This is a genomic window from Bacillus sp. AL-1R (genome assembly GCF_052180195.1).
Taxonomy (GTDB): domain Bacteria; phylum Bacillota; class Bacilli; order Bacillales; family Bacillaceae_G; genus Gottfriedia.
Genome location: NZ_CP197469.1, coordinates 692,056 through 807,398 on the forward strand (window position 1 = coordinate 692,056; position 115,343 = coordinate 807,398).

At 32.7% G+C, this 115,343-nt stretch carries 100 protein-coding genes and 4 riboswitches (1 of these 104 running past the window's edge); of the genes, 69 read left to right on the forward strand and 31 right to left on the reverse strand.

Annotated features, from left to right (window positions below):
* The first annotated feature begins 81 nt into the window (after positions 1-81).
* Positions 82-1,341 carry a helix-turn-helix domain-containing protein gene (locus ACSBO6_RS03280; protein ID WP_098847339.1) on the forward strand — a complete coding sequence of 420 codons (1,260 nt, stop codon included), beginning with the start codon at positions 82-84 and terminating at the stop codon, positions 1,339-1,341.
* A gap of 154 nt (positions 1,342-1,495) precedes the next feature.
* Positions 1,496-2,023, forward strand: coding sequence for a DUF4183 domain-containing protein (locus tag ACSBO6_RS03285; RefSeq protein WP_098847336.1), 528 nt, complete (start codon positions 1,496-1,498; stop codon positions 2,021-2,023).
* A 92-nt stretch (positions 2,024-2,115) separates the two neighbouring features.
* Here the strand turns inward: ACSBO6_RS03285 and ACSBO6_RS03290 are convergent, their stop codons facing one another.
* Positions 2,116-2,499 (reverse strand): DUF4183 domain-containing protein, encoded by a 384-nt coding sequence (locus tag ACSBO6_RS03290; RefSeq protein ID WP_098847333.1) that lies wholly within the window; start codon positions 2,497-2,499, stop codon positions 2,116-2,118.
* Between the two features lie 408 nt (positions 2,500-2,907).
* Here ACSBO6_RS03290 and ACSBO6_RS03295 point away from each other — a divergent pair, with 408 nt between their 5' ends.
* From ACSBO6_RS03295 to ACSBO6_RS03310, 4 genes are all read left to right on the forward strand, one after another.
* Positions 2,908-3,585, forward strand: a complete 678-nt coding sequence (locus ACSBO6_RS03295; RefSeq protein ID WP_098847330.1) for a response regulator transcription factor — start codon at positions 2,908-2,910, stop codon at positions 3,583-3,585.
* Positions 3,582-4,970: a sensor histidine kinase gene (locus ACSBO6_RS03300; RefSeq protein ID WP_498844153.1), complete on the forward strand. Its 1,389-nt coding sequence runs from the start codon at positions 3,582-3,584 to the stop codon at positions 4,968-4,970. The genes ACSBO6_RS03295 and ACSBO6_RS03300 overlap by 4 nt, the downstream gene beginning before the upstream one ends.
* Positions 4,971-5,094: 124 nt before the next feature.
* On the forward strand, positions 5,095-6,180 hold the full coding sequence (locus tag ACSBO6_RS03305; protein ID WP_098847325.1) for an ABC transporter permease: 1,086 nt from the start codon (positions 5,095-5,097) through the stop codon (positions 6,178-6,180).
* Positions 6,180-6,863, forward strand: coding sequence for an ABC transporter ATP-binding protein (locus ACSBO6_RS03310; RefSeq protein ID WP_098847322.1), 684 nt, complete (start codon positions 6,180-6,182; stop codon positions 6,861-6,863). The genes ACSBO6_RS03305 and ACSBO6_RS03310 overlap by 1 nt, the downstream gene beginning before the upstream one ends.
* A 471-nt stretch (positions 6,864-7,334) precedes the next feature.
* Here ACSBO6_RS03310 and poxB read toward each other — a convergent pair whose 3' ends face one another.
* On the reverse strand, positions 7,335-9,071 hold the full coding sequence (gene poxB / locus ACSBO6_RS03315) for a ubiquinone-dependent pyruvate dehydrogenase (RefSeq protein ID WP_498844154.1): 1,737 nt from the start codon (positions 9,069-9,071) through the stop codon (positions 7,335-7,337).
* Between the two features lie 250 nt (positions 9,072-9,321).
* Between poxB and ACSBO6_RS03320 the strand changes: the two genes are divergently transcribed.
* Positions 9,322-9,699: a MerR family transcriptional regulator gene (locus tag ACSBO6_RS03320; protein ID WP_498844155.1), complete on the forward strand. Its 378-nt coding sequence runs from the start codon at positions 9,322-9,324 to the stop codon at positions 9,697-9,699.
* A gap of 22 nt (positions 9,700-9,721) precedes the next feature.
* Positions 9,722-11,386 carry an acyl-CoA dehydrogenase family protein gene (locus ACSBO6_RS03325; RefSeq protein WP_498844156.1) on the forward strand — a complete coding sequence of 555 codons (1,665 nt, stop codon included), beginning with the start codon at positions 9,722-9,724 and terminating at the stop codon, positions 11,384-11,386.
* A gap of 65 nt (positions 11,387-11,451) precedes the next feature.
* Here the strand turns inward: ACSBO6_RS03325 and ACSBO6_RS03330 are convergent, their stop codons facing one another.
* Positions 11,452-12,000: a hypothetical protein gene (locus ACSBO6_RS03330; RefSeq protein ID WP_098845419.1), complete on the reverse strand. Its 549-nt coding sequence runs from the start codon at positions 11,998-12,000 to the stop codon at positions 11,452-11,454.
* Positions 12,001-12,117: 117 nt separating this feature from the next.
* On the opposite strand from ACSBO6_RS03330, the gene ACSBO6_RS03335 reads away from it, so the two are divergent.
* The 4 genes from ACSBO6_RS03335 (at position 12,118) to ACSBO6_RS03350 (ending at position 15,929) form a co-directional block, all read left to right on the forward strand.
* A complete protein-coding gene (locus tag ACSBO6_RS03335) occupies positions 12,118-12,417 on the forward strand; it encodes a metal-sensing transcriptional repressor (protein WP_098845420.1) in 300 nt (99 codons plus the stop codon).
* A gap of 15 nt (positions 12,418-12,432) precedes the next feature.
* Entirely contained in the window at positions 12,433-14,826 is a 2,394-nt protein-coding gene (locus tag ACSBO6_RS03340; protein WP_098845421.1) for a heavy metal translocating P-type ATPase, read from the forward strand.
* A gap of 12 nt (positions 14,827-14,838) precedes the next feature.
* Positions 14,839-15,039 carry a cation transporter gene (locus tag ACSBO6_RS03345; RefSeq protein ID WP_098845422.1) on the forward strand — a complete coding sequence of 67 codons (201 nt, stop codon included), beginning with the start codon at positions 14,839-14,841 and terminating at the stop codon, positions 15,037-15,039.
* Between the two features lie 83 nt (positions 15,040-15,122).
* The gene (locus ACSBO6_RS03350; protein WP_098845423.1) at positions 15,123-15,929 is read left to right on the forward strand and encodes a DUF8832 domain-containing protein; all 807 of its coding nucleotides are present in this window, start codon (positions 15,123-15,125) and stop codon (positions 15,927-15,929) included.
* A gap of 63 nt (positions 15,930-15,992) precedes the next feature.
* Here ACSBO6_RS03350 and ACSBO6_RS03355 read toward each other — a convergent pair whose 3' ends face one another.
* Genes ACSBO6_RS03355 through ACSBO6_RS03375 form a run of 5 tightly spaced genes read right to left on the reverse strand, consistent with a single transcriptional unit; the run spans position 15,993 to position 19,725 of the window.
* Positions 15,993-17,039, reverse strand: a complete 1,047-nt coding sequence (locus tag ACSBO6_RS03355) for a ThiF family adenylyltransferase (protein ID WP_098845424.1) — start codon at positions 17,037-17,039, stop codon at positions 15,993-15,995.
* Entirely contained in the window at positions 17,036-17,803 is a 768-nt protein-coding gene (locus tag ACSBO6_RS03360) for a thiazole synthase (RefSeq protein WP_098845425.1), read from the reverse strand. Before ACSBO6_RS03360 ends, ACSBO6_RS03355 begins: the two co-directional genes overlap by 4 nt.
* A 2-nt stretch (positions 17,804-17,805) precedes the next feature.
* On the reverse strand, positions 17,806-18,009 hold the full coding sequence (gene thiS, locus ACSBO6_RS03365) for a sulfur carrier protein ThiS (protein ID WP_098845426.1): 204 nt from the start codon (positions 18,007-18,009) through the stop codon (positions 17,806-17,808).
* A 26-nt stretch (positions 18,010-18,035) separates the two neighbouring features.
* A complete protein-coding gene (gene thiO, locus ACSBO6_RS03370) occupies positions 18,036-19,127 on the reverse strand; it encodes a glycine oxidase ThiO (RefSeq protein WP_098845427.1) in 1,092 nt (363 codons plus the stop codon).
* Complete coding sequence (locus ACSBO6_RS03375; RefSeq protein WP_098845428.1) at positions 19,111-19,725, reverse strand: thiamine phosphate synthase; 615 nt, start codon at positions 19,723-19,725, stop codon at positions 19,111-19,113. The genes thiO and ACSBO6_RS03375 overlap by 17 nt, the downstream gene beginning before the upstream one ends.
* 90 nt (positions 19,726-19,815) lie before the next feature.
* Positions 19,816-19,925: riboswitch (TPP riboswitch) on the reverse strand.
* A 232-nt stretch (positions 19,926-20,157) separates the two neighbouring features.
* A riboswitch (TPP riboswitch) is annotated at positions 20,158-20,272 on the forward strand.
* A gap of 136 nt (positions 20,273-20,408) precedes the next feature.
* Here ACSBO6_RS03375 and thiC point away from each other — a divergent pair.
* Positions 20,409-22,187, forward strand: coding sequence for a phosphomethylpyrimidine synthase ThiC (thiC, locus tag ACSBO6_RS03380; protein ID WP_098845429.1), 1,779 nt, complete (start codon positions 20,409-20,411; stop codon positions 22,185-22,187).
* A gap of 247 nt (positions 22,188-22,434) precedes the next feature.
* On the opposite strand, the gene ACSBO6_RS03385 is transcribed toward thiC, so the two are convergent.
* The 5 genes from ACSBO6_RS03385 to ACSBO6_RS03405 all read right to left on the reverse strand — a co-directional run bounded on the left by ACSBO6_RS03385 (position 22,435) and on the right by ACSBO6_RS03405 (position 25,512).
* Positions 22,435-22,614 carry a small acid-soluble spore protein H gene (locus ACSBO6_RS03385; protein WP_056467551.1) on the reverse strand — a complete coding sequence of 60 codons (180 nt, stop codon included), beginning with the start codon at positions 22,612-22,614 and terminating at the stop codon, positions 22,435-22,437.
* A gap of 143 nt (positions 22,615-22,757) precedes the next feature.
* Positions 22,758-22,889 carry a YjcZ family sporulation protein gene (locus ACSBO6_RS03390; protein ID WP_088014171.1) on the reverse strand — a complete coding sequence of 44 codons (132 nt, stop codon included), beginning with the start codon at positions 22,887-22,889 and terminating at the stop codon, positions 22,758-22,760.
* Between the two features lie 171 nt (positions 22,890-23,060).
* A complete protein-coding gene (locus tag ACSBO6_RS03395; protein WP_098845431.1) occupies positions 23,061-23,321 on the reverse strand; it encodes a hypothetical protein in 261 nt (86 codons plus the stop codon).
* A 181-nt stretch (positions 23,322-23,502) separates the two neighbouring features.
* On the reverse strand, positions 23,503-24,909 hold the full coding sequence (gene bcaP / locus ACSBO6_RS03400; protein WP_098845432.1) for a branched-chain amino acid transporter BcaP: 1,407 nt from the start codon (positions 24,907-24,909) through the stop codon (positions 23,503-23,505).
* Positions 24,910-25,332: 423 nt separating this feature from the next.
* Positions 25,333-25,512 carry an H-type small acid-soluble spore protein gene (locus tag ACSBO6_RS03405; RefSeq protein ID WP_056471502.1) on the reverse strand — a complete coding sequence of 60 codons (180 nt, stop codon included), beginning with the start codon at positions 25,510-25,512 and terminating at the stop codon, positions 25,333-25,335.
* Between the two features lie 333 nt (positions 25,513-25,845).
* Here ACSBO6_RS03405 and ACSBO6_RS03410 point away from each other — a divergent pair, with 333 nt between their 5' ends.
* Positions 25,846-26,805 (forward strand): LacI family DNA-binding transcriptional regulator, encoded by a 960-nt coding sequence (locus ACSBO6_RS03410; protein ID WP_098845433.1) that lies wholly within the window; start codon positions 25,846-25,848, stop codon positions 26,803-26,805.
* Positions 26,806-26,943: 138 nt separating this feature from the next.
* Here ACSBO6_RS03410 and ACSBO6_RS03415 read toward each other — a convergent pair whose 3' ends face one another.
* Positions 26,944-27,843 (reverse strand): LysR family transcriptional regulator, encoded by a 900-nt coding sequence (locus ACSBO6_RS03415; protein WP_098845434.1) that lies wholly within the window; start codon positions 27,841-27,843, stop codon positions 26,944-26,946.
* A 131-nt stretch (positions 27,844-27,974) separates the two neighbouring features.
* Here ACSBO6_RS03415 and ACSBO6_RS03420 point away from each other — a divergent pair, with 131 nt between their 5' ends.
* The 7 genes from ACSBO6_RS03420 to ACSBO6_RS03450 all read left to right on the forward strand — a co-directional run bounded on the left by ACSBO6_RS03420 (position 27,975) and on the right by ACSBO6_RS03450 (position 35,483).
* The gene (locus ACSBO6_RS03420) at positions 27,975-29,240 is read left to right on the forward strand and encodes an APC family permease (protein WP_098845435.1); all 1,266 of its coding nucleotides are present in this window, start codon (positions 27,975-27,977) and stop codon (positions 29,238-29,240) included.
* A 642-nt stretch (positions 29,241-29,882) separates the two neighbouring features.
* Positions 29,883-30,030, forward strand: a riboswitch (FMN riboswitch).
* A gap of 310 nt (positions 30,031-30,340) precedes the next feature.
* The gene (ribE, locus tag ACSBO6_RS03425) at positions 30,341-30,988 is read left to right on the forward strand and encodes a riboflavin synthase (protein ID WP_098845436.1); all 648 of its coding nucleotides are present in this window, start codon (positions 30,341-30,343) and stop codon (positions 30,986-30,988) included.
* A gap of 12 nt (positions 30,989-31,000) precedes the next feature.
* The gene (locus ACSBO6_RS03430) at positions 31,001-32,194 is read left to right on the forward strand and encodes a bifunctional 3,4-dihydroxy-2-butanone-4-phosphate synthase/GTP cyclohydrolase II (RefSeq protein ID WP_098845437.1); all 1,194 of its coding nucleotides are present in this window, start codon (positions 31,001-31,003) and stop codon (positions 32,192-32,194) included.
* Positions 32,195-32,209: 15 nt separating this feature from the next.
* The gene (ribH, locus tag ACSBO6_RS03435) at positions 32,210-32,671 is read left to right on the forward strand and encodes a 6,7-dimethyl-8-ribityllumazine synthase (RefSeq protein WP_088014180.1); all 462 of its coding nucleotides are present in this window, start codon (positions 32,210-32,212) and stop codon (positions 32,669-32,671) included.
* A gap of 277 nt (positions 32,672-32,948) precedes the next feature.
* On the forward strand, positions 32,949-33,947 hold the full coding sequence (locus ACSBO6_RS03440) for an MBL fold metallo-hydrolase (RefSeq protein WP_483295173.1): 999 nt from the start codon (positions 32,949-32,951) through the stop codon (positions 33,945-33,947).
* A gap of 73 nt (positions 33,948-34,020) precedes the next feature.
* The gene (locus ACSBO6_RS03445) at positions 34,021-34,503 is read left to right on the forward strand and encodes a YbaK/EbsC family protein (protein ID WP_180232875.1); all 483 of its coding nucleotides are present in this window, start codon (positions 34,021-34,023) and stop codon (positions 34,501-34,503) included.
* A 158-nt stretch (positions 34,504-34,661) separates the two neighbouring features.
* The gene (locus tag ACSBO6_RS03450; RefSeq protein WP_098845476.1) at positions 34,662-35,483 is read left to right on the forward strand and encodes an MBL fold metallo-hydrolase; all 822 of its coding nucleotides are present in this window, start codon (positions 34,662-34,664) and stop codon (positions 35,481-35,483) included.
* A gap of 47 nt (positions 35,484-35,530) precedes the next feature.
* Here ACSBO6_RS03450 and ACSBO6_RS03455 read toward each other — a convergent pair whose 3' ends face one another.
* Positions 35,531-36,718, reverse strand: a complete 1,188-nt coding sequence (locus ACSBO6_RS03455; protein ID WP_498844157.1) for a YhgE/Pip domain-containing protein — start codon at positions 36,716-36,718, stop codon at positions 35,531-35,533.
* Between the two features lie 182 nt (positions 36,719-36,900).
* On the opposite strand from ACSBO6_RS03455, the gene ACSBO6_RS03460 reads away from it, so the two are divergent.
* A complete protein-coding gene (locus ACSBO6_RS03460) occupies positions 36,901-37,509 on the forward strand; it encodes a TetR/AcrR family transcriptional regulator (RefSeq protein ID WP_098845440.1) in 609 nt (202 codons plus the stop codon).
* 66 nt (positions 37,510-37,575) lie between these two features.
* Here the strand turns inward: ACSBO6_RS03460 and ACSBO6_RS03465 are convergent, their stop codons facing one another.
* Positions 37,576-38,424: a MurR/RpiR family transcriptional regulator gene (locus tag ACSBO6_RS03465; RefSeq protein ID WP_098845441.1), complete on the reverse strand. Its 849-nt coding sequence runs from the start codon at positions 38,422-38,424 to the stop codon at positions 37,576-37,578.
* A gap of 580 nt (positions 38,425-39,004) precedes the next feature.
* Here ACSBO6_RS03465 and ACSBO6_RS03470 point away from each other — a divergent pair.
* The 12 genes from ACSBO6_RS03470 (at position 39,005) to ACSBO6_RS03525 (ending at position 57,896) form a co-directional block, all read left to right on the forward strand.
* The gene (locus ACSBO6_RS03470) at positions 39,005-40,264 is read left to right on the forward strand and encodes a helix-turn-helix domain-containing protein (protein ID WP_098845442.1); all 1,260 of its coding nucleotides are present in this window, start codon (positions 39,005-39,007) and stop codon (positions 40,262-40,264) included.
* Positions 40,265-40,751: 487 nt separating this feature from the next.
* Positions 40,752-44,900, forward strand: a complete 4,149-nt coding sequence (locus ACSBO6_RS03475; protein ID WP_098845443.1) for a S8 family serine peptidase — start codon at positions 40,752-40,754, stop codon at positions 44,898-44,900.
* A 579-nt stretch (positions 44,901-45,479) separates the two neighbouring features.
* Positions 45,480-49,649 carry a S8 family serine peptidase gene (locus tag ACSBO6_RS03480; RefSeq protein WP_098845444.1) on the forward strand — a complete coding sequence of 1,390 codons (4,170 nt, stop codon included), beginning with the start codon at positions 45,480-45,482 and terminating at the stop codon, positions 49,647-49,649.
* Positions 49,650-49,815: 166 nt separating this feature from the next.
* Entirely contained in the window at positions 49,816-50,886 is a 1,071-nt protein-coding gene (locus tag ACSBO6_RS03485; protein ID WP_498844158.1) for a GerAB/ArcD/ProY family transporter, read from the forward strand.
* On the forward strand, positions 50,883-52,349 hold the full coding sequence (locus ACSBO6_RS03490) for a spore germination protein (RefSeq protein ID WP_498844159.1): 1,467 nt from the start codon (positions 50,883-50,885) through the stop codon (positions 52,347-52,349). Before ACSBO6_RS03485 ends, ACSBO6_RS03490 begins: the two co-directional genes overlap by 4 nt.
* Before the next feature lie 8 nt (positions 52,350-52,357).
* Positions 52,358-53,473, forward strand: coding sequence for a Ger(x)C family spore germination protein (locus ACSBO6_RS03495; protein ID WP_498844160.1), 1,116 nt, complete (start codon positions 52,358-52,360; stop codon positions 53,471-53,473).
* A gap of 125 nt (positions 53,474-53,598) precedes the next feature.
* A complete protein-coding gene (gene cobU, locus ACSBO6_RS03500) occupies positions 53,599-54,165 on the forward strand; it encodes a bifunctional adenosylcobinamide kinase/adenosylcobinamide-phosphate guanylyltransferase (protein ID WP_098845448.1) in 567 nt (188 codons plus the stop codon).
* Positions 54,166-54,175: 10 nt separating this feature from the next.
* Positions 54,176-54,916: an adenosylcobinamide-GDP ribazoletransferase gene (cobS, locus tag ACSBO6_RS03505; RefSeq protein WP_098845449.1), complete on the forward strand. Its 741-nt coding sequence runs from the start codon at positions 54,176-54,178 to the stop codon at positions 54,914-54,916.
* On the forward strand, positions 54,913-55,512 hold the full coding sequence (locus tag ACSBO6_RS03510) for a histidine phosphatase family protein (RefSeq protein WP_098845450.1): 600 nt from the start codon (positions 54,913-54,915) through the stop codon (positions 55,510-55,512). The genes cobS and ACSBO6_RS03510 overlap by 4 nt, the downstream gene beginning before the upstream one ends.
* A 15-nt stretch (positions 55,513-55,527) precedes the next feature.
* Positions 55,528-56,025 carry an ECF transporter S component gene (locus tag ACSBO6_RS03515; protein ID WP_098845451.1) on the forward strand — a complete coding sequence of 166 codons (498 nt, stop codon included), beginning with the start codon at positions 55,528-55,530 and terminating at the stop codon, positions 56,023-56,025.
* Positions 56,006-56,776: a hypothetical protein gene (locus ACSBO6_RS03520; RefSeq protein WP_098845452.1), complete on the forward strand. Its 771-nt coding sequence runs from the start codon at positions 56,006-56,008 to the stop codon at positions 56,774-56,776. The genes ACSBO6_RS03515 and ACSBO6_RS03520 overlap by 20 nt, the downstream gene beginning before the upstream one ends.
* A 31-nt stretch (positions 56,777-56,807) precedes the next feature.
* Positions 56,808-57,896 (forward strand): DNA alkylation repair protein, encoded by a 1,089-nt coding sequence (locus ACSBO6_RS03525; protein WP_498844161.1) that lies wholly within the window; start codon positions 56,808-56,810, stop codon positions 57,894-57,896.
* A 63-nt stretch (positions 57,897-57,959) separates the two neighbouring features.
* On the opposite strand, the gene ACSBO6_RS03530 is transcribed toward ACSBO6_RS03525, so the two are convergent.
* From ACSBO6_RS03530 to ACSBO6_RS03540, 3 genes are all read right to left on the reverse strand, one after another.
* A complete protein-coding gene (locus ACSBO6_RS03530; RefSeq protein WP_098845454.1) occupies positions 57,960-58,832 on the reverse strand; it encodes a hypothetical protein in 873 nt (290 codons plus the stop codon).
* 344 nt (positions 58,833-59,176) lie between these two features.
* Entirely contained in the window at positions 59,177-60,106 is a 930-nt protein-coding gene (locus ACSBO6_RS03535; RefSeq protein ID WP_498844162.1) for an MFS transporter, read from the reverse strand.
* Positions 60,088-60,423: a hypothetical protein gene (locus ACSBO6_RS03540; protein WP_498844163.1), complete on the reverse strand. Its 336-nt coding sequence runs from the start codon at positions 60,421-60,423 to the stop codon at positions 60,088-60,090. The genes ACSBO6_RS03535 and ACSBO6_RS03540 overlap by 19 nt, the downstream gene beginning before the upstream one ends.
* A 496-nt stretch (positions 60,424-60,919) precedes the next feature.
* Here ACSBO6_RS03540 and ACSBO6_RS03545 point away from each other — a divergent pair, with 496 nt between their 5' ends.
* The 5 genes from ACSBO6_RS03545 to ACSBO6_RS03565 all read left to right on the forward strand — a co-directional run bounded on the left by ACSBO6_RS03545 (position 60,920) and on the right by ACSBO6_RS03565 (position 66,068).
* A complete protein-coding gene (locus ACSBO6_RS03545; RefSeq protein ID WP_098845455.1) occupies positions 60,920-61,294 on the forward strand; it encodes a hypothetical protein in 375 nt (124 codons plus the stop codon).
* A 273-nt stretch (positions 61,295-61,567) separates the two neighbouring features.
* On the forward strand, positions 61,568-61,846 hold the full coding sequence (locus tag ACSBO6_RS03550) for a hypothetical protein (RefSeq protein WP_098845456.1): 279 nt from the start codon (positions 61,568-61,570) through the stop codon (positions 61,844-61,846).
* A gap of 208 nt (positions 61,847-62,054) precedes the next feature.
* Positions 62,055-62,726: a response regulator transcription factor gene (locus tag ACSBO6_RS03555; protein WP_098845457.1), complete on the forward strand. Its 672-nt coding sequence runs from the start codon at positions 62,055-62,057 to the stop codon at positions 62,724-62,726.
* 8 nt (positions 62,727-62,734) lie between these two features.
* Positions 62,735-63,970 (forward strand): sensor histidine kinase, encoded by a 1,236-nt coding sequence (locus tag ACSBO6_RS03560; RefSeq protein ID WP_098845458.1) that lies wholly within the window; start codon positions 62,735-62,737, stop codon positions 63,968-63,970.
* Between the two features lie 451 nt (positions 63,971-64,421).
* Positions 64,422-66,068 (forward strand): glycerol-3-phosphate dehydrogenase/oxidase, encoded by a 1,647-nt coding sequence (locus tag ACSBO6_RS03565; protein WP_098845459.1) that lies wholly within the window; start codon positions 64,422-64,424, stop codon positions 66,066-66,068.
* An 81-nt stretch (positions 66,069-66,149) separates the two neighbouring features.
* Here ACSBO6_RS03565 and ACSBO6_RS03570 read toward each other — a convergent pair whose 3' ends face one another.
* On the reverse strand, positions 66,150-66,731 hold the full coding sequence (locus tag ACSBO6_RS03570; protein WP_098845460.1) for a DNA-3-methyladenine glycosylase: 582 nt from the start codon (positions 66,729-66,731) through the stop codon (positions 66,150-66,152).
* A 219-nt stretch (positions 66,732-66,950) separates the two neighbouring features.
* Here ACSBO6_RS03570 and ACSBO6_RS03575 point away from each other — a divergent pair, with 219 nt between their 5' ends.
* The 7 genes from ACSBO6_RS03575 (at position 66,951) to ACSBO6_RS03605 (ending at position 76,921) form a co-directional block, all read left to right on the forward strand.
* Positions 66,951-69,338 (forward strand): immune inhibitor A domain-containing protein, encoded by a 2,388-nt coding sequence (locus ACSBO6_RS03575; protein ID WP_498844164.1) that lies wholly within the window; start codon positions 66,951-66,953, stop codon positions 69,336-69,338.
* A gap of 1,360 nt (positions 69,339-70,698) precedes the next feature.
* Positions 70,699-71,718, forward strand: coding sequence for a Bug family tripartite tricarboxylate transporter substrate binding protein (locus ACSBO6_RS03580; protein WP_483295172.1), 1,020 nt, complete (start codon positions 70,699-70,701; stop codon positions 71,716-71,718).
* A 63-nt stretch (positions 71,719-71,781) separates the two neighbouring features.
* Positions 71,782-72,234: a tripartite tricarboxylate transporter TctB family protein gene (locus ACSBO6_RS03585; RefSeq protein ID WP_498844165.1), complete on the forward strand. Its 453-nt coding sequence runs from the start codon at positions 71,782-71,784 to the stop codon at positions 72,232-72,234.
* A 45-nt stretch (positions 72,235-72,279) separates the two neighbouring features.
* Entirely contained in the window at positions 72,280-73,785 is a 1,506-nt protein-coding gene (locus tag ACSBO6_RS03590; RefSeq protein WP_483295174.1) for a tripartite tricarboxylate transporter permease, read from the forward strand.
* A gap of 67 nt (positions 73,786-73,852) precedes the next feature.
* Positions 73,853-75,487: an ATP-binding protein gene (locus ACSBO6_RS03595; protein ID WP_498844166.1), complete on the forward strand. Its 1,635-nt coding sequence runs from the start codon at positions 73,853-73,855 to the stop codon at positions 75,485-75,487.
* Positions 75,453-76,154: a response regulator gene (locus ACSBO6_RS03600; RefSeq protein WP_098845479.1), complete on the forward strand. Its 702-nt coding sequence runs from the start codon at positions 75,453-75,455 to the stop codon at positions 76,152-76,154. Before ACSBO6_RS03595 ends, ACSBO6_RS03600 begins: the two co-directional genes overlap by 35 nt.
* Positions 76,155-76,381: 227 nt before the next feature.
* Positions 76,382-76,921 carry a GNAT family N-acetyltransferase gene (locus tag ACSBO6_RS03605; protein ID WP_098845465.1) on the forward strand — a complete coding sequence of 180 codons (540 nt, stop codon included), beginning with the start codon at positions 76,382-76,384 and terminating at the stop codon, positions 76,919-76,921.
* Positions 76,922-77,018: 97 nt separating this feature from the next.
* On the opposite strand, the gene ACSBO6_RS03610 is transcribed toward ACSBO6_RS03605, so the two are convergent.
* A complete protein-coding gene (locus ACSBO6_RS03610) occupies positions 77,019-77,978 on the reverse strand; it encodes an ABC transporter substrate-binding protein (protein ID WP_098845466.1) in 960 nt (319 codons plus the stop codon).
* A gap of 167 nt (positions 77,979-78,145) precedes the next feature.
* Between ACSBO6_RS03610 and ACSBO6_RS03615 the strand changes: the two genes are divergently transcribed.
* Genes ACSBO6_RS03615 through ACSBO6_RS03625 form a run of 3 tightly spaced genes read left to right on the forward strand, consistent with a single transcriptional unit; the run spans position 78,146 to position 81,001 of the window.
* Positions 78,146-79,147 carry a FecCD family ABC transporter permease gene (locus ACSBO6_RS03615; RefSeq protein WP_098845467.1) on the forward strand — a complete coding sequence of 334 codons (1,002 nt, stop codon included), beginning with the start codon at positions 78,146-78,148 and terminating at the stop codon, positions 79,145-79,147.
* Positions 79,144-80,196, forward strand: a complete 1,053-nt coding sequence (locus tag ACSBO6_RS03620) for a FecCD family ABC transporter permease (protein ID WP_142339196.1) — start codon at positions 79,144-79,146, stop codon at positions 80,194-80,196. The genes ACSBO6_RS03615 and ACSBO6_RS03620 overlap by 4 nt, the downstream gene beginning before the upstream one ends.
* 4 nt (positions 80,197-80,200) lie before the next feature.
* Entirely contained in the window at positions 80,201-81,001 is an 801-nt protein-coding gene (locus ACSBO6_RS03625; RefSeq protein ID WP_098845468.1) for an ABC transporter ATP-binding protein, read from the forward strand.
* Positions 81,002-81,119: 118 nt separating this feature from the next.
* Here ACSBO6_RS03625 and ACSBO6_RS03630 read toward each other — a convergent pair whose 3' ends face one another.
* From ACSBO6_RS03630 to mprF, 3 genes are all read right to left on the reverse strand, one after another.
* Entirely contained in the window at positions 81,120-81,539 is a 420-nt protein-coding gene (locus tag ACSBO6_RS03630) for an organic hydroperoxide resistance protein (RefSeq protein WP_098845469.1), read from the reverse strand.
* A gap of 26 nt (positions 81,540-81,565) precedes the next feature.
* On the reverse strand, positions 81,566-82,018 hold the full coding sequence (locus tag ACSBO6_RS03635) for a MarR family winged helix-turn-helix transcriptional regulator (protein ID WP_098845470.1): 453 nt from the start codon (positions 82,016-82,018) through the stop codon (positions 81,566-81,568).
* Between the two features lie 199 nt (positions 82,019-82,217).
* Complete coding sequence (gene mprF / locus ACSBO6_RS03640; RefSeq protein WP_498844167.1) at positions 82,218-84,740, reverse strand: bifunctional lysylphosphatidylglycerol flippase/synthetase MprF; 2,523 nt, start codon at positions 84,738-84,740, stop codon at positions 82,218-82,220.
* A gap of 364 nt (positions 84,741-85,104) precedes the next feature.
* Between mprF and ACSBO6_RS03645 the strand changes: the two genes are divergently transcribed.
* The 7 genes from ACSBO6_RS03645 to ACSBO6_RS03675 all read left to right on the forward strand — a co-directional run bounded on the left by ACSBO6_RS03645 (position 85,105) and on the right by ACSBO6_RS03675 (position 93,932).
* Entirely contained in the window at positions 85,105-86,700 is a 1,596-nt protein-coding gene (locus ACSBO6_RS03645; protein ID WP_498844168.1) for an FMN-binding glutamate synthase family protein, read from the forward strand.
* 210 nt (positions 86,701-86,910) lie between these two features.
* Positions 86,911-87,489, forward strand: a complete 579-nt coding sequence (locus tag ACSBO6_RS03650; protein ID WP_098845473.1) for a TMEM175 family protein — start codon at positions 86,911-86,913, stop codon at positions 87,487-87,489.
* Positions 87,490-87,539: 50 nt separating this feature from the next.
* Positions 87,540-87,887 (forward strand): VOC family protein, encoded by a 348-nt coding sequence (locus ACSBO6_RS03655; protein ID WP_098845474.1) that lies wholly within the window; start codon positions 87,540-87,542, stop codon positions 87,885-87,887.
* A 233-nt stretch (positions 87,888-88,120) separates the two neighbouring features.
* Positions 88,121-88,256, forward strand: a riboswitch (cyclic di-AMP (ydaO/yuaA leader).
* Positions 88,257-88,351: 95 nt separating this feature from the next.
* Positions 88,352-88,531, forward strand: coding sequence for a hypothetical protein (locus tag ACSBO6_RS03660; protein ID WP_498844169.1), 180 nt, complete (start codon positions 88,352-88,354; stop codon positions 88,529-88,531).
* Positions 88,532-88,714: 183 nt separating this feature from the next.
* Positions 88,715-89,398: a response regulator transcription factor gene (locus ACSBO6_RS03665; RefSeq protein WP_498844170.1), complete on the forward strand. Its 684-nt coding sequence runs from the start codon at positions 88,715-88,717 to the stop codon at positions 89,396-89,398.
* On the forward strand, positions 89,395-90,726 hold the full coding sequence (locus tag ACSBO6_RS03670; protein ID WP_098846577.1) for a HAMP domain-containing sensor histidine kinase: 1,332 nt from the start codon (positions 89,395-89,397) through the stop codon (positions 90,724-90,726). Before ACSBO6_RS03665 ends, ACSBO6_RS03670 begins: the two co-directional genes overlap by 4 nt.
* A gap of 104 nt (positions 90,727-90,830) precedes the next feature.
* Positions 90,831-93,932, forward strand: coding sequence for an efflux RND transporter permease subunit (locus tag ACSBO6_RS03675; protein WP_498844171.1), 3,102 nt, complete (start codon positions 90,831-90,833; stop codon positions 93,930-93,932).
* Between the two features lie 115 nt (positions 93,933-94,047).
* Here ACSBO6_RS03675 and ACSBO6_RS03680 read toward each other — a convergent pair whose 3' ends face one another.
* Positions 94,048-94,338: a HesB/YadR/YfhF family protein gene (locus ACSBO6_RS03680; RefSeq protein ID WP_498844172.1), complete on the reverse strand. Its 291-nt coding sequence runs from the start codon at positions 94,336-94,338 to the stop codon at positions 94,048-94,050.
* 165 nt (positions 94,339-94,503) lie between these two features.
* Positions 94,504-95,202, reverse strand: a complete 699-nt coding sequence (locus ACSBO6_RS03685) for an FTR1 family protein (protein WP_498844173.1) — start codon at positions 95,200-95,202, stop codon at positions 94,504-94,506.
* Between the two features lie 155 nt (positions 95,203-95,357).
* On the opposite strand from ACSBO6_RS03685, the gene ACSBO6_RS03690 reads away from it, so the two are divergent.
* The 6 genes from ACSBO6_RS03690 to ACSBO6_RS03715 all read left to right on the forward strand — a co-directional run bounded on the left by ACSBO6_RS03690 (position 95,358) and on the right by ACSBO6_RS03715 (position 100,996).
* On the forward strand, positions 95,358-95,693 hold the full coding sequence (locus ACSBO6_RS03690; RefSeq protein ID WP_098846573.1) for an MGMT family protein: 336 nt from the start codon (positions 95,358-95,360) through the stop codon (positions 95,691-95,693).
* A 216-nt stretch (positions 95,694-95,909) separates the two neighbouring features.
* Positions 95,910-96,527 (forward strand): DUF4004 family protein, encoded by a 618-nt coding sequence (locus ACSBO6_RS03695; RefSeq protein WP_098846572.1) that lies wholly within the window; start codon positions 95,910-95,912, stop codon positions 96,525-96,527.
* A 20-nt stretch (positions 96,528-96,547) separates the two neighbouring features.
* Positions 96,548-97,360, forward strand: coding sequence for a polymer-forming cytoskeletal protein (locus tag ACSBO6_RS03700; RefSeq protein ID WP_498844174.1), 813 nt, complete (start codon positions 96,548-96,550; stop codon positions 97,358-97,360).
* 267 nt (positions 97,361-97,627) lie between these two features.
* Positions 97,628-99,304, forward strand: a complete 1,677-nt coding sequence (locus ACSBO6_RS03705) for a glycoside hydrolase family 13 protein (protein ID WP_498844175.1) — start codon at positions 97,628-97,630, stop codon at positions 99,302-99,304.
* 266 nt (positions 99,305-99,570) lie between these two features.
* Positions 99,571-100,029, forward strand: coding sequence for a C40 family peptidase (locus tag ACSBO6_RS03710; RefSeq protein WP_098846569.1), 459 nt, complete (start codon positions 99,571-99,573; stop codon positions 100,027-100,029).
* A gap of 214 nt (positions 100,030-100,243) precedes the next feature.
* Complete coding sequence (locus ACSBO6_RS03715) at positions 100,244-100,996, forward strand: prepilin peptidase (protein WP_498844647.1); 753 nt, start codon at positions 100,244-100,246, stop codon at positions 100,994-100,996.
* A 55-nt stretch (positions 100,997-101,051) separates the two neighbouring features.
* On the opposite strand, the gene ACSBO6_RS03720 is transcribed toward ACSBO6_RS03715, so the two are convergent.
* Entirely contained in the window at positions 101,052-101,606 is a 555-nt protein-coding gene (locus ACSBO6_RS03720; RefSeq protein WP_498844176.1) for a thioredoxin family protein, read from the reverse strand.
* Between the two features lie 128 nt (positions 101,607-101,734).
* Between ACSBO6_RS03720 and ACSBO6_RS03725 the strand changes: the two genes are divergently transcribed.
* On the forward strand, positions 101,735-104,131 hold the full coding sequence (locus ACSBO6_RS03725; RefSeq protein WP_498844177.1) for a penicillin acylase family protein: 2,397 nt from the start codon (positions 101,735-101,737) through the stop codon (positions 104,129-104,131).
* Between the two features lie 188 nt (positions 104,132-104,319).
* Complete coding sequence (locus tag ACSBO6_RS03730; RefSeq protein ID WP_498844178.1) at positions 104,320-105,192, forward strand: patatin-like phospholipase family protein; 873 nt, start codon at positions 104,320-104,322, stop codon at positions 105,190-105,192.
* A gap of 549 nt (positions 105,193-105,741) precedes the next feature.
* Here the strand turns inward: ACSBO6_RS03730 and ACSBO6_RS03735 are convergent.
* Entirely contained in the window at positions 105,742-107,043 is a 1,302-nt protein-coding gene (locus ACSBO6_RS03735) for an NCS2 family permease (protein ID WP_498844179.1), read from the reverse strand.
* 186 nt (positions 107,044-107,229) lie between these two features.
* On the opposite strand from ACSBO6_RS03735, the gene ACSBO6_RS03740 reads away from it, so the two are divergent.
* Positions 107,230-108,099 carry an SDR family oxidoreductase gene (locus ACSBO6_RS03740; protein WP_098846562.1) on the forward strand — a complete coding sequence of 290 codons (870 nt, stop codon included), beginning with the start codon at positions 107,230-107,232 and terminating at the stop codon, positions 108,097-108,099.
* 50 nt (positions 108,100-108,149) lie between these two features.
* Here the strand turns inward: ACSBO6_RS03740 and ACSBO6_RS03745 are convergent, their stop codons facing one another.
* Complete coding sequence (locus ACSBO6_RS03745) at positions 108,150-108,362, reverse strand: DUF1540 domain-containing protein (RefSeq protein WP_056471273.1); 213 nt, start codon at positions 108,360-108,362, stop codon at positions 108,150-108,152.
* 171 nt (positions 108,363-108,533) lie between these two features.
* Between ACSBO6_RS03745 and ACSBO6_RS03750 the strand changes: the two genes are divergently transcribed.
* The gene (locus ACSBO6_RS03750; RefSeq protein ID WP_498844180.1) at positions 108,534-110,258 is read left to right on the forward strand and encodes a phospho-sugar mutase; all 1,725 of its coding nucleotides are present in this window, start codon (positions 108,534-108,536) and stop codon (positions 110,256-110,258) included.
* Positions 110,259-110,298: 40 nt separating this feature from the next.
* Here the strand turns inward: ACSBO6_RS03750 and ACSBO6_RS03755 are convergent, their stop codons facing one another.
* Positions 110,299-110,556, reverse strand: coding sequence for a YhdB family protein (locus tag ACSBO6_RS03755; RefSeq protein ID WP_098846560.1), 258 nt, complete (start codon positions 110,554-110,556; stop codon positions 110,299-110,301).
* Between the two features lie 488 nt (positions 110,557-111,044).
* On the opposite strand from ACSBO6_RS03755, the gene ACSBO6_RS03760 reads away from it, so the two are divergent.
* On the forward strand, positions 111,045-112,466 hold the full coding sequence (locus ACSBO6_RS03760; RefSeq protein WP_498844181.1) for a SpoVR family protein: 1,422 nt from the start codon (positions 111,045-111,047) through the stop codon (positions 112,464-112,466).
* A gap of 214 nt (positions 112,467-112,680) precedes the next feature.
* Here the strand turns inward: ACSBO6_RS03760 and ACSBO6_RS03765 are convergent, their stop codons facing one another.
* Positions 112,681-113,472 carry a TrmB family transcriptional regulator gene (locus ACSBO6_RS03765; protein ID WP_098846558.1) on the reverse strand — a complete coding sequence of 264 codons (792 nt, stop codon included), beginning with the start codon at positions 113,470-113,472 and terminating at the stop codon, positions 112,681-112,683.
* 380 nt (positions 113,473-113,852) lie between these two features.
* On the opposite strand from ACSBO6_RS03765, the gene ACSBO6_RS03770 reads away from it, so the two are divergent.
* Both ACSBO6_RS03770 and ACSBO6_RS03775 read left to right on the forward strand, forming a co-directional pair.
* The gene (locus ACSBO6_RS03770; RefSeq protein ID WP_498844182.1) at positions 113,853-114,689 is read left to right on the forward strand and encodes an alpha/beta hydrolase family protein; all 837 of its coding nucleotides are present in this window, start codon (positions 113,853-113,855) and stop codon (positions 114,687-114,689) included.
* 39 nt (positions 114,690-114,728) lie between these two features.
* Positions 114,729-115,343: the beginning of an MFS transporter gene (locus ACSBO6_RS03775; RefSeq protein WP_498844183.1), read on the forward strand. It continues 711 nt past the right edge of the window; the window shows 615 of its 1,326 coding nt (coding positions 1-615); the start codon lies at positions 114,729-114,731; its stop codon lies off the right edge, out of view.

Below are 115,343 nucleotides of genomic sequence, written 5' to 3' on the forward strand. Positions count from 1 at the left end.
AAATTGTGTGAATAGCATGATGGAAACATAGTTGAATTATTGTATATTGAGTATAAGTTTTTTGGATAGGAGGAGCAATTAATGGTCGAGGGAGAAGTTATAAAATTTTATCGTATTAAAGCCGGACTAACACAAGAAGAACTAGGAAAAGGAATCTGCTCTTCCAAGCACGTAGGAAAAATCGAAAGAGGGAATACATCTTATTCTTCTGAGATTATTACCTTGTTTTCTGAACGATTACAAATTGATATTCGAAAAGAAATTGCTAACTTTGAAAGTCTTGGAAATAAATTGCAAAACTGGCATAAAGCAATTATTAAACTAAGAATGAAAGAAGTTGAATCATTAAAAAAAGAGCTAGAAAAAAGCCTTTTTATCCATTCGTCAAAATATGATGCTTTGTATCAATTACTTCTTGCAAGATATTATCTTTTAAAGAATGACTATAAAAATACTTATACAATTATTTTAAATATACAAAAAATCTATAAAGATCTACCTCCTTTTGAAAGAAATCTCCTTTTGCATGTAATAGGAATTTATTATTTAAATAATTATAATAATTCAAGTACAGAGAATCATCATAAAGCAATACAAACATTAAAGAAGATTGATTTAAAAGAGTACGGAAATCCAGAATATTACTATCATTTAGCAGTAGCATATGGATGGGCCGATTCTAAGGTGATGGCTTATGTATACGCAGAAAAATCGCTTAAATACTTTAAAGATACAAGTAATTATTTACGTGCCATAAATGCTGAATCAATTATGCTCCTACAATCAAGCAACGATGAGCACTTAGACTTTAAAAAATTGAAACAATCATATAAAAATTTGATTCATGATAGTGAATCACTCAATGCACCAGATAAAACGGGAATGTTATTAAATAATTTTGCTTTGGAATATTTTAAACGAAAAGATTATGAAAAAGCTCAAAAATATTATAAAGCAGCATTACAATTGGAAAAAAAGCCATCGGTCATTTATCTTCAACGACTGAACAATTATCTTAAAAGTTCATTTGAAGGTAAATTAATGCGTAAGTCAGCCTTATTAAATAGTGCTCAAAAAGGTCTAATCATCGCAAAGAATTTAAAAAATCAACACTATCAAATTCTTTTTACATTACTAATTTATTTGATTGAGAATAAAACGGATGAATATATTCAGTACATAGAAAAGACAGCTTTTCCATATTTTAAGTCACGTGATCATACTGTTTTCATTAAACGATATGGTAAAGTATTGTATGATTACTATGTAAAAGAAAAGGAGTTTGAAAAGGCAGTCGAAATGTCTAACTTCTTAATAAATCTTATTAAAATCAATAACTAAAGGACTGTTATAAGGCAGTTCCTTAGTTTTAAATAAAATTTAAAAAAATAATAGAATAGTGCATTACATTCTCAATTAAAAACATATATTTAATACAAACTTATTCTCAAAAGTTTAATGTCAATAGATTGAACTTAATGGTAATAGGGGGTGAATGTATATCACTAAGGATTTTTTAACTGACCAAAATTTTGTTATTAATGCAGGAAATATTCCCTCTATACAAGCAGGTACATATTCCACTCGGCCGGACAATCCTAAAACAGGTAGCATTTTTTTAGATACAAAGTATCGTATTTTTTATCGATACAATGGTTCAAAGTGGGAAGCTCTAATTACAAATGTCAATATTGGAGCTTTAGGTTTGTCAGATCCATCAGCTCTATCAACTGCATCAACAACATCAACAACATCTACTCTTTTAAAAACTACAAATCATTTATTTTTCGCCGTATCAGACGGTTTAAGGAAAATTTATACGAGTCGTGACGGAATAGAGGAGTATGGTATAACAACGATCAGGTCACCAGATGAGGTTTCCTATATAAATTTGTTTATTAATGGCATGCTTCAGCCAACTGTAAATTATAAAATTGAACGTGGTAAGTTGACTCTGCTCACGGAAGATATTCCATTAAAAGGTACAATCATAATCATTCAATTTATCTCTATATTTTTTTGATGGTTGATTGATTAGAAGTTATAAAATACAATACTAAATAAAAATAGATTCAAAAAAAGTTCCTTTTTTAGGAACTTTTTTTTGAGCAATTATTATGTTGAAACAGTAATATCAGAAGTCGGTGCAAAACTTACTATTTCTAACACAATTGGAGTGTCAGCTAAAATTCCGTCTCCTCCAGCAGGTACAGTAATCGCTAATGAGCCAACACCCGTTTCTCCAGGAGTATAAGCTGAGATACCACTCATTTGTAAAACACCGTTAATGTAGACATTAAAGTAGCTATTATTTGTCGGTAATGTCGGCAGTGTAGTAACTGCAGCGCCAGTATCAGTTAAAAAGTCAGCTGCGTCAATTGTTAAAGTTGCACTAGCTGCTGTAGAAGTGGTTGTAACATAGAAGAATCTTGAATCTGTTGGGACAGTTTCAATAGTTGAAGAAGCAGAAACTAGAATTTTCATTAGTTGAAGTGCCATTTGGATATGCTCCTTTCTATTATAAATGACTTTTTTCGAAAGGTTGTTGTTTATAAACCGATCTTTAAAACACACAGTAAAAATAGAAGCAATTTGTAAACAAGGTGGGGTTTTTGTAGGAGTAACAGAAAAAAAGTGAAAATTTGAGATACCCTTCCGAGTCAATCCACTGGGCATCTCTTTTAAGGGCAACAAGATTTACGAAATCAGTCATTATAAACTACATAATAATTCTATGTTAAAAATGACAGAAATGTATGGGGGACAAACTATATTACAAAAATTTTTTTAATTATTTAATCATACATTAGTATTTCGGCCCATGAAAAATACAAAAAGGATATTAATATTGAAATATGATATGATTTTTTAAATAATTGTACTAATTTTAAAGAATGGGGTTAAGTTATGATTCGAATTTTAATTGTAGATGATGATTCTCATATAAGGGAGTTACTGAAAATGTATTTACAATCTGAAGGCTATACGACATTTGAAGCGGCTAATGGAGACGAAGCTTCTATATTGCTTGAAAATCAACAAATAAATTTAGCAATCGTAGATATAATGATGCCTGGTAAAGATGGGTATCAGCTATGTGAAGAAATAAGAGAGTATTATGATTTTCCTGTAATATTATTAACTGCAAAAAGCGAGCTTTCTGATAAAGAAAAAGGGTTTGCAGTAGGCACAGATGATTATTTGACCAAGCCTTTTGAACCAAAAGAAATTCTTTTCCGGATTAAGGCGCTATTAAGAAGATACAATATGATTAGTGCTCAAAAAATAAAACTGAACGAAACGGTTATCGATCGAAAAAGCTATGAAGTGTATTGTAATGGAAAATTACTGATGCTCCCGATGAAGGAATTTGAATTATTGTCTCAATTGGCAAGTTATCCGGATCGACTATTTACACGTGATGAGTTGATCCAATTAATTTGGGGGGCTGATTTTGAAGGTGATGACCGTACGATAAATGTTCATATAAAACGATTACGTGAGAGGTTTTCTACTTTAACGGATGACTTTAGTATAAAAACAGTTCGAGGTGTTGGTTATAAATTGGAGGTCAAAAGAAAGTGAAAACTTTATACATAAGAATTGTTCTCACAATCCTCGGTGTAATGATTTGTAGCAGTTTATTGGCTTTCTTTCTTTCAAACGTGTATTACCACTATAATCTAAAACCTTATAATGATAAAAAATTAACTAAAATGGCTTTAGACGTTGGTAAGTTTTATGAAAAAAATAATGAAATCGAATTAAGAAATTACTTAAATAGTATTAGTAAATTGGGATATCAAATTCTATTAGTAGATCAACGAGGAAATCAATCCTTTTATGGTAGTACTTTTAGAGAAAAGAAACTTGATGAAAAAGTGATTGATTCTGTTTTAAATGGGAAGGTCTATCATGGTATTGCCGAATTTCCAACATCATTATTTGTGACCGGTTTTTTTGATAATACTTTGAGTAATACAGTTGGCGTCCCTATTAAATCTAGTAATCAGCATTTGGCTCTTTTTATGCGTCCAAATGTACAGCTTCAATTTGGTGAATTGCGAATTCTCTTTTCCATTCTCCTTCTACTGACAATTGTATTAAGTATCATATTTGTTCTAGTTAGTACAAGATATATTGTAAAACCGATTACTAAATTAACTGAAGCAACTAAAAAAATTGCAGAAGGAAAATATAATGTTCAATTGCAAATTAAACGACAAGACGAAATTGGAAAACTTGCTAATCACTTTTCGCATATGTCACAAAGATTAGGACAAATTGAAGCGATGCGACAAGAGTTTGTTTCGAATGTATCTCATGAAATTCAATCACCACTTGCATCAATACAAGGGTTTTCACAGTCACTACAAACTGAAAAATTAACCGAAGAGCAAAAGAATCATTACTTATCGATTATAGAAGAAGAAAGTAAGAGAATGTCCTTGTTAAGTAAACAATTATTAACATTAGCTGCATTGGACAAGGAAGAAAGTATAATGCAAAAAACAACCTTTGATGTTGCCGAACAAATTAAACAAGTCGTTTTTACTACTGAATGGAGTTGGAGAAACAAAGAGTTAGCTATTGATTTGGAATTGCCACAAACTTATGTGTTCGCTGACAAGAATCTACTGCATCAAGTTTGGACAAACCTAATGACCAATAGCATTAAATTTAATCATGAAGGTGGGTCAATCTCTATAAAACTGAGTAGTAATGAAGAGACTGTTCAAATTGAATTTCAAGATACTGGAATTGGTATTTCCGAAAAGGATTTACAACAAATATTTAATCGTTTTTTTATTGCAGATAAAGCAAGAAATCGAAAAGAATCCAGTAGTGGATTAGGATTAGCGATTGTTAAACAAATCATTGAATTACATAATGGGCATATAGAAGTAAGTAGTAAAGTAGGCAATGGAACCAAATTTCATCTAACCATACCTAAAATAAAAGAGGTCTGATTTATAATTGTAATCGACTGTTCACCTGTTGTTCATCTAACATTCCTATACTTTAAATTACAAAGAGTGATTCTTTTATTTACACTCTATAAAATTTAGTCAAGTTAAAGGAGATGAATGACAGGTGTTTCTTGCTTTAAGAGAATTCAAACACGCAAAATTACGTTTTTTATTAATTAGTCTAATCATGATCCTTATATCATTTTTAGTTTTATTCGTTTCAGGATTAGCGAAAGGTTTATCTTTTGATAATGCTTCTTCTATTGATAGCATGGCTTCAAACTATTTTGTTTTACAACAGGACTCGGGAAAACAAATTAATCATTCAATGTTAACGGAAAATCAAATAAATGAAGTTCAGAGGTTTGTTGGTGAGGAAAATTCCACTACTTTAGGCGTTCAAATGACTACGTTTCTAAAGGATGGCACATCTAAAAAAATTGATGTTACATTATTTGGAATTGATGTGAATGGATTGGCTGCTCCGAAGGTAATTGAAGGAGATATGATTAATAATTCAACAAAGAATGAAGTTGTAGGAGATATTTCTTTGAAAGAAAAAGGAATCAAACTTGGGGACAGTATTTCTGATCAAATCTCGGGTAGAGAATTTAAGGTTATTGGATTTACAGAGAATCAATCATATAGTCATGCACCGGTTATTCATATGAATTACAAAGAGTGGTCGATGGTGAATAGTAAGAATTCAATGAATGTAATCGCGTTAAAAACAAATGAAAATACTGCAAAACAGATAAATGAAAAAGTCTCTGGTGTAGAAGTAATTAATAAAAATCAAACATTAAAAGGCATACCTGGTTATAAAGAAGAACAGGGTTCTTTACTAATGATGATCGTTTTTCTATTCTTTATCGGGGCATTTGTGTTAGCAGTCTTTTTCTATATCGTTACGATTCAAAAAATCAATCAATTTGGCGTGCTAAAAGCAATTGGTTCAAAAACTAGTTATTTAGCTAAGAATATTATTTTTCAAGTTTTAACACTCACACTTTTAAGTCTATTGATAAGTATTTCAATCACATTTGGATTATCTAAAGTATTGCCAGCCGACTTACCTTTTGTATTTGATGCGCAGTTAATTATCGGAAGTTCATTATTATTCTTAATTGTAGCAATAGTAGGCTCATTAATATCTTTACTAAAAGTAGTAAAAATTGATGCAATTGAAGCAATAGGGAGGGCTTTTTAATGAGTAATAAACTAGTACTAGAAAATATTAGCAAAACATACAATGACGGAGATTCTTTAGCAACAACGGTACTAGATCATGTTTCCATTCAAGTAAAGGCAGGTGAACTAGTAGCAGTTGTAGGTCCGTCTGGCTCAGGTAAAAGTACTTTTCTTTCAATAGCAGGAGCATTACTATCTCCGACTAGTGGGAAAATTTTAATAGACGATATTGAAATAAGTAATCTCCCAGCTAATAAGTTGAATGAATTTAGACTATCTAAAATCGGATTCATTTTTCAAATGTCTAATTTAATCCCATATTTAACGGTTAAAGATCAGCTTCTATTAATTGCCGAATTAGCAGGAATAAAAAACAAAATTGCCGAGAAGAGAGCTAATGAACTACTTGAACAATTAGGATTATCAAAGAGGATGAAAAATTATCCAGAAAATTTATCAGGTGGAGAGAGACAAAGAGTAGCCATTGCCAGAGCACTTATGAATGATCCAGAAGTAATCTTTGCTGACGAACCTACAGCTAGTCTCGATTCTGAAAGAGGAAGAACTGTCGTAGAAATGCTATCTAAAGAAGTGAAGCGAAGACAAAAAGCTGCGATAATGGTTACTCATGATAAAAGGATGCTAGATTTATGTGATCGTGTTGTTTATATTGAAAATGGAAAACTTACTGAACAAATTTAAGGAAGACCCCGTTTTAATTGACGGTTTTTTCTTATTGTACTTTTTAATATTATGGTAATGTAACTTACTCAATAAAAATAATAAAGAACCCGTTCAAATCGATACTTCCTCATAACAGGTTCATGAGGAAGTACACCAGCGAAAAATAAAAAGATACTTCCTCATAACAGGTTCATGAGGAAGGAAACCAGCGAAAAATAGAAAGATACTTCCTCATAACAGGTTCATGAGGAAGTACACCAGCGAAAAATAGAAAGATACTTCCTCATAACAGGTTTATGAGGAAGTACACCAGCGAAAAATAGAAAGGTACTTCCTAATAACAGGTTCATGAGGAAGTACACCAGCGAAAATGTGAAAGTTCCTTACTCCTGACAGGTTTTAGTGGAAATCACCCAAAAATTGGTGTAGTTGACAATCTCATTTTTCAACACTCTGAAAGAACCCGTTCAAATCGAACGGGTTCTTTCATTATAGATGGAATCGGTCTAAAAGATTCGTTTTAGCAAGATCAATGACGTCACTTGCATGTCCATTTAATACAGCTTTTAATGTCCATAATGTAAATCCATGTGCTTGTTCAATAGTTACTTTAGGAGGCATTGCTAGTTCTTGACGGTTTACTAAAACATCGATTAATGTCGGTCCATTGTGTTCAAACGCACGTTGTACAGCGGATTCTAAATCAGCGGGATCCTCAACACGAATACCTTCAATTCCCATTGCTTGTGCTAAAGATGCAAAGTTAGGATTTTCTAGAGATGTTCCAGTTTCTAAGTAACCAGCAGCCTTCATTTCTAATTCTACGAAACTTAGCGCACTATTATTAAATACAACCATTTTTACAGGTAATTTATGTTGATGTATTGTTAATAAATCTCCCATTAACATTGATAATCCACCATCACCGCATAACGCGACGACTTGACGACCTGGTTGTGAAACTTGAGCACCGATTGCTTGAGGCATGGCGTTGGCCATCGTTCCATGATTAAATGAACCAAGTAATCTTCTTTTTCCATTCATTTGTAAATATCTTGCAGCCCATAAAGTTGGCGTACCGACATCACATGTAAAGATAGCATCTTCACTTGCAAGGTCACTTACAATTTTAGTTAAATACTGAGGGTGGATCGGTGTACGTCCTGGTGTTCCTACAGCAAATTTATCTAAGTCTTCACGAACATTTTTATATGCTGCAACATACTTTTCTAGATGGCTTGAATCTTTTACATCAGTTAAGAGAGGTAATAACTGACTAATTGTTTCTTTTACATCTCCGCATAGTCCATAAGTAAGTGCAGCTCGTCGGCCTAGATGCTCAGCTCGAACATCTACTTGCAAGATCACTGCATCGTCTGGGTAAAATTGTCGATACGGAAAATCTGTTCCAAGCATTAATAAAACATCGCAATCCATGATCGCGTGATACCCTGATGAGTAGCCAATTAATCCGGTTAACCCAGCATTGTATGGATTATCGTATTCAAGGAATTCTTTTCCTCTAAGTGCAATAACCATTGGAGATTTTAACTTCTCACAAAGGAGCATTAAGTGAGAATGAGCACCTTCACATCCTGCTCCGCAAAGTAATGTAACTTTCTTACCATCGTTAAGAAATCCTGCCAGTTTTTCCAATTCAGGTTTAGATGGACTAATCAGTGGATTCGTTACGTGAATAACTTGTTCAGGAACTGTTTGACGATCTTCTAAAGCAGCTATGTCTCCCGGTAAAACAAGTACAGATACACCTTTTCTTGCGATTGCATGTTGCATTGCGATCGTTGCTAGACGAGGCATTTGTTCTGCTCTATATACCGTTTCACAAAAATGACTGCATTCTTTAAATAATTGCTCAGGACGAGTTTGTTGAAAATACTCACTTCCAATTTCGATGCTTGGAATCTGAGCAGCAATCGCAAGCACAGGAATACGGCTTCTGTGACAATCGTATAATCCGTTAATTAGGTGAAGATTACCTGGACCACTGCTTCCTGCACAAACTGCAATACTTCCACTCATTAGCGCATCTGAACCTGCAGCAAAAGCCGCAACCTCTTCATGGCGAACGCCAATCCATTCAATTCTTTTTGAGTTTTTAATTGAATCCAAAACAGCATTTAAAGAATCGCCAACAATACCATAAATTCTAGTAACTCCTGCCTGAATCAATGAATCAATCAGTAAATCTGCAATAGTTTTCCTCATTGAAATCTCCTTCTAGTTCACTATGATTAGGAACTAATTGAATTTAATAAGCCTAAGGCTACAGATAAATTTATGCTTTGCAGAAATTCAAAACGTTATACCAAAAAAAGGCAGGAAAAGTAGAAGGTAGTAAGAATAAATACTTTTAAAAAGTCCTTTATCTTCAAATTTTTTGTCGAAGGAATCTATCTTGAAACTTACGCTTACGTAAGATTTATAATGAAGCTATAGCTAGAAGGAGGAGGGCATTTTGACATTCTATTCGATTCGAGAGATGACAAATGATTTTAACATGACTCATAGAACTCTTAGGTATTATGAAGAAATCGGATTATTGATGCCTACCTATACAGAAAGTGGTAGAAGAAGGTACTCTCAAAAAGATCGTACACGTCTTTATTTAATACAAAGAGGTAAAAATTTAGGCTTTAATCTGCAAGAAATAAAAGAAATGATAGATTTATTTACGATTGATCGGACAGGTGAAAAACAATTACAAAAAACAATTGAATATGGAAATCAGAAGGTTATAGAGTTAGATAAAAAAATAAACGATTTAATTCAATTAAAAGAAGAAATTATTAAAATGAAGGGTAAACTTGAGCGGAATTTATTAGAGATTCAGTAATAATACTTGGAGGGAGAAGTACATGAATTTTTATAAAGAAGATCCTAATCTACAGATGATTTTAAGAAAATATTTTAATGAAGATTTTTTTGCATGGGCTAATAAAGAATTAGAAGAATTTGGAGAGCTTTGTGCGAATGAAATCGATCAACGTGCAATTTACACAGATCGAGAAGGTCAACCACGTTTAATCAAATACGATGCATATGGTAATGATATTTCATATGTTTGGGTAAATGAAGGTTATAAGCAAACTGTAAAAGATACTTATAATAGAGGGATTGTTAGCTATATTCATAAACCAATTCCAGAACTTGGAATAAAGGGGAATTATATTTATTCCTATGCGCAAGGTTATTTATTATCACAGACTGAAGCTGGGTTTTATTGTCCAGTAACATTATCAATGGCTGCTACGTTTTTAGTTGAAAGATATGCAAATGAAGCATTAAAAGAAAAATATCTCCCGCATTTATTATCGACTGGGGAAACAGAATTATATGAAGGAGCGACCTTTTTAACTGAAAGACAGGGTGGTTCAGATGTTGGGGCCAATGTAGTAAAAGCAGTTAAAGAGGGAGAGTATTATCGTATATACGGAGAAAAATATTTTGCTAGTAATGCAGGTCAATGTGGGATTACAACGATTTTAGCAAGAATTGAGGGAGCTGTACCTGGAAGTAAGGGATTAAGTTTATTTTTAGTGCCTTGGAAGAATGATGACGGTACAAATAATGGATTCACGATTCGTCGCTTAAAAGATAAGTTAGGTGTAAGAGCAGTTCCATCAGGAGAAGTTGAATTTAATGGAGCGAAAGCATTTCTAATCGGAGATCCTTCCAGAGGAATTAACTACATGATGGAAGCATTGAATTTATCTAGAATATGTAATGCTGTAGCTTCTGTTGGAATTATGAGAAGAGCTTATGTAGAAGCGAAAAAATATGCTGAAAATAGACCAGCATTTGGACAAATATTAACGAATTTTCCAATGATACAAGAGACATTAGCAAAACTTGCAACCATTCAGGAAGTACAAACAAGTGCAGTATTTAATTTAGTGGCCTTATATGATCGAGTGGTTGGTAATGAAAATGGAACAACCGAAGAACAAACATTAGTAAGACTTTTAATTGCTATATTAAAAATGCGTACTGCAGAAGAAGCAATTCATTTCTCACATGAAGCGATTGAAATGCATGGAGGGAATGGTTATATTGAAGATTTTGTTACACCTCGACTTTTACGAGATGCTCAAGTACTTACAGTTTGGGAAGGAACAGCAAATATTTTAGGTTTAGAGATTTTAAGACTATTTAACAAAATGAATGGTTATCAAGTTTTTAAATCATATATTGAAGAAAAATTAGTAAATACACCTCAAACATTAGTAGATGAGAGTGAAATCGTAAAGAAAAAGCTAGAGGAATTAAATGAAATTGTTCTTTATACAGCTAATTTAGATGCTAATACTCAAACATATAATGTAAAGAAAATCGCAAATAAAATGGCAGATTTAGTTGAGGCAGTTACTGCTCTTGAAGATGCAAAAGAGCATATTCGAAAAGAATACATTGCAAAAGTATTGATCCATGAACGATATTTTAAAGATGAAATTAATAAGGAACAAATTCATTTAAAGTATTTTGATGAAATTGTTCATTACAAAGTTTCAATTAATAAATGAAATGCTCTACTAAATAGAAATTTTTAAAATAGGAAAGACACCCTATATTTGAGGGTGTCTTTTTACTATTTCAACTCATTCATATTATAGTTCTTGGAAACAGAAGTAGTTTCAAAATGAGTAAAAGAATAAAACACAGTTAAGATGAGCAACATGCTAGAAATAATAATTACTGGAAAGAATGATGATAGTAGTTTTGGAAATCGCTGACTTAAAAACATAGTAGAACAAAATATGCATGAACAAGTTACTAATAATAAACAAATTAATAATAAAGCTTTTGCCTCACTTATAGATACCATGACAACAATCATACTCCCCATCATACCGGCCATCATTCCAGTAAAGATCCCCTCGATTAGTGCAAGAAAATGTAATCGAAAGCCGATACATAATCCGATGAGTGCAGATACGCCCATTGAAATAAGTAAGGAATTGAAAAATTGTTGGTGATTTGAAAGTGTAATGAGCACACCTATTGTTAAACCAGTAGACATACTGATCATCATCATATACATCATTTGATGCATCTGGTCATTATTTTTGGGTTTGAGATGGATTGAAATGATCGTTATAAAGAGCATTAAACTAATACATACCCAACTGGTGAACATATATGATACCCCCTAACTAGTCGCTTTTTTATCATCATATGGACAACATAAAATAATTAGAATTAAAAATTGACACCTATACCCCCTATGAGTATATAATGATAGTGAGGTGATAAGATGGAAAATTGCCATGATGATCAAATGGTTCCAAGAAGTGAAGAAGAAATTAACGATTTAATGAAACGTCTTCGCAGAATAGAGGGGCAAGTAAGAGGTATTCAAAAAATGGTGGAAGAAGACCGTTATTGTATAGATATTTTGACACAAATTATGGCGGTTGAAGCCGCTATGAAAAAGGTAAGTTTTTCTTTAATTGAAAGACATGCGAATCATTGTATGGTTAAGGCAGTTAAAGAAAATAATGGCGAAGAATCGGTAAACGAATTAATGGAGGTTATTAAGCGTTACGTAAAGTAAAGGGGGGTGATTAGAATGAGTGATGCAAAGCAGTTAACCCTCGGTATAGAGGGGATGACTTGCGCCGCATGTGCAACCCGAATCGAAAAAAGCTTAAACCGAATGGACGGCCTACAAGCAAATGTGAATCTTGCATTAGAAAAAGCTACTATTATCTATGATACAGGGCAATATCAAACTTCTGATTTAATAGAAAAAATCCATTCGATTGGTTATGAGGTTGCAGTTGAAAAAATTACGTTAAATATTGAAGGAATGACATGTGCTGCTTGTTCAGCTCGAATCGAAAAAGTAATAGGAAAAATGGATGGGGTTGTTCAAATAAATGTGAATCTAGCTATGAATATAGCAACGATTTCTTATTTACCTGAAGTATTAAGAATTCAATCCATTATAGATAAAATTAGTCACATCGGTTATGTTGCATCCTTAAAAGACGAAAATGGAGTGAAAGAAAAAGACACAACAAGAAACAAACGGATTCAATTAATCGTTTCAATCTTACTTTCAATTCCGCTATTGTATTCGATGGTATCTCATCTGCCATTTAGTACAAATATTTGGATGCCACATTTATTAATGAATCCATGGTTACAACTTTTGTTTGCAACTCCAGTTCAGTTTATTATAGGTTGGCAGTTTTATGTCGGAGCATTTAAAGCAATACGAAATTATAGTGCAAATATGGATGTGCTTGTAGTCCTTGGAACTTCAGCTGCTTACTTTTATAGCTTAGTTGAGTCTATTAAGACAATAAATAATGGTATGTATACGCCACATCTATATTTTGAGACAAGTGCGGTTTTAATAACATTAGTTTTACTTGGAAAATATTTTGAGCATATTGCGAAAGGGAAAACGACTGAAGCAATTTCAAAACTCATGGAATTACAAGCTAAGGAAGCAATCGTTATAGAAAATGGAAAAGAAATTCATGTACCATTGGAAGCTGTAAAGGTTGGAGATCTCCTTCTAGTAAAACCGGGTGAGAAAATACCTGTCGATGGTATGATTGTATCAGGTGTTTCTACAGTTGATGAATCAATGATTACGGGTGAGTCATTACCAGTTGATAAAAAGGCTGATGATAAAGTTGTTGGGGCAACAGTTAATGGAAATGGTATTTTGACGGTTCGAGCTGAAAAGATCGGTAAGGATACGGCACTAGCAAATATAGTGAAAATAGTTGAAGAGGCACAAGGTTCAAAAGCTCCTATTCAAAGATTAGCAGATCGAATTTCGAATCTATTTGTTCCAATTGTAATTGGCATAGCTATATTAACATTTATCATTTGGTTTTTTGTAGTCGATCCACAAAATTTACCTAAGTCAATTGAAGTAGCAATAGCTGTTTTAGTCATCGCATGTCCTTGTGCTTTAGGACTTGCTACGCCAACTTCGATTATGGTTGGAAGTGGAAAAGGTGCGGAAAATGGGATTTTATACAAAGGTGGAGAATTTTTAGAAACGACACAAAAAATTAATACAATCATTCTTGATAAAACGGGTACTGTTACAAAAGGCAAGCCCGAAGTAACTGATCTCATTAATATAAATCAGCGAGAGGATTTATTGAAGCTCATTGCAAGTGTAGAAAAAATGTCAGAGCATCCACTAGCACAAGCAATTGTTCAATACGCTCTTAAACAGCAATTGCAACTAGCTGATATTACAGAATTTACTGCCATACCTGGATATGGAGTAGAAGCTTTGATTGAAAATAAAAAGGTATATATCGGTACTAGAAAGTTAATGAATGAAAAGAATATCGATTTTTCGCCAGTTGAAGAACAATTAATCATATTTGAATCTGCTGGGAAAACAGGAATGCTAGTAGCAATCGACGAGAAGCTGGAAGGTATTATTGCAGTAGCCGATACAATTAAAGAATCTTCAAGAAATGCGATAAAAGCATTAAAGGATTTAAAAATAGAAGTTTTTATGGTAACCGGTGATAATAAACACACAGCAAAGGCGATTGCAGATCAAGTTGGGATTGAAAATGTATTTGCTGAAGTTCTACCAGAGAAAAAAGCAGATATCGTTGCAAAACTGCAAAAACAAGGGAAGATTGTTGCGATGGTTGGAGATGGGATTAATGATGCTCCGGCTCTTGCTAAAGCTGATATTGGTATGGCGATCGGTACTGGTGCAGATGTGGCGATTGAAACAGCAGATGTTACGCTAGTAGGTGGCGATTTATCACATATTCCAAAAGCTATTAACTTAAGTAAGAAAACAATGAATAATATACGTCAAAATTTATTTTGGGCGTTATTTTATAACAGTTTAGGTATACCGATTGCAGCTTTAGGGTTGTTGCAGCCATGGATTGCAGGTGCTGCAATGGCTTTTAGCTCTGTATCGGTTGTCATAAATGCATTAAGGTTAAAACGCATAAAAATTTAGGAGGGTTTAGTAATGGAAACAGTTTTAAAAGTAGAAGGTATGACATGTGGACACTGCAAAGCTGCAGTTATGAAAGCGGTAGAAGGTGTGCCTGGTACAAATAATATAATCGTAAGTTTGGAAAATAAAGAAGTAACATTCAATACTTCAAACGCTGAAACAATTGAGAAAGTGAAAGAAGCTATTGAAGATCAAGGGTATGATATCGTTTAAACAAAGTGTTATCTAACAAATTAAAGGCGGACTACGGGTTCGCTTTTTATTTTGGGAAAAATACTATAGCGGGGGAAATTTAGATGAAATACATATTGTTATTACTTAGCTTTTTTACTGTTCTTGCATTAAGTGGTTGTGAAGGTAAGACACACACGGGATCAACTCATCAAAATATGAATCATGAAACAAAAGAAGAAATGAATTCTACTCAAGTAAAATTTTCATTTAATGGTAGTCCAGAGAGTGATAAGAAAGTAGAGTTACACATACAGGTTAATAGTTTAAAAGGTAAACCAGTTGATCAGTTCGAAATTGAACATGAAAAATTGATGCACTTGATCGTTGTAAGTAAGGATTTGTCATTTTTTGACCATTTGCATCCACAATATAAGGGAAAAGGATTATTTACAGTCACACCAAACTTCCCAAATGGCGGTGAATATAAGTTATTTGCGGATTTTATACCTAAGGGCTCCGATAAAAATTTAAAATCCGAATTAGTGAAAGTATCGGGACATCAAGCCAAACCAATTTCACTAATACCAGATAAAATATTAACAAAAGTAATTGATGGAAAAGAGGTTACTTTAAAATTTAATAAATTGACGACAAATGATGAAGTTAAAATGACATTTACGATTAAAGATGCTAAAACAAAAAAAGATATAAATGATTTACAGCCTTATTTGGGTGCTATTGGTCATGTTGTTGCTATTAGTGGGGATACGAATACTTACCTACATGTCCATCCGATGAATGAAAAATCGAGTGGACCTGATGCAGAATTTATGACTAGTTTTCCTAAAAAAGGATTATATAAAATATGGGGACAGTTTAAACAAAATGGTGAAGTGTTTATTGTACCATTTGTTGTGGATGTACCATAAATTAAACAGAAAAAAGCAGGGAACATTTTCCTGCTTTTTTCTATTATTTAGATCTTACTAGTTTTATAAAATATTTGGCTCCATATCTGCGGTTTTTTCTATTATATCAATAACTTTACGATAAAGTTCTTTCGCTACTGTAGGTTCCTTTGTCCCATGAATAATTGCTCGACCATCTTTAAATAAAACAATGCGATGATCTTCAATAGTACATGACAACAAATAAGGATTTACGATCAAATCATCTACTAATCCTAGTAATCTTTGAGAGAGGCTACTTAGTGTTGGTAGTTGAGGAGACTCTGTTTTTAATTGGACTGCATCTCTTCCGCATAAAACATATGACTTCATCTGGTCATCATTTTTTAAAAATGGATAACTTCTTATAGAGCCACATGTTGGGCACTTTTTATTTTTCAATTTTTCGATGTTTATATCAGACTTTTCATGCTTCCAAACATCAATTGATTGTAAGATTGGTGAAATTTCATAGTTCGTAAGATATTGCAGGGCATAGGTTACTTGGTAGGCAGCAATCATTTGTACAATTGGACTGATAACTCCTACTGTATCGCAAGTCATATTTATAGTTGGTATATGATTTAATAAACAGTTAAGACAAGGAGTTTTTCCTGGAATAATTGGAAACGAGAGGCCATAGCTTCCAACACACGCACCAAAAATAAAAGGAATACCATGCTTAATGGCTGCATCATTCACAACCATTCTAGTTTCGAAATTATCTGTTGCATCTAGTATGATTGTGTGACCTTTAATCAGCTCTTCAATATTAAGACTAGTAATATCTTTTATTATACTAGTAATGGACACTTCACTATTAATTTGTTGAAGTCGATTTTTAGCTGCAATTACTTTAGGTAATTTATTTCTAGCATCTTCTTCAATATAAAGAGACTGCCTTTGTAAATTTGTCCATTCGACGTAGTCACGGTCAACAATTGTTATATTTCCAATGCCTGCTCTGACAAGCATTTCTGCTATTGATGAGCCTAGTGCACCTACACCAATAATAATGGCACTGGATTTTTGCAAGTTTGATTGACGATCTTTTCCTAAAAATAATTCTTGTTTTGCATAACGGTTTGTCAAGAATTCACCAACCCTGTGATTGGGCTACTAGCTTCACCATAATTTTTTTCTTCAATTCTGCCTGCCTCATAACCAAGCCTTCCTGCTTCAATAGCAAGCTTCATCGCAACAGCCATTTTTACAGGATCTTTTGCATTAGAAACCGCTGTATTTAAAAGTACACCATCAGCTCCTAGCTCCATTGCAAAAGCTGCATCTTTTGGAGACCCGATTCCGGCATCTACTATAACAGGTACATTTGATTGCTCAATGATAAATTTTAGATTTAAAGGATTAATAATTCCTTTTCCGGAACCGATTGGAGATGCACCTGGCATAATCGCATGGACACCAAGTTCTTCTAGTCTTCTTGCAAGGACAACATCGTCAGAAGTATAAGGTAATACTATAAACCCTTCATTTAATAACATTTCTGATGCTTTTAATGTTTCGATTGGATCGGGTAGTAATGATTTATCACACCCAATTACTTCAACCTTGATCATATCGCATAAGCCTGATGCTTTTGCCAATTTTGCAATTCTAACTGCCTCTTTAGCAGTTTTTGCACCAGCTGTATTTGGCAATAATCTATATTTGGATAAATCTAATTGCTCAAGAAAATTTGGTTGAGATTCCTCAAAAATATTCATTCGTCTAACAGCAAAAGTTAGGATCTCAGCTTCCGATACTTCAACAGCTTCTTTCTGGACTTCAAATGAAGGGTATTTTCCTGTTCCTAATAATAATCTTGAATGAAACGTATGATTTCCTATTTTTAACATGATTAGCCACCACCTACAAAATGTATAAGTTCTACAGAATCTCCGTTAGAGAGATTAGTTAATGAATACTGCTCTTTATAAATAATTTCTTTATTAACTTCGACAATAACAATTCGGTTTTCTAATTGATATTCATTAAGCAGATCCTGAATTGTACAAGTTTTGCTGGAAATTTCGATATTCTTTCCGTTTAATCTTATTTCCAAATGTCTACACCCCCAAATCATTAAAGTTAACGATTGATTTTAAATGCTTCAATCCAGCTATGATCGACTTTTTGTTTAAGAATCAAATCCCGAATTAATTTTCCAGTTGCTGGTGCAAGTAAAACACCATTTCTAAAATGGCCGGTCGCAAATAAGATTTGATCATCCTCTGGATGAGTTCCTATAAAGGGATGATAGTCGAGCGTTCGCGGTCGTAATCCTGCCCAGAAAGAATCAATTTTCATCTCTTCAATTTCGGGAAGCATTTTTTTAGCGTTTTGTATTAATGACTCAATCCCTTTTAAGCTAGGGTTCTCATTCCATTCGTTATCCACCATCGTAGCTCCGATCACAAGGCGACCGTCATTTCTTGGAACAATATAATTTTGTTCATGGAAAAGAGTGTGTTTTAAAGCAACTTTTTCACTTCTGACCGAGATACATTCACCTTTAACGGGAATAATTTCGTGATGTAATCCAAGCTGTTGAAACAATGAATTACTCCAAACGCCGCTTGCAATTACAATCGTTTCTGCTTCAAAATTGCCATTTGTTGTTTTAATTAAATAATGTGAATCGTTTTTTTGAATCTGAAACACATGTGTATATTCAAAAATAGATGCACCTAACATTTGAGCACCTTTGCAAAACGCGTTACAGACAGAAACAGGTAATACATTTACATCGTCTTCAATATAAGCTGCTCCAATTATGCTAGGATGGACTCCAGGTATCTGTTTTTTTAACTCCTCCTGGTTATACCAAAGCGCTGAAGTTTGAGTGAGTAGCGGAGTTAATTGTTTTTTTTCTAAATCTGTATAAGCTAGTTTGAAAATGCCACCATTTTTAAGTTCAATATCAATTCCACAAAGTTCTTTTAATTCTTCTCTAAGGTGAAAATAAGTTAATTGACTGTTTCTAGCAAATGAAAAAAATGACTCAGATTGATCCCACTCGGAATGGGCACCAAGCATTCCAGCAGCAGCTTTAGTTGTTTTCTGTCCAACTTGCTGACCTTCAAGAACTGCGACATTTATGTTTTCTTTTGCTAGATAATAAGCTATTGAACAACCTATTATTCCACCACCAATTACAGCAACATCAAATTTCTTGTTCATAAGCAAATTTGCACCTTTCAAAATATTGCAGCGCAGCTTCTAGAGGATTTCGGGCAGAAAATATGCCAGACATTACAGCTATACCATCTATATCGTTCTCTTTTAGAACTTGGATATGTTCAGGTAATATTCCTCCGACTGCATAGATCGGTATCGTTAACGTTTTTTTCATTTCAGGAATTAGTTCAATCCCGTTTGGTGTTAATCCATTTTTACACTTAGTTTCAAAGCAATGACCGTACATAATATAGTCAGCTTGATCATTTTCTGCCTGTATTGCTTCAGTTAGTGTATGGACTGATTTTCCTACTCGTAAATTAGGAAAATATTCTTTTACATCAACAAGAGGAAGACCATGTCCTGGTAAGTGAATATTTGATAGATTAGAGAAAATAGCGATATCTAAACGATCATTTAAAACAATTTTTTTCATATCTACTTTGTTTAATTTTAGTAGATTTAAGAGTGATAGTAGCTCGATTGCTGTTTTGGACTTTTCGCGAATTTGTACATAGTCGACTGCATCGATTATTTGAATTATTTTTGTAGCAAGTACTTCGACTGAGTGCTGATCATCTGTAATTGCAATAAGTTCCATGTCCCAGCCTCTTTCATTTTCAAGATTTTTTCAAACAAAAAAACCACTTTCCTAAAAAAAAGAAAGTGGTTACATTACACGCGAAGAAAAATATAAAATGCGCCACTTTCCTACGCAGGTACTAGCCTGTTCAGGTTTTGAGGGTTTAAAAGTAACTACTTTATTCTCAGCCCTTATCAAGGGATCCCCTAGTGATGAATATGTATGAAAATTAATTTTAGCATAGCATATAAAAAATAATATTCAATACTAAATTTTTTTACTAGTCCATTTTTTTACTAGAAATATGGCTTGAAGTGTAGTGAATTCAAGTGTTTTTGAGAGTATAAAAAAACCATAATTTTTTTATTTTGGGATTTCTGTAAAAATTTAGGGAAATAAAAACATTTACATTTTAAATTTGCGGGTTTATATTTAGTTTGAACAATTTAATCGATTGACTAGGGGTGTCCAATTATTTGGGCTGAGAGAGAAACGTTATTAAGTTTCTTAACCCTCAGGACCTGATCTGGTTCATACCAGCGTGGGGAAGTTAGAAATTTTTCATTAATGATTATCTAATTGTTAATGTAGTTTTGCTAACACTTAGCCGGGTCTTTAAAATAAGACGCCGGCTTTTTTCATGCTTTGAATGGATTGGATTTCGTCCTTTTTAATCAAATTATAAAGGGGAATGAAATCAAATGAACAATTCTGTAAATGAAATGAATTTTTCTATCATGTCTAGTTTTTCAGGGAGTAAGAAAGTGTATGTTGAAGGATCTAGACCTGACATTAAGGTGCCAATGCGTGAGATTCAATTAAGCCCAACAACTGGCACTTTTGGCGAAGAAGAAAATGCTCCAGTTAGAGTATACGACACAAGTGGACCTTACACAGATTCAGCTAGCTCAGTTGATATTCGAAAAGGACTTAAGGCGATTAGACAAAACTGGGTAATCGAACGAAATGATGTTGAAGAGTATGAAGGGCGTGAAATAAAGCCTGAAGATAATGGATATCGAAAAGAGACAGATCAACAAAATGTTGAAGTATTTAAAGGGTTAAAAAGAAAACCGTTACGTGCAAAGGATAATCAAAATATTACTCAAATGCATTATGCTCGTAAAGGGATTATTACACCTGAGATGGAATTTATTGCGATTCGAGAAAATGTTTCTGCTGAATTTGTTCGTGATGAGGTTGCAAAAGGAAGAGCTGTCATTCCATCGAATATTAATCACCCTGAAAGTGAGCCAATGATCATCGGTCGTAATTTTCATGTGAAAATAAACGCCAATATAGGTAATTCAGCTGTCACGTCTTCGATTGAAGAAGAAGTAGAAAAAATGACATGGGCTACTCGTTGGGGAGCAGATACGATGATGGATCTTTCAACTGGGAAGAATATTCATACAACACGTGAATGGATCATCCGTAACTCACCAGTACCAGTAGGCACAGTTCCGATTTATCAAGCACTAGAAAAAGTTAATGGAATTGCTGAAGATTTAAGTTGGGAAGTGTTTCGAGATACTCTAATCGAGCAAGCGGAACAAGGGGTAGACTATTTTACGATTCACGCGGGTGTATTATTACGCTATATTCCATTAACAGCAAAACGAGTAACAGGAATTGTATCTCGTGGTGGTTCTATTATGGCTCAGTGGTGTTTAGCTCACCATAAAGAGAACTTTTTATATACTCATTTTGAAGAAATTTGTGAAATTATGAAGCGTTATGACGTAACATTCTCTTTAGGAGATGGTCTGAGACCAGGTTCAATCGCCGATGCAAATGACGAAGCACAGTTTTCCGAGTTAGAAACATTAGGCGAGTTAACAAAAATTGCATGGAAACACGATGTTCAAGTTATGATTGAAGGACCAGGACATGTACCAATGCACTTAATTAAAGAGAATATGGATAAACAATTAGAAATTTGTCAGGAAGCACCATTTTATACATTAGGACCGTTAACGACTGATATTGCTCCTGGCTACGATCACATTACATCAGCAATCGGTGCAGCAATGATTGGTTGGTTTGGTACTGCGATGCTTTGTTATGTAACTCCGAAAGAGCATTTAGGTCTTCCAAATAAAGAAGATGTAAGAGTAGGTGTTATTACATACAAAATAGCGGCGCATGCAGCTGACTTAGCAAAAGGACATCCCGGTGCACAAAAAAGAGATGATGCACTTTCAAAAGCAAGATTTGAATTTAGATGGCGTGATCAGTTTAATCTTTCTCTTGATCCTGAAAGAGCAGTTGAATACCACGATGAAACATTGCCTGCTGAAGGGGCTAAAACAGCACATTTTTGTTCAATGTGTGGTCCAAAATTCTGTAGTATGAGAATCTCACAAGATATTCGAGACATAGTAAAACAAGAAGAACTTCAGAATGATTCAACCATTGAAGAAGGAATGAAAGAAAAAGCACTTGAATTTAGAAAACAAGGCGGAGAAATCTATCAATAAGGGTGTGAGCCTTATATGAATAGGGTAGAAGAAATCATAAACGAAATAAAGAATCTAGAAAGAAATATGAATCAATTAAAAAGTGAACTGCACACAATTCAAAAAAATTGTGTGCATGATTTCCAGAAAAAAGATACGATACAAGAATGCCTTAAATGCAATCTAATCGAAAGCTTAAGTTGGTAATATGGAGTAACAAAGCAAAAACAAACCTCATTAATAAAGAGGTTTGTTTTTTACTCAAGAATTAATGTTCTGACAAACTATTGATTGAAACTTCTTCTTCTCGATCTGGTTGACCTAGCGGATAGATTCTGGCAGTTTCATTTGTCTCATCAACATGTTGAATGTAAATTGGCACTCCATTATATGTCACATTAGCCATCTCAGGTGAAGAAGCAATTTCTTGAGCGCGTTGTTTGTTCATAAGGAACCTCCTCTTAATTAAAAATAGAAACCTAACATATTATTAACAAGGGGATACCCTGAGTATTCATATTCAAGTACAAGTTTTTATATAAAAAAAAAACTCCTGTTAAAATTTAACAGGAGTTTTATAGTTTTTATTGATTACCAGTGGTGTCCATATCCATATCCATCATATCCAGACCAGCAAGCTGCTCCAACAATGATTAATAAGATGAATAGAACAACGATTAAAGCAAAACCGTTAAGATGGTGTCCGTGATGTCCAGTACTCATACATGTGACCTCCTTCATACGATATTTAAGGGAAAACTCCCTTAGGGTCATGAACTAATTGAAATTACAATTAGGAGAGGTGGATAATGTATCGTATGTTTTTTTGCCAACTATGAAACTAGTCTATAATGTAATTAGGCTTATACCTAGACGTAAGTTTTAATAAATGATTTATTTTTCCTTAGGAAGTGAAATGGCTGTTTCAACTACATAACCATTTTGAAACTTCACAGCAATTGTACCTAAATAATTGTCAGTAGGCTGGAGTGATTCGGTACAAGTAAAATATCGAATATGCACTACTTCTTTTGTATCTTTACTAATCTTTTGACAAGCAAGTAAATTACTTAGTCGTTTTAGTGCGATATCTCGTTTCACTCCAATAAGATCTTTTTTAATAAATGATTCATAATAATTTTTTAATGGGAACATTTTAACAGCTCCTGTTCATTCGAAAATTAAAATTTCTTAAGTCGTATCATATCATAAATTTTTTTTGCTGTAGATATCTATAGTTATTCTAGATTGTTTAGGAAAATATGTAACAGACAACAAAATCCCACTATAGGTTACTATAGTGGGATTTCTATACTTTTGCAGATTATTTTATTACTTATGCAGTTTGATTTGAATCCTTATCAAACTTATTTTTATTGTTTAGTTTACTATTTTTATATCCGTATGCTACGTAAATTACTAAACCGATTACTAACCAAACTACGAAACCTTTCCAAGTAAATGATGAAAGTTGAAGCATTAAATATACACAGAATACAACAGCTAATACAGGTACTACAGGTACCCAAGGAGTTTTAAATCCACGCTTTAAGTCTGGACGAGTTTTTCTTAATACAAGAATACCAAGAGAAACAGCAGAGAAAGCGAAAAGAGTACCGATATTTGTTAATTCAGCTAATTTGTTTAATGGAATTAAGCCAGCGAATAAAGCAACTAATCCGCCAGTTACCCAAGTGCTTGTTACAGGAACTGAAGTTTTCTTATTAACTTTTGATAATTTACCTGGTAATAAACCATCTTTACTGATTGCATAGAATAGACGAGTTTGTCCAAACATCATTACGATTAATACTGTTGTAATACCGATGATTGCGCCTAGTGAGATGAATCCAGCAGCCCAATCTTGGTGGATAAATGCTAGTGCAAAAGCAACAGGGTCTTTAACACCTAATTGATCAAACGGTACGATACCAGTAAGAATTAATGAAACGACAATATATAAGATTGTACAAATTGTTAAAGCAGAGATAATACCGATTGGTAAGTTGCGTTGAGGGTTTTTAACTTCCTCAGCTGCGGTTGATACTGCGTCAAATCCAAAGTAAGCAAATACTACTACAGCAGCACCAGCTGTTACTCCATGGAAGCCCATTGGCATAAATGGAGTCCAGTTATGTGGTTCAACGTACCAAACACCTACTACGATGAAAAGTGCAACTACTGCTAATTTTACAATTACCATGATCGTGTTAAGTTTTGCTGACTCTCGAACACCTCTAGTAAGAATAAACGTTACAAGTAAAACAATGATTACTGCCGGTAAATCAATAATAGTATGTTTAGAGGGATCAAATGCACTTGTTAAAGCTGTTGGAAGATTTACTCCAAAACCGTGTAATAAACTTTGGAAGTATCCAGACCATCCACTTGCAACTGCTGAAGATGCAAGTCCATACTCTAATACCATATCCCAACCTAATATCCATGCGATGACTTCACCAAAAGCAACATAACTATAAGTGTAAGCGCTACCAGCCTCTGGAATCATTGATGCAAATTCAGAGTAACAAAGTGCAGCGAATGTACAAGCTAAACCTGCGATAATAAAAGAAAGAATAAGTGCTGGACCGGCGTAATCAGCTGCTGCTACGCCAGTTAATACGAATATACCTGTACCGATGATGGCACCGATACCTAACATTGTAAGATCAAACGCTCCTAGAACTTGTTTAAGTGAACTAGGCGAACTACTGGTAACTGATTTTTTTCGAAATAAATTCATATGAGCCTCCTCTAATCCTATTTTTAGTAATTTTTTAATTTTCTATTTAAAAAGTTAATTATTTTCTAATTTTACCTTAAAAAATAGAAAATTCTGACAATTAGCTCCGAAGTAATATTATAGATTGTCTCTTAAGTGATTTTTATGATAACACACTTATTGAAATATTCAAAGAATTTTTCGACTTTTTTTTCAATTTTTTAAAAAATATGTAGTAAATTCGACATATTACTGAGTACCCAGTGGTTAGGTTAAATTGAAATAAATAGAGGCTGTGCCAAAAGTAATAATTATTCTCTTAAATAATCATAAATTCTTTGGTTTCATTTGTAATCAGTCCAAATAATTATGTTTTTGTGTTTTTTCTTCAAAAATAAAATAAACCTCCTTAATGGAGGTTTATTTTTGAGTCTTTTTTATCATTTAATGTTCTTTTAAGTGACTTAATGATACTTCTTTATCATTTTGTGGTTGATCTAGAGGATAAATTCTTGCTGTACCTTCATTTTTATTAACATGCTGAATATAAACCGGTACTCCATCGCATGTTACATTAATCATACCAGGTGCTGCTACGATTTCCAATGCTCTTTCGGTATCCATCATATTACCTCCTTTAATAACTAACCTATTTTATTATTCACATAGTAAAGTTAGAGTATTCATAGAAAATAAGTGCTTTTATTGCGGAATATGTAAAATAGGGCAAAGAGGAAGATTATTGGAGCATAATTAATTTTGTAGTCATTTCTTAACTCGTTTCTTTTCTTGTTGTATGATAGCTAAGTAAGCGAAAAATAAGATTGAACTACACATAAATAGTAAACAAAATAAGCCAAAAAGTAATTGCATATTCATACCTCCTTTTTATTATGAGAACAGAGTAAAGTATGGAACTAGTTTCAGAGCAAGAAAAAGTTTAGAAAAGGTGAGAAAATGTCTAATATTAAAGAAATTGCGAGGATTGCCGGCGTTTCGGTTACAACAGTCTCACGAGTTTTAAATGATGAACCATATGTTAGTGAGGAAAAAAGAAAAGCAGTCTTAAATGCAATTGAGCAAACCAATTACCAACGAAATCAAAATGCAGTCAATTTAAGTAAAGGTAAAACGAATTTAATTGGAGTAGTCATTCCGTTCTCGCACCATCCGTACTTTGGCTTGCTAATTGATGGGATTGCAAATGAGGCGATAAAAAATAATTATAAGCTCGTACTATTTCAATCAAATTACGAGGAGAAAAGAGAGATAGAAGCATTAGAGATGCTACAGCATAAACAAATAGACTCACTCATTATCTGTTCTAGAATTTGTTCAATTGAAATGATTGAAGCGTATAAGCAATATGGACAGATCATTTTATTTGAAGATACGAGAAATACAGGGATTTCTTCAACCTTTATCGATCATTACAATAGCTTCATGATTGCATTAGAATACTTATATAAAAAGGGTCATCGAAAAATCGGTTATTGCATTGGCCGAAGAACAGGCATGAATAGTAAGCAAAGAGAGACTGCCTATATTGATTTTCATAAGAAATATAATGAGTCAATAATTAGCGACTTCGTATTTGATAATTGTTATTATTTCGAAGATGGTGAAAGAGTTGTCCAATCTTTGTTAAATTTAAAAGAGAGACCAACAGCTTTGTTAGTAACTAGTGATCAAGTAGCTGCTGGTGTGCAAACTTGTTGTAATGAACATGGAATAGTTATTCCTCGTGATTTAGCAATAATCGGGTTCGATAATCAACCAATTGCAAAAGTAATGAAGTTAACTACAGTCGAAATTCCATTAAGGGAAGTGGGTAAGAAACTTTTTATTCAAGCGATTAATTCTGATGTTACACAAGAAGAAATTGCGTTTAAGTTAATTGAACGGCAGACCGTATAAAAAAAAGCTAGTGAGGAACTAGCTTTTTTTTATGGTTGAGGGATAGTGAAGTCCAAATATAGTCTCAAAATGTGGCCATAGTCAAAAAAATAACAAATTGTTCGTACTTTACCATGAGCATCTATTTCCAAAGAGAAACTAGCTTTTGATCGACTGATTCCATAAATGTGATTGTTCTCTAACAACTTCCATAAATTTTCTAGCAGCACGTGATTGCCATCTGTTTTTATGCCAAGACATAATCGTAGATACACTCCCTAAATTTGTATCCCAATTGATGACTTTTAGTTTTTGTTGCTTCATTTCATTTTGAACTGTTACGAGTGGGAGGATGGATATTCCAAGTCCACACATAACACATTGTTTAATTGCCTCAACACTCCAAAATTCCATTCCGGACTCAGTTGCGATTCCTTTACTTCTTAGGAATGCCTCAAAATAATCACGATAACTGCCTTGTTCTGTGAGAATGATATTTTCATTTGCATTTAGTGTAAACGATGAAAGTGTCCTAGTATCAGAAGATGGAGGTAGCAAAATGACAAGTGGTTCTTCTATTAGTGTTTCTGTATACAAATCAGAATCTGTTAATGGTGCCTGTAGGAAAAAGCCAATATCCAAATCACCTCGACGTAATTCATCTTGCAATTCCCAACATGAACCAGATTTCATCATAATATTTACTTTTGGATTTTCTAAACGAAAAGCTTGGATGATCTGTGGAAGACGATAGATTGTTAAAGATTCCGGGGCGCCAATTTTTAATGTGGTTACCTCTTCATTTTCCATTTGGAATACATCTTTTGCTTTTGAATAGAGTTGAATCATTTCAATGGCGTGAACTAAAAAGTTTTCACCGACTTCAGTCAGATAAACTTTTTTACCTAAGCGGTCAAATAAAGGCACTCCTAATTCATGCTCAAGCGCTTGTATATGTGCAGTAACTGTAGATTGTGCATATCCGAGATGGACCGCAGCTTTTGAGAACCCGCCCATATCCACTATCGATTTAAACGTAATTAAATGACGGATTTCCATTATAGCCTCCTAAGTATCGGATTTACCGATGGTTTATATCGTAACTATTCATTTTACCGATGAGAATTCGGTTCATATAATTAAAATATACGAGATGACAATTTGTTTCAATTACAATTGGAGGGATCTTTGTGGGGAATCGAAAAATTGGTTTTCTTTTGCTCAGTGGGTTAATGATTGGACCTATTTTAGGTTCGGGAATTATCATTTTACCACCTGCAGTGTATGTGGTTGCTGGTAATTATGCTATTTTTGCATGGGTTATTATGCTTGGTTTAAGTTTAATATTTGCACTAATGTTTGGTAAGCTTAGTCTGCTTATTCCAGGAGATTCTGGAGTACCATTGGCTGTTGAACGTGCTTTTGGTACACAAATAAAAAACCTCTCAGCTATTTTCTTTTTACTTGCAGTTTGTTTTGGACCAATTGCAGTTGCAGGTACAGCAGGGCATTACTTACAACTACTGACGAATCAAAGTTTCTTTAATGAAAAGTGGCTAGCTTTAGGAATACTTTGTTTTGTTTATATCATTTTAACTAGAAGCATTGCTGATGTTGGAAAATTTGCCTTTTTTATGTCTAGTTTCATTGTAGTGACACTGATCGTTGGCAGTATTCATACATTATTTACAGTTAATGGGAGCTTTACTTTATCGAATCCAATTACCGTTTCTGATTTTGGAGAAAGTTTACTATTATTATTTTGGGCGTTAATCGGGTGGGAGGTCATCGGAAGTTATTCATTAGAAGTAAAAACTCCTGAACGAACAATTCCTAAAGCAGTTGTGTTAAGTTTCTCGATTATAGCAATAGTAAGTTTAACGGTTGCCTTTGCTTTTCAGTGGATTCATTCTAAAAATGGAAATATGATGGATCAATCATTAGCACCGTTACTTCGTAGTTTATTTGGAAGTTGGTCAACTCCAATTATTTCATCAATTACAATTGCACTTTGTATTAGTACGGTTCTCCTAGTAATAGGAGCAGTCTCAAGACTAATTGCCGATCAAGCTAAAAACGGTTTATTACCTTCATGGCTATCTTTTAAAAATAAAAATAATGTAGCAACTCGATCTTTACTTAGTTTGTTTTCTATTCACATAATTGTATTTTTCCTTTATTTTAATGACTTCCTAAGTATTCAAACACTTGTAGCAATTGCAAATGCATTCTTCTTATGCAACGCTTTACTAGGAGTATTGGCATGCTTGCGATTATTTGATTCCATATTTTTTAAAATTGGTTCATTTATTCTAGCAATTTGCTTTTTAGGTATACTCTTATTTTCCTCACCAGTCATTCTAGTATTAATTATATTCGTTTCAGTGTATTTCATTTGGCTACAAAAAAGGGAATCAAAACAACATGAAAAAATTTTACAAGTTGGAAATGAATAATGGAAACTTCTATAAAAATGAAGTTTCTTCTTTTAAACTAACTTTTTATAATAATTCCTTGTAGTGCATATTTATTATTTGTTTGGAAGAATCCTTACACTAAAATTTCACAACATTTTTGCAATTTGATATATGACGAAACTATTTATTTCTATTTAATTATTGCTTTTTTGGAGTGCAAAATGGACCTATTGTTAAAAAATCAAGTATTGTTTTGTAGTAATCAGGTTTATTTATTTCTAATTCTGATATAAAGGACAATGCTTTAATAATCTAATTTTCAAGTGTTCTAGGAGCATTTTATTCCTATTGTAAAGAAATGATAAAAACTAATTTTATACTAGTGAAAAAACAAATTCAGGATTCCGTAAGTTTTACTTTCTATATTGGTTATACAATCATTTTTCTCTAATTACTTTAAAATAAATATTTATACAATTTTGTATTAGTTGTAACAAAGCATGATTATTTATTTAGTAAAATAATAAAATTCTTAACTAAATAGAGTGTGAAATTTTCCATATTTTATAAGGCTTTTAACATTAATTTTGTTTTTCTTTCAATTCGTTTAAAAGAAAATAGAATCTTAAATTCTTTACAATCAAATAATTGCTAGTTATAATGAAACCAAATTTGATAATTAGTGTCCTTCGGGGTCGGGTGAAATTCCCAACCGGCGGTGTTGTATATTTATATACTAAGCCCGTGAGCTTCATATAGATTTTTTATATGTTGCTGATCTAGTTAGAATCTAGAGCCGACAGTATAGTCTGGATGGGAGAAGGATGGAGTGCATATACGGTATGTTTGTTTTCAAAAAATAATATCCGTATAGGCTTAGTTCGTTGTGCATAATTTAAATGTACAACAATAGACGTGCTACAATATTGTCGTTTAATAGCTCATATTGTATAAGCGTTTATTTAAGTATGCTTCCTTTCTTAAACATCTATCGCCCCTTAGGAGTTTTCTAAGGGGCTTTTCACTTTTTCAAATTAATTTGAATTAGAAGGTGTGATAAGGTGGATCAACTATTTATGAAATTAGAGATGGGTCTACAAAATTATTTATCGGGCTTTTTCGAAATGAGGTGAAATAACTTGTTTACTGGAATCGTTGAAGAAATAGGAACAGTAAAAAATATCGTAAAAAAGGGTAAAACTTTAGTGCTAACAATTGGTGCATCAACCATTTTAGAGGATGTTCATCTAGGGGATAGCATCTCCGTAAATGGAGTTTGTTTAACCGTTACAGATTTTACTAAAAATGAATTTTCTGTTGATGTTATGCCTGAAACATTTCAAGCATCCAATCTAAGCTCATTGGGTTCTAGCCAAAAAGTAAATTTAGAGCGAGCAATGGCTGCAAATGGAAGGTTTGGTGGTCATATTGTATCGGGTCATATTGATGGAACAGGTAAAATCGTATCAGTTAAAGCAATGGAAAATGCAGTAATTTATAAAATTAGTATTCCAAGTCAGTTTGCTAAATATTGCCTTCAAAAAGGTAGTATAACGATTGATGGTACAAGTTTAACAATATTTGAAGTTGAAACTGATATTGTAACGATTTCTTTAATTCCTCATACTCGTTCACATACGATTTTAGGCAGTAAAAAAGTTGGCGACATTGTAAATCTTGAGTTTGATTTATTAGGTAAGTATGTCGAAAAAATGCTCGGTATGAGTGAGACGAAAAAGAGTACGGCAATAACAACTTCATTTTTATCTGAAAATGGCTATATATAAAGGAGTAAGATCATGTTCTCTAAAATAGAAGAAGCAATTGAAGACTTGAAAAATGGGAAAATTATTATCGTTTGTGATGATGAAGATAGAGAGAATGAAGGAGATTTTGTTGTTATCGGAGAATTTGCAACTCCAGAAAATATCAACTTTATGGCAACACATGGTCGCGGATTAATTTGTGCGCCTGTTTCTGAAGAGATTGCCAAAAGACTAGATTTACATGATATGGTAACAAAAAATACAGATTCTCATGGAACTGCCTTTACTGTGAGTATTGATCATATCGATTCTACTACTGGTATCTCGGCATTTGAACGTTCACATACAGTTTTACAAATGTTAAATGATGAATCAACTGGATCAGATTTTAGAAGACCTGGACATATGTTTCCTCTAGTCGCTAAAAACGGAGGAGTTGTTGAGAGACCGGGCCATACGGAAGCAGCAGTAGATTTAGCACGAATGGCTGGATCAAAAGCAGTTGGTGTCATCTGTGAAATTATGAATGATGATGGGACAATGGCAAGGGTACCGGATTTAATTCAAATCGCAAAAAAGTTTAATTTAAAAATGATTACAATTAAAGATTTAATTCATTATAGACAAGAAACTGAACAACTTGTAAAAAGAGAAGTTGAAATTAAATTACCAACTGACTTCGGTGATTTCAAGATGATTGGTTATACAAATGAGATCGATGGTAAAGAGCATGTTGCGATTGTAAAAGGGAAAGTTGACGATGGTGAACCAGTACTTGTCCGTATTCATTCGGAATGTTTAACTGGAGATGTATTTGGCTCATGTCGTTGTGATTGCGGACCTCAGTTGCAATCAACATTATCGATGATTGAAGAAGCAGGAAAAGGTGTCATTGTTTATATGCGACAAGAAGGCCGAGGGATTGGCTTACTTAATAAGTTACGAGCATATAAGTTACAGGAAGAAGGCTTTGATACTGTTGAAGCAAATTTAAACTTAGGATTTGATTCAGATTTAAGAGATTACGCGATTAGTGCCCAAATTATTAAAGATTTAGGTATCACGAATATCGAACTTGTAACGAACAATCCAGCTAAAATAGATGAATTAAAATCATATGGATTACAAATAAATAATCGAGTACCGATACAAGCAGAAATGAAAAGTGAAAACGAAAAATATTTATATACAAAAATTGAAAAAATGGGACATTTATTAAACTATTAATAGGGAGAGATAATCATGAAATTCGAAGGAAATTTAGTAGGATCTGGACTTAAAGTTGCGGTAATCGTTGGACGTTTTAATGAATTTATTACATCAAAACTACTTGGTGGTGCAGAAGATGCTCTTTATCGTCACGGTGTAGAAGAATCAGATGTTGATGTTATTTGGGTACCTGGAGCATTTGAAATTCCGTTAGTAGCAAAAAAACTTGCTGATTCAAAAAAATACGATGCAATCATTACACTAGGAACAGTTATTCGTGGGGCAACTACTCATTACGATTACGTATGTAATGAAGTAGCAAAAGGTGTCGCTGCGATTACTTTACAAACTGGTATCCCTGTCATTTTTGGTGTATTAACAACAGAAAATATTGAACAAGCAATTGAAAGAGCTGGTACAAAAGCTGGTAATAAAGGTTGGGATGCTGGTATTTCAGCAATTGAGATGGCTAATTTATTAAGAACTTTAAACTAAGTATAAATATATAAGTATAAATATAATAGAAGAAACTGATTAAGGAGAGGTGAATTTTACCTCTCTTTTCTTTTTACTAAAAAGGTTTTTTTATAAATTAAAGCGTCTGAATATTTGTTTAATCTTCTAGAAATATGGTAGTGTAAATTTTAGTAAAAGTTAGTTTGGAGGTGGAAATTAAATGTTATTTTTTCTAATTTTTATATTGCTAGTTATCATTGTAACAATATTTTTAAATACATATCCTCATTTTGGGAAGAAATATTCAAAGGATAAAATGGAGTCATTTAATGCCTTAGATCATTATAAAAATGGTAAGTTTATAAATCAAATTCCTACGAGTATGAGTATGGATTTTAAAACAAATATTTCAATGCTTAGAGACTTTGTTAAGAAAAATACGAACCGTACACCTAAAGCTGGGATCCCTATGGAGAGAATCGATGTTTCATTTTTCCATTCAAAAAATAACGACTCAAAAGTTACTTGGTTTGGGCATTCAGCTTTATTTATTCGAATCGATGGAAAAAATATTTTAATTGATCCAATGTTTGGGAACGCACCAACCCCATTTCCGCAATTTGGTGGTAAAAGATATAGTGGAGGTTTACCTATTGAGATCAATGAATTACCAAAAATAGATGCTGTCATATTATCGCATGACCATTATGACCATCTAGATTACGGTACTATAAAAAAAATCAAACATAAAGTCGATCGATTTATTGTTCCTCTTGGTGTAGGGAGTCACTTGATGAGCTGGGGGGTACCAATAGAGCGTATTTCTGAACATAACTGGTGGGATGAATTTAAATTTGATCAATTAACATTAGCCTGTACGCCAGCAAGACATTTTTCAGGAAGAAGCTTAACTGATCGCAACAATACATTGTGGTGTTCATGGGTCATCATTGGTGAGGATACGAAAATTTACTTTAGTGGAGATAGTGGTTATGCACCTCATTTCAAAGAAATAGGGGGAAAATATGGACCGTTCGATCTAGCTTTAATGGAATGTGGTCAATATGATAGACGATGGTCTGCCATCCATATGCTGCCTGAAGAAACAATTAAAGCTTTTATTGACGTAAAAGGTGAAGTTCTTGTACCAATTCATTTTGGCGCTTTTACATTAGCATTTCATGACTGGAATGAACCAATTAATAGAGTTGTGGAGGCTGCTAAAGAACATGAAGTAAAGTATTCTACACCTAAAATTGGTGAAACAATTAATATTAGTAAAGGCGAATATCCTAATTCTATTTGGTGGAAGTAGTAAATCTATTCGAAAAAAAAGGATTGCACCTTTGTTTCTAGAATAATTAATAAAACAATTTTTTGAGGAAGTGATGATTGTGGAAGCATTAAAAGAAAGTGCACAAAACGTACAAGATTTAATCATTGAGTTAGGTTATTCAAATAAAGTCATTGAACTACCAAATAGTGCAAGAACTGCTAAGGAAGCGGCTGATGCGTTAAATTGTGAAGTGGCTCAAATAGCAAAGTCTATTATATTCAGATTAGAAAGCTCAAATAGTCCTGTACTAATCGTAGCAAGTGGTATTAATCGAGTAAATGAGAAACAAATCGAGAAAATACTTAATGAAAAATTAGGTAAAGCAGATGCTGATTTTGTACGTGAACAAACAGGATTCGTAATTGGAGGGGTATCACCAATTGGTCATAAAAACAAAGTAATGACATTTATTGACGAGGATCTATTACAGTATAAGGAAGTATGGGCTGCTGCTGGTCATCCAAAAGCAATATTTCAGTTAACACCTAATGAATTGATTGAGATGACAAAAGGTAAAGTTGTAAAAATTAAATAATAGAAAGCTTAAACTTTCATTATTTTAGGCACATTCAAGTGTAATAAATCAGATTTTGATTTACTATACTTAAATGTGTCTATTTGCATTGGGAATTTTTACCTCATAATCAAAAGTATGTCAGATTAAATTCGAGGGAAAGTGAGATGAATGAGCAAATGTATAACTTTATTTGTACGACTTGTGGCGTTCAATATAACAAGTCTATTGATCCTCCTGAGTACTGTATAATTTGTTCTGATGAAAGACAATACATCAATCTAAGTGGTCAAAGTTGGACAACATTACAATCAATGAAAGAACAAAACTATCAAAATAGTATTCGCTATGAAGAAGAAAATTTATATAGTATTGTAACGAGTCCTAAGTTTGGAATTGGTCAGACTGCATACCTCATTAGAAATGAAGGTTTTAATGTTTTGTGGGATTGCGTCACATTTCTAGATGAGAAAACGTTTGAAGAAATTAAGAGCTTAGGAGGAATCGATGCGATTGCTCTTTCACATCCACACTATTACTCTAGCCAAATTGAATGGGCAAAAAGATTTGATGTACCAGTATACATACACGAAGATGACCAAGAGTGGGTTACGAGAAAAAGTGATAAAATTATTTTTTGGTCTGGCGAATCATTAAATCTTAAAGAAGGAATTGAAATTCATCGATTAGGCGGACACTTTAAAGGTGGAGCGGTATTAGAATGGAAAGCTGGAAATGAGCAAAAAGGAATACTATTAACAGGTGATATTATTCAAGTAGTTGCAGATCATAATTGGGTAAGTTTTATGTATAGTTATCCTAATTTAATTCCATTACCAGAAAAAAAAGTAAATGAGATATCGTTAGCCGTAGAAAAGCTAAAATTTGATAGGATTTATAATGCATTTCATGGAATTGTAAAAGAAAATGCAAAGCTAGTAGTCAATAATTCAGCTAAAAGATATATTGAAGCATTGAATGGGAATTTATTCGATACTTAATAGACTAAAAAAGGACCAAGTTTTGTTTGGTCCTTTTTTTAATTTCATTAAACATTTAACGTTTGATGTACTTTTTCTTTTTTAGATTTAAACGCAGATAATATTAAAAGAACAACGGAGATTATACCAATCCAAATAATCATATTCATAGAATGACTCATCGATAATCCTTTATCAAAATAGAAAATTTCTCTTAATCCGTCAGCACCAAATCGCATTGGGATCCATGAGTAAATCCAGTCCTTTGAAAAAGTTGGTAAAAGCTCTTTTGGCATTCCGATTAAGGAACCAGAGAAGAAAAAGATTAGGGCAAAGATAGCTACGCCACCAAAGCCAATCCATGACATGACAGCAGAAATTAGGATATGGAAACAGAAATAAGTAATCGTTAAATATAGCGCAACGTCCAAGAAGTTTGGAAGAGTAAAGCCAATCCATTTTGCCATTAAAGTTATGCCGAAACCAATTAGGAAAGATAGGACTACCCCTAAAAGTAATTGTTCAAAAATAACTTTTATTTTACTAATTGAATTTGATGTTTCTGTTTTCTTTTTCGCTAAAAAGACGATCACGGCACCAATTAAACTAGACATCCAAAGTGGTGTAATTAAACTCACTGGTGCGTTTCCATTTGCTGTATGTGTTCCAATTGCATTAACATTTTCAACCTTCGTTATGATTGGATTTGCTAATACCTCAGCTTGATTTACTGAAATTGAACTCACGCTTTTCTTTAATTCATTAAAAATTTCTGTATGAATAGTAAGGTTAAGATTTTCTACTAGATGAGATAGCATTTGACTAGCCATCGCTGATCCATTTGCATTTTTACCTTGATTAACTAGAATTTTTATTGAAATAGGTGAAGGGTTCGCTGTTTTTAATGAAGCTTGATTTTTACTTAAATCCTTTTGAAGAATAAGAGCAGCATAGTATTTTTGGTTATTTAGTCCTTTACGTACATTTTCTTCACTCGAAACTTGAATCCACTTAATTGCTGGCTTTTCATCATTTTTGGTTTTAGATAGTTCATTTATTTTTGAAACTATCATTTGACCTATATTTACAGTTCCTTTTGAAGGAACTTGAATTCCTTTATCTTCGTTAACGATTGCAATTGGTAGATTTTTAGGTGTAGGGTTAACGGATGATGCTAAAGTTAGACTGAATATAATCGCAACTACTAGTACTAGTATAGGAGCTAGTATAGCTTGTTTTTGTTTAAATAAGTTCATTGTATAACCTCCTAATTTTTTTATGATAAAATTAATGAACAACGTGTTGACTATTCTTATGTGAAGATATTACAATGAGTTTTACAAAATCACAATAAGCAAATCATACAAATGTGTTCAATACTAAACACATTTAGAAATTTGTTTAGTAAGAACTAATATTCCAAAGGGGTGATTATAAAGTGGCTCAATCATTGAGAGAATTAAAAGTTGCAAAAACGAGAGAATTAATTAAAGAGACATTGTTAGATTTAATAGAGGAAAAAGGATTCGAATCTATTTCAGTAAGAGATATTACTTTAAAAGCCGGACTAAATCGTGGTACATTTTATCTTCATTACAAAGATAAATTTGATTTACTGGAAAAAAGTCAAAATGAAGTATTGGAAGGATTAAAAGATCGACTTAAATTTGTGAGGCCAAAAGAATTAAATGAGTTTTATTCAAATGACATGGTCTATCCGCCTATTCTTAATGTGTTTCATTATTTAAAAGAAAATCAAAGATTTGTTAAAATTCTAATCAGTACAAAAGGTGACCCAGCTTTTCCGAAGAAAATGAAAGAATATATAAAAGAAACAATCTATGAAAAACTAGTAGATATTATCGAAAAAGAATATTTGATTGATATACCACATGAATACGCAACTGCGTTTATTTCATCTGCATTCTTTGGCCTTATGGAACAATGGTTAGAAAAAGAAGAACCAATTTCCCCAGATGAAATGGCAATCATGCATTTGAAACTATTGAAATTTATGAAGCAATTTGTTAGTCAAGTTGTTCGATAATGCGAGATTATTCTATTTTCTACTTCAAAAAAGTCTCAAATGAATTTGACATTTGAGACTTTTTCATTATGATCTTGTTTCTGAAATTGCTGTTCTAACTTTTTCAAATGATGCTTTAGCTTTGTGAGCATTTAAGATCATTAAGTTTACGTATAATGCATCAATAATACTTAATTGTGCAATTCTTGAAGCAAGTGCCTCCGGTCGATATTCCGTTTCCTCAGAGGATGTGTAAAGCGAGACATTAACATTTTGACTTAAAGGAGATTTCGGGAAACCTGTAATACCAATTGTTTTGGTACCGTTTTCATTTAACACTTGCAAAATACGAAGGATGTCTTTATTTGAGCCTGAATGTGAGATTACGATTGCTACATCTTCTTTTGTCAGTTGAGAAGCTGACATCAATTGAAAGTGTGAATCTGTGTAAGAGTTCGCTTTTATTCCTGTACGAATAAATTTATGGAAGGCATCCATCGCAATAACCGAAGAGCCACCTACACCGTATAATTCAACTTTATTTGCATTTAAAATAAGATTTACTGCTTTTTTAATCGATGCACTATCTAGAATTTGGGCAGTATTTTCAAGGGTACGAATATTAGATTGAAATATTTTATTTGCAATTGTTATTTCATCGTCTTTTTCGTTAATTTCTTCGTGGATTTGCTGAATCGGCGTCATAATTTCTGTTGCTAATGCAATTTTAAGTGCTTGGTATCCTTTAAAACCAATTCTTTTACAAAATCTAAATACAGTTGCATCAGCAACGTTTAAGTCTTCAGCTACTTCTGTAATCGTACTGTGAATAATATGCTTTGGGTTTTGTAATATATAATCAGCGATTTTTTTTTCTTTATCACTTAATCGCGCATAATAAGAACGAATCTTACCTAAGCTGTTCGTTTGTTCCATATTCTTGACACCTTTCCTTAGGGAATTGATTTTTAGAATAAAAAATTTTTAATATAGTTAATTAAAAATGTTACTGTTTTAAAGATTTAGAAAATAAATATAATTTACTTAGTAATTATTATATAGGAAAAAAGAGTTTTTTTTAATAATAATATGAAAACCCTATCTCGTGAAAATTATTTCGTATATTATCATTTTTGTCAAAAAAAATTTTTCCACACGTTATTTTTATAATTGTACTAAGAAAGAGTTTGATTTTTATATTGAGTAAAAGTGGTTTAGGTTTAATCAAAAACAAAGAACATTTGATTCATAATCTAGTGAATTAGGCCGGGAATTATGTAAAATAAGGGTTTTTGATAGGTTAGGTCTTTGGAAATAAAACAAGAATAAAAAATAGTCTTTTAGGTAGGATTTCATTTTTGGGTTCTATCTTTTTTTTAGTTATTTTGTAATGAATTTGATAAAAAATTTCCTGGGATTAGGTAAAAATCATTAATTGTATTTTCCTTAAAAGGATATTAAAATTTAGTAAAGAATATTTAGATAAATATGTTTATAGAGATAGAGGAGGGTGCATATGATTGAGGGGGAAATCATTAAGTTTTATCGTGAAAAAATGGGGTTAACTCAAGCTATGCTTGGAGAAGGTATATGTACAACTACTCATGTGAGTAAAATTGAAAGAGGTAAGACAGCATACTCACCTGATATTATTGCTTTATTTTCAGATCGTTTAGGAATCAATATTAATCAAGAAGTCCAATCTTTTTATAATTTAGAAAAAAAATTACATCTTTGGCATGATGCATTAATCATGAAAAAAGAAGCCCAAATAGAAGAAATTAAAGCTGAACTTGAACAAATGCCCTTTATTGACTATTCACAATATGCAGCCCACTATAATTTACTAAGAGCTAGATATTATTTTCATATTCAAAATTTAGATATGGTTAAGCAAATACTCCAATATGTGAAAAAAGAATTTAATGATTTATCTCCTTTCGAGAAAAATTTATTCTATCATCTTCAAGGTATGTACTATATATCGAACTATACTAGCCTAAGTAGTGAAGATCATCAAAAGGCAATTAAAGTATTAAAGATGATAAATATTGATGAGTATCGAAATGAAGAATACTATCACCATTTAGCAATCGCCTATCATTTTGGAAGTTCAAAAATTTTAGCATATAAATATGCCGAAATGGCACTTAAGTTTTTTCAAAGGACGAATAACTATTTATTCGCAATTAGTTCCGAAACTCTTATGCTATTACAGTATGGCAGTGAACTAGAGATGAATTTTAATGAAGTTGTAGAACGCTATAAAGATTTAATTCATAACTGCGAAGTATTAGGTGATCGCGAACGCAAGGCTATTTTATTAAATAATCTCGGAGTGAAATACTTCAAGCGAGAAGAATATGAAACGGCTTTGTATTATTTTGAGGAAAGTATTAATGAAACCGAAAATAAAAAATCAATAAATTATTTAAGGCGTTTGTGCAATTATTTAGAGACATGTACAGAAGGCACACTATTAGAAAAAGAAATCCTTCTTAGTGTGATGAAAAGAGCATTAGCATTAGCAAAAATGTTAAAAAGTCCGGTACATATTACATTAATTAAACTATTTAAGCTTAAGGCTGAGGGAGCCCGCGAAAAATTCTATCAATATCTATCGGATGAAGCACTCCCATTCTTTTATTCTACTAATAATAAGTTTTATATCGAACAATTTGGTAAGAAATTATATAAATACTATATCGAGATTAAAGAGTATCAAAAAGCTGCCGAATTATATGAATCGATTGAACATACATTTGTTAGCATGTAAACAGGTGAGGGTATCCAATAAGTTTTTTGGTACCCTTTTTTGGTGAACTGCATATAAAGTTTGAGAATCGGAATTAAAATTGAAAAATGGCTTCTAGAAGCGTTCACCCATCCTATTTTTTTAAAAGGTGGCATCCTGTGTCAGTTTACCTGATCATTGAGATGGCACTATTTTTTTGTCTTCTTGGAGATATATTTCGTAGTAATAGGCTTATTAATGGATAAATTGAACTGAAATTGTTTGAAATTGGTTTAATCTGAAGGGGAATTATGTTGGAATTTGTCGATTTTCTTAAAGGGTATTGAGTAAAGGTTGATAAATCAAGGTTTTGTATAACCCAATTGATTAATTGTAGAAAATTCTCAATAATATAATTAATAGAAAAAACGACAAATGTCATTCTATTTCGTTAATTATTAGAGAAAAAATTATTTCTAGTAATGAATGTAAAGGCAACTAGGAAGAAAAATGAACTGGAGGAAGAAAAATGGGGGAAAAGAGAGAAAAAAGTAAAGTACTTAAAAGTTTTACCGTTTTAGCTTTAACATCTAGTTTTATTTTGGGTTCTGTTGGTCAAGTAACAAATGTGTCAAATGCAGCAAGTCCAAGTAAAGCGGAAGATATTTTGGCGAACCTAAGTCAAGAGCAAAGAGCGGCTCTTAAGCACCTTTCTACTAATGAAGAAACTGGTCTACAAATTAATTCTGATATTAACTTGGAATCATCAGAAGAAACAAAAGTTATTGTAGAGTTTGCCAATAAACCAGTTAAGGTCGCTCAAATTGAGGCGAGTGTTGAAGGTAAAACTTTAACAAAAACTGATGCACAAAAATTAATTGATCAAGACCATGATACTTTTGCAAAAGATTTAGGGAAAGTTTTAACAAATACAAAAAGTAAAAAAGTAGATTATAAAATTAATCGTTCATTTAAACACGCATTCAATGGTGTGTCGATCACACTACCAGCAAATCAAATTCAGAATCTATTAAAATCAAAAGCAGTAAAAACAGTTTGGAGTAATGAGAAATTCTCAATTGATCCGCCTGCAAAAAATGAAGAGAACAAACAATTAAAAGCAGACGAGTTTAATGTAGCAAACTATTCTCCATATGATCAGCTAGATCGTCTACATGCAGAAGGCTATACAGGTAAAGGAATTAAAATTGGTATTTTAGATACAGGTATGGATTATAACCATCCAGATTTAAAAGATGCATATAAAGGCGGATATGACTTTGTCGATAATGATAATGATCCGATGGAAACAACATATGAGGATTGGAAGAAATCAGGACAACCTGAAGTAAACGGTTCTACTTATTATACAGAACATGGTACACATGTTGCAGGAATTATCGGTGGACGTGGAGTAGCTGATAGTGATTATTCATCTGTTGGTGCTGCACCAGAAGCAGATCTTTATGCATATCGTGTACTAGGTCCATATGGTGGCGGAACAAGTGAAGGAATTATTGCAGGAATTGATAAAGCAGTAAAAGATGGTATGGATGTTATTAACATGTCACTTGGTGCATCTTTGAATGATCCACTTTACGCTACTTCAATCGCTGTAAATAACGCAGTATTAAGTGGGGTAACGACAGTTATTGCAGCTGGTAATGATGGAGACGGAATGTATACATTAGGTTCGCCAGGGGCAGCTGCATTAGCTTTAACAGTTGGTGCTTCATCTGTTGCAATTGATATCTATCAATATGCCGGTGTACTGAATGGTAAAAACTACAATCTAAGACAATTAACGAAAAACTATAAAGATGATTTATCAGCACTAAAAGAGAAATCGGTTCAACTAGTCGATGTAGGTCTTGGAGATCCAGCTGGTTATAAAAATAAAGATGTAAAAGGAAAATTTGTATTCATGAACCGAGGAGTTTATACATTAGACTCTAAAGTTGCATATGCTAAAGATCAAGGTGCTTTGGGTGTGATCATGGCTAATGATGAAGCAAACAAGGCAGAGGGAGCAATTCAAACATTCCTTGGTGAATCAATGAATGCAATCCCTTCATTCTCAGTTTCATTTGAAGAAGGTTCAGTTATTTCTGCAGCATTAAAAGATGGTAAATCAGAATTTACATTTGGTGATTTCAAGAAGATTCAAACAGCATCTGATGAATTAGCAGGATTTAGTTCAAGAGGTCCTTCACGAGTCAATTATGATATCAAGCCGGAAGTTACAGCACCTGGAGTATCAATACTAGCAACTGTTCCATTTTATGTTAATGATAAAAACGTTGATGGCTCAAAACCAGAAGATTATAAATATGCTTATGCAAGACTATCAGGTACTTCAATGGCTACTCCTTATGTAGCTGGAGTATCAGCATTATTACTTCAATCAAATAAAGATCTTGAACCAGCTGATGTAAAATCAATTTTAATGAATACAGCTGATCCTTTATCAAAAGATTATAGCGTATTTGAGATCGGAAGCGGTCGAGTTGATGCATATGAAGCAATCCATTCAAATGTAGAATTACAAGTAGTTGATAAAACACCGACAATCATTAATGGTAAACAAAAATTAATAGACGAATTAACTGGTGGATTTAGTTATGGTTCAATTGGATTTGATAATAAAGATATTACAGAATCTCGCAAAGTTACATTGAAAAATAGAAGTGAAAAAGCGAAAACATTTAGTGTAAATGTTAAATTCCAAAAGGGTACTAGAGGAGCTTTAGATGCGGCTAAAAACAATGTAACGCTAACTGGTCCTACTTCAGTGAAGTTAAATGGAATTAGTTCTAAATCAATTAAGTTTGATTTAAACATTCCAAAAACAGCTGAAAAAGGCACATATGAAGGTTATATTGTATTTACAAATAATGCAGACCCTACTGAAGAATACCAAATTCCATTTGGTGGACGTGTTGTTAATGAAGGAATCGATTTCTTAAAAGCTGACCCATTATTTTCGACTGACACTAGCTGGCCAGCAAATGCATTTCCGTATCTTGGGTTTGAATTCTCATTAAAATCTCACATGAAGACGTTGGATGTTCTTTTAACAGATCCAAAGACAGGTGAAGATCTTGGTTTAGTTGGTTCATTTACACCAATCATTATCAATGATAATCAGTTGTATTATATTGGAAGAGGATTTAATTCGATTTACTTCCCATTTACAGGAGATTCGAAAAATCCAATTAGCAATGAACCGAGCTTTGCTCAACCAGGTCATTATCAATTAAAGTTGGTTGGAACAAATGATAAAGGAAAAACGTTCACAAAAGTTTCTGATTTCATTTACGATTTAGCGCCACCGACTATTAAGTCTAGTTTTGACTCATTAGATCAAAAGGTAATTGAATATAATGATGGACAGTTTGATAAAAATGGCGAATTTTTATACGACTTTAATATTAATTTAAATGACCCTGAAACAGATCAAGCAAATAAATTAGGTTTAGATGTCGATCAATCAAGCAATGCAGTTGTTTCATTTTATAACAGTCCATTTCCTGCAAATCCAATTAATACGGATAAAAACGGAAACTATTCTGACAAAATTTTAGTGAGAAAACAATCTGCGCCATTAGAAGTTTCGTTTTATGGTATTGATGCAGCAAGAAACTTTACTTCTAATCCAAGTAATAAGTTAAGTGTCACATTTGTGGATGAAAATTTACCGTACTACTATTTAAAAGCTGATAAGGAAGTTCTTAATACTGGTGAAGCTGTAAATTACACTGTTCGTTCGAACAATGTGAAAAATTTAAAAACAACTAAAATTACAATGAATAATTTTAATTATGCTTCAATTGAAAATGTAGTAGTAAATGATGCAGTTAAAAAGTATGGTGATGCAGAGGTTAGTGTAAAGACTACACCAGCGAGTCACGTATTTACATTTACTTATTTAGGAGATAAAGCGTTACCTGAAGATTTACCGTTATTTAATTTCGACCTAAAAACAGATAAAAAGTATGATAATGAAAGTCCTTACTGGTTTGGTATGAGTGCAACAACAATTGATCAAGCAAATGTTGAGACAAAAGATGTTTACACTTATATGGACAGATATAAACTAAAGCCAACCGTTTCTAGAATAGCAGGAGTACTACAAGTTGAAGGTGGATTAGATCCAGTTTCAGGTGGAATTAATTATGCTCTTGATCTAAGTAATGTCAACGCAAAAGTAAAAATTACGTCGTACGATGGAAAAACAGTTACTGATGCGCCAATTTTAGATAAATATGGTTATTATGATGTAGATGGATTAAAACCTGATAAAGAAGCCTATACAGTAACAGTGGATGTACCAGGTCACTTTACGATGAACCAACAAGTTGTTTTATCAAATGAAATTCGTGGAGAAACTTTAGGTAAAATTTATAAGTATAGTCTAGCAACCGCTGCAGCTGGAGACGTTAATAAAGATAATGTAATTGATGTACTAGATGCAATAGCTGTACAAACTTACTGGAATACAAATAAGGCAACAGCAGACTTAAACTTTGATAAAGTAGTAGATAAAAAGGATATGGACTTTATTGTTCAAAACTTTGGATTACAAAATCCATCTGTCGACAAAGCGCCAAAACCAAAAACTACTTACAAAGGTGCAACTTTAGATAGTATTTTAAAGGATTTAGGTTTAGATAAATAATGATGTAGAAGAAGGAAGCCAGCAAGATTGGCTTCCTTTTTTATGTATAAGGAAATTTGTAAAAATGATTAGTTAATTCATGAAAAAATTGAAAACATAACTGCCCCAAGACATGCTTTTCCTGTTGAACTCCTTATCCTTTTTATCGTTACGTCCTAGACTTAATAAATATTCGAATAAAGTATTTTAAAATAATTTTTCCTTATTCTATTAATAAGAAAAAGCTATTATTTTGGGGTTTATTTAAAATGATTAAAAAGATAAATAAAAATAATAATAAGTTTTCGCGATGAATCTGATGTTTCTTTAAAAAATAGTAAAATTGGGTTATTTCGATAGTTTTTTATGGAAGAATTTAGGCGAATCTTGTCGAATATAGAGAGAGAAATTTTGAAACTTAGGTAAATAAGGGGAATGATAACCCAATTGACCGAAAATTGAAACAAATTGATAATAAATGTAGAAAGTAAATTTGATGTAAAGAGTAAAATATGAAAATAAAAAGTAGTTTACTATTTTATCAATCATAGATCTTCATTGAATTTTACTTTAGATAAAGAATAGCCAGGAGGAAGAAGAATGGGGAAGAGAGTAAAGAAAAGTAAGTTAGTTTCAGGCTTTACTGTATTAGCTCTATCATCTAGTGTTGTTGTTGCACCGATTGCACATGTAACGAATGTTTCAAAGGCAGCAGGGAAAACGAAGACAGAAACAATACTTGCAAATTTAACTTCTCAACAACGAGCTGCTTTAAAACAAATTACAACGAATGAATCGACAGGACTTCAAATTTCATCAGACATTGACCAAACGTCTACAAAACAAACTTCAGTTATTGTTGAGTTTGCAAATAAGCCTGCGAAAGTGGCTCGAATTGAGGCACAAGTAGAAGGTAAATCATTAACTGAAGCACAAGCAGGGAAATTAGTTGATCAAGATCATACTACTTTTAGTGCAGAAGTGGGACAAGTTCTAAAGGATGAAAAAAATAATAAGGTAGATTTCAAAATTAAGCGTTCATATAAACATGCCTTTAACGGTGTTTCAATGAGTCTACCAGCAAACCAAATTAAGAATCTATTAAAATCAAAAGCAGTTAAAACTGTATGGAGTAATGAGAAATTCTCAATTAACCCTCCGAAAGAATCAGATAAAAATAGTGAGTTAAAAGCAGATGAGTCTAAAGTAGCGAACTATACGCCATATGATGGCTTGGATAAGCTACATGCTGAAGGCTATACAGGTAAGGGCATTAAAGTGGGTATTCTTGATACTGGTATCGATTACAACCACCCAGATTTAAAAGATGCTTACAAAGGTGGATATGACTTTGTAGATAATGATAACGATCCAATGGAGACTACATATGCTGATTGGATCAAAGCTGGTAAACCAGGTACTGCAGATGGAGCTGACTATTATACTGAGCATGGTACTCACGTAGCAGGTATTATTGGTGGACGTGGTGCATCTAATAGTGAATATAAACAAGTTGGTGCAGCACCGGAATCTGATATTTATTCATATCGTGTACTTGGACCTGGTGGGTTTGGAACGACTGAAGCGATTATAGCAGGTATTGATAAAGCGGTAAAAGATGGTATGGATGTTATTAATATGTCATTAGGTGCATCGTTAAATGATCCACTTTATGCAACTTCTATTGCTGTTAACAATGCTGTATTAAGTGGTGTGACGACTGTTGTAGCTGCAGGAAATGATGGAGACAAAATGGATACACTAGGTTCACCTGGAGCGGCTGCATTAGCACTTACTGTCGGAGCTTCATCCGTTGCAATTGATCTTTATCAATTTAACGGAACTCAGGATGGAAATGAGTACAAATTTAGACAATTAGCTCAAAACTACTCTGATAATGTAACGACATTAAAAGGAAAGAACTATCAACTTGTTGACGTAGGTTTAGCGAATCCATCTGATTTTACAGGAAAAGACTTAAAAGGCAAGATTGCTTACATTCAACGTGGAACGATTGCTTTGATTGATAAAATTAAAAATGCAAAAGCAGCTGGTGCAGTTGGTGTATTAATGGCTAATAACATTGATAACCAAAGTGAAGGAGCAATCCAAGCATTCATAGGTGAGTCGGTAGATGCTATTCCTTCATTCTCAGTATCATATGAAGAGGGATTAAAAATCACAGCAGCGGTTAAAGCAGGAAGAAATGAAGTTTCTTTTGGTGACTATACTAAGTTACAAACAGCTTCTGATGAATTAGCAACATTTAGTTCAAGAGGTCCATCACGTGTAAACTATGATATCAAGCCAGAAGTAACTGCACCAGGTGTTTCGATTCTTTCGACTGTACCATTTTATGTAAATAATAAAACAGACGATGGATCAAAACCTGAAGATTATAAGTATGCATATTCGCGCTTGTCTGGAACATCAATGGCAACACCATATGTCGCAGGTGTATCTGCATTATTACTTCAATCAAATAAAGACTTAAAACCAGAAAATATTAAATCAATCTTAATGAATACTGCAGATCCATTATCAAAAGCATATAGCGTATTTGAAGTAGGTAGTGGACGTGTAGATGCATATGAAGCAATTCATTCAAATGTAGAATTAGAAGTAGTTGATAAAACACCAACGATCGTAAATGGAAAAGAAAAATTAATTAATGAGTTAACCGGTGGAATGAGCTTTGGTTCATATGGATTTGATAATAATGATATTGCAAGTTCTCGCAATGTTACGTTAAAGAATCGTAGTGAAAAAGCGAAAACATTTAGTGTTGACGTGAAATATCAAACTGGATTAAGAGGATCAAAGGATGCAGCTTCAAATAATGTTACATTAACAGGTCCTACATCAGTTAAATTAAACGGTATTAGTTCGAAATCAATTAAGTTTAATTTAAACATTCCAAAAACTGCTGAAAAAGGAACATATGAAGGTTATGTTACATTCACGAATACGCAGGATCCAACTGAAGAATATCAAATTCCATTTGGTGTTCGTGTAGTTGAAGAAGGGATTAAATCATTTGATTTATTTAATCCAATGTATTCAAATAAAATTACAAATCCAACTTATGCATATCCGTTTATCGATGCTAGTGTGTCATTAAAAACACATTTGAAATCATTAGATGTTATCATTCAGGACCCAACAACTGGTCAAGACTTAGGTATTATTGGTTCATTTAATACACCAGTAATGAAAGAAGATGTCGTTTACAATGTTGGTCGACTTGTCGGTTCATATTACTTCCCATTCACTGGAGATGCGAAAAATCCGATTAGTAGTAAATATGAATTAATTAAACCAGGTCACTACAAATTAAGACTAGTTGGTGTGAGTGAAAGTGGAAAAACATTTGCTGAAGCAAGAGACTTTATGTTGGAATATGCTGTTCCGAACATGACTTCAAGCTTTGACAAGTTAGATCAAAAAGTTATCGAGTATAGTGATAGTCAACTTGATGAAAAAGGACAAATGTTATATGACTTCAACATTAACGTAAATGATCCAGAAATTGACGAAGCGAAAAAATACGGTATTAAAGCTGATCAATCAGATAACACAATTGTTTACACGTATAATTCCTTCTTCCCATCATTACCAATTAACGTAGATAAAAATGGCGATTATACTGATCAAATCTTAGTTGATAGCAAATATGCAGTATTACCTTTAACATTCTATGGAATGGATGCAGCATTAAATCCTACTTCACAAATTAGAGTCGCTTTTGTAAAAAATACAACTCCGTATTATTACTTAAAAGCAAATAAACAAAACATTGTAACTGGTGATACTGTAAATTACTCAGTTAAAGCAAATAATATTAGTAACTTAAAAACTACTAAATTAACGCTTCAATTGAATAATACTCAAGGAATCATTGACAATATTTTAGTTAATAATGAAGTTAAAAAATATGGCGACGCTCAAGTTACAGTAAAAACATCGCCTACTACTTGGGATTATATGACACAATATGATTTTACTTTTACTTACTCAGGTTCAGCTAATTTACCAGAGGACATTCAATTATTTAATTTCGATGTTAAAACAATCGATAAATCATTTACAACAGGTCCAGCGATTAACTTCTCAGGTAACGGTGCATCTACTATTGATACATCAAATGTAGAAACGAAAAATGTTTACACTTATATTGACGGTTACAATGTAAAATCAACAGTTTCAAAACTAACAGGTACAGTTCAAGTAGAAGGTACAAAAGATCCTGTAACAGGGCAAACAAATTATGCGATCGATCAAACTAAACTAGGTGCAAACATTACATTAACATCCTATGATGGTAAAACTGTTTTACAAGCACCAGTTACATCAAAACAAGGTGATTATGCTTTTGATGGTGTTAAAATAGACAGTAAACCTTATACGGTATCTGTTGATGTACCAGGTCACTTTACTATGCATAAAACTATGGAACAGTTAGTTGATACTATTCGTGGTGAATTAGTTGGTAAGCAATTACGCTACTTATTAGATGTTGCACCAGCAGGTGATGCTAATAAAGATGATGTAATCGACGTATTAGATGCATTAGCTGTACAAACTTACTGGGGTACAAACAAAGCATCTGCTGACTTCAACTTTGATAAAGTAGTTGATGCAAAAGATATGGATTATGTAGTTAAGAATTTTGGATTACAAAATTCAACAGTTCCAAACCCTCCTAAAGCTAAAAAATCATATAAAGGTGCTACATTAGATAGTATCTTAACAGATTTAGGCTTAAACTAAACAAATCATAAAAGCAGCCTTCTCCCGATTATTCTTTGGGAGAAGGCTTTTTATTGATTTGAGCATTTCCTTAACTCGTGCAATCAATAAGCACTGGTAAAAATATACATAAAGAAATTCACTTTAGGTTAACTTAAAGGAACAAAGGATTTATAGGAGATTTTTTATGAATAAAAAGTATATTTATTCAACTCATATTTATATCTTGCTTATTATGTCGACCGGGTTTATGTTGCATGTGTTTATCGTACCTAGTGTGTTGACATCAACTCATCGGGATTCTTGGGTTACGGTAATTGCTAGTATCCTTCCTTTTTTAGTTTGGAGTGCTTTAGTTTTTTATTTATATAAAAAGTTAAATAATGAAGATATTTTGTCTGTCATGTTTAAAGTATTGTATAAACCATTAGCTTACATATTTTCAGCTATTTTTGTAGCTTACTTTTTACTTTCAGCTTTCGTTACATTTCGCTTTACATTAACTTGGGCTGATATAAACTATACACAAGATATTCCACAAATCGTCGTAGCGCTTTTAATTGCATTGATATGTTTCTATGCGTCAAGTAAAGGGATTCGTACAATTAGTACAGCTGCATTTTTAATTCTACCTCCTGTTGCTTTTTTTGGGTTTTTGGTTGGAATTGGGAATGAAAAGAACAAAGATTTCGAACTATTATTTCCTTTATTCGAAAGAGGATACCAAGATTTTTTTCATGGTTTTATTTATTCTTGTTCAGGTTTTTTTGAGATCATCTATATTTTATTTTTAACCTCCTTTTTGAAAGATAAAATAAAAGTAAAATGGCTAATGATTGTAAGTTGTATATTATTAATGTTAATTTTAGGACCATTAACAGGAGCGATTATGGAATTTGGACCACTTGAGGCAGAAAAAATGAGAAATCCTGTTTATGAACAATGGAAGATTTTAACCTTAGGTGAGAATATTACTAGATTAGATTTCTTATCAATTTATCAGTGGTTATCGGGCGCTTTTATTCGGATTAGTTTAAATTTGTACATCGGAAATTATATTATCAACTACAATGGACGGAAAAAATGGAGTTTGCCACTATTATCACTTGTTCTAATAGTAGCGGTAATGATTCCGTGGAACGATTCAGCATTTTATAATTTTTTGCAATTCTACTACTTTCCAATCAATTTAATTTTTTTATTATGTACGATGTTACTATTTTTAATTATTACAAAATTAAAAGGTGATTTTGGATGACAAAAGAATCGACAACTTTAGAAAACCTTAAACTACTAGAATTTATGGAGTCATTTAATCACTCTTCGGATATTGAATTTAGAACGAAATCCTATAAAGAAGGAGAAGACTCACATTTTGTCATCATCATGTTTTGTCCTAACTTAATAGATGCTCAATTTAGCAATCAAATTATTAATGACATATTTAACATCGTCCACAAAGAAGAAAAATTTGATTTTGAGCTATTGAGAAATATAGTCGAGGCTAAAAGATTAAAGGACGGAGTTACGATTAAAAAAGAAGTTGAAGAAAACTTATTTTCCGGAAATTTAGTCATATTTAGTTCTTATTTTAATGATATTTTCTTTATTCCCGTTGCAGATCCTCCACAACGAAGTCCGGAAGAATCAAATTTAGAAAATTCAATTCGCGGTCCACGAGACGGATTTGTAGAAAGTTATTCAATTAATATGGCATTAATTCGACAAAGGCTTAAGACTTCAACATTAAAAAGTGTCGAATTTACAATCGGTGAACGTAGTCATACGAAAGTTTTATTAGTTTATATGGAAGATATTATTAATCCTGAAATTCTTTCAGAGGTTAAACAACGCCTAAGCAAAATTAAAAAAGATGTAGTTGTAAGTAGCTATGAAATTGAGGAAGCCTTATATGATCAACCTTTCTCGATCTTCCCGCTTTTAGATAATATTGGTAGACCAGATTTCGTCGTACAATCAATAAATCAAGGTAGGTTTGCAGTCATTGTTGATGGGAATCCTACTTGTCTAATCGGACAGGCAAACTTACATCAACTTGTCTATTCACCTGAGGATATCCATTCAAGCTTTTACTATGTAAATGTAGTTAGGTATCTTAGAATCGCGGCAATCTTCACCACGATTTTTCTACCAGGATTTTATATTGCAATGGCTACCTTTCATATTGATCAAATACCTTATCCCTTCTTGGCGACAATTGGTATGTCAAGAAACGGTTTGCCATTTTCAGCTCCATTAGAGGCCAGTTTAATGTTGGTTTTTTTTGAACTATTTAAAGAAGCGGGGATTCGGTTACCAAAAGCGGTAGGTCAAACTGTAGCCGTGTTAGGAGGATTATTTATTGGTGATGCTGCAATACGTGCTGGACTAACTTCACCTGCAATGCTTGTCGTTGTAGCATTAACCGTTATTTCAGGTTATACATTAATTAATCAAAATATCTCAGGTAATATTGTATTTCTTCGTTTTTTTATTTTATTTTTATCTGCTGTCGCAGGCTTAATTGGTTTTTTTACTGGATTTTTTCTATTTACAACGATGATTGTTTCATTAGAAAGTTTTGGTCAACCTTATATTACGCTCCTTTCTGTTCCAAAAAAGTCTGATTTTCTAAATGTAATTATCAAATTACCTCAAAAGTTTAAAACGAAACGAAACCTATCACTCCATCCAGTTGATCAAGACCGAAAGAAGGAGTGAGAAATAAGATGAAAAAATTGCTTATCATTCTATTGGTAATTTTTCAATTATTCATTTTAACAGGATGCTGGGGGGCACGTTCAATTATTGAACAAACATTAGTCACTAGTTTGGGCATTGATTTTAAAGATAATCAGTATGTTGTCACGATTCAAGCACTTAACTTTTCAAATATTGCAAAGCAAGAAAGTGGGGCATTGCAAGTACCAGCCCCTCCTTTAATTGGTCAAGCAAAAGGTAAAAGCATACAGTCCGCAATTTCTAAAATAGAATCACATTCACCAATGCCTTTATATTATGGCCATGTAAATAGTGTCATTTTAAGTAAAGAGGTTATTGATAAAAGATTGAAAGAAGTTAATTCCTTTATTAGTGGAAGACCACAATTAAGATATACAATTTGGATTTATGGTACCGATCAAGACATTAAAGATATCTTAATGAGTCAAAGCTTCTTTAATTTACCTTTTTTATATACGGTAGTAATGAAACCAGATGAAAAGAGTAGAGGGGGATTAGTCTTTTTAAAATTAAAATTTCATCAATATATTTCAAGATATACACAGCCAGTAGGAACGATATTGATTCCATCATTAGGGATTGAAGATAAGAAATTTAAAGAAAAAGAAATAGACAAGGTAGCCTATATTAATGTAGCCTTCGCAATATCGCAGAAAAAGTTTAAAGGTAAACTGGATTTAAAAGAATTAAAAGCACTAGATTTTATGCATCAAGAAAATTACAGTTTGCCGCTGCCATTCGCCAAAGATAAATTGAATATAATCGTTAGAAGCTCAAATAGTTCAGTTAAAGTCATTAAAGGAGGTAAAAAGCCCAAGTATATTATTAAAGTAAAAACCAATGTAAACATTGTACAAAATGAGAACAGTTATAGTAGAAAGAAAATTGCTTCTAAAATCAGAAGTAAAATGAAAAATGAAATTTTAATGACAATAAAAAAAGGAGAAGTACTTCACGCCGATCTTCTCAACATTTCAGAAAAACCGTATCGATTTCATCGAAAAGAATGGGATATAAAAGCATTGAATGAAGTCGATGCTAAGTCAATTAAGGATATAAAAGTTGATGTTCATATTTTAGGTAATAAATCTTATAAAAGATGAAAGAACTTATAAAGAAGGTTATTTTTATTAAAGATACCTTCTTTTTTCTGCTCATTTTTATTGAAAATGAATTATGATAGAAAAGAACAGAATAAAAGGAAGTTTTTGATTGTGGGGGGAAGAAGTTGATTTTTGTAATTGGTGGAGCGCGTAGTGGAAAGAGTTCTTACGCAGAAAAAAGAATAAAAGAATTACAAACAAATACAGATGAAGTAGTCTATATTGCAACTGCTATACCTTTTGACAAAGATATGAACGAAAGGGTTAAAAGACATCAAGAAGACCGTCCGATTAATTGGCATACTGTTGAACAATATAAACAATTTAATCAATTAAAAATGAATGAAGAATTTATAAAATCCAAATATATTATTTTAGATTGTATGACGGTTATGATAACTAACCTAATGTTTGATCATTATACCGATATTGATTATGAGACCATTAAGAATGATCAAATAAATAAACTAGAATTAGAGATAGAAAATGAAGTGAACGAGTTGATAGACGTTTGTGATCAACACGGTAAAACATTCATAATTGTATCGAATGAGGTAGGTTATGGACTTGTTCCTTCTTATCGACTAGGAAGGATTTTTAGAGATATTGCTGGGCGTATCAATCAAAAAATTGCTTCAAGAGCAGAAGAAGTTGTTCTCGTTACAGCTGGTATACCATTAAAAATTAAGTAGGAGTTCCGATATGAATCGATTTAAAATGATCCTCAGTTTTTTTTCAACCATCCCGGTTAAAAATTACAATTTTATTGAGGACGAACTAGGAAGAGGAATTAGATTGGTTCCGTTAGTAGGTGTGTTATTTGGTTTAATACTCGTTAGTTTTAATGCTGGAATTTCAATTGTTTTGGACAAAGAAGCAACTGCATTTCTTATTCTATTAGTCTATTTATTCTTAACGGGTGGATTACATTTTGATGGAGTAGCTGATACGTCAGATGGAATTTTTAGTCATCGTTCAAAAGAAAGAATACTAGAAATTATGAAAGATAGTCGCATTGGCGCATTTGGTGTTATTTCCTTAATTGTATTATTTTTAGGAGATTGGTTGTTTCTATCAAAGTCTACATCATTCGCTATTTTTTTATTTCCAATCATTGGAAGATGTAATGCCTTATTCACATGTAGAGTAAGTACTTATGCTAGAAATGAAGGATTTGGAAGTCAATTTATCATTGAGGCCAAAAAATCTAATTCATTATTTGTTCTAATTGTCTATGTGTTACTCATTTGTGTAAGCAGTATTTTAATGAATGAACTAGCAATTATTCTTGCGGTATGTATGACGTTTATTTTTATTACTTTCATAACGAAAAGAATCAATCAAAAACTAGGTGGAATTACAGGGGATGTAATTGGATTTACGATTGAAGTTTCCCAATTATGCTTTTTAATTTTTGCTGTTATAGGTGAGAGATTAATATGAGAATATTTCTAGTTAGGCATACAGAAAGCATTGGAAATAGACAAAAGGTTTATGCAGGGTTGACTGATTTTGATTTAACAGAAAAAGGCTTAAGTCAAATAGATAGTGTGATAACCCAGTTAACGAAAATAATTGAGCTTACTTCACATTATACTTTATATTCCAGTCCACTTCGTAGATGCACTTTATTAAGTGATGCGATTGAAGAATTAATCGGAGAATCGAAAATAGTTGATCAAAGGTTGCAGGAGACAAATTTTGGGCTATTTGAAGGGAAATCCTATACTGATCTTTTAAATGAAGTGCCTGAAGTTTTAGAAAAGTGGAATGAAGATCTGATTCATTTTCAAATTCCGAATGGGGAAAGCTTAAAGCAGTGTGCAGAACGAGTTCATACATTTTGTCATGATATTAAATCAAAAAACAATGATGTAATAGTTGTATCACATGGAGGAATTATGAAGCTACTACTCTTAAATTTACTTCATTTAGATTTAAGTCATTTCTGGAAATTTTATACGAGTAATGGATGTATTATTGAAATTGAGTATAACGATGGTTTTGGATTTTTGAAAAATATTATTCAACTAAATTAAAAGGGATGGAGAAATTTGAACACTAAAAGAATTGTTTTACTATCATTATTTATCGCATTAAGTGCAGTGCTGTCTAATATTAAAATAGTCTATTCAATTGCATTTGATTCATTGCCTGCTTTTCTAGCTGCTATGTTGATTTCACCAATTGCAGGCGGTATTGTAGGTGCACTAGGTCATTTGCTTACAGCACTTACTTCAGGTTTTCCGTTCACAGTACCAGTACATCTATTTATCGCAATACAAATGCTTGTGATTGTTTGGCTATTTGGCGTATTATTTAAAAAAATGAATCAATACATAGCAATAGTAGTGGCAATTATTTTAAATGGTCCAGTGGCAACTTTATTAAGTGGTCTATTAATTGCTTATTTAAATCACTCGTTTACAGTTAAGACTGTTAGTAGTTTTTTTATGTTAATGGTTATGCCTTTAACATTAGCATCGGTGGCAAATATTGTTTTAGCATTTATACTTCAAAAGGTGATGAAACGTGCAAATTTTAACATATAGAGATTTAACTTTAATGCATATAGATGGGAATCGTTATTTTACAATTGCTTGTGATAGCTGCGGTGGAATTGGAATGAGTGAGCTTGATTTCATTAAAGTGGATGAGGAAATTGTTGGCTATTTAACAGCGAAATTGTGTTTAGTTGAAACAATCGCATTTAAAGCGAAGCCTACTGTTTTAATTAATACATTATGTGTAGAAATGAACGGAAGAGGTAAGCGAATAATAAGCGGGATAGAAAAAGCGATTAAAGAATATAATGAAGCTAATTTTTATGAAGACAACTTAGAAATAACGATTACTGGAAGTACAGAAGAAAATATTCCAACAAAACAAACAGGTTTAGGTATTACTTTAATGGGAGAAATTTTTAATCCGTTTAATAAAAAAGAAGTCATTTCAGGGGATCTTGTAGTATTAGTTGGATATCCAAAAGTAGGAAATGAAGTATTAGAGGATTTAAATGAAAATAAAAACGAGATCATTAATTTTCATTCATTAAAGCACTTAATAAATAACGAAGATGTCTTAGATTTATTACCAATCGGTTCAAAAGGCGTTCAATTTGAATTGAATCAGTTGAAGGAAACAAATAATATCGATATAAAATTAGAAAATCAATCTAGTATCTCATTACATAAATCAGCAGGTCCCGCGACATGTGTTCTAGCAATCATTAAAAAGGATGCGATTGAGGGATTAAAAAAACAAATCTCACAGCCAATCACTTTATTAGGTGAGATTATATAATAGTTTGAAATAGAATGATTGGAGATTTAAAATGGCAGATGCTCTGAAGAATGTATATAACCGAGAGTTAATTTCAAAAATCGCAAACGAAATCTATACCGTTTATCCAGATTTTGATCATGAAACTTTTATGGGTAAGGTTTTAAATGAAAGTTGGGAAGAAAAAACATTAAAGGAAAGAATGAGGCATATTACGATTTGTTTGGGGGATTCACTCCCAAACAAATTTGAAAAATCAATAGAGATTTTAACTCGTATAGTAGAGAAATTTCCAAAAGGCCAATTAAGTAGTATTTTTTTTCCTGATTTTGTTGAAGTGTATGGTTTAGATCATTGGGAAAAATCAATAGAAGCCTTAGAAATATTCACACAGCACTTAACATCGGAATTTGCTGTTAGACCGTTCATTATTCAAGACCAAGAACGAATGATGACGCAAATGTTAAAATGGTCTACTCATCCAAATGAACATGTGAGAAGACTCGCAAGTGAAGGATGTCGTCCAAAATTACCATGGGGGATGGTTCTAAAAAGTCTAAAAAAGGACCCAACTCCAATCCTACCTATTCTAGAAAACTTAAAGGAAGACGAGTCATTATATGTTCGCAAAAGTGTAGCGAATAATTTAAATGATATTTCTAAAGATCACCCAAATCTAGTCGTAAAGATTGCAAAAGAATGGTATGGTAAAAATCCCCATACTAATTGGATCATAAAGCACGCATGTAGAACCCTATTAAAAAAAGGTAATAAAGAAGCTTTAACCATTTTTGGATTCCAAATGACAAATGCAATCCATATCGACCAATTTCAATTACAATCAGACAAAATAGAAATTGGTGGAGACTTAAACTTTTCATTTACAATTCATAGTAACGAACCGACCACCACAAAACTTAGAATCGAATTTGCAATTGATTATGTAAAGTCAAAAGGTAACCGTACAAGAAAGATCTTTAAAATATCCGAAAACACAATTGAAAATAACAAAATATTATCATACAACAAAACACACTCATTCAAAGACTTATCAACAAGAAAACACTACCCAGGCCAACATAGCATCACACTACTAATCAATGGGGTGGAAAGTGGTACTTATGATTTTATGGTAAAATAAAAAAGAGATTCCAACATTATTTTTTGGAATCTCTTTTTTCGTTTAGTCAATCTATTCTTCCATTTAACCTTGTCTTTTGTGCATCATGACATCTTCAGTTAATGGAGTAAAGCCAAGTTTTTCTTGTAAAACACTTTTAGGAATTTGTGACTTAGTGATTGTAACTGCTGTAACTTTTCGATTGATGTTTTCATTATGGATGATCGACATGATATCATAAAAATAAGGTATAGCCGCTTCAGTATAAGCAACAGCTAATATTTCCGAATACCTAGTATCCGGCCGTATTGTCATAGCCAAATAGGCAATGACTTGATTTTCTAGCTTACATTCAACGGCATAGTCAAATTCAATTGAGCTATAATACTCATTCATCATGGCAACTTGTTCGTTAGTAAGAATTTGTTGCTTCATTTTTAAATCTTTCCAAACATTAAATTGAAATTGATCTTTTATCTCATACGAAAATCCAGGAATACTTTGGAGTGTTTTTATAAGAAGTGGATAATGCGCACCAACGATTTGAGAACGACTAGTAATGTTAAAGCCTTTTGATAAGAAATACTCTATTTGTTTTGACCACTGTCCTCTAAATCGTTGTGCAAATAGTTTTCCACCGTATTCCTCACTAACAGCAAATTGATAAACTCTTTCAAACAATTCATCTCTTACAGTATCCTCATATTCAGGTAACACCCATGGATAACCTAATGAAACAAATTCCCCTTTACCTGAAAAACTCATATAACCAACAAGTTGATCTCCGTCAAAAGCAAAGCATCTAGATTTTTCATTAAATTCAGATTGTTTTTCAAATAATGTTGGAGTTAACGTTGGTTTCCAAGCATATGGTAGAGACTTTGTTATCTTGTTCCAAAAATCATATTGCAAATTAAGATCTGTTGGACTCTCATAAAAACGATACTCTATAGTCATATCAATATCCTTTCCTAAATCGTACTAATTTTAATAGTATCAAATTAATTTGGATTTGAATCTTTTTGAGTAGCTAATTAAAAAACAACCGTAACGGCGATTAGGGTCAATTAAATAATGATCACACTAATTAAGGTATGATTTTATAGTCGTTCTGTTGCCTATAAAAAAGCATTGAGTAAATTCAACTTGATCTACATCCTTATCAAGGGCAATTTTCCAAAATAAAAGAAAGCAATCAACAGATGATGTAAATCTACAAAAATTCGTAAAAACGTCAAAAAATTTTAAACATCCCTTGTTGCTTTTGTGTTTATATTATTATGAAATCATTTTAGATCAGTCTAGAGAGTAATCTTATTTTGTTTATAATCTAATTGTTTAGATGACATTTTATAGGCCATAATCCCAAATAATATTCCAGCCAATCCTCTGAATATCGTTGAAATAATCATTGCGATATTCATACTGAATGATTCAAGTAAAAAAACACCAAGTTGTGGAGCGATGAAGGAAACGATTGAAAGTAAGAAGTTATAATTAGCGATATAAGAAGTGCGATGTTCTTCTTCAGTCGCTTCTAGTAAACTATTAAATAATATTAAAACTGTACCAGATACAAAGAATCCTGATGTAAAGTTTACGATAAATAAGTATACATAATTTGTTGATAAAATATTTAAAATAGGTGCAGAGGCCATACCGATTGAAATCCAAATTAATAATTGAGTATTACTATAACGATTCGCCATTCTTGCCCACCAACGAAAGCTAACAATTTGTGAAAGTTGGTTGCTTACAGTAAATAAACTAATCCAAAAAGCCGTTGCATGAGCAAATCTTATTTGATAGATCGAAAATAAAGACCATGCCATCTGCCATGCGAAATTAAAAAATAGTGCACAAACTAAAAATGTAATATAAGGTTTATATTGAAAAAGGTGTTTCGAAAAAGGAGAATAATGATTAGAGATTTCAATTTTTTGCTTCTCTTCTTTATGTTTCAATAGATAAAAGAACTCGATCATCCCAAAAATAAATGCGAATAAAAAAAGTAATTGATATGGAAGCGCACTTTTTGGATTAATGGATTTCATACATATTCCTGCTAAAAGCGTTACAATCATTCCTGTAAAGGTTAGTATTCTATTACGATTGCCAAAAAATGCATTTCGGCGATCAGCAGGAATTAAATCACCAATAAATGCTTGCCAACTTAAATTTGAAAATGTACCGGGAAAATTCATTAATGCAATTAAAATAACAAACACCATGCGATATGCTCAGATTTAATAAATGGAAGAAAAACCATTATCAATAGGAAAAAACGAGTAAAGAAAATGGAGTAAGCTGTGAATTTTCTTTTTTCTTCTAATTTATTAACCATAAAAGCAGCTGGAAGCATTGCGGCCATTCCGACAATTGAAGGTAAGGAAGAAATTAAACCAACCTGATAATTGTTAGCCCCTAAAATGGCAATAGCAAACAAAATAAAATAGTTATTCGACAAACTGATCGCGATTGTAGATGCAGCTCCATTTTTAATGCTCTGGGATTCATTATGTAGCACATCTTGTTTACTGTAAATCAACTGACTTTCCTTCTTCCTTTTTTAATTTCATAATTTCGATATGAAATTAAATTTTAAATTTTAAAATAATTCAGTAGAACAATAGCATATTTATGCACTAAATTCTATGTTTTAGAACCAATTTTTAATGTTAAATAATGGCATTATTAAGAGAAGGAATTACCAAAAATTAGTTATTCATTTCTGAGTTTAAAAATTGCATTTTATATTATTTTTGACTAAACTAGAATAATCTGTCTGATGTACTAAGATTCATATTTAAAACATATTAAATATTGGAAAGAACAATTTTTAATTGTTAAGCCATACTAAGATTAGAATTGACGTAAAATAATTCCAATTATTTCATCGTCAATTTTTTATTTCACTTTAAGATGATGGTTACGTGGGCAGTAGCCATTTCCACTACGTCCCTGACTTCGCCAAAAAATGGCTGGTCAAATGAAGTTTTCTTTATTTTACATAATTAAGAATATACGGCAAGGAGAAGAGACATATGTTTTCACCAGTTTACAAAGTAAATGATGATGGAGAAATTTACTTAAGTACAAAAGGCTTTTCAGTAACCTACGACCAATTTAAAGAGGATGAACAAGGAAACGCATATGTAATTGTAAAAAGCGATGAAGAACCACTAATTAGAGTGAAACTACTTCTACATAATATTGGAAATGCAAAAACACCAGAATTAGAAGTAAAAAACAAATCAGGATTAGGTCAAGTGGAAATAAGATTAATTCGAGTAAAAATTAAAAAATTCAAAAATGGATGGGGAGCAAAAATCCCTCTATCGAATGGTGAGGTGACGATTAAAGGAGATATTCCAAAACACGTCAAGATCCAAGTAGTTCGAAAAATTAAACTAGCGTAGTATTTAAATACGGTAATACAATTATTATTCTAATTTCTTAATGGAAAGATTATTAATTCTTATAGTTTTGCACTTATTTATTTCATATTTTTAAAGATGTCTCGGTAGCAGACATCTTTTTTAATCAAAGAAAAGCCTCAAGGATATTTAATATCTTGGGGCTTTTCTTTGATTAAAAGGGATTTCTAAAAATATTAGGAAACAAATTTTAAGAAAAAATTAAGGATTCTATTACATAATTAAATTAATTCAATATAAAGGAGTGCGAATCACATGGAAGAATTAGAATCAAATTTAGTTGAAAATAATCAAAAAACGAATTTGAATAATCGTTCAACAACATTTGAATTTTCTCCAAAAGTAATTTCCATTTTATTAGTAATAAATTTAGTAATTGGCGTTTTCACATTAATAGGAGTTGGCTATTTAAGTTTTAAAACCAATGATCGTACCCAAATGATGAGAAACTTCCGAAATGGAGGAGACTTCCCACATAACGGGGGTGGAGGATCTTTTAATCAACAACCTCCTTCATCAGATAGCAGCAATTAGATATACAATTTCAGTTTTAATCGGATCATCTGTACTTTACACATTTGGTGGTATGATAAGTGTAGGTGGGAAAAATTGTATTTACATGTTTCAAGTACAGCCAGAGTGAAGCTTCAATATGAGATAAATTCAAGCAATACGATTTGGATAAATAAAGTGGAGCGTTGAATGTAATGAACGCTTCTTTTTAGTCTAATGGAGGAAAAAAATGAGAATTTTAGTTGTAGAAGATCATATAGAAGTTTTAAATTCAGTCGTTGAATTATTATCAAATGATTTTAAAGTAGATAAAGCGTTAGAAGGGGAAGAAGGCTATTTCTTGGCGATGCAAAACATATATGATGTGATTGTGTTAGATGTAATGTTGCCTGAGAAAAATGGTTTTGAAATTGTTAAGGACTTGAGAAAAGTAGGGGTACATACACCAGTTCTTTTTCTAACTGCCAAAGATTCACTTGAAGATCGTGTTGAAGGATTAAACTTAGGAGCGGACGATTATTTAGTAAAACCATTTCAAGGGCCGGAATTACTAGCAAGAATCTATGCATTACTTAGAAGAAGTGGTAAATTAACAATTGATAGTTCATTGAAATACCAAGGAATCATATTAAAAGGAAAAGAGCATCCTGTTGAAATAAATAATGAACCGATTCATTTAACAATTAAACAATATGAATTACTGGAATACTTCATTCAAAACCAAGGAAAGATTTTAATGAAAGAACAAATTTTTGATAGGATTTGGGGATTTGATTCTGATACGACTGTTGCAATTGTAGAAGTATACGTACATCAACTCCGAAAAAAGCTAGATCCATATCATTATGGTAGTATGATTAAAACAGTCAGAGGTATCGGATATATTATGAAAGATGACTAGGTGAAGAGATGTTTAAAAAAACAAAAATTCGTTTAACGATTATAAATTCAGTAGTATTTATCTTCATAATTGGAATCCTTTCGTTCATTATCTATTCATATACAAATAATCGTTTATATAAAGAAGTCGATCAATCACTTTTATGGAATATTAATCGTATACAAAATAGTGATGATCCATATCGCTTGCCAATATCCAATCGAGATCCACGTATTTTAATGATCATGTGGGATGAAAATAAAAAATTAGTAAATCCCATGCCAGGTATGAATGCGATTATTTTACAAGATGAGCTTAAGCATCCTACAAAAATTAATGAAATATATAATGATAAAATCGGTGATATGAATTATCGAACGATTTCAATTCAAGGTGAAACCAATCGTGGGAAAATTACACTACAAATATTACGTAATATCGACTCAGAAAAGGATTTACTTGATACATTATTAATCATATTAATTATTGGTTGGGTTTTGGGAAGTGCATTATCAGTTGTAGCTGGTTATGTTTTGGCTGGCCGCGCACTCGTACCAATAAGAAACGCATGGCAAAAACAACAAGAATTCGTATCGGATGCATCACATGAAATCAGAACGCCACTAACCGTAATTCAATCACGTTTGGAGTTATTGCTAAGAGAGCCAGACGCAACAATCGAAGAAAAGGCACAAGATTTTTCAATTATGTTAAAAGAGAATAGGCGCCTTTCTAAACTAGTAGCAAGCTTATTAACTTTAGCTAGATCAGATTCAGGGCAAATACAATTAAATAAAAAAATATTCTCCATAAATGAATTGTTAGAAGAAGTTGTATCGCACTTTACTGAAATCATTTCATTTCAAAGTAAAGAAATCTTTATATCAATTAAAGATACGTATTTTTACTTTGGTGATCAAGAAAGAATTCATCAATTACTTGTGATTTTAATTGACAATGCAATGAAATTTACAAACGAAAATGATACGATCCAAATTAACTGTAAACAAGTAAAAAATAATCTTCTTATTCAGGTTATAGATAGTGGAGTGGGAATAAAAGAAGAAAATCTGCCTCGAATATTTGACCGATTCTTCCAGGAAGATGTCTCACGTACATCAAAGAATGGAATTGGGCTCGGCTTATCCATTGCTAAATGGATTGTTGAAGAACATGGTGGGAAAATAAAAGTTCAAAGTAAAATTGGAGAAGGAACTAGTTTTGGAATATCTTTACCAATTATGTCCTCTTCAAAAAATAGCTAAGTTCCAAGAAATTGCAAATTAAGAAAATAATTTGGTGAAATAAAGTAAATTTCCGACATTATTTCCTAAGAAATAGCGATAAACTACAATAATTGAATTAAACCAAAAAAATTAATACTTGCGAGAAAATCCACTATAAATTAGTGGTTTTTTTTGTGAAGAAAAATAAGGAACTCCGATACATTAATTTAGGGATGAAAGGAATCATTAATTGTTGAATTGAATATGTTTTAAAAGATAAATTGAGTTATATTGTACGATTAGATGAGTGGTAAGTTAATACAACTTTAAGATATAAATAAGGATACACTTAAATACTTTTTAATTTGAAACTTTAGGACCTTTCTACATGCGGGTGAAATTGTAGCGGTCCTTTTTCATTTTTGGTTTATTTCTTTTTTATACCAGTTTTTTTAGAAAACTAGAAAAATTGTTGAAGTGAGGTTTTACAATGGAAGAACAATTTTCGAGTTTAAATAGGAAAAAGATCAAGAAAACATTAGCTGAAAAAGAATTCGATTTATTAGTAATTGGTGGAGGGATTACGGGATGTGGTGTTGCACTTGATGCAACTACTAGAGGGATGAATACTGCTCTAGTTGAGATGCAAGATTTTGCTTCGGGTACATCTAGTCGTTCTACTAAGCTAGTTCACGGTGGATTACGATATTTAAAACAGTATGAATTTAAAATGGTAGCAGAGGTTGGGAAAGAACGGGCAATTGTTTATGAAAATGGACCACATGTGACTACACCTGAATGGATGTTACTTCCCATTTATAAGGGTGGAACTTTTGGTAAGTTTACTACTTCTATTGGCCTTAGATTATACGACTATTTAGCAGGGGTAAAAAAAGAAGAGCGAAGAAAAATGTTAAATCGAAAAGAAACGATTGAAAAGGAGCCATTAATAAAAAGAGAAGGGTTAAAAGCTGGAGGGTATTACGTTGAATATCGAACTGATGATGCTAGACTTACAATTGAAATAATAAAAAAAGCAGTTGAACTTGGAGCACAGGCAATCAATTATGTAGAAGTGACAGATTTCATCTATGAAAATAATCGAATAGTAGGAGTCAAAGTAATCGATTTAATAACGAAAGTACCTTTTACAATTCGGGCAAAGAGGATTGTTAATGCAACCGGACCTTGGGTTGACCAGCTTAGGGAAATGGAACGATTAGAAAGTGATAAAAATCTTAGACTAACAAAAGGTGTTCATTTAGTAATTGATCATAAGAAGTTTCCTTTAAATCAGTCTGTTTATTTTGATACGATGGATGGACGGATGGTCTTTGCAATTCCAAGAGATGGAAAGACTTATGTTGGTACAACAGATACATTTTTTGATCAAGATCCAGCTAATGCAAAAGTAAGTAATGAAGATAAAGAGTATTTATTAAATTGTGTTCAATATATGTTTCCGACAATTAAGCTGGAAGATACTGACATTGAATCTAGCTGGGCTGGTATTCGTCCTTTAATTTTGGAAGAAGGTAAGAATCCTTCTGAAATCTCAAGAAAGGATGAGATTTGGGAATCATCTTCGGGGTTAATTTCAATAGCTGGAGGAAAGTTAACAGGCTATCGTAAAATGGCTGAGACAATTGTCGACCTTATATTAAAAGATAATAGAAATAAATTTAAAGAATGTCAGACTAAAAATTTACCAATATCCGGTGGCGATGTCGGAGGCTCAAAAGGTTTTAATTATTTTAAAAGACGATTTTCATCTGCTGGTATTGCAATTGGATTAAGTGAATCAGAATATAAAAGATTAAGTAAAATGTATGGATCGAATATAGAAGATTTAATGAATATATCATTTAGTGAATTGAAAAATGAGTCTAATCTACCATTATCATTATTTTTACAACTAGAATATGGAATTCAAAACGAAATGATTGTAAAGCCAGTTGACTTTTTTATAAGGAGAACTGGATTTTTATTTTTTCGAATGGATCTAGTTAATAAGTATAAAGACGAAGTGATTCATTATATGGCGAAAAGACTAAATTGGAACAAGTATCAAATTTTAGAATATCATTTGGAGTTGGAAGAGCAAATAAAAAATGCTGTTTCTTCTACTGATGAATAATGATTAAAATACGTTCAAAAATTAAGAAGACCCAGACTGTTTGAAAGTAAGAAGAGTTCATCAACAGCCTGGGTATTTTTATTATCTTGAAACAAATTTATTATCCGTAATCCAAAACCTCCACGGATAGTCCCTCGCTTCACCGGTATTTTCAATACCGATTCTAGGTCCACTACTAATATGTTCTGGTTTAATTCCTTCTTTGATGTAAACAGGAGGGAGCCAAATCGGTTTTCCATAAGACTCCATCGTAATATTCAGTGCTTTTGTAAGCTTACCAGGTCCATTCGTTAAATTAGAAATAGGCTGATTTTTACGAAATTCGATCATTTTTTCAATCCCGTTCACAGGTTCTAGTGCTCTAATTAATACTCCCTGTGGTTTTCCGATTTCTTCACAAACTATATTAATTAAAGTATGTGTATGCATTTGGTAAGTATAGATGTAACCTCCCTCATGAAACATGATTTCTGTTCGTTTCGTACGTCGGTTCTGAAAACTATGTGCAGCGCGATCTTCTGGCCCCATATATGCTTCTGTCTCTACAATTATTCCGGAAAGTTCCATTTCGTCAGTATTATGAACTAGTATTTTACCTAAAAGCTCCTTTGCTACTTGTATAGCTGGTTTTAAAAAGAAATCTTGTTTTAATGTCGAATTCATAAAATACTCCTCGAAACTTGTTTAATAAAAAGAGAAAATGTATTTTTTTGTCTAGTTAATAAGTATATTTACCTATCGCAATGTTAAAAAAACGTTAAAATTAGATTAAATATAATAACGGAATTATTAGAAATTATTCATAATTACTCATTGTACAATCCCCTTCAAGCTTGTACTATTTACTTAGTTGTTAGAATATTCGAAAAAGGGGTGCGAAATATGGCAAGACCGTCTTATTGGAAAGTATTATCGAGTGTTACAATTGCTTCAGCATTAAGTATGTCCATTTTTTCAGCGGGAGTTACTTCAAAAGCAGCAATTCCTACTGAAAGTGAAAGCAAGCAAGTACTAGAAAGTCCTTATTTAGATTTAAATGTAGTGGATGAAGAAAGATTAGAAAAAGCCTTAAGAGACAGAGGCGTGATCAAATCATCTGATAGCTCTAAAGTAGCTAAAGAAAAAGTACAAGCATACATAAAAGAAAAACAAGGTGCATATAAAGAGAAAGTTAAAGCACAATCAGATGCAAAAATTGCTGATAAACAAAGAGAAACATTGGAAAAACGTAAAGCTCAACTTTTAAAACAATTAAATAAAGGCCATGGAAACTATAAAAAAGGCAAACCAAACGGTGTAGTAAAAGTTGATCCTGCAAAACAAGCTGGCTATAACGGCGGAGTTCGTGAAGATAAAGTATTAGTCATCTTAACTGAGTTTGCTGATTTCAAACATAACAATATAGATAAACAAGATGGGTATATTTATACTGAAGATTTCAGTAAAAAGCATTACGAAGATATGCTTTTTGGAGATAAAGATTTTACTTTAAACGATGGCTCTAAAATAAAAACGTTTAAACAATTTTATGAAGAACAATCAGGTGGAAGTTATACTGTAAAAGGTACAGTAACAGACTGGTTAACAGTTTCTGGAAATGCAGCTGATTATGGTGATGATAACCCAACTGGTGGACATGATAATCTTGCACCAAAAGGTCCACGTGATCTTGTTAAGGAATCATTACGAGCAGCAATCAATTCAGGTATTAATTTAGCTGATTTTGATGATTTAGATATTTATGACCTTGATGGTGATGGTAATATTAATGAGCCGGACGGATTAGTCGATCACTTAATGGTTCTTCATGCTGGAACAGGTCAAGAAGCTGGTGGAGGTAAATTAGGTGATGATGCAATTTGGTCACATCGTTGGACTTTAAATGGAGTAACTCCTTTCGCAGGGACAGAAGCAAAAGTTCCATACTGGAATGGAATGATGGCTGCATATGATTACACAATCGAGCCAGAAGATGGAGCAGTTGGTGTATTTGCTCACGAGTTTGGTCATGATTTAGGATTACCAGATGAGTACGATACTCAGTATACAGGTAATGGGGAGCCAGTTGCTTCTTGGTCTGTTATGAGCGGTGGTAGTTGGAACGGTGCAATCGCTGGAACAACACCTACAAGTTTCTCACCACAAAACAAAGAGTATTTCCAAAAAACAATGGGTGGAAACTGGGCAAATATGACTGAAGTAGATTATAAAGATATTGATGAAAAAGGTATTGCTGCTATTATCGATCAAAGTGTTACTAAATCAAATAATCCAGCGATCGTAAAGGTTAACTTACCTAAAAAAGAAGTGAAAAGTAAAATCCAACCTCAATTTGGTGCAAAGTATTACTATAGTACAAAAGGCGATGACCTCCATACTACAATGACTTCACCAGTATTTGATTTAACAGCAGCTACAACTGCAAGCTTTGCTGTAAAAGCAAACTATGAGGTTGAATATGATTACGATTATGTATATGTAAATGTATTAGATGCAACAACTGGTGCTAAACTTGCAACAATTGATACGATTGGTGATGAAAATACAGCAGGCGGACTTGAAACTTCTAAAGGACTTTGGGTAGATAAAGTTTATGACTTATCTGAATTCAAAGGAAAGAATGTAAAAGTTCAGTTTGAATATGTTACAGATGGTGGACTAGCTCCTGAAGGATTTGCTTTCGACGAAGCAAAATTAACTGTTGACGGTGCAGTTAAATTTACTGATGGTGCTGAAGGAACTCCAGCATTTACATTAGACAAAGCAACTGTATCTAATGGTACTGATTTTAAAGATCACTACTACTATTTAGAGTGGAGAAACTATGTTGGCTCTGATAAAGCATTAGAATATTCACGCGGAGTTAAGTATAATACTGGTTTAGTAGTTTGGTATGGTGATGATAGCTACACAGATAACTGGACAGGTGTTCACCCTGGTGAAGGTTTCTTAGGTGTTGTAGATGCTCATCCAGAGGCTATTGTTGGTGCATTAAATGGTAAACCATCAGTATCACAAAGTACTCGTTACCAAGTAGCTGACGCTGCTTTCAGTTACGACAAATCACCTGAATTTTATATTAATTCACCATCTCGTGGAATCTTTGACTATGATGGACTACCTGGTGTAACAGAATTTGATGATTCTAAAAGTTACCAAAATGCTTTAATTCCTGATGCAGGAAGAAAAGTGCCTAACTTCGGATTAAAATTCCAAGTAATTGGGGAAGCAAAAGATAATTCAGCTGGTGCTGTTTGGATTCATAAGTAATAAGAAAGAATACGAGTCTGATATCATTTCAGATTCGTATTTTTTTTTTGTTTTTTGACTGACTGACTGATGATGGGGGGAATTTGTCTTTTTTACCTGCTATGGGGAAGGAAATTTCTAGATTTAGCGTAAATAGTTCCCCATGAACTTGTTATGAGGAATAATATTGAAAAACCGGGGTAAATAGTTCCCCATGAACCAGTTAAGAGGAAGTAATTTTGAAAAACCGTGGTAAATAGTTCCCCATGAACCTGTTAAGAGGAAGTAATTTTGAAAAACCGGGGTAAATAGTTCCTCATGAACCCGTTATGGGGAAGTAATTTTGAGTATCCGGCGAAGATAGTTCCCCATGAACGCGTTAAGGGGAAGTAATATTCAAGAATTAGCGAAAATAGTTCCCCATGAACCTGTTAAGAGGAAGTAACTTTGAAAATCCAGCGAAGGTAATTCCTCATGAACCCGTTATGGGGAAGTAACTTTGAAAATCCAGCGAAGATAGTTCCTCATGAACCCGTTAAGAGGAAGTAATTTTGAAAAACCGGGGTAAATAGTTCCTCATGAACCCGTTATGGGGAAGTAATTTTGAGTATCCGGCGAAGATAGTTCCCCATGAACGCGTTAAGGGGAAGTAATATTCAAGAATTAGCGAAGATAGTTCCCCATGAACCTGTTATGGGGAAGTAACTTTGAAAATCCAGCGAAGGTAATTCCTCATGAACCCGTTATGGGGAAGTAACTTTGAAAATCCAGCGAAGATAGTTCCTCATGAACCCGTTAAGGGGAAGTAATTTTGAAAATCTAGCGAAGATAGTTCCTCATGAACCTGTTATGGGGAAGTAATTTTGAAAATCCAGCTAAGATAATTCCCCATGGACCTGTTATGGGGAAGTAATTTTGAAAATCCAGCTAAGATAATTCCTCATGAACCTGTTAAGAGGAAGTAACTTTGAAAATCCAGCGAAGATAGTTCCTCATGAACCCGTTATGGGGAAGTAATATTCAAGAATTAGCGAAAATAGTTCCCCATGAACCTGTTAAGAGGAAGTAATTTTGAAAAACCGCGGTAAATAGTTCCCCATGAACCTGCTACGAGGAAGTAATTTTGAAAATCTAACGTAAATACTTCCTCAAGAACCCTTAATAAATTTCGTCTTCTTTCCCGACCCAATAACAAACTTTAGAAAGGCATCTGTTTTCGCCTAAAAGCTCGCCGATTCGTGGGTTTTCTTAATCGTGGTTTTTATGAACAAAATAGTTTTAATGGACTTTACGTATTTAACGTTCATAAAAACTTTTTTCAGAATTATTAAACTATAATACTTGTATTAGAAAGCGTTTCCAAAAAGGGGAGGAACTATAGGTGAAATTTAAAAAGACTAGTTTGTTTGTAATGACTTCTTTAATTGCTGTAAGTCTAGCTGCATGTAAAAGTAATAGTGTATCAACAGGAAGCAATAACTCTTCTTATCCTAATAAGGCAATTTCGGTTGTAGCACCATCAGGAGCTGGCGGCGGATGGGATTTGACAGCTAGGTCGTTCACTAAAGTTTTAAGTGAAACAAAACTTGTTAAAGAACCTATGACTGTAGAAAATAAACCAGGTGGTGGCGGTACAGTATTCATGGCTGAGTATGCTACACAGGATATTGCCAATAATGAAAAATTATTCGTAAATTCACCACCTATCATTATTAACAACTTGAAAAAAGAGGGGAATAGTCCTTACGGCTATAAAAATAGTACACCTTTAGCTCAGTTAACAAAGGATTATGGTGCAATTGTTGTAAAAGCTGATTCTAAGTATAAAGATTTAAAATCACTTTTAGATGATATTAAAAAGAATCCGAAGAAGATTACTTTAGCTGGAGGGTCTGCTCCAGGGTCTATGGATCATTTGATTGGAATTTTACCAGCTTATAAATACGGTATTGATCCTACGAAAATTAAGTATGTATCCTATGATGGTGGCTCAGAGGCAATCACAGCATTATTAGGTAATAATGCAGATGCCATTTCGACTGATATTTCTAGTACGCTTGAGTTTGTTAAATCAGGTAAAGTTAAAGTTTTGGCAGTAACATCACCAGAGCGTTTGCAAGGGGATGTATTATCTAAGTTTCCAACAGCTAAAGAACAAGGAATAGATGCTGAGTTTATCATTTGGCGTGGGGTTTTTGGACCGGAGAAAATGTCGAAGGAAGCATACTCATATTGGGAAAAAACAATTTCAAAATTAGTTGAGACAAAAGAATGGAAAGAAGAGGTAGAAAAGCAAGGTTGGCAGTCGGAATATAAAGATGGTAAAGAATTTAGCTCATTCTTATCAGAACAAGAAACGCAAGTTCAAGATTTATTAAAAGCTTTAGGCATGAGTAAATAACTGAAAAAAAGAAGGGGATCATACTCCTTCTTTTCCATTATTGAACATAATGAGGTGAGATATATGAATAAAAAATTTGATCGATTAGCAGCTATCATTTTTCTTATTACGGGTATTACTTTTATTTTAGAGAGTCGAAGTATAGCAGCCACTGCCTATGGAAGTGTAGTTGGTCCGAACGTTTTTCCTTTTATGCTTGGCTGTGCGCTTTCTTTATTAAGTTGTAGGTTATTTTACGAAACATTTTCTTATAAGGAAAAAGAAAAGGAAGCAGTTCAATATCATTATAAGCAATTTTTTATTATCCTAATTTCAGCAATTCTTTATGCACTTTTACTTGAGAAAATCGGTTTTATTATTAGTTCATCTTTATTCCTAATTGTTGCCATTCAAACAATGGAGCGCGGTAACCGGATAAAATCTCTTTCAATTTCATTAGGTTATTCTTTCATTATTTATTTTATTTTTGTGGATGTTTTAAAAGGTACGTTACCTGTTTGGTCAATCTGGTTTTAAGAAAAAAGAAGGGAGAGTATTAACTTGAGTACTTTTCAATATTTAATGCAGGGGTTTGAAACTGCATTTACATGGTATAACTTATTGTTTGCTTTTGCTGGTGTATTAATTGGTACAGCAGTAGGGGTATTACCTGGTATTGGGCCAATGAGTGGTGTCGCTCTATTAATACCTGTTACTGCTTCGGTAACTGGTTTTTTAGGACCTGAGCAAGCAGCAGGCAGTGCAATTATTTTATTAGCTGGTGTATATTATGGGGCTATGTATGGTGGTTCTACTACATCAATTCTATTAAACACTCCGGGGGAATCTTCCTCGGTAGTGACGACTTTAGATGGCTATCAAATGGCCAAAAAAGGTAGAGCGGGAAGTGCTTTGTCAATCGCAGCTATTGGCTCATTTGTGGCAGGAATCTTTACTCTCATTGCACTAATTGTATTAGCAAAACCATTATCTGCATTAGCAATTAAGTTCGGTCCAGCAGAATACTTTTCATTAATGCTTCTTGGTTTATGTGCAGTAAGTGGATTAGCAGGAAAGTCAGTAACAAAAGCATTAATTATGACAATCCTCGGACTATTACTAGCTACAATAGGAATCGATTCTGTATCAGGAGTTTCTCGTTTTACATATGACATTCCTTGGCTTTATCAAGGGTTAGAATTTTTAACAGTGGCTGTAGGACTATTTGCTTTAGGGGAAGTATTTAAAACAATTATTGAAAATGAAGCTGAAGATGGCGAGATGGCAAAGATTAATAATTTATTACCTTCTAAAGAAGAATTAAAAGAAAGTGCAGCACCGATCGCTAGAGGTTCTATATTAGGATTTTTCGTCGGTTTATTACCAGGAGCAGGTGCAATTTTAGCTTCATTTTTTGCTTATATTTTAGAAAAGAAGGTTAGTAAAACGCCTGAAAAATTTGGTACTGGTACAATTGCTGGTGTTGCATCTCCTGAGTCAGCAAACAATGCAGCGTCTGGAGGGGCGATGATTCCTTTATTAACTTTAGGGATTCCAAGTTCAGGAACAACAGCAATCCTAATGGGTGCTTTAATGATGTATAACATACAACCGGGACCACTTCTTTTCGATGAACATCCTGATGTTGCTTGGGGATTAATTGCGAGTATGTTTATTGGTAATGTTATGCTGATCATCTTAAACATGCCTTTAGTAAAAATATTTGCAAAGATTATACAAACACCAAAGAAATACTTATTGCCACTAATTGTAGCTATTTCAATATTTGGTGTTTATGCTGTACAAGTATCAGTAAATGATTTACTTCTATTAATAGCATGTGGTATTTTCGGATATTTCCTTTCAAAAAATGATTTTCCAATCGCACCACTAGTATTAGGAATCGTTTTAGGTCCAATGATTGAGAATAATTTAAGAAGAGCTTTAACTGTATCAAATGGTGATTATCGTATTTTCTTTACTCATCCTATTTCATTAGCATTTTTAATAATTGGATTACTTTGGATCCTCATTCCAATTATTATTAAAATGAAGGGTAAGGAAGTAGTTATTAATGTAGAAGCTTAAATTTCTAACAAAACTCCTTTAATAAAAGGAGTTTTTTGATTATTATAAAAATATAAGGAGAAATATTATGCGTTTACATTATAAGCTAATCATCTTTATTTCTGTTCTCATTTTAGTTATTAGTAGTGTTTTTGAAATAGTATCTCAAGAAATGTTTTTAAAAAACCTTAAACATGAAAAGGGATTAAAGGCCTTGGCCATTTCTCAAACAGTAGCAAATATGCCAGAAGTTCGTGAAGCATTTTCAAGTGAAAATCCATCAGGAATCATTCAGCCAATTGTTGAAAAAATCCGAAAGAAAGTTGGAGCGGAATTTATTGTTGTTGGGAATAAAAATGAAATACGTTATTCACATCCAAATTCATTACTAATAGGTCAGAAAATGGTTGGTGGAGATAATGATAAAGTATTTAAGGGACAGGAAATCGTATCCGAATCGACCGGTACACTTGGCCCTTCTTTAAGGGGAAAAACTCCTATTATTGATGATGATGGTAACGTAATCGGAGTTGTTTCTGTAGGTTACTTAATAAAAGATATCGATCATGAGGCAAATGCTTTTAGCAAAAAACTAATAAAAAATAGTATTGTTATATTACTACTTGGAATAGGGGTAGCTTTTTTAATTTCGTTTAATATTAAAAAATCGATATTCGGATTGGAGCCGAAAGAAATTGGAAGGATGTACAAAGAAAAGCACGCTATTTTAGAATCTATTCATGAAGGGATCATAGCGATTGATGAATACGGAGAGATTACGGTCGTAAATGAAAATGCTCATAAAGTACTTTCTATTCCAAATAATATAAAGCTTAGAGGATTAAAAATAGAAGACATTTTGCACAATTCACATTTGAAGAAAGTAGTTGAAACTGGTCAGCCAATTTATGATTTAGAGTTTTTAATAAATGAAAAAATAATGATTATTAATTGTATTCCGATCGTTGGAATGAATTCTAAAATTGTTGGCGCAGTCACTACCTTTAGGGAAAAATCAGAACTGAATAAATTGTTAAATGAACTATCGCAAATAAAAGCATATTCAGAGGGCCTTAGAGCACAAGCACATGAATACTCAAATAAGTTACATACAATTTTAGGCTTAATACAATTGGAATCTTATCAAGAAGCGATTGAGTTAATTTCAAAGGAATCAAATATAACTCAAAATATTATCCATTTTATTATGGAAGAAATTTCAGACCCAGTCGTTGCAGGACTTCTTTTAGGAAAAATAAGTTTAGCTAATGAGTTAAAAGTAGATTTTAACATTGATTATAATAGTAGTTTTGCAGATGTTCCAAAAGAAATTAACAAGGAAGATTTAATAACAATTATCGGAAATTTATTAAATAACGCATTCGAGGCAGTATTAGAAACAAATAAATCTGAAAAGCTTGTTTCACTATTTCTTACTGACTTAGGTGAGGATTTAGTGATTGAAATTGAGGATAATGCAAATGGAATTCCTGAAGAACTAATTAATGAGATATTTGAATATGGAATTTCTACTAAGGAGCAATCTAAAAATTCAGGGATCGGTCTTCACCTAGTCCAAAAATTACTCAATAAATTAAACGGACAAATTACTTTTCATTCAAACGAACATGGGGGAACTACATTTATTGTTGCCATTCCGAAACGCCAAAAGGAGAGTAACAGATATGATGAAAAAGAATTTAATAGAAGTGTTAATAGTTGAAGATGATAGTAGAATTGCAGAGATTCATCAGCGATTTATTGAAAGAATAGAAGGATTTAGTGTAATGGGTATTGCAACTAATTACGAAGAAGCAGTTGATTTAATTGAAATTCTCAAACCGCAGCTAGTATTATTAGATGTTTATTTTCCGGATATGAATGGCTTAGATTTTTTAAAATGGATGAAGAAACATTCAATTTTGGCAGATGTAATTATGATTACAGCAGCTAAAGAAATTGATTCAGTTAATAAGGCCTTACATTATGGGGTATTTGATTTTATTATTAAGCCAGTCATTTTTGAACGTTTAAAAAAGTCTCTAATTCGTTATGCAAGTTATTCAAATAAAGTGAAAAGCCTACAATTAAAAAGTGCTTATTTGACTCAAGATGAAATAGACGGTCTTATCGGCAAAAATAATTCAATCATTGAGGAGCAAAGTATATATCCTAAAGGAATTGATAAACTTACTTTAGATAAAGTGTTATTCGCGATAAAAGAAGTTCATAAAGGAATGACTGCTGAGAATATAGGGCTAGAAATTGGCGTTAGTCGAACTACTGCCAGGAGATATTTAGAATATCTAGTATCTGAAGGAAAAGTATTAGCGGATTTAGCGTATGGAACGATTGGAAGGCCAGAAAGAGTTTATTTAATAAAAAACTAGATTATTTAAGTATCCTTAATGACTATGACAAACCTAACATTTCTGTAACAGGAATTGTGAAAAATCATGATAGTGGGATCGTCTAAGCGCTTGGTATACAAGCGTTTTTTTATGATTTTTACAAGTTTATGACAGTGTAAGTTTATGAGAGTTTGGTTTTTGAAAGCGTTGAAAACCTTACACTTGTTATATAGAATATATTTTGGAGCAATTACGGAGGGATAATTATGAAAATACGTTTATTAACTAAAGAAGATGCAGAAATCTATCTTAATATTCGTTTAGAAGGCTTAAAAGAGAATCCTGAAGTATTTATTACAACGATGGATGAAATACTTGATCAAGATGACCCTATTGAATACAAAGCAGAAATATTAGATAAAGATAAAAATTATACGATTGGTGCATTTACTGACAAAGGTCAATTAATTGGAGTAGCAACTTTAAAAACATATGAAAAGGTTAAAGCAGAGCATAAAGGAAAAATTGAGTCTGTCTATGTTTCGACTAGCGCTAGAAAAATGGGGGCAGGCATTCTTCTAATTGAAGAAGCGATCCACTTAGCAAAAAGCTTAGGACTCGAACAACTTACAGTTAATATCGTAGAAGGAAATGAAACAGCAAAAAAACTATATGAAAAACTAGGATTCAAAACATTTGCTAAAACCCCTAATAGTTTAAAATTAAACAATGAATATTGGGACCAAGAACATATGATGCTTACACTAATGGCAGAAGATGCTGAAAATGCAGGGAAAGCGGGATAATCAAGCATTGTAGGGAAATATCGCGTCTTAAAATAAAAAAAGGTTTACCTAAATTGTCATTCAATCTGACAATAAAGGTAAACCTTTTTAAATTGTATTATTTAGTAAAAGTCTTCTCAATATCATCTAACATTAAATAAGCAGCCTTGATTCCACCTGCAGTGTTCCAAATTGTGTCACTTACTTTCATTACATGTCCGTTTTTAGAAGCATTTAATTTTTTAAATAAAGGATCTTCTGTAAATTCTTTTTCAAGCTGAGATCCAGACTCTTTACCGTCATCAAATGTAAAGTAGAATAGGTAGTCTCCATCCATCGCTGGAATACGTTCTTTTGTTACACCTTTTTCAGCAAAATCTGGAGCATTTTGTTCTTCAGGACGTTGGAATCCTAATTGTTTAAGAATGACACCAGAGAATGTATCTTGGTGATAGATTCGTACATCTGCACCCATAAAACGTACCATTGAAATTTTTTGATTTACTTTATCGCCTAAATCAGCTTTTAGATCATCAACACGTTTTGTATAATCAGCTAATACTTTATTGCCTTGTTCTTCTTTGTTTAAAACTTTCGCATAGAATTTAAAGTTTTCTTGCCAATCTCCACGTAATGTTTCAGCGAAAACTGTTGGAGCAATAGCACTTAATTGTTCATACACTTTTTCTTGACGCATTTTATTACCGATGATTAAATCAGGTTTTAATCCAGCGATTTTCTCAAGGTTAACTTCACTTTCCAAACCTACAACTTCAACACCATCCATATCTTTAGAGATATGATCGTACCAAGGATTTCCTGACCATGATTTTACAGCACCAACTGGTTTTACACCTAATGCTAATAAAGCTTCAGTTCCTTCGTTTGTTAAAATAACGACTCTTTTTGGATTAACAGGAACTTTTGTCGTACCCATTGCATGCTCAATCGCAACTGTATTTGATTTTTTACTTTCTTTACTAGAAGCTTCATCTGATTTTTTAGTGCCACATGCACCTAATACCATAATTGCTGCAATAAATAGAGCAATTAGTGAAGAAAATTTTAGTTTTTTCATAGAATGGTCTCCCTTTAGTTGATAATGATTATCATTTATCTTGATAAATAGTATTATAGATTAAGAATTGATTAAAAGTCAATAAGAAAATGAAAACCATTCTCATTGACTTGATAATTCACATCATTTAGACTAAAAGAAGAGAATAGAATAGTAGGAGATAAATAATGCTTATTCATCCAAGATCAAGGGCTTTCTTATTAGTAGCTTGCATTTTATTATTAATAATTTGTTTTTTCTCTAGTATTTTACTAGGTTATACGGATACAAGTTTTACAAGTTTAATCCATTCATTTACAAAATTTGATGGGTCTAATGAACAGTTAATTATTCAAAATGTTCGGGTTCCAAGAGCGATCATTGCTTCAATAGTAGGAGCAAGTTTAGCAATCGCTGGTTTATTTATGCAAGTATTAACTAAAAATCCTCTAGCATCACCGAGCGTTTTAGGAATTAACGCTGGTGCCTCGATGTTAATTGTACTTAGTATTACATTTTTTCATTTACAATCACCTAATGCGACTATATGGCTTTCATTTATAGGAGCTACATTATCAGCGATATTTGTATTTGGGTTAAGTTCAATAGGAAAAGACGGAGCGACACCATTGAAAATTACTTTAGCTGGTGTTTCAATTGCAGCTATGTTCAGCTCAGTAACCCAAGGCTTACTAGTAACGAATGAAGTGGCATTAGAGCAAGTACTATTTTGGCTAGCGGGTTCAGTACAAGGTCGTTCACTTGATTCTTTACAAATAGTACTTCCATATATCGTGATAGCTTGGATGGTTTCACTTGCACTTGGTGGAAAGATTAATACATTTATGTTAGGAGAAGATGTATCAAGAGCTTTAGGGCAAAATACAGCTTTATTAAAAATGACTTTAGTTGTATTAGTTATCATTCTAGCAGGTGGTGCTGTAAGTATAGCAGGACCAATAGGATTAATTGGAATAATTGTTCCTCAAATCGTTAGAATGTTTGTTAAAAACGATTATCGTTGGATGATTCCATTTTGCGGTATTTTCGGAGCGATTTTACTTCTTTTAGCTGACGTAGGTTCACGTTATATTTTAATGCCAGAAGAAACGCCAGTTGGTATAATGACCGCAGTAATTGGTGCACCATTTTTTATATACTTAGCAAGAAAAGGCGGTACAGTAAAATGAGCATGATCAAAGTAAGAAACAAGTACTTTTCACAACTTTTTAATAAACGATCATTTTCCGTTTTAATCATTGCACTTCTTTTACTGATCAGTTCATTTATCGTCAGCTTAACGCTAGGTGATCGTTATATCTCTGTTCCAAAAGTATTATCTGTTATTTTTGGTGAAGGGGAAAAAATAGATGAATTATTTATTCAAGCATTTCGAATGCCACGAATCATCATTGCCATTTTTGCTGGGATTTCTTTAGCGATCGCCGGAGCGATTCTTCAAGGGTTAGTTAGAAATCCATTAGCCTCTCCAGATATTCTTGGGATAACTGGTGGAGCAGGAGCTACCGTTGTTTTATTTTTAGCCATTTTTAGTAATGATCGTACGAATCAATTAACAGTCAGTATAAAATGGCTACCATTAGCGGCATTTATCGGTGCTATTATCAGTTTAGTATTTGTTTATGCTTTTGCTTATAAGGATGGGGAATTAAAGCCATTAAGATTAGTTTTAGTAGGAGTTGGATTTTCAGCACTAGCTCAGGCCACAACTTCATTCTTTATGATTATTGGACCTATTTTTAGAGCGACTGAAGCAAATATGTGGTTAACAGGAAGCGTTTATGGAGCGAACTGGGAGCAGGTTAAAATCATTACAGTCTGGACACTTGTTTTTATCGTGTTAGCTTTATCGTTTATTAGACATATCAATACACAACAACTTGGAGATGAAGTTTCAACAAGCTTAGGAGTTCAAGTAGAAAAAAATCGCTTAATTTTGTTATTTATAAGTACAGCATTAGTAGCTGGTGCAGTTGCATTTGCAGGAGCAATCGCATTTGTTGGATTAATTGCACCTCATATTGCTCGGAAAATAGTTGGTGCTTCTTACGGTGCATTGATTCCCTTATCCGGAATAATCGGTGCAATCATGGTATTAGTGGCTGATACAATTGGAAGAACGGTGTTTAGTCCCATCCAAATACCTGCGGGTGTCTTTACTGCCGTAATTGGTGCACCATATTTTATCTATTTATTATTTAAGACTGGAAAAAGGTGATGAGATGTCAACGAGCGCAATCGAAACAGAAAAATTAACGTTATCATATGAGGATCGTACAATTATAAACGAATTAAATTTTCAAGTTCCAAAAGGGAAAATCACAGTCTTAATTGGGGCCAATGGGTGCGGAAAATCAACATTACTTCGTTCACTTGCAAGATTACTTCAACCTAAAAGCGGAACCATCTTACTTGATGGTAAAGAAATAAGTAAGCGACCTACAAAGGAAATTGCACGTAATCTTTCAATACTTCCTCAAAGCCCTGTTGCACCAGAAGGTTTAACCGTTTTTCAATTAGTAAAACAAGGAAGATATCCTTATCAAACTTGGTTAAAACAATGGTCAAAGGAAGATGAAGAGAAAGTAAATAATGCTTTAAAAATTACAAATATGTATGAATTAAAGGATCAATTAGTCGATTCATTATCTGGTGGTCAACGTCAACGTGCTTGGATTGCGATGACATTGGCTCAAGATACGGATACAATTTTATTGGATGAGCCAACAACATATTTGGACTTAACACATCAAATCGAAATTTTAGACTTACTTTACGAATTGAATGAAAAAGAACAGCGTACAATTGTTATGGTATTACATGATATAAACCTAGCATGTCGTTATGCACACAATGTTGTCGCGATTTCAAATGGCGAAGTTTACGCACAAGGAGACCCAGAAAAAATCATTAATCAGAACTTAATCTGTGATGTTTTTTGTATGAACTGTGATATCGTGAAGGATCCATTATTCGGAACGCCACTTTGCATACCTCATGGACGAGGTAGAAAAATAATTTAATCAATTTAAAAAAGGTGTCCTTAAATAGGGCACCTTTCATTTAGTAAGAATCGAACAAATATAAGTAAAGAGGAGAAGGGGTAAGTCAAAACTTTTTCTACTCACTTTATGCAAAATATTATCCGATTACTCGTAATTGTACATCCATATTACCTTTAGTTGCCTTTGAATATGGGCAAACGCCGTGGGCTGCTTTTACTAGTTCTACAGCTACTTCTGTTGGAACACCTTGTACTTTTACATCAAGTTGAGCAGCTAATTTGAATCCACCATCAGCAGGGTCTTTACCGATTGTTATGTTTGCAGTTACTGATGTCGATTCTAGTTTAATTTTTTGATTACGAGCTACTAAATTTAAAGCACTGTCAAAGCAAGCAGAATAGCCAGCAGCAAAAAGTTGTTCTGGATTTGTTGCTCCACCGGGTCCGCCTAGTTCGACTGGTGGTTTCAGTGATAAATTAATAAAATCATCTGATGAAATAACTCTTCCGTCTCGTCCACCTGTTGCAGTTGCTGTAGCAGTATATAATTTTTCCATTACGATCTCTCCTTAATATAAATTATCTATTTCTTATTTTCATTTGCAGTTTGAACTTTTTTTAATAATGCTTTTGTTTGGTTTAATAATGTTAAAATTTCCTCTTGAGTAGCATCGCTTTCCTCGAAAAACTTCTCCGGTATACAGTAAGCTTTTTCTTTTAATTTAGTTCCTTCTTCAGTTAATGTAATAAATACTTTTCTCTCATCACTTGAATCACGTTTACGGAAAATAAGGCCCGCAGATTCCATTCTTTTAAGCATTGGTGTAAGAGTTCCAGAGTCTAAAAAAAGAGTCTCCCCAAGTTCTTTCACAGTTTGTTGGTCCTTCTCCCAAAGTGAAAGCAATGCAAGATATTGTGGATATGTTATGCCGATCTCATCTAAGATTGGCCGATATAATTTAGTAATCTCCCGGGAACATGCATAAATTGAAAAACATAATTGATTTTCAAGCAAAAGCTTATTTTCTTTATTCATTTAATCAACATCCTTTTATATTAGTTGTGCACAATTTAATATGACACAATAATAATTCATAAGAAATAGTTTTGCAAGCAATAATAATTATTATTTTTTACCAATTTATTTATTTTCATTATTAATTGAATAGGTTTGAAGTAGGCTTATTCACAATAAAAAAGCCAGTCAATGTTCATTACATTAACTGGCTATCTATTTAATTTTTTCTAGACCTAGAAATTAATGAAGTTATTTGTAGCATTGTAATTGGTAATGATGTCTTTTTATGATAGGCCAAAAACTTCGGCGTCCAAGAATTAACATATTTTTCTTTAAAACTTCTTAAACCTTGAAAGTGATATAAAAATTGTCCATATTGATAAATTTGCGCAGCAATTTTCTCACTTGTAAATGAAAATTTAGATATACCAACATTTGCTAAAGGTGTCATACCAACATTAAAATAATGAAAATTTCTAGTCTTAAACCATTCAATTAAGTTAACAAACATATAGTCCATAATTCCTTTTGGAGCGTCAACTCTATGACGCATTAAATCAATTGAAATCGTATGCTCATTATAGTTCGGCATAATCGATGCAAAAGCAATCATTTTATCTTCATTATTTTTAATAATCGCTACAGGCGCAAGTTTGATATAATCCTCATCAAAATAGCCAAGCGAAAACCCTTTTTCCTTACGTCCTTTCAGCCACTCTTGTGATAAATTCTTTAATTCAGTAAAGAACTCATTTGAAAAAGGTGGTTCAATCATTTCAAAACTATATTCTTCGCGTTCAAACTTATTATAGAGTGCCCGTATACCTTTATTATGTTTTCCTGATAAAGAGAATGTTGAAATATCAGTGAATCCTTCTTCACCAAGTTTAAAGAAATCAAATCCGTTTTCATGTAGATAAGATAGTGAATTCGAGTTTACTTGGTAGAAGACAAGTGTATACCCAAATTGATCAGCATAATTTAATAATTCCTCAATAGCAGGATATAAACGAGATTTATCACCAACCGGATCACCTAAAATAACTAATTTGTCTGCATATGGCTGAAAAATAAATAATACAGTCTCATCTTGAGCCCAAAATAAATATTTATCATGTAAAAAAACCAAATGTGAAAGCTCTGTGCCACCATACTGATTAAAATGTTCTTTTATTTTTTCTTCTTGATCCTTCGTATTAATAAATTCAAATTGTTTTCTTTTCACTTTAAAAAATGCGATATAAAAAAATAGTAAAGCAGCTGCAAAACCAAGAACTGCACTAATAACGATATCCCTCGAATTAACAAGTATATAAGGTAAATATTTAGCAGGTATTTTGACATTTGTTTGAGGTAGATTGATATAAGCAATAAGTAAATAACTACCTAAAAAGAAGAATAAAATAAAATTATCAACAATAAGCTTACCCCATGTTAAAACAAAGCTTTCTCTATAAAATTGTTTTTTTGAAATAAATAATATAAATGCAACTACTAATACAAAGAGGGCTTCTTCATAATCTAATCCTTTAGAATACGTTGTAACTGCCCCAACAATTAGCATAAATAGCGTAATATACCATGCTCTTTTATCTTTATAATCAATTCCACGTGAGAGTCCTAACAATGTAAAGCCTGCTGTGACTGAAATTAAATGTGAAATATTAATAATTGTTGAAGGTAAAATTAAATTTAAAAGACTAATTCTTAAAAGCATGCTTGGAACAGCAGCCGAAACTAATAGAATAACGCCAGATAAAAATACTAAAATCGTTAAAAGTTTATGCCCTAAATAGGTTGAAATTTGATTTGGAATATTATTAAATGATTGATTTATTTTATTCCATAATAATTTAAGAGCTAAAATAATACCGCAAGCAAACGGGAAAAAGAAATAACTGAAACGATAAATTAACAAAACAAGAAGTGTCGTTTCCTTGTCGATTCCAAAGTATGTAAAACCTAATAAGAAAATAAAGTCAAAAGATCCAAGTCCCCCTGGAATCATACTTAAAAGTGCTGCAACAGACGCTACTAAAAAAACAGGTAATACCTCTATGATTGAAATGTCGATCTGTAAAAATAAACAAATGAAGTAGATGAATAATAAAATAAAAGTCCATTCACATAAGGAAATGACAACTAGTGAAAACATATATTTAGCGGAAAAATTCTCCGAGAAAAAATTACGTTTTAAATAAACGATTAAAAACATAACCGGGAAATAACAAATTGCAATGATTATAGCGATATATAAATACTTATATTCATTTAAAAATGATAAATCAAATATTCCAGTAAATAAAACTAAGCTCAATATCGATAATCCAGAAAGTAAGAATATTGTTACACTACTCACTGCTTTCACAATTTCGGGTCCGCTTCGATCTTTTCGATAAAATAGAGTTCGAATGGTCGTACCTGCAACCCCACCTAGACCAATTAGGTTTGAGGAAGTATTTGCTAGCCAAGCTACCATTAAAGTTTTTCGAAAACTGAAATCTAATTTTAATAGTCTTACAAGTACGAAGTCATATAAAAACATCGGAGATACGGCTAAAATACCTAATGCAAAAATTAAAAGATACTGAATTAATGTAAGAGACTCCATATAGTTAAAGAACATTTTAAAATCGAAATTTAAAAGTACGTTTTTTCCAACATAGATGAATGTAACAAGTAATATTGAAATGAAAAATAGTTTAAATAAACCTACTTTACTAATCCGAATCTTATTCATAAGACACTCCTGAAATTAATATTCAACAAAAATAATCGTATTAACTTTAGTATTCCATATTATTCCACTATTTAACAAGAAGAATATGAACGTTTTATGTAAAATTTGGAACTTATTATTTTGAAGATAAAAAGTTAATTAGATTTTAATTTTCAGGACTATTTTGTGATTAGTATTTAATTGGAAGTATGACTTCGATTTCCACTAATAGTGAAAGTGTATTCGATCATCGAGCATTGTATAAATTGAAAGGTAATGTGTAAAGAATAAATTGTGAACGCCATTAAGAGAGTAAGAATGAAGTAGTTTAAGTTAACATACATTTGATGATAATGTTACGGAATTTTTCAAGGGGGAATTATAATTGAATAGTACAAATGTTTTAATTATCCTTGGATTTATTTTTTTTGCTGTGATACTTCTAGTTTTAATAATAAGCACAATCTATTTGTTTTTTATCGATCGCAAACAGAAGCAACATCCAATACTCCGTAATTATCCAGTAATTGGCCGAGCTAGGTACTTCTTAGAAACTATAGGACCTGAGCTACGTCAGTATTTATTTAACAGTGACCTAGAAGGTAAACCTTTTTCTAGAGATGAATATGAACATATTGTTAAAAAAGCAAAATATAAACGAGATGTCCTAGGGTTTGGCTCTAAAAGAGATTTTGAAGAAAAAGGATATTATATTAGAAATTCAATGTTTCCAAAACTATCAGAAGAATTAAAGATGGACGAAAAAATAAACGTAACGACAAACCGATATTTATTGATTAAAGAGCCTTTATTTACACAGAAGGTGGAAAGATTAGAGAAAAATGATTCACTTGCATTTTTATTGGATGATAGTGATGCAATTGTGATCGGTCAAAACACGAGGTATCCTTTTATTGTAAAAGGCCAGATTGGTATGTCTGCTATGAGCTATGGATCCTTAGGTGAAAATGCGATTACTGCACTCTCTGAGGGATTAGCAATTGCTAAGGGGTCATGGATGAATACAGGTGAAGGTGGTTTGTCAGAATACCATCTAAAGGGTGGCGTTGATATAATCATGCAAATTGGCCCTGGTTTATTTGGGGTTAGAGATAAAGAGGGGAATTTTAATTGGGATGCTTTGAAAGAAAAAAGTAAAATTCCTGAAGTGAAAGCTTTTGAACTTAAACTAGCTCAAGGCGCTAAAACACGTGGTGGGCATATTGATGGGGAGAAGGTAACAGAGGAAATTGCAAGGATAAGAATGGTAGAACCTTATAAATCTATTGATAGTCCTAATCGTTTTCGAGAGTTTCAGGACTTTCCTTCTTTGTTTGACTTTATTGAACAAATCAGAGAACAAACGGGAAAACCAGTAGGAATGAAAGTGGTTATTGGAAGTCATCATGAAGCAGATGAACTAGCAAAACACATAAAAAGTACTGGGAAGGGCCCTGACTTTATTACAGTAGACGGTGGTGAAGGGGGGACAGGTGCCACTTACCAGGAACTGGCTGATAGTGTAGGGTTACCAATTAAAGCTGCTTTACCATTAGTAGACAATGCTTTAAGAAAATATGGCGTCCGCGACCAAGTTAAAATAATAGCTTCCGGTAAACTATTTTCTCCGGATCGAGTAGCGATTGCATTAGCAATGGGAGCTGATCTTGTTAATATCGCAAGAGGATTTATGATTACAATTGGTTGTATTCAAGCATTGAAATGCCACTCCAATGCATGTCCAGTCGGTGTGGCCACAACCGATCCAGATTTACAAAAAGCCCTTGTCATTGATGAAAAAAAACATCGAACAGCGAATTATTTAATTTCAATGCGTGAAGGTTTATTTCGGATTGCAGCGGCTGCGGGCCTAGATTCTCCTGCCCATTTTCAAAGTGAACATGTCGTCTATAAAGATGAAAAAGGGAAAGTATGGTCACTAAAGGAAATTTATCAATCATTGGTGGAAAAAGTAAATTAAATGTTGAACAAAAAAAATCGACTGCAAGGTCGGTTTTTTAGTTTAAATGATCGGTATATTTAGCGAAAATTGAATGATTAGTTATATATGAAAAAGTGTAAAATAGTAGATTTAAAACAATAGAAAGGAGTAATCGAAGCTTTAGCGAACTTGAACTGTTAGAATGAAAAATTGATAAAACAAAAAACAATTAATAATAGGGAGTAAACGATGCATAAAAATCGGTTAGAAGCTTTTAGTGACGGTGTCCTTGCTATTATTATTACAATTATGGTCCTAGAAATTAAGATTCCTCACAGCCCAAATATACAAGACTTAGTACAACTTTTGCCAACCTTTCTAAGTTATTTGCTTAGTTTCATTTATGTAGGTATTTATTGGAACAACCATCATCATATGATCTACACTTTACAAAAGGTAACAGGGTCAATAATGTGGGCAAATCTTCATTTGCTTTTCTGGTTATCCTTAATTCCTTTTGCTTCTGGTTGGATGGGAGAAAACCATTATAAGCCTTATCCGACAATGCTTTATGGTGTAATACTTTTAATGACCGCTATTGCTTACTTCATATTACAAAGTATAATCATTCAAAAAGAGGGAAAGAATTCAAAGTTAAAACGGGCTATAGGTAACGATTGGAAGGGAAAAACTTCGGTGATTTGTTACTTTTCTGCAGTTTGTACGTCTTTGATTTGGCCATGGTTTGCTCAAATAATTTATGTAATCGTTGCAATTATGTGGCTATTACCGGATCGTCGAATAGAGAAAGTTATACAAAATAGATAAAAAAATATTTTTTTAGAATATATTTATATAAAGTGAGGGAGTTAATTATGATGATAAAAGGTTTCGGGGGAATTTTTTGGAGGACAAAAAATCTAGATGCTTTAAAAAAATGGTACAGTAAAGTGCTCAATGTTGATATAGAAAATTGGAATGGGACGATTATTAAACCCGATTCTGAAAATGAAATAATCTTTTCTTTTTTTACAGAAGATGACAATTACTTCCCAGCAGAACAACAAGTGATGCTAAATTTTCAAGTTAATAATCTAGATGAGACGATTAAGCATCTTGAACAGGTGGGTATTCCACTAGCAAAGGAAAAAGAGATTAGTGATTATGGTAAGTTTGCATGGATTAAAGATCCTGAAGGTAGATTGGTTGAACTCTGGGAAAAATAAAAAAAGGAGTTGCTTGCGGCAATCCTATTTTCTTTTTGATGTATTTTATTTAGACTAGGAAAAGATTATTAAAATGCTCACTAATTGACCCAACACAAATAATAAAAAGACATATTAGTTTCTTTATTTAGTAAAATAGTTTACAATTTAGTAGTTGAATTGTAATTTAAGTAATATACATAAAATTAAATGACCATAGATCGCTGAGTTTTGGTTGAGTGTTTCTTCTATATTTAGAGAGACAGTTCAATTTTAAGCGGGGGAACCAATTTTTGTACAAATTGTACTTTGGGGTGAATCCTTTTTAGGTAGGGCTACTTTTTAGGTCCGAATCCGACAGCTAACCTCGTAGGCGTGTAGGGAGAAGGTTTCCAAAATGATGTCTTAATAAGGCACTGGAGATTTTCCCGGTGTCTTTTTTGTGTTCATTTTTGATAAACGAAGAAGTAAGTGGGGGTTATGAAGTGCTAGAAATGTATATATTTGGTGGGATTCTTATTGTAACTATGCTAATAGCAGTATTTATGACTCGTAAGGATTCTGTAGTAGATGAGGAAAACGGAAAATATAGATGTGGGAAGTCAGGTAATAAGAAGAGAATCGTTAGAGAGAGAAAATCAGGTAAAGTCGTAAGAATAGATTGATTAGTATTGCCTGTAGTTCACGAATTTAATTAAGTTGAAATAAAATTTAATCATAACTTTAGAGAGTGGTCAACTATGCCATTCTCTTTTTTATTTAGTTTAGGTTTCTTAATTCATATTTAGTTCATAATGAATTTATATAATATGTACATAATTATTTGTAAATGTAAGCAGGTGGATTTATTGAATCATGTAAACGTATTAGTTGTCGATGATGATGCAAATATTAGAGAGTTAATCTCTATTTTTTTAAGTGGTGAAGGCTATACGGTTATCGAGGCTGAAAATGGTCAAGAAGCATTAACGTTACTAGAAGAAAATAATATTCAAATAGTAGTAGTTGATGTGATGATGCCTGAGGTAGATGGGTATGAGCTGACAAAAGAAGTTAAAAAGTATTATGATATTCCAATTTTAATGGTGACAGCAAAAGGTGAATCTCAGGATAAACTAAAGGGATTTGATCTTGGGGTAGATGATTATGTTGTAAAACCATTTGATCCTTTGGAAATCGTAGCCCGAGTAAAAGCGTTATTAAGAAGATTTCAATTACTATCTGATAAAAATATTTTTGTGGGTAATTTAACGATTCATCAAGATAAATATGAAATTTCTGCGAATGATCAGTCGATTACGTTACCGTTAAAAGAATTCGAATTATTGTTAAAGCTTGCAAGTCAAGCTGGAAGAATATTTACTAGAAATGATTTGATTGAGCAAATATGGGGACTTGATTATGAAGGAGATGAACGCACAGTTGATGTGCATATAAAGAGAGTACGTGAGAGACTTAGAGAGTTAAAGGCTACAGTTGAAATCGTAACAATAAGAGGTTTAGGCTATAAATTAGAGGTTAATCACACATGAAAAGCATGTATACAAGATTAGTTTTAATCTTTATTTCTGTTATTATGTTGAGTTTAGTTATCACTTTTTTTATCTCTTCAAAATATTTTATTAAACATGTTGAAACAGAAGTACAAAGTGATCTAATAGATGTTGGAGAAAATTTTATTTCAATCTACCAGAAGCAGGATAATCAAAATGGGGTAGATGCAACTCTCCAGATTCTTAGTAAAAATTTTTATCTATCACTGTATGATGAGTCCGGAAATATCGTTTTGAAAAATACAGCATTAAAAAAGAAAAATGTAAAAAAGGAACAAGTATTAAACGTACTAAACAAAAATACTGTTCAAACAAAAGGTTATCTTATAGGTCTACCTTTTAAAAAAGATGGTCATCAATATGCTTTATTTATTCACCCAAATATTGATCGTGGATTCTTTAAAATGCGGAGGGTATTATTTTTTAGTTTGCTTACAACCTTAATAATTGGATCAGTAACATTTTTATTTGTTGCGAAGTTATTAGTAAAGCCAGTAAAAGAGCTAATTCGTGCCACAAAGGAACTGGCTAAAGGCAACTACGGGGTTCAAGTAAAGACTAAACGTAAGGATGAAATTGGATTACTTGCTTCAAACTTTAATGTGATGACGAATAAATTAAACAAGCTAGAAGAGATGCGAAGTGAATTTGTTTCAAATGTTTCTCATGAAATTCAGTCACCGTTAACATCAATTAAGGGATTTGCAAAGGTTTTAAGGAATAAGCAATTAACTGAAGAGAAAAAGGAGCATTATATATCTATTATTGAGGCAGAGAGTGAACGTCTTTCGATGATGAGTGAAAGATTATTAAAGCTAGCTTCATTAGATTCTGAGCAACATCCATTCCAGCCTTCTACCTACAAATTAGATGAACAAATTCGAAAAATTATTTTGGCATTAGAACCACATTGGGAAAGTAAAAAGCTTCAATTAGTTTTAAATTTACCCCAAACTGAAATAGTAGCAGATCGTTTACTACTTGAACAAGTTTGGATTAATTTACTTCAAAATGCGATTAAATTCTCAAATATAGCTGGATATATAAAAATTGATATTTTAGAATTGAATCATAACGTTCACGTTCTCATTAGTGATAGTGGGCTAGGAATTAGTAAGGAAGATGTTGATCGGATATTTGAACGCTTTTATCAAGCTGATCGTTCTAGAAATAAAAAAGGAACGGGGCTTGGTCTTTCGATTGTACAAAAAATTATCGAAATACATCATGGGAAAATAGAGGTTGAAAGTGTTGTCGGCAAAGGAACTAGTTTTACGATTATCCTTCCGAAAAACTTGTTGAATTAAAAAATTCAATTATGTACTTAATTGTTCATAATCTGTTCATAAAGATTTGATAAACTAATCAGTAAATAGAGTTGTAATCAATCGAAAGGGGAAATAAATACATTATGTTTGCAGGTTTAACGAAATTAAGTTTGAAGAACACAATCTCCGTTATTATTTTAAGTGTTCTTGTTTTAATAGGGGGAATATATTCTTCCCAAAAAATACAAATTGAAACATTTCCAGATGTTTCATTTCCAGCTGTTGCAGTACAGGTAATATACCCTGGTGCATCATCTGAGGATATAGAAGCTGAGGTCACTAAACCAATTGAATCAGGTTTAATGAAGCTTGAAAAATATGATCAGTTAACAAGTACTTCAAGTGAAAATATGGCTTCAATTTTTATGATTTATCCATTTGGCACGGATATGGATAAAATTGAAAAAGATGTTGATAATGTGATCAATAAAACAAAGTTACCTGAAAAAGCAGAAGCGACAGTTCAACGTATTGCAATGGATTCTGCTCCAATTTACCAGGTTGCAATTGCAAATAACGGCCAAGTAAAGGATTTACAACAATCGATTGAAAAGGACTTACTTCCTAAAATTAAAAAAATCACTGGTGTTAGTGATGTAAGCCTACAAGGAACAAAGGCTGAAGAAATTCAAATCGTTGTAGATAATAAAAAAGCTGAAGAAAAAGGAATTTCTTTAGATACTATTAAAACGGCAATTCAAGGTCTAGATTATGCAGTACCATTAGGGTCTGTTGAGAATAATGGAAAAACAGTTTCTGTTCGAATGAAAGGTACGTTAAACTCGGTTGATCAAATCAAGAAAACAGTTTTATCTAGTGCAGCTGCCCAAAGTACACAAATGGGTGCGATGAATCAAGGAGCACAACTAGGTAATGGCGCAGGACAAGCTCAATCAGTAATGCCCAAAAATGTAACTGTTGCTGACATTGCGGATGTAAAAGTAGTATCAGTTCAAGAGCAAATTTCTAGATATAATGGTAAAGAAAGTTATATTTTATCTGTTTCTCAAACACAAGATTCCAATACAGCGGATGTAGCAACATCTGTTAAAAAAGAAATTAAATCATTTAAGAAAGACAATAATGTCAAAACGCATGTCATTATGGATAACGGTAAAGAAATCGAGAGATCGGTTAGTTCTTTAATTAAAGAAGGTCTATTAGGTGCGCTATTTACAGTTGTTGTTATTCTATTATTCTTAAGAAATATTAGAGCGACAATCATTTCAATTTTATCATTACCAATTTCAATCTTTGCAACTATATCAGTATTAAATTCATTGGGTTATACATTAAACATTATGACTTTAGGTGGTCTAGTTGTTGCGATTGGACGTATTGTTGATGATAGTATCGTTGTAATTGAAAACATATACAGATGGAAACAACAAAAAGGTAATCAATATAAGAAAAAAGAGCTAGCATTATATGCAACTAAAGAAGTAATTGGTGCCATTGCATCATCTACATTTGCAACTGTAGTAGTATTTTTACCTTTAGCATTTGTAAGTGGTATTATAGGAGAATTCTTTAGACCATTTGCTATTTCAGTAGTAGTGTCGATTTTAACTTCTCTAATTGTTGCGATCATATTAATTCCAACATTAGGTGCAAAATTCTTATCAAAACCATTAAAAGAGCATAGTAATGATACTCGTTTTATGAGAGGTTACGAAAAGTTACTTCGTTCGGCATTAAAACGTAAATGGATCGTAATCTTATTATCAATCGTTTTACTAGCTGGCTCATTATCAATGATTCCTTTATTAGGATTCTCATTTTTACCTGGTAGTGTAAATAAAACACTTCAAGTGACAGCAACCCTTCCATCAAATAGTACGGTGGAACAATCAAATCTAGTTGCAAAAGAATTAGAAAAATACTTTGCAGATTCAGATAAAATTGACAGTGTTCAAGCTACAGTTGGTGGTAAACGTGATTTTATGATGAATATGGATGGTGGCAAAAATAAAGCAATCTTACAAATCAATCTAAAAGACGGAAAGAACATGGATAAAGAACTTTCAAAAATCAACAAAGAAGTTCCATCAATTGTTGATGCGAAAGTAAAAGGTACAACAATCACAGCAAAAGAGCTTTCTCAAGATGGTCCTCCAACAGGGAACAATATTGATGTAAATTTATATTCTGCTAACTTTAATGAGTTAAAAGAAGCAGCATCAAAAATTGAAAAAGAATTAACTAGTGATGATCGCCTGAAAAATGTTTCTAATAATTTAAAAGATGTACAACCTAAATTAGAAGTTACATTAAACGATAAAGCACACGATGAAAATATTTCAATGTTCCAAGTTATGGGAGCAATTAATGAAAAAATTAACGACGTTGAAATCGGTAATTACGATTTAAACGGAGAAACAAATAAGCTTACTGTGGGTTATAAAAATAAAGCAACTTCAAAAGAAGATATTGAAAAAATTAAAATCATGACTGCAACAGGTCCGAAAGAAATAAAAGATTATGTTACAATTTCACAAAAGGATGCACCTGTTTCAATCAACCATGAAGATGGAAAAATGTATGCATCAGTAAGTGCGGTTGTAAAAGGTAAAGACACAGCGGCAATTACAAAAGAAGTGACAAATCACTTAAATAAAATTGAATTACCAAAAAGCGTTGATATGAAAATCGGCGGCGGTTTAGATATGATTACAGATGGATTCAGTGATTTAGGATTAGCAATGGTAGTTGCTGTTGGACTAGTATTCTTAATCATGAGCATGACATTTGGTGGTTTAAGAACACCATTTGTTATTTTAACATCATTAATCTTTGTACCAGTCGGAGCTTTCTTAGCATTATTTATTAGCAAGCAAACACTATCAATGAGTGCAATGATAGGACTATTAATGTTGATCGGTATTGTAGTAACGAATGCGGTTGTATTGTTAGACCGTGTTGAACATAACCGTAAAAAAGGATTAGAAGTAACTGACGCATTAATTGAGGCTTCAAAGACAAGATTACGTCCAATCCTAATGACAGCATTAGCGACAATTCTTGCATTAGTTCCAATGGCCCTTTCAAATTCAACATCTGGTTTAATTTCGAAAGGATTAGCTGTAACTGTAATTGGTGGTTTAACAACTTCAACATTCTTAACACTAATCATCATTCCAGTTATTTACAAGTTAGTAAGCAAAAAGAAAAAGATTGAAGAATAATTAATGAAGAGTGCCTCACATAAATAGTGGGGCACTCTTTTGTATTTAACTCTGTTATATGAAAATAAAAAAGGCTGCCTAATTAGAGGACAACCTTTAAGAAATACACCTTTTATTATTTAGGCTCGTAATCAAAATGTAATTCATTATTTTCATTTACAATTACGCTTAAATTATAATCTTTAAAATACCATAAATCTGTCTCGTTTATAAAATAGACTACGTTATCAATTGTAATAGATTCTCCGATGTCAACAGGTTGTTCTTTCGTAACACCTAATGAATAGCCTTTATTTATTGTGCTATTTCCACCGTATCGAGCGAAAAAACGAATGGTATCTCCTTCTTTTACATTCATCTCATCTTGAAACCATTTTAATGCATCTTCGGAAATTGTAATTTTCATTTTTACCGACCTTTCTATATCTTATAAAAATATTATAGTATGAATGCGAAAAACTATACAGAAAAGTGATTTTAAAGTTAGTAAAATAAAGAAGAAAACCCTCAATTAGCGTTCAGGTTTTCTTCATTCATTAATGTGGGACAGACATGTCAGACAAACCCTAACTTATTTTTTGAAAAATGATAGAATGTTGTTTTTAAATAAAATAAACAGTGAAATAACGATAAATCCATAATAGACAATTTGTTCAACAAGTGGAGTAGCATCGATAAAGGAGAAAATGCCTTCGGTGAATACTTTGCCACCAAAGAAAATTAATAGAATACCTAGTAAAGTAAAGATCACTTTAATATTTAAATTAATTGTAGTTTTGATAAATAAATAAGCAAATAAGATCGCTGCGAATATTCCTAATAAAATTGATATTATACCAGCAAAGTCGATTGTATGTGCATTTGATAAGACAAATAGAACAAGCTCTAAGCCCTCCCGAATCACGAATACGCTTGCCATTAGAAATAATGAAATACTACTATCTTTAATTTTAACTTCTGATTTTAGTTTATCTGAAATATTCATGCTACTTTGACCACTTAGCCAGTAGATAAAATAGAAGATGAGCAATGCTGCAATTAATTGAATTATACCTTCGATTGTATGTTCAACATTTCCTTCTAGTTCACCGAAAGTTGTAAATATGAAAAATCCAGCAAAAATACTAACAACTACTCCAAGAATGGTACCGTAAACTACTGACTTAATTAAATGCCCTTTTTTAGTCTGAATTAATATAATGAGTAAATACCCGATTACTAAGGAAACTTCAAGGCCTTCTCGTAAAGCTATTAAAAAATTTGCATTCAATTCACTATCATCCTCCCGATTATATTCAAATCTACTAACTAGATTATTCTTAAACAATAGAATGGGACACTATTTTATTCATAAATAGGCATAATAAGTGATGTGGTAAAATGAATAGTAAATAGCCTGAAATGTCAATTTTAGAAGGGGAAAAAATGGAATCTTTTACAAATAGAGCGATTGAAATTATTAAAAATATACCACAAGGAAAAGTAATGACATATGGTCAAGTTGCAAAATTAGCAGGAAGTCCTAGAGGAGCGAGACAGGTTGTAAGAATCTTACACTCGATGGGCCAAAAATATCATTTGCCATGGCACAGAGTTATAAATGCTAAAGGAGAAATAGGAATCCATGATGAAGAAGGATTTTTAATGCAAAAGAATCTCCTCCAAAACGAAGGAGTCAAATTTGAAAGTGAGAGGACTATTAACTTGAAGGATTATCAAGTAAATGTAGTTCTTGAGAAAGAAGATGTAGATTTAATTTAGGATGAATGAAAAGCTCATTCTAACGATAGTTTCGATCTTCGCCTAAAAAAACTCGTCAATCGACGAGTTTTCTTTATATGAAAATGTTTTTTATTAAAACATTGTTACGCAAAATATTGTTGTAAATTCGGATAGCTGTTGTGTCAAAAAGTGTTGCCTTGGAATACTTTACAATAAAACATTGTTTTGTTATACTCGTGTCAGGAGGAATGTCAAATGAGTGAAGAATTAATTTCCAAAAAAGATTTACTACAACTGACAGGCATATCGTACGGACAGCTTTATAGATGGAAAAGGAAAAACATCATTCCTGAAGAATGGTTTATGAAAAAATCAAGCTTTACTGGACAGGAAACGTTTTTTCCAAAAGAGAAAATTTTGGATCGGATTGAAAAAATAAAAGAGTTGAAGGACGATCAATCATTAGATGATATTGCTAGAGTGTTTTCAAATAATGAAGAAATCGTTGTTGATCGTAGGAATATGACTATATCTTTGGAGCAAATTCCTAAACAAGTCTCACAAATATATCAATCACTTTTCCCAAATACTAAATTAGAGCATTTAAGTACGGTTCAACTTTGTTCCTTACTCTTTGTTAACGAGTGGCTTTCAAATGGAAGTTTAACAATAGATGAAATAAAGCAGTTTTTAAATTTGGTAGAAACTCATAAAAAACAAATTAACATAGATAAAGCAACTGTCATTTATATTCGTAAATTTGGTATGGGTACATGGATTATTGGAAATCAACATGAAACGTTTGTTGATCAAAAAGACTCAATATTAATCAATGCTACTCTCTCTAGCTATTTAAATAAATCGATTAAATAAATTATGAAGGAGAGATTATCGTGAGCGTGCAAACAAAACAAGATGCGATTATTAATGGTTCAGGAACAATTGGTTCTGGCAAATATGATGAAGTTAGAATTAGTGGAAGCGGACGTATACAAGGTGATATTTATTGTCATGAAGTGAAAGTTAGTGGCTCAGCAAAATTCAATGGAAAAGTTGAAACTGATTATTTTAATTGCAGTGGGAGCGCTAAATGTCTCAGTGATGTTAATGCAAAAAAAATGAGTGTCAGTGGATCGGCTTCAATTGATGGAAAAGTTTCTGGTGGAGATGTGAATGTTAGCGGTAGCTTTAAAACAAAGGGAGACTTAAATGTTCAAAGTATTAATGTTTCAGGTTCAATGAAAACAACAGGAATCGTAAAGGCAGAAGTAATAACTGTAAAAGGGTCGCTTTCTACGGAAAAAGGTTCTGAATGTGAAGTATTTACTGCTAAAGGTCATTTGTCAATGAATGGTTTATTAAATGCAGAAAACGTAAAGATTACCCATGGAGGTTTAGGATATATACCTCATCATGGATATAGCTATATTCCTGAAATTGGTGGAGAAACGATAGAAATTAGCCGCTTCGATGGCAATAATCTATTTTTACGAGTTTTTTCTAAACTTTTTAGCCATCGATTGAACTTTAAATCAGATGTAATTGAGGGAAGTGCAGTAAAAATTGATTATACGACAGCGAGTGTAGTACGAGGCGATGCAGTAACAATTGGACCAAAATGTGTAATCGACCTTGTAGAATATACAGAAGATGTTCAAATTCATCCTTCAGCAAAGGTAAAGGATGTAAAGAAATTAGAACTATAAGCGGCTAAAAGGGGAGACCTTTAGTTGCTTTTTTTTGCTTTCTGTAAAAACAAACATTTTATAAATAAAGCTGCAGATAGTAGTAGTTTTTGAAAGTTCTAATAAAGTGTAAGTGTGTTCTTTATTTCTGTTATTGAACATTAGTTAGTTGAATGTTAAGATAATAATGTGCAAACGGTTGCAATGAAATTGTACTTATTTTTATTTGAAGTCTACTTAAAACAGTTAATATTGTAAACGCTTTTATGAATTTGGAGGAGAGAGAATATGACAAAACAAAGTTGGTGGAAGGAAGCGGTTGCTTACCAAATTTATCCACGTAGCTTTATGGATTCAAATGGTGATGGAATTGGTGACTTAAGAGGTGTGATTTCAAAATTAGATTATTTAAAGGAACTTGGTATAGATGTTATTTGGATTTGTCCATTTTACAAATCACCAAATGATGATAATGGGTACGATATCTCAGATTATCAGGACATTATGGATGAGTTTGGCACAATGGCTGATTTTGATGAGCTATTAGAAAATGTACATGAAAGAGGAATGAAATTAATTTTAGATTTAGTAGTCAATCATACAAGTGATGAGCATCCTTGGTTTTTAGAATCTAAAAAATCTAAAGATAATCCTTATAGAGACTACTATATTTGGCGAGAAGGAAAAAAAACAGGATATGAGCCAAATAACTGGGAAAGTATTTTTGGTGGATCTGCATGGGAATATGATGAAGCAACAGATGAATATTTCTTACACTTATTCTCAAGAAAACAGCCAGATCTAAATTGGGAGAACAAAGAAGTAAGACAAAAAATATATGACATGATTAATTGGTGGTTAGATAAAGGAATCGACGGTTTCCGAGTAGACGCGATCAGTCATATAAGAAAACGACCAGGTTTTCCTGATATGCCAAATCCAAAGAAAGAAAAATATGTATCAAGTTTTGATATGCACATGAATCAAGAAGGGATTCACAAATATCTGGATGAACTAAAACGTGAAACATTTGATAAATATGATATCATGACAGTCGGTGAAGCAAATGGCGTCACAACGAAAGATGCACATTTGTGGGTTGGAGAAAAAGAAGGTAAGTTCAATATGATTTTCCAATTCGAAAGTTTGGATCTTTGGAAGAAAACCGATGAATCTGAAACTTCGATCGCCGATTTAAAAGAAGTACTTACGAAATGGCAAACTGGTTTAGAAGGATATGGATGGAATGCATTATTTATAGAAAACCATGATATACCTAGAGCAGTCAGTACATTAGGAAATGATGATGAAGCATTTTGGAAAATTTCAGCAAAAGCTATCGGAGTAATGTATTTCTTTATGCAAGGTACACCATTCATTTACCAAGGGCAAGAAATTGGCATGACAAATGTTCATTACACATCAATCAACGATTATAATGATGTAAGTGCAAAAAATATGTATAATTCAATGATTGAAAATGGTTCGACTGAACAAGATGTTCTAGATATTTTATGGAAAACTGGCCGTGATAATTCTCGTACACCTATGCAATGGAACAGTACAAAGAATGCTGGATTTTCAACAGGTAAACCTTGGCTGAAAACGAATGATAACTTTAATGAAATAAATGTTGAAATCCAAGAAAAAGATACAGATTCAATTTTATCATTCTATAAAAAGATGATTATATTACGTAAAGAAAATAAGGCATTAGTTTACGCGCCATATGAATATCTAGACGTGAAAAATGAACCTGTTTATGCATACACTCGAAATGGTGAAAAAGAAACATTCTTAGTCATTACTAATTTATCTTCAGAGAAACAAAAATTTATTTTACCGAAAGAACTTACGAAAAAGAATGCACAATTAAGTTTAACTAACATTGAATGTACAGATCATCAATTAGTTGAAAACATGGAATTTAAACCTTTTGAAGCTAGGGTTTATCGCTTAACTTAATATAGTTGTATGGTATTAACTAAACAGACTGTCAAATGACAGTCTGTTTTCTTTTGTTTAGGATGCTCGCTTTCTAAGGGACATATCTGTTTTCATTTCCCTAAAAAATGGCTGTCGAATGATAGTCATTTTTTAATGCATCTATTTGCAAAAATCTACAAGGTTTTATAGTATTACAAACACTTCGACAATTTGTAACACTTTTGTAATGGCTTTCAAAATTGTATTTTGTTAGACTTACAATATCAATGAAGGGGGAGAAAGAGATGAAAAAGCAAGTCCTTATAGCTTTCGTATGCTTACTGAGCATGGTATTTTTTACGACTAAATCACAAGCAGCATCTACATATAACCCATACTCAAAGAAAAATCAAGTTACAAAAATCGCTAAACAATATACTGGAGTACCATATCGTTTTGGTGGTACAACTACTAAAGGTTTTGACTGTTCAGGTTATGTAGGCTTTGTATACAAAAAAGTAGGTACTAAATTACCTCGAACTGCTTCGTCTATGTATACTGTCAGCTCGATTGTTAAAAAACCTGTTCCTGGAGATTTAGTTTTCTTCAAAAATACATACAAAAAAGGTATCAGCCATGTAGGAATTTTCATGGGTAATAATAAATTTATCTCAGCGACTTCAAGTAAGGGAGTAGCTGTTGTGAGTCTTTCTAATTCATATTGGAAGCCGAAATTCGCAGGCTCTGGTAGTGTCATTAAATAAACATAATCATAAATGCAATTTACTTTCTTAAGAATGGTAGATTGCATTTTTTTTGCACTTTAAGAACGTATAAATTAGTAGGGGGATGAGTGTTGCAAATAGGCCACCATCACCGCCAATCGTTAAGTTTTCATAAAATATTCTTTTTTAATAAATAAGTAGATTATATTCCAATGATATAATGACCCTTAACTAAACTAAGGGGCTGGTAATCATCGCATTAGTCTACTTTACTTTTTTTGTATTAGGTCTAGTATTTGGTTCTTTTTTTAATGTTGTTGGGTTAAGAGTACCAATCAGGAAATCGATTATTTCACCGAGATCCTCTTGTTCTAATTGTGGACATAAATTGAGTCCCATCGAATTAATACCAGTATTTTCTTTTTTACTCCAAAGAGGGAAATGTCGAAGTTGCGGGATTCTAATTTCCAAACAATATGTATTCATTGAAATACTAACAGGTATACTATTTGTTTTATCCATCTATGAAGCTGGTTTTCATAAAGATTTAATGATTACGATTTCGATCATATCTTTATTAATCATTATTGTTGTTACGGATGTTAACTATATGATAATTCCTAATCGTATTCTACTATTCTTTTTATTCATTTTTAGTATTGAGCGAATCTTAATTCCATTAGATCCTTGGTGGAGCAGTATAGTAGGGGCGATCGGAGCATTCGCGGTTTTACTTTTAATTAATGTGATTACTAGAGGTGGTATGGGAGGAGGAGACATAAAGTTATTTAGTGTGCTAGGAATCATTTTAGGTTGGGAACTTACTTTTATTACATTTATGCTTGCATGTTTTTCAGGTAGTATTTACGGGTTAGTTGTCATATTGTCTGGAAAATTAAAGCGGCAAAATCCAATTCCTTTTGGTCCATTCATCGCGATTGGTGGATTAGTTAGTTCTTTTTATTCTGAAAATCTATTAGAACTCTACGATATTATTTTTCGTTAAGCAATAAAAAGGCTATTTAATTGAAAGTTCTTCAACTAAATAACCATTGTTATTCTTATGAGAATAATTTCTCTTCTACACTTTTAATAACTGAATTCCAGTATTTTTTGTCCTCAACGAAGTTTGTTCGAATCGCTTTAAAGACAGCAGTTTGTTTTTCTTGGAAGTTTGGATCATCTTTATCTGGAAGTTCTTTTTTCATTTCAACTACAATTTCTTCAATCTCCGCAGAACGTGGTCCCCATACGTTTACTTCATCCCCTTTTTCATCCATGAAAACAAAAATCGGAATAGAACGAGATTTACCATTTGTTAAATATTGATCCATTAATTCTAGGTTTTCATCTCGAATTAGGAATCTAGTATCTATATTAGCAAGTTCCATCATTTTCTGAATAACTGGTACATTCAGTAATGCATCGCCACACCAATCTGCAGTTAAAGTTACTACCTTCCAATGACGATTCTTTAATTGTTCAAGTTTTGCTTTTGTACTCTCAGGAATCGTAACTTCATTATAAATTTTTAGAAGTTCTTCTTTATTTACATTCATTGCTTCTACATATTCTTGAAAACTAATGCCTTTTTCGAACCAAGAATTTAATGACATGTCCATTCACTCCTTTAATGTTGATAAATAGTATTATACCCCATTCGCCATAAGAAGGAATGCAATAAGACTTGCAGAATTAATATACAGTATATGTTTTATATGCAGTTTAAGCAGGAGGGAAAAAAATGAGTGCGCAAATTGAGATTTCAAAAAATCGGAAGCGCTTTCCAAAGTGGATTAAAGTTACATCAACGATTCTAATTGTTATTGTCTTAATCGTTGCGGGAACCGGCCTGTACTTAACAAAAAAATCATTACCAAGCATTAAAGGAAATTTAAGGATTAGTGGATTAAGCCATAAAGTAGAAGTAGTAAGGGATGAAAAAGGAGTACCTCATATTAGTGCGAAAAATTTGCATGATTTGTATGTTGCGCAAGGCTTTGTAACTGCACAAGATCGATTATTTCAAATGGATTTAAGTAGGAGACAAGCGTCCGGGCAATTAAGTGAAATAATTGGTGATGCTACAGTAGAGCGCGACTCATATTTTCGAACGCTTGGTTTAAGAAGAGCTGCTGAAGCTTCTTACAGCAAATATAATAAAAATGGACAAAATGTATTAAATTGGTATGCAGAAGGAGTAAATGCGTACATAAAATCCGCAATAAAGGAAAATAAACTACCAGTTGAATTTAAAATTTTACAATATAAACCTTCTAAATGGACGGCAATTGACTCACTAGTAATTGGTAAGTATATGGCTTTTGATTTAGGTGGTCACTGGAATGAACAAGCATTTCGTTATTACGCTATGAATAAATTTCCAAAGGATAAGGCTTTAGAGCTATTTCCAGCAAATAATGATCTAGATCCGTATATTATTCCGAGTAATACTTCAAAAATAGACGTAGAAAAAAGCTTTGCAAGTGCAATTATTCCACCTGTTTGGAATGGAAGTAATAATTGGGTTGTTAGTGGCTCTAAAACCAAGTCCGGTAAACCATTATTAGCAGATGATCCTCATTTAGGATTAGCGACACCGGCAATTTGGTATGAAACACAATTAAAATCTGGTGATATGAATGTAAGTGGTGTCATTTTTGCAGGGGTGCCGGGAATCATTGTGGGTCATAATGAACATATTGCCTGGGGAGTAACAAACGTAGGCCCGGATGTGCAAGATTTATATATTGAAAAGCGAAATCCAAATAAGCCTGACGAATTTTTATATGATGGTAAATGGGAAAAGGCACAGGTTATAAATGAAACGATCAAAATTAAAGGTAAAAAGAATAAGGTTTTACCTGTTATGATAACGAGACATGGTCCGGTTATTTCGGAATTTGCAAGTGATGCCGGTAAAGATACTGTATTCTCTTTACAATGGACAGCACTACAACCGACAACGGAGCTAGAAGCCGTTCTAAAATTTGACGTTGCAAAAGATTGGAATTCGTTTAAAGAAGGATTGGCTTTATTTGAAGCTCCTGCGCAAAATTTCGTATTTGCATCGGATGATGGAACAATTGCTTACCGAGCGAATGGAAAAATTCCAATCCGTAAAAAAGGTGATGGTCTAATACCAGTACCAGGTTGGACGAGTGAATACGGTTGGAAAGGATTTATTCCATACGATGAACTACCAACGAGCGTTAATCCAAAGGAAGGATTCATTTCATCTGCAAATAATAAAGTAGTTGATGAAACATATCCATACCACATTTCAAACTCATGGGCACAACCTTACCGTCAATTACGCATTCAGGAAGTATTAAAAACGAATGATAAATTGACTGTTAAAGATATGCAAAAGCTACAAATGGACGAAATGAACTTACAGGCGAAGGAGCATGCACCGAAGTTTATAAAGTCAATAAAACAAAATAAAAACCAATTATCAACTGTTGAAAAAACAGCTTTAAAGGAACTTGAAAAATGGAATTTTATAGATGATAAAGATGAAGCTTCTCCTCTTATATTCCAAATGTGGATGGCTCAAATAAATAAGGCATTATTCATTCAACAAATCTCTAGTGATATGATGGATTTATTTGGAGACCGCAAAGTCGTAGTCGATCAAATGCTACGTGACAGCTTTAACGGGAAGAAAGTGATCTGGGTAGATGAACAAGGGGGAATTGATAAACTATTATTAAAAACCTTCAAAACAACCATTAAAAAAATTAGCAAAACAGACGGTGACAATGCAGCAAAATGGAAATGGGGTGATCACCATAAAGTTGCTTTCGAACACCCATTATCCAGTATTAAAATCTTAAGCTATTTCTTTAATGCAAGAGATCCAATCCCAGTAGGAGGTAGTTCAACTACAGTTAAAGCAGCAGGATATGATGCCAATGGGATCGTAGACCATGGTGCATCATGGAGAACTGTCGTAGACTTTGCAGATTTAAGTAAATCAGTAAACGTAGTCGGTCCAGGACAATCTGGAAGCCTCGGAAGCAAATGGTATAGTGACCAAATGGAAGATTGGGCAAATGGAACATATCATACTACTTCTTTGAAAAGTGTTGAAGGTGTAAAACAAATATTGGAACCTGGAAAAGCAAAGAAGAAGTAGAAAAGCAAGAAGCATGAGACAGACCTATAGAAGAAGGTCTGTTTTCTTTGGTTAGCGGAGTGATTTTTATAGCGGTTTTTAAACACCATTTTTTGCACGCAATCCTAATTTCTTCCTTTTCGTCATCTCTTATAATAAAATATTTAAATAGATTTTCCTAAACTAATTGAAAAAGGGGGGCTGTGAAAATGGATGGAATGGGTTTAGTTCTCGAAGGTGGAGGAATGAGAGGGATTTATACTGCCGGTGTTCTTGATTATTTCTTGGAACAAAATATAGAAATTCCTTATGTAATAGGAGTTTCTGCGGGTGCTTGTATGGGAACTTCTTATCTATCAAAACAACATGGTCGTAATAAGCGAGTAAATACGGAATTTTTACAGCATCCAGAGTATATATCTTTTAAAAATTTAATTCGCAATAAGCAACTTTTTGGTATGGACTTATTATTTGATATTATTCCTAATGAGTTAGATCCCTTTGATTTTGAATCTTTTTATAAAGCTGAGCAAAAGTTTGTAGTTGGTACGACTGATTGTATTACAGGGGAACCTGTTTATTTTGATAAAGATCAAATTGTAGAATCAACAGATATGTTAAATATAATACGGGCATCTAGTTCGTTACCATTAATGGCTCCAATCATTCAGTTTAATGATCATTTCTTAATGGATGGTGGCATTGCAGATCCGATTCCAATCGGTAAATCTGAAGCCGATGGTAATCGTAAAAATATAGTTGTTTTAACGAGAAATGCTGGTTATCGTAAAAAACCTTCAAAAGGAACTTGGTATTTGCAAAAAAAGTATAAAAATTATCCTGGACTTGTTCAGGCCGTACTAAAAAGATATGAAGTTTATAATAAACAGTTAGAATATATTGAGGAGCAAGAAAAATTAGGAAATATATTTGTCATTCGTCCTATTCAAAAGTTAAAAGTTAGCCGAATCGAACGAAATAAAGCGCGTTTATTAGAGCTTTATAAAGAAGGTTATGAAGATGCTAAGCGACTTCGTGAGCAAATTTTAGGTTTTATATCGTATGAAAAAACGACCTGTTAAATCAGGTCGTTTAAGTGTATAGAAAATTAAACTATTTTTTACTAATTCAAAAACGTTCGTCATTCTAAGTACGGGGGCTAAACAACTAAGAAAGGGAACGTTTGCATCAGTTTGATCAACCTGTTAAATTCAGGTTGTTTTTTTATGGGGGAGGGAGAAAATAGATTAATCCTTATTATTTTTATTGTTATTATTCATCATGTTTTTCATCATCATTTCAAACATTACCATATCGACACCTAAACATGGATTCATACATCCACAGTTACTTTTTCTTCTATGACAACAACATCTGCAATTGCAGTGACAATCATGAATATGACAATCACAACGATCTCGATGGCAATCATCACAATCACATTTTCGTCTACAATTACTTGAGTTCATGTTGACTTGATCTTGGTTGTTCCACATCGTAGAACACCTCCTTGTATAATCTACATAACAAAGTATGCATAGATGTCCCATCAAGGAAAGGCTAGTACCTAAATAAAAAATAAAAAAGCACATTAATCTTTTTAAGGATTATGTGCTTTAAGAAAATTATTATTAATGTGGGAAGAAAATCAATTGGATTAGGAATAAAACGCCAAATAGATAAATAACTGGTTTAACAGTTTTTGCTTTCCCTTTAACGATTTTTAATAATGGGTAGGAAATAAACCCAAGTGCAATCCCTGTAGCAATACTTGATGTAAGTGGCATTGTGATAATAACTAGAAATGCAGGGAATGCTTCTTCAAAGTGATCCCACTCAATATGACGAACACTACCCATCATTAAACAACCTACTACGATTAAAGATGGAGATGTAATTGCTGCTACACCAGAAAGTGAATTAACAAGTGGGCTAAAGAATGCTGCAAAAACAAATAGTAATGCAACAACAAGTGCCGTTAAACCTGTTCTACCCCCAGCTGCAACACCTGCAGAAGATTCGATATAAGCTGATGTAGGAGAAGTACCAAACATAGCTCCAATTGTCGTACCGAATGAATCTGAAAGCATCGCACGACCTGTACGTTTTTCATCTTTCTTATTTAATAAACCAGCCTGAGAAGCTACACCTAAGAAAGTACCTGTCGTATCAAAAATTGTCACTAATAAGAATGAAAAGACAACCGAATATAGTCCATAATGAATGACATCTGAAGCTGCTGTTATTGGATTAGCAACAATGATCTGTTCAGGCAATTTTGGGAAAGAAAAAATACTTCCTTTAATATGCAATTTTCCAGCAAAACCAGCAATGATTGCTGTTGAGGCCATTCCGAAGAATAGAGCTCCATTTACATTTAATGCAAATAAGATAACCGTAATTGCAATTCCGACTAGAGTAAGAACTACTTCAGGAGAATGAAGATCACCTAATCCAACTAGATTACTTTTATTCGCAACGATAATACCTGAAAGACGTAAACCTATAAAAGCGATAAATAAACCAATTCCAACACTAATGGCATGTTTTAATGTATTTGGAATTGCATCAATTAAATGCGTTCTAAATTTCGTTAAAGATAGAATGATGAATAGGATACCTGTAATAAATACAGCTGAGAAAGCTAATTGATAGGAAATACCATGTGCCTTTGAAACAACTGAATAGGCAAAGTATGCATTCATTCCCATTCCGGGAGCAATTGCAATTGGGTAGTTTCCGAACAATGCCATACATAGTGTCCCGACTAAAGTCGCTATGATTGTTGCAGTAAATGCTTGGTCAAATGGAACGCCAGCCCCGGATAATATGATAGGATTAACAATTATTATGTAAGCCATTGTTAAAAAAGTAGTAAAGCCAGCTATAATTTCTGTTTTTATCGAAGTGTTAGCTTCTTTTAATTTAAACATAAACGTTCTCCTTGTTAAAAAATACGAATGATTAACTCAACAGTTATTAATAATATTCGTTTTATTGTGAAAGTGCAATAGTTTTTTAGAATTTTACATCTTTTAACAAATTCACTTCTGTTTAGTATTCCTTAAAGTATAGTTTGGGTATGCTAAATCTGAATTATTTATAAGGAGGATGTAGAAATGAATAATCAGAAACAGTTTCCGACTAAATTTATTCCGCAACATCAAAATAAGCAACCAGGTATCGAAAAAGAAATGACTCCAATACCGATATCAGATGATCCTAACTACAAACCAAGTGGTAAATTAAAGGATAAAGTAGCCATTATTACTGGAGGAGATAGTGGGATTGGAAGAGCTGTTTCCATCCTTTTTGCAAAAGAAGGGGCATCAGTTTTTATTCCGTATTTGGATGAGGATGTTGATGCACAAGATACAAAGAAATATATAAATGATTTCGGTGGAAATTGTGAAATAATGAGATGTGACATTCGAACAGAGGAAGTTTGTAAACAAATCGTTCAAAATGCAATTCAAACCTTTGGCAAAATTAATATTTTAGTGAACAATGCTGCTGTTCAATATCCACAAAAGAATTTGGAAGACATTACTGAAGAACAATTAAAAAGAACATTTGAAACGAATATTTTTTCAATGTTCTATTTATCAAAAGCTTGCCTTCCACATTTGAAGCAAGGAGACTCTATTATAAATACTGCGTCAATAACTGCATATAAAGGACATGATCAATTATTGGATTACTCAGCAACGAAAGGAGCGATTGTCACATTTACTCGTTCGCTTTCTACAAATCTTGCTCAAAAAGGAATTCGTGTTAATGGTGTAGCTCCCGGGCCAATTTGGACACCATTAATCCCAGCAAGTTTTGACGAACAAGAAGTTGCGAAGTTTGGCAGTACAACTCCAATGAAACGGGCTGGACAACCAGTAGAGCTTGCACCAGCATATCTTTATCTAGCTAGCAATGAAGCTTCCTATATTACAGGACAAATAATTCATGTTAATGGTGGAGTAATTGTGAACGGATAAACTAATAAAATGGTGCCATATATCCAAAAATTGAATATGGCACCATTTCATTAATACTTAGGTCGAAACGTGTGACAGCAAGTTTCACCACTATGTACAGCAGAAGTAGTTATTTCACCGTCTAAAACGGCATTTTGAATCGTTAAATCAAAGTCATTTGAGTATTCATATGCTTCAGTTTGAACAAGAATTGAGTCTGCTTGGCAAAAGTTTCCTTGCCCCCAAAAATTACAATTTGCAACACTACATCTAATTTCTGGCATGAACTCGCCCTCCTTTTGTTTTATTTTCTACATACTTTTCAATCTCATTCAGATTAAACATGGTACATGATAGAAATTTTTCTGAGAATATTGTAAACTTTTATCAAGAAAGAAGGAGTTAGGAAGATTTTTATCGAAATATATTCAGATTAAGTATAGGAGGAGAACAATATGAATTGGAAAACAACTTATGAAAAATGGATTCAATCACCGACATTAGATCAAGAACTTAAAGAACAATTAATTAAACTTGAGAATAATCAGCTTATACTTAAGGAAAGTTTCTATCAAAATTTAGAATTTGGAACTGGTGGTATGCGCGGGGAAATCGGACCTGGAACGAATCGTATGAACATCTATACTATTCGTAAAGCCTCTGCTGGTTTTGCAAAATATATTGAAAGCTTTGGAGAAGAAGCAAAAAACCGTGGAGTTGCAATTGCTTTCGATTCTCGTCATAAAAGTCCTGAGTTTGCAATGGAAGCAGCAAAAACACTTGCGACACATGGTATTAAAGCGTATGTATTTAATGAATTACGTCCTACACCAGAATTATCATTTGCAGTACGTGAGTTAAACTGCTTCGGTGGTATTGTCATTACGGCAAGTCATAATCCACCTGAATATAACGGATTTAAAGTTTATGGTGATGACGGTGGTCAATTACCTCCAGCTGCTGCTGATCAAGTAATTGAATACGTTAATTCGTTTGAAAATGAGTTAGAAATTGAAGTATCTTCTGAAAAAGAATTGGTTGAAAAAGGATTAATACATAGATTAGATGAAAAAATGGACAAATTATATGTTGAGCAACTAAAAACAGTGGTTGTTAACAACGAATTAGTTCAAAAACATGGTAAGGATTTAAAAATTGTCTTTACACCTTTACATGGTACAGCATTAGTACCTGCAACAATGTCATTAAAAGCAGTTGGCTTTGAAAATGTAACAATTGTTGAAGAACAAGCAAAAGCAGATTCGAATTTTACAACTGTAAAATCACCGAATCCTGAAGAACACGCAGCGTTTGAATATGCTATTCGTTACGGTAAAGAGATTGATGCAGATGTATTAATTGCAACTGATCCTGATGCTGACCGTTTAGGAATCGCTACGAAAAATGAAAACGGCGAATATGTAGTCCTAACTGGAAACCAAACAGGAGCATTAATGCTGCATTATTTATTAAGTCAACAAGATGTACCTAAAAATGCACTATTACTTAAAACAATCGTTACATCAGAATTTGGACAAGTGATCGCATCAAAATTCGGTGTTAAAACAATCGATACACTTACTGGATTTAAGTTTATTGGTGAAAAAATTAAAGAATATGAACAAACGAACGAATACTCATTCTTATTTGGATATGAGGAAAGCTATGGTTATTTAATTAAACCATTTGTTCGTGATAAAGATGCAATCCAAGCAACAGTACTTGCTGCTGAAATAGCTACTTATTACAAAACAAAAGGTATGACTTTATATGAAGGACTAAATAGCTTATATGAGCAATATGGCTATTACTTAGAAGGATTAAAATCATTAACATTAAAAGGGATTGAAGGTACAGAAAAAATCCAATCGATTTTAACAAATTACCGTCAAAACCCTCCTGTTGATATAAATGGCCTAAAAGTTGTTACGGTTGAGGATTATAAACTTCAAGAGAAAACAACGTTAGAAACAGGAGAAAAAGAACAAATTCTTCTACCGAAATCAAATGTATTAAAGTATCAACTTGAAGACGGATCATGGGTATGCTTACGTCCATCTGGAACTGAACCAAAAATCAAGTTTTACTTTGGAATTGTTGGACAATCTCGTCAAGATAGCATCCAAAAATTGGATCGTTTACAACAAGCATTTATGGAAAAAATTGAAGTATTAGTCTAAAAAAGAGCGACTATTTAGTCGCTCTTTTCATTTATTTTAGTTAAACCTCTAATGATGAAATAAAAGATTGTTCCTCGACGCTTTCTTCCCTAGTGGCATGCTCAATATGTTGGAACATACCTTTAAGTTTTTCATCGATGATCGCTAAGTCCCTCTCGTATTTAAAGGCATGTAGAAAATGTTCGATACGTTTTGAAAAAAGCTCATCTTTCGTATTTACCATTAACACGAGAAGCTTATCCCATTGACAACAATAAGTGTAATACAATGCTAAATCATAATCGGATTGTACTTGCATTGTGAACCTCCTTTTTAGAGGGTACACATAGTTTATGGCGAAAAAAATTAATTAGCCATGAGAGAATTTAACAAAAGGTTACGGTAGAGGTTAGGTAAAAAAAGGATGGTTAAGTACAGAAACGATAGGGTAAAAAGAAAGTAAGATTACAGATAAAATTTTTTTCAAGACTTAAGAATAATTTTATAAGAAACAGGGATAATATGATTAAAATCATAAGAAGCAATACTAGGGAAACTATGTACTCCAAACTGAATTATGATTTTGCTTATTCAAAAATAAAGAAATAAATAGAATAAAGTTATATCGAACGAGTTGAAAAAATAAAATAAACTAACGTATGAATTTTTTTCATACGTTTATTTGCGTTTAAGATTTCAAAAAAATCCGAATTGGGCATATGAATATAGTATAGAAGTGAGTATTTTTACATTAATTCAATTTTCAGTTCATAGAATAATATAAGAAGAGGACAGGAGGAGAGTGTGATGAAGGCGAGTGATTATAGAGCGTTAGAATATGCTATTGACGAAATAACAGAGATTGCGAGAGGATTTGGGCTAGACTTTTACCCAATGCGCTATGAAATCTGTCCTGCAGATATCATTTATACATTTGGCGCATACGGTATGCCTACAAGATTCTCCCACTGGAGCTTTGGAAAACAATTTTATAAAATGAAGCTTCATTATGATTTAGGGTTAAGCAAAATTTATGAATTGGTAATCAACTCTGATCCATGTTATGCGTTTTTATTAGATACAAACTCTCTCGTTCAAAATAAATTAATCGTTGCACACGTTTTAGCTCATTGTGACTTCTTTAAAAATAATATTCGTTTCTCAAACACGAAAAGAGATATGGTTGAAAGTATGGCAGCTACTGCTGAACGAATAAAACACTATGAACATATATACGGAAAACAAGAAGTAGAAAATTTCCTAGATGCAGTACTCTCAATTCAAGAGCATATTGACCCATCATTAATGCGGCCAAAACTGGCTTATGATTTAGAAACTGATTTCCCAATAAAAGAGAAAAAAAGAGTTACACCTTACGATGACTTATGGAATATGGATCAAAGTAAAGAAAAGAAAAATGACGCCAACCTGATCCCAATTAAACGAAAACAATTCCCACCTCAACCCGAAAAAGATATCCTATTATTTATCGAAGAATACTCAAGAGAACTAGAAGAATGGCAACGTGATATCCTGACTATGTTACGAGAGGAAATGCTTTACTTCTGGCCACAACTTGAAACGAAAATTATGAATGAAGGCTGGGCAAGTTATTGGCATATAAGAATTATGCGCGAACTAAATCTCGATTCAAATGAAGCAATCGAATACGCAAAGCTTAATGCAGGAGTAGTTCAGCCATCAAAAACAAGTATAAATCCATACTACTTAGGACTAAGAATGTTTGAAGATATCGAAGAGCGATATAATAACCCAAGCAAAGTGATGAGAGAATTAGGAGTTAAACCAGGCAGCGGTAGAGAAAAAATGTTTGAAGTACGAGAGTTAGAGTCTGATAGTTCATTTATACGAAACTACTTAACGAAGGATCTTGTCATGCGTGAAGATATGTATTTATTCCAGCGACAAGGTAAGGAATATAAAGTTACTGATAAGGCATGGGAAAATGTACGAGATCAACTTGTAGTTAGTCGAGTAAATGGTGGATTCCCTTATATTGTAGTTCAAGAAGGGGATTATTTAAAAAATGGGGAGCTTTATTTGAAGCATTCCTATGAACATATGGAACTTGATGTGAAGTATGTTGAAAAGGTTATGCCGTATATTCATCAGTTGTGGGGTAGAGGGGTTCATTTAGAGACGAATATTGAGAATAAGTCTGTTTTGTTTAGTTATGATGGGAAGAATATTCATCGGAAGTATATTTAATACCATCTCTTTAGAGGTGGTATTTTTTCACCAAATACAAAGCTGAAGTCATGCTTGATTTGTATGTAGTGCCTCCATAAAACGTTCAGCACTTTTAGAAAGTTGGCGATCCTTTGCCAGATAAATGTAGGGTCCGATTGGATGGGAAAAAAGAAAAGGTTGCGGAAGCAACCTTTTCTTTTTGATTGTTTAATTAAAGGATAGGACATAAAACTTAGATATTCCAGCCTTTTTCAAAAGCATAAAATTCTAGTATTTTTTTGTATTTTTCACCATATTTCTCTACAAGTTCTGTCTGAAAATCTTTTTCAATATGTTGCATGATTAGATCATGGTAAAAAGCAGTTTTTAACATTCCAACTACTGATGGATGGTCAGTCTCTAAGGCAGTGAGTCTTGTTGAATTTCCAAATCCACCGATTAAAGCTTTTTTTGAATCGCATAAGATGGAAAAATTTCTTAAATTAGAAATGCTCCAATCGTCACTTCGAATATGGACAAAAATGTTCTTAAGCGATGTTTGACATTCTCCAATTGTAATAAGTATCACGTTGACACCTCTATTTTCAGCATCAAGTAGGTCTTCTTCAACCCAATGTAAATCCTCTGACCATATGTCTATTACAATGAAATCTTTTGCGTTGGCAATTATTCGACGAATAGTTGTACTAAGTTGCTTATCTCCTTGCCAATTATAAAAAGAAGGTGCAATTATAGGGGGAGACTTTAGTTGGTTTACTAATACTTTTGTTACTTGTTCAAATTCTGTTTGTAAATGTTTCGTTAATTGTTCTATGGGGACAGCATCGTATTTAGCTGGATCTCCTTCTATGCATCGACAAGCACCTTTGTCCGTTAATGATCTCAAAGCAGAATAAACATTAGTACGTGAAACTGACACTCTTTTAGCTACTTCATAACCCGATATTCCAGGCTCTTCATGTAATGCCAAATAGCAACGTGCTTCAAGGTCAGATAATCCTATTTTTTTTAAAAGTTCGACCATATGTACCTCCTTTTACAATTATTATATTTATCTTTTTGTTGTTAATTGTAGATGAGTATATATAAATACTACTAGATTGAACAAAATAATCAAGCTATACAGCAATTCATAATTTTTAAATTTTTAATCTGTTTATGAATGATACATGATTGAATAGATATGATTAAGTTATAGTGGTACCAAAAAATACTTCTATTTTAAAAAATAATATTGATAATATTCTGAAAAATAACTATAATAATTTAACAAGAGTAGTATCGTGTAATACTACTTATTTTGTTGAAGTGGTTTTTAATTTGTTTTACAAACTAAGAAATAGGAGGCGAGATGTAAGTTCAATAAGTTAAACATTAGTTATCCAAAAAAATGGAGGCGTTTACATGTCAGTTGATAATCGGATTGAAAAAACAAAAAAGATACGATTGACTTATGGTGAGGATCAATGGCAATATGGAGAATTACGTATCCCTGATGGACCAGGACCACATCCAGTAGTTGTTGTTATTCATGGAGGATTTTGGAAATCGATATTTGGGGCAGATTTAATGGATGCCGTTGCAGAAGACCTTACAAAATGTGGACTAGCAACTTGGAATATTGAATATAGAAGGGTAGGCAACATTGGAGGTGCATATCCTGGCACATTAAATGATGTTGCCAATGCTACAGACTTTTTAGTAACAATAGCGGAAGAATATTCTTTAGATTTAAAAAAAGTGGTTGCAATGGGTCACTCTGCTGGAGGACAGCTTGCTTTTTGGTTAGCGGGCCGTAATCGTCTACATGAAGATAGTATATTAAAAACGTCCAGTGACCCTCTATTACTTAAAGGAGTAGTCAGTTTAGGTGGCATAATTGACTTAGAACTTATGAATAACTTGATCAATTACAAACAACAAATGGTAAAAAATATGAAAATTGATAACCCAGTAACTGACTTTGTAGGTGGTACTCCAAATGAAGTACCTGAAAGATATGCTGAAGTTTCACCAGTTCAATTGCTTCCTTTAAATATTCCCCAAATATTGATTCATGGTGATTTAGATGTAAATGTTCCAGTAAAATTAAGTGCCCTATATAAAGAACTTGCCGAAAAAGCAGGTGATCAAGTTAAGATGATTACGTTTCCTAATGTAGAACACTTTGAAATTATTGATCCAGATTCAAAAGTATGGGACAGCATTGTTAATGAGGTTAGGAATTTATTGAAAGTTTAAAAAAAATAAAAGCCAATAAAGGAAGGGAAGTAAAAATATATGTCAAATGCAGTAAGGAAAGTATGGGGATATCGATACGTTATTTTGTTTATCGTTTGGCTACTATATATAATCAATTACTTTGACCGTGTGGCTGTGTTAACTTTCTTACCATTTATACAAAAAGATATGAATTTAACGCCAGTACAAGTTGGACAAATCGCTTCCGCCTTCTTTTTCGCGTATGCGGTTGGTCAAGTTACTTCTGGATTTTTAGCAGATAAATTCGGACCAAAAAAGGTCATGAATGTTGCCATAATTGTTTTTACTTTAGTAAGTGTAGTGACTGGATTTGTCAAAAATTTTACCCAGTTTATTGCTTTACGAATAGGTTTAGGGCTAGGTGAAGCACATCATTTTCCCCCTTCTGCTAAAGCAATTAGTAATTGGTTCCCATATTCAGATCGCGGTAAAGCCCTTTCAATTTTTAATACTTCCAATTATGTTGGCTTAGCACTTGTACCTATTATCTTAACTAATCTCTCTGCCTCTTTATTTGACGGTCAGTGGAGACCGGTATTTTTTACACTAGCTATTCCTGGTGTAATTGGTATTTTACTACTGTGGTTGTTCTTTAAAGATACACCAGAAGAAATGTATAAAAAAGGCAGAATA

Bases quoted from the DNA above. Each gene is read 5' to 3' on its own strand.
- ACSBO6_RS03745 (WP_056471273.1), bottom strand. From the start codon at position 108,362: ATGCCAGAAATTAGATGTAGTGTTGCAAATTGTAATTTTTGGGGGCAA.
- ACSBO6_RS03750 (WP_498844180.1), top strand. From the start codon at position 108,534: ATGAATTGGAAAACAACTTATGAAAAATGGATTCAATCACCGACATTA.
- ACSBO6_RS03655 (WP_098845474.1), top strand. From the start codon at position 87,540: ATGATAAAAGGTTTCGGGGGAATTTTTTGGAGGACAAAAAATCTAGAT.
- bcaP (WP_098845432.1), bottom strand. From the start codon at position 24,909: ATGAATTTATTTCGAAAAAAATCAGTTACCAGTAGTTCGCCTAGTTCA.
- ACSBO6_RS03690 (WP_098846573.1), top strand. From the start codon at position 95,358: ATGGAATCTTTTACAAATAGAGCGATTGAAATTATTAAAAATATACCA.
- ACSBO6_RS03440 (WP_483295173.1), top strand. From the start codon at position 32,949: ATGGAGTCATTTAATGCCTTAGATCATTATAAAAATGGTAAGTTTATA.
- poxB (WP_498844154.1), bottom strand. From the start codon at position 9,071: ATGAGGAAAACTATTGCAGATTTACTGATTGATTCATTGATTCAGGCA.
- ACSBO6_RS03360 (WP_098845425.1), bottom strand. From the start codon at position 17,803: ATGTTAAAAATAGGAAATCATACGTTTCATTCAAGATTATTATTAGGA.
- ACSBO6_RS03725 (WP_498844177.1), top strand. From the start codon at position 101,735: ATGAGTGCGCAAATTGAGATTTCAAAAAATCGGAAGCGCTTTCCAAAG.
- ACSBO6_RS03495 (WP_498844160.1), top strand. From the start codon at position 52,358: ATGAAAAAATTGCTTATCATTCTATTGGTAATTTTTCAATTATTCATT.
- ACSBO6_RS03430 (WP_098845437.1), top strand. From the start codon at position 31,001: ATGTTCTCTAAAATAGAAGAAGCAATTGAAGACTTGAAAAATGGGAAA.
- ACSBO6_RS03740 (WP_098846562.1), top strand. From the start codon at position 107,230: ATGAATAATCAGAAACAGTTTCCGACTAAATTTATTCCGCAACATCAA.
- ACSBO6_RS03350 (WP_098845423.1), top strand. From the start codon at position 15,123: ATGAAATACATATTGTTATTACTTAGCTTTTTTACTGTTCTTGCATTA.
- ACSBO6_RS03280 (WP_098847339.1), top strand. From the start codon at position 82: ATGGTCGAGGGAGAAGTTATAAAATTTTATCGTATTAAAGCCGGACTA.
- ACSBO6_RS03455 (WP_498844157.1), bottom strand. From the start codon at position 36,718: ATGAACTTATTTAAACAAAAACAAGCTATACTAGCTCCTATACTAGTA.
- ACSBO6_RS03545 (WP_098845455.1), top strand. From the start codon at position 60,920: ATGTTTTCACCAGTTTACAAAGTAAATGATGATGGAGAAATTTACTTA.
- ACSBO6_RS03710 (WP_098846569.1), top strand. From the start codon at position 99,571: ATGAAAAAGCAAGTCCTTATAGCTTTCGTATGCTTACTGAGCATGGTA.
- ACSBO6_RS03720 (WP_498844176.1), bottom strand. From the start codon at position 101,606: ATGTCATTAAATTCTTGGTTCGAAAAAGGCATTAGTTTTCAAGAATAT.
- ACSBO6_RS03535 (WP_498844162.1), bottom strand. From the start codon at position 60,106: ATGGTGTTTGTTATTTTAATTGCATTAATGAATTTTCCCGGTACATTT.
- ACSBO6_RS03375 (WP_098845428.1), bottom strand. From the start codon at position 19,725: ATGGAACTTATTGCAATTACAGATGATCAGCACTCAGTCGAAGTACTT.
- ACSBO6_RS03445 (WP_180232875.1), top strand. From the start codon at position 34,021: ATGATTGTGGAAGCATTAAAAGAAAGTGCACAAAACGTACAAGATTTA.
- cobS (WP_098845449.1), top strand. From the start codon at position 54,176: ATGAATCGATTTAAAATGATCCTCAGTTTTTTTTCAACCATCCCGGTT.
- ACSBO6_RS03590 (WP_483295174.1), top strand. From the start codon at position 72,280: ATGCAGGGGTTTGAAACTGCATTTACATGGTATAACTTATTGTTTGCT.
- ACSBO6_RS03335 (WP_098845420.1), top strand. From the start codon at position 12,118: ATGGAAAATTGCCATGATGATCAAATGGTTCCAAGAAGTGAAGAAGAA.
- ACSBO6_RS03570 (WP_098845460.1), bottom strand. From the start codon at position 66,731: ATGAATTCGACATTAAAACAAGATTTCTTTTTAAAACCAGCTATACAA.
- ACSBO6_RS03290 (WP_098847333.1), bottom strand. From the start codon at position 2,499: ATGGCACTTCAACTAATGAAAATTCTAGTTTCTGCTTCTTCAACTATT.
- thiC (WP_098845429.1), top strand. From the start codon at position 20,409: ATGAACAATTCTGTAAATGAAATGAATTTTTCTATCATGTCTAGTTTT.
- ACSBO6_RS03340 (WP_098845421.1), top strand. From the start codon at position 12,433: ATGAGTGATGCAAAGCAGTTAACCCTCGGTATAGAGGGGATGACTTGC.
- ACSBO6_RS03595 (WP_498844166.1), top strand. From the start codon at position 73,853: ATGCGTTTACATTATAAGCTAATCATCTTTATTTCTGTTCTCATTTTA.
- ACSBO6_RS03770 (WP_498844182.1), top strand. From the start codon at position 113,853: ATGTCAGTTGATAATCGGATTGAAAAAACAAAAAAGATACGATTGACT.
- ACSBO6_RS03755 (WP_098846560.1), bottom strand. From the start codon at position 110,556: ATGCAAGTACAATCCGATTATGATTTAGCATTGTATTACACTTATTGT.
- ACSBO6_RS03675 (WP_498844171.1), top strand. From the start codon at position 90,831: ATGTTTGCAGGTTTAACGAAATTAAGTTTGAAGAACACAATCTCCGTT.
- ACSBO6_RS03410 (WP_098845433.1), top strand. From the start codon at position 25,846: ATGTCTAATATTAAAGAAATTGCGAGGATTGCCGGCGTTTCGGTTACA.
- ACSBO6_RS03485 (WP_498844158.1), top strand. From the start codon at position 49,816: ATGAATAAAAAGTATATTTATTCAACTCATATTTATATCTTGCTTATT.
- ACSBO6_RS03415 (WP_098845434.1), bottom strand. From the start codon at position 27,843: ATGGAAATCCGTCATTTAATTACGTTTAAATCGATAGTGGATATGGGC.
- ACSBO6_RS03730 (WP_498844178.1), top strand. From the start codon at position 104,320: ATGGATGGAATGGGTTTAGTTCTCGAAGGTGGAGGAATGAGAGGGATT.
- ACSBO6_RS03620 (WP_142339196.1), top strand. From the start codon at position 79,144: ATGAGCATGATCAAAGTAAGAAACAAGTACTTTTCACAACTTTTTAAT.
- ACSBO6_RS03560 (WP_098845458.1), top strand. From the start codon at position 62,735: ATGTTTAAAAAAACAAAAATTCGTTTAACGATTATAAATTCAGTAGTA.
- ACSBO6_RS03680 (WP_498844172.1), bottom strand. From the start codon at position 94,338: ATGAAAATTACAATTTCCGAAGATGCATTAAAATGGTTTCAAGATGAG.
- ACSBO6_RS03550 (WP_098845456.1), top strand. From the start codon at position 61,568: ATGGAAGAATTAGAATCAAATTTAGTTGAAAATAATCAAAAAACGAAT.
- ACSBO6_RS03615 (WP_098845467.1), top strand. From the start codon at position 78,146: ATGCTTATTCATCCAAGATCAAGGGCTTTCTTATTAGTAGCTTGCATT.
- ACSBO6_RS03475 (WP_098845443.1), top strand. From the start codon at position 40,752: ATGGGGGAAAAGAGAGAAAAAAGTAAAGTACTTAAAAGTTTTACCGTT.
- ACSBO6_RS03450 (WP_098845476.1), top strand. From the start codon at position 34,662: ATGTATAACTTTATTTGTACGACTTGTGGCGTTCAATATAACAAGTCT.
- ACSBO6_RS03585 (WP_498844165.1), top strand. From the start codon at position 71,782: ATGAATAAAAAATTTGATCGATTAGCAGCTATCATTTTTCTTATTACG.
- ACSBO6_RS03600 (WP_098845479.1), top strand. From the start codon at position 75,453: ATGAAAAAGAATTTAATAGAAGTGTTAATAGTTGAAGATGATAGTAGA.
- ACSBO6_RS03465 (WP_098845441.1), bottom strand. From the start codon at position 38,424: ATGGAACAAACGAACAGCTTAGGTAAGATTCGTTCTTATTATGCGCGA.
- ACSBO6_RS03525 (WP_498844161.1), top strand. From the start codon at position 56,808: ATGGCAGATGCTCTGAAGAATGTATATAACCGAGAGTTAATTTCAAAA.
- ACSBO6_RS03390 (WP_088014171.1), bottom strand. From the start codon at position 22,889: ATGAGTACTGGACATCACGGACACCATCTTAACGGTTTTGCTTTAATC.
- ACSBO6_RS03705 (WP_498844175.1), top strand. From the start codon at position 97,628: ATGACAAAACAAAGTTGGTGGAAGGAAGCGGTTGCTTACCAAATTTAT.
- ACSBO6_RS03325 (WP_498844156.1), top strand. From the start codon at position 9,722: ATGAATTTTTATAAAGAAGATCCTAATCTACAGATGATTTTAAGAAAA.
- ACSBO6_RS03625 (WP_098845468.1), top strand. From the start codon at position 80,201: ATGTCAACGAGCGCAATCGAAACAGAAAAATTAACGTTATCATATGAG.
- ACSBO6_RS03470 (WP_098845442.1), top strand. From the start codon at position 39,005: ATGATTGAGGGGGAAATCATTAAGTTTTATCGTGAAAAAATGGGGTTA.
- ACSBO6_RS03385 (WP_056467551.1), bottom strand. From the start codon at position 22,614: ATGAACAAACAACGCGCTCAAGAAATTGCTTCTTCACCTGAGATGGCT.
- ACSBO6_RS03630 (WP_098845469.1), bottom strand. From the start codon at position 81,539: ATGGAAAAATTATATACTGCTACAGCAACTGCAACAGGTGGACGAGAC.
- ACSBO6_RS03670 (WP_098846577.1), top strand. From the start codon at position 89,395: ATGAAAAGCATGTATACAAGATTAGTTTTAATCTTTATTTCTGTTATT.
- ACSBO6_RS03575 (WP_498844164.1), top strand. From the start codon at position 66,951: ATGGCAAGACCGTCTTATTGGAAAGTATTATCGAGTGTTACAATTGCT.
- ACSBO6_RS03565 (WP_098845459.1), top strand. From the start codon at position 64,422: ATGGAAGAACAATTTTCGAGTTTAAATAGGAAAAAGATCAAGAAAACA.
- ACSBO6_RS03330 (WP_098845419.1), bottom strand. From the start codon at position 12,000: ATGTTCACCAGTTGGGTATGTATTAGTTTAATGCTCTTTATAACGATC.
- ACSBO6_RS03650 (WP_098845473.1), top strand. From the start codon at position 86,911: ATGCATAAAAATCGGTTAGAAGCTTTTAGTGACGGTGTCCTTGCTATT.
- ACSBO6_RS03395 (WP_098845431.1), bottom strand. From the start codon at position 23,321: ATGTTCCCATTAAAAAATTATTATGAATCATTTATTAAAAAAGATCTT.
- ACSBO6_RS03310 (WP_098847322.1), top strand. From the start codon at position 6,180: ATGAGTAATAAACTAGTACTAGAAAATATTAGCAAAACATACAATGAC.
- ACSBO6_RS03285 (WP_098847336.1), top strand. From the start codon at position 1,496: ATGTATATCACTAAGGATTTTTTAACTGACCAAAATTTTGTTATTAAT.
- ACSBO6_RS03295 (WP_098847330.1), top strand. From the start codon at position 2,908: ATGATTCGAATTTTAATTGTAGATGATGATTCTCATATAAGGGAGTTA.
- ACSBO6_RS03735 (WP_498844179.1), bottom strand. From the start codon at position 107,043: ATGTTTAAATTAAAAGAAGCTAACACTTCGATAAAAACAGAAATTATA.
- mprF (WP_498844167.1), bottom strand. From the start codon at position 84,740: ATGAATAAGATTCGGATTAGTAAAGTAGGTTTATTTAAACTATTTTTC.
- ACSBO6_RS03695 (WP_098846572.1), top strand. From the start codon at position 95,910: ATGAGTGAAGAATTAATTTCCAAAAAAGATTTACTACAACTGACAGGC.
- ribH (WP_088014180.1), top strand. From the start codon at position 32,210: ATGAAATTCGAAGGAAATTTAGTAGGATCTGGACTTAAAGTTGCGGTA.
- ACSBO6_RS03605 (WP_098845465.1), top strand. From the start codon at position 76,382: ATGAAAATACGTTTATTAACTAAAGAAGATGCAGAAATCTATCTTAAT.
- ACSBO6_RS03405 (WP_056471502.1), bottom strand. From the start codon at position 25,512: ATGGATACCGAAAGAGCATTGGAAATCGTAGCAGCACCTGGTATGATT.
- ACSBO6_RS03610 (WP_098845466.1), bottom strand. From the start codon at position 77,978: ATGAAAAAACTAAAATTTTCTTCACTAATTGCTCTATTTATTGCAGCA.
- thiO (WP_098845427.1), bottom strand. From the start codon at position 19,127: ATGAACAAGAAATTTGATGTTGCTGTAATTGGTGGTGGAATAATAGGT.
- ACSBO6_RS03530 (WP_098845454.1), bottom strand. From the start codon at position 58,832: ATGACTATAGAGTATCGTTTTTATGAGAGTCCAACAGATCTTAATTTG.
- ACSBO6_RS03345 (WP_098845422.1), top strand. From the start codon at position 14,839: ATGGAAACAGTTTTAAAAGTAGAAGGTATGACATGTGGACACTGCAAA.
- ACSBO6_RS03555 (WP_098845457.1), top strand. From the start codon at position 62,055: ATGAGAATTTTAGTTGTAGAAGATCATATAGAAGTTTTAAATTCAGTC.
- ACSBO6_RS03480 (WP_098845444.1), top strand. From the start codon at position 45,480: ATGGGGAAGAGAGTAAAGAAAAGTAAGTTAGTTTCAGGCTTTACTGTA.
- ACSBO6_RS03760 (WP_498844181.1), top strand. From the start codon at position 111,045: ATGAAGGCGAGTGATTATAGAGCGTTAGAATATGCTATTGACGAAATA.
- ACSBO6_RS03490 (WP_498844159.1), top strand. From the start codon at position 50,883: ATGACAAAAGAATCGACAACTTTAGAAAACCTTAAACTACTAGAATTT.
- ACSBO6_RS03765 (WP_098846558.1), bottom strand. From the start codon at position 113,472: ATGGTCGAACTTTTAAAAAAAATAGGATTATCTGACCTTGAAGCACGT.
- ACSBO6_RS03635 (WP_098845470.1), bottom strand. From the start codon at position 82,018: ATGAATAAAGAAAATAAGCTTTTGCTTGAAAATCAATTATGTTTTTCA.
- ACSBO6_RS03510 (WP_098845450.1), top strand. From the start codon at position 54,913: ATGAGAATATTTCTAGTTAGGCATACAGAAAGCATTGGAAATAGACAA.